The organism is Marivivens sp. JLT3646, from assembly GCF_001908835.1.
GTDB lineage: Bacteria > Pseudomonadota > Alphaproteobacteria > Rhodobacterales > Rhodobacteraceae > Marivivens > Marivivens geojensis.
Window position 1 is genome coordinate 2,525,001 of the sequence record NZ_CP018572.1, and the last position, 114,281, is coordinate 2,639,281.

The 114,281-nt window shown below is 55.4% G+C and carries 117 protein-coding genes and 2 tRNA genes (2 of these 119 cut by a window edge); 57 read left to right on the forward strand and 62 right to left on the reverse strand.

The window, feature by feature from the left end; genetic code table 11:
* Positions 1–2,313: the 5' portion of an ATP-dependent chaperone ClpB gene (clpB, locus tag BSK21_RS12590; RefSeq protein WP_067548635.1), read on the reverse strand. 303 nt of this gene lie to the left of the window's left edge; the window shows 2,313 of its 2,616 coding nt (coding positions 1–2,313); the start codon lies at positions 2,311–2,313; its stop codon lies off the left edge, out of view.
* A gap of 210 nt (positions 2,314–2,523) precedes the next feature.
* Here clpB and BSK21_RS16235 point away from each other — a divergent pair, with 210 nt between their 5' ends.
* Positions 2,524–2,655, forward strand: coding sequence for a hypothetical protein (locus tag BSK21_RS16235; RefSeq protein WP_301547024.1), 132 nt, complete (start codon positions 2,524–2,526; stop codon positions 2,653–2,655).
* A 67-nt stretch (positions 2,656–2,722) separates the two neighbouring features.
* On the forward strand, positions 2,723–3,427 hold the full coding sequence (pyrF, locus tag BSK21_RS12595; RefSeq protein WP_067548638.1) for an orotidine-5'-phosphate decarboxylase: 705 nt from the start codon (positions 2,723–2,725) through the stop codon (positions 3,425–3,427).
* A gap of 214 nt (positions 3,428–3,641) precedes the next feature.
* Here the strand turns inward: pyrF and BSK21_RS12600 are convergent.
* Together BSK21_RS12600 and BSK21_RS12615 are read right to left on the reverse strand one after the other, a co-directional pair.
* Positions 3,642–4,399, reverse strand: a protein-coding gene (locus BSK21_RS12600) for an IS5 family transposase (RefSeq protein WP_156529556.1) whose coding sequence is annotated in 2 segments (ribosomal slippage) — positions 3,642–4,078 and positions 4,078–4,399 — 759 coding nt in all. Because the reading frame shifts where the segments join, the coding sequence is not laid out codon by codon here.
* A 356-nt stretch (positions 4,400–4,755) separates the two neighbouring features.
* Positions 4,756–5,172 (reverse strand): NUDIX domain-containing protein, encoded by a 417-nt coding sequence (locus BSK21_RS12615; RefSeq protein WP_067547098.1) that lies wholly within the window; start codon positions 5,170–5,172, stop codon positions 4,756–4,758.
* A gap of 66 nt (positions 5,173–5,238) precedes the next feature.
* Between BSK21_RS12615 and BSK21_RS12620 the strand changes: the two genes are divergently transcribed.
* Entirely contained in the window at positions 5,239–6,492 is a 1,254-nt protein-coding gene (locus BSK21_RS12620) for a DNA polymerase IV (protein WP_067547101.1), read from the forward strand.
* On the opposite strand, the gene BSK21_RS12625 is transcribed toward BSK21_RS12620, so the two are convergent.
* Positions 6,493–7,350, reverse strand: coding sequence for an N-formylglutamate amidohydrolase (locus BSK21_RS12625; protein ID WP_067547104.1), 858 nt, complete (start codon positions 7,348–7,350; stop codon positions 6,493–6,495).
* Positions 7,351–7,501: 151 nt separating this feature from the next.
* Here BSK21_RS12625 and BSK21_RS12630 point away from each other — a divergent pair.
* From BSK21_RS12630 to BSK21_RS12640, 3 genes are all read left to right on the forward strand, one after another.
* Positions 7,502–7,576, forward strand: a tRNA-Val gene (locus BSK21_RS12630).
* 70 nt (positions 7,577–7,646) lie between these two features.
* Positions 7,647–7,772 (forward strand): type B 50S ribosomal protein L36, encoded by a 126-nt coding sequence (gene ykgO / locus BSK21_RS12635; protein ID WP_008231708.1) that lies wholly within the window; start codon positions 7,647–7,649, stop codon positions 7,770–7,772.
* 202 nt (positions 7,773–7,974) lie between these two features.
* Positions 7,975–9,144, forward strand: a complete 1,170-nt coding sequence (locus tag BSK21_RS12640) for a DVUA0089 family protein (protein WP_231924716.1) — start codon at positions 7,975–7,977, stop codon at positions 9,142–9,144.
* 31 nt (positions 9,145–9,175) lie between these two features.
* Here BSK21_RS12640 and BSK21_RS12645 read toward each other — a convergent pair whose 3' ends face one another.
* Positions 9,176–10,837, reverse strand: a complete 1,662-nt coding sequence (locus BSK21_RS12645) for a peptidoglycan-binding domain-containing protein (RefSeq protein ID WP_067547107.1) — start codon at positions 10,835–10,837, stop codon at positions 9,176–9,178.
* 10 nt (positions 10,838–10,847) lie between these two features.
* Positions 10,848–12,065, reverse strand: coding sequence for a phenylacetate--CoA ligase family protein (locus tag BSK21_RS12650; protein ID WP_067547110.1), 1,218 nt, complete (start codon positions 12,063–12,065; stop codon positions 10,848–10,850).
* A gap of 145 nt (positions 12,066–12,210) precedes the next feature.
* On the opposite strand from BSK21_RS12650, the gene BSK21_RS12655 reads away from it, so the two are divergent.
* Entirely contained in the window at positions 12,211–13,068 is an 858-nt protein-coding gene (locus tag BSK21_RS12655; RefSeq protein WP_067547113.1) for a hypothetical protein, read from the forward strand.
* Here the strand turns inward: BSK21_RS12655 and BSK21_RS12660 are convergent.
* The 7 genes from BSK21_RS12660 to BSK21_RS12690 form a co-directional block, all read right to left on the reverse strand.
* Positions 13,065–13,883, reverse strand: a complete 819-nt coding sequence (locus BSK21_RS12660; RefSeq protein ID WP_067547116.1) for an ABC transporter ATP-binding protein — start codon at positions 13,881–13,883, stop codon at positions 13,065–13,067. The two genes, BSK21_RS12655 and BSK21_RS12660, sit on opposite strands and share 4 nt — an antisense overlap.
* A gap of 62 nt (positions 13,884–13,945) precedes the next feature.
* Entirely contained in the window at positions 13,946–15,238 is a 1,293-nt protein-coding gene (locus tag BSK21_RS12665) for an ABC transporter substrate-binding protein (protein ID WP_067547119.1), read from the reverse strand.
* A gap of 105 nt (positions 15,239–15,343) precedes the next feature.
* Complete coding sequence (locus tag BSK21_RS12670) at positions 15,344–16,420, reverse strand: branched-chain amino acid ABC transporter permease (protein WP_067547122.1); 1,077 nt, start codon at positions 16,418–16,420, stop codon at positions 15,344–15,346.
* A complete protein-coding gene (locus BSK21_RS12675; protein WP_067547125.1) occupies positions 16,420–16,668 on the reverse strand; it encodes a hypothetical protein in 249 nt (82 codons plus the stop codon). Before BSK21_RS12675 ends, BSK21_RS12670 begins: the two co-directional genes overlap by 1 nt.
* 2 nt (positions 16,669–16,670) lie before the next feature.
* Entirely contained in the window at positions 16,671–17,666 is a 996-nt protein-coding gene (locus BSK21_RS12680) for a branched-chain amino acid ABC transporter permease (RefSeq protein ID WP_067547135.1), read from the reverse strand.
* Between the two features lie 11 nt (positions 17,667–17,677).
* Complete coding sequence (locus BSK21_RS12685; protein ID WP_067547138.1) at positions 17,678–18,496, reverse strand: ABC transporter ATP-binding protein; 819 nt, start codon at positions 18,494–18,496, stop codon at positions 17,678–17,680.
* 15 nt (positions 18,497–18,511) lie between these two features.
* Positions 18,512–20,482 (reverse strand): AMP-binding protein, encoded by a 1,971-nt coding sequence (locus BSK21_RS12690; RefSeq protein WP_067547141.1) that lies wholly within the window; start codon positions 20,480–20,482, stop codon positions 18,512–18,514.
* Positions 20,483–20,758: 276 nt separating this feature from the next.
* Here BSK21_RS12690 and BSK21_RS12695 point away from each other — a divergent pair, with 276 nt between their 5' ends.
* Complete coding sequence (locus BSK21_RS12695) at positions 20,759–21,403, forward strand: histidine phosphatase family protein (RefSeq protein ID WP_067547145.1); 645 nt, start codon at positions 20,759–20,761, stop codon at positions 21,401–21,403.
* Entirely contained in the window at positions 21,378–22,433 is a 1,056-nt protein-coding gene (locus BSK21_RS12700) for a saccharopine dehydrogenase (protein WP_231924718.1), read from the forward strand. Before BSK21_RS12695 ends, BSK21_RS12700 begins: the two co-directional genes overlap by 26 nt.
* Positions 22,434–22,451: 18 nt before the next feature.
* Here BSK21_RS12700 and BSK21_RS12705 read toward each other — a convergent pair whose 3' ends face one another.
* From BSK21_RS12705 to BSK21_RS12715, 3 genes are read right to left on the reverse strand one after another with little or no spacing between them, the layout of a single operon-like run.
* Entirely contained in the window at positions 22,452–22,799 is a 348-nt protein-coding gene (locus BSK21_RS12705) for a hypothetical protein (protein WP_067547147.1), read from the reverse strand.
* Positions 22,799–23,392 (reverse strand): phospholipid-binding protein MlaC, encoded by a 594-nt coding sequence (locus BSK21_RS12710; protein WP_067547150.1) that lies wholly within the window; start codon positions 23,390–23,392, stop codon positions 22,799–22,801. Before BSK21_RS12710 ends, BSK21_RS12705 begins: the two co-directional genes overlap by 1 nt.
* On the reverse strand, positions 23,392–24,138 hold the full coding sequence (locus tag BSK21_RS12715; protein ID WP_231924720.1) for a VacJ family lipoprotein: 747 nt from the start codon (positions 24,136–24,138) through the stop codon (positions 23,392–23,394). The genes BSK21_RS12710 and BSK21_RS12715 overlap by 1 nt, the downstream gene beginning before the upstream one ends.
* Before the next feature lie 251 nt (positions 24,139–24,389).
* Here BSK21_RS12715 and BSK21_RS12720 point away from each other — a divergent pair, with 251 nt between their 5' ends.
* From BSK21_RS12720 to BSK21_RS12740, 5 genes are read left to right on the forward strand one after another with little or no spacing between them, the layout of a single operon-like run.
* The gene (locus BSK21_RS12720) at positions 24,390–24,851 is read left to right on the forward strand and encodes a RidA family protein (protein WP_067547153.1); all 462 of its coding nucleotides are present in this window, start codon (positions 24,390–24,392) and stop codon (positions 24,849–24,851) included.
* Entirely contained in the window at positions 24,851–25,600 is a 750-nt protein-coding gene (locus BSK21_RS12725) for a glycerophosphodiester phosphodiesterase family protein (RefSeq protein WP_067547156.1), read from the forward strand. Before BSK21_RS12720 ends, BSK21_RS12725 begins: the two co-directional genes overlap by 1 nt.
* Positions 25,601–25,631: 31 nt before the next feature.
* Positions 25,632–26,804, forward strand: coding sequence for a GNAT family N-acetyltransferase (locus BSK21_RS12730; protein ID WP_067547159.1), 1,173 nt, complete (start codon positions 25,632–25,634; stop codon positions 26,802–26,804).
* Entirely contained in the window at positions 26,804–27,070 is a 267-nt protein-coding gene (locus BSK21_RS12735; RefSeq protein ID WP_067547162.1) for a 4a-hydroxytetrahydrobiopterin dehydratase, read from the forward strand. Before BSK21_RS12730 ends, BSK21_RS12735 begins: the two co-directional genes overlap by 1 nt.
* Complete coding sequence (locus BSK21_RS12740) at positions 27,070–27,915, forward strand: mechanosensitive ion channel family protein (RefSeq protein WP_067547165.1); 846 nt, start codon at positions 27,070–27,072, stop codon at positions 27,913–27,915. The genes BSK21_RS12735 and BSK21_RS12740 overlap by 1 nt, the downstream gene beginning before the upstream one ends.
* A gap of 37 nt (positions 27,916–27,952) precedes the next feature.
* Here BSK21_RS12740 and BSK21_RS12745 read toward each other — a convergent pair whose 3' ends face one another.
* On the reverse strand, positions 27,953–28,441 hold the full coding sequence (locus tag BSK21_RS12745) for a peroxiredoxin (RefSeq protein WP_067547168.1): 489 nt from the start codon (positions 28,439–28,441) through the stop codon (positions 27,953–27,955).
* 86 nt (positions 28,442–28,527) lie between these two features.
* Here BSK21_RS12745 and BSK21_RS12750 point away from each other — a divergent pair, with 86 nt between their 5' ends.
* Genes BSK21_RS12750 through BSK21_RS12760 form a run of 3 tightly spaced genes read left to right on the forward strand, consistent with a single transcriptional unit; the run spans position 28,528 to position 30,940 of the window.
* Positions 28,528–29,742 (forward strand): NAD(P)/FAD-dependent oxidoreductase, encoded by a 1,215-nt coding sequence (locus BSK21_RS12750; protein ID WP_067547171.1) that lies wholly within the window; start codon positions 28,528–28,530, stop codon positions 29,740–29,742.
* Positions 29,739–30,302 (forward strand): 16S rRNA (guanine(966)-N(2))-methyltransferase RsmD, encoded by a 564-nt coding sequence (gene rsmD / locus BSK21_RS12755; protein ID WP_067547174.1) that lies wholly within the window; start codon positions 29,739–29,741, stop codon positions 30,300–30,302. Before BSK21_RS12750 ends, rsmD begins: the two co-directional genes overlap by 4 nt.
* Positions 30,299–30,940, forward strand: coding sequence for an HAD family phosphatase (locus BSK21_RS12760; RefSeq protein ID WP_067547177.1), 642 nt, complete (start codon positions 30,299–30,301; stop codon positions 30,938–30,940). Before rsmD ends, BSK21_RS12760 begins: the two co-directional genes overlap by 4 nt.
* Positions 30,941–30,983: 43 nt before the next feature.
* On the opposite strand, the gene BSK21_RS12765 is transcribed toward BSK21_RS12760, so the two are convergent.
* The 3 genes from BSK21_RS12765 to sfsA form a co-directional block, all read right to left on the reverse strand.
* A complete protein-coding gene (locus tag BSK21_RS12765; protein ID WP_067547180.1) occupies positions 30,984–32,030 on the reverse strand; it encodes a TRAP transporter substrate-binding protein in 1,047 nt (348 codons plus the stop codon).
* 168 nt (positions 32,031–32,198) lie between these two features.
* On the reverse strand, positions 32,199–33,011 hold the full coding sequence (gene map, locus BSK21_RS12770) for a type I methionyl aminopeptidase (RefSeq protein WP_082959376.1): 813 nt from the start codon (positions 33,009–33,011) through the stop codon (positions 32,199–32,201).
* Between the two features lie 59 nt (positions 33,012–33,070).
* The gene (gene sfsA / locus BSK21_RS12775) at positions 33,071–33,781 is read right to left on the reverse strand and encodes a DNA/RNA nuclease SfsA (RefSeq protein WP_067547183.1); all 711 of its coding nucleotides are present in this window, start codon (positions 33,779–33,781) and stop codon (positions 33,071–33,073) included.
* A gap of 41 nt (positions 33,782–33,822) precedes the next feature.
* On the opposite strand from sfsA, the gene BSK21_RS12780 reads away from it, so the two are divergent.
* From BSK21_RS12780 to BSK21_RS12795, 4 genes are read left to right on the forward strand one after another with little or no spacing between them, the layout of a single operon-like run.
* The gene (locus BSK21_RS12780) at positions 33,823–34,545 is read left to right on the forward strand and encodes a molybdopterin-binding protein (RefSeq protein ID WP_067547544.1); all 723 of its coding nucleotides are present in this window, start codon (positions 33,823–33,825) and stop codon (positions 34,543–34,545) included.
* Positions 34,542–35,261, forward strand: a complete 720-nt coding sequence (locus BSK21_RS12785; RefSeq protein WP_067547186.1) for a GNAT family N-acetyltransferase — start codon at positions 34,542–34,544, stop codon at positions 35,259–35,261. The genes BSK21_RS12780 and BSK21_RS12785 overlap by 4 nt, the downstream gene beginning before the upstream one ends.
* 36 nt (positions 35,262–35,297) lie before the next feature.
* The gene (locus BSK21_RS12790; protein WP_067547547.1) at positions 35,298–35,831 is read left to right on the forward strand and encodes a peroxidase-related enzyme; all 534 of its coding nucleotides are present in this window, start codon (positions 35,298–35,300) and stop codon (positions 35,829–35,831) included.
* Positions 35,828–36,754 (forward strand): OmpA family protein, encoded by a 927-nt coding sequence (locus BSK21_RS12795; protein WP_067547189.1) that lies wholly within the window; start codon positions 35,828–35,830, stop codon positions 36,752–36,754. The genes BSK21_RS12790 and BSK21_RS12795 overlap by 4 nt, the downstream gene beginning before the upstream one ends.
* Here the strand turns inward: BSK21_RS12795 and BSK21_RS12800 are convergent.
* A complete protein-coding gene (locus BSK21_RS12800; protein WP_067547192.1) occupies positions 36,737–37,168 on the reverse strand; it encodes a helix-turn-helix domain-containing protein in 432 nt (143 codons plus the stop codon). The genes BSK21_RS12795 and BSK21_RS12800 overlap by 18 nt on opposite strands.
* Before the next feature lie 67 nt (positions 37,169–37,235).
* Between BSK21_RS12800 and BSK21_RS12805 the strand changes: the two genes are divergently transcribed.
* On the forward strand, positions 37,236–38,132 hold the full coding sequence (locus BSK21_RS12805) for a cation diffusion facilitator family transporter (protein ID WP_067547195.1): 897 nt from the start codon (positions 37,236–37,238) through the stop codon (positions 38,130–38,132).
* A 31-nt stretch (positions 38,133–38,163) separates the two neighbouring features.
* On the opposite strand, the gene BSK21_RS12810 is transcribed toward BSK21_RS12805, so the two are convergent.
* The 5 genes from BSK21_RS12810 to BSK21_RS12830 all read right to left on the reverse strand — a co-directional run bounded on the left by BSK21_RS12810 (position 38,164) and on the right by BSK21_RS12830 (position 43,133).
* On the reverse strand, positions 38,164–39,069 hold the full coding sequence (locus BSK21_RS12810) for a LysR family transcriptional regulator (protein WP_067547198.1): 906 nt from the start codon (positions 39,067–39,069) through the stop codon (positions 38,164–38,166).
* A 158-nt stretch (positions 39,070–39,227) separates the two neighbouring features.
* A complete protein-coding gene (locus BSK21_RS12815) occupies positions 39,228–41,249 on the reverse strand; it encodes an NADPH-dependent 2,4-dienoyl-CoA reductase (RefSeq protein ID WP_067547202.1) in 2,022 nt (673 codons plus the stop codon).
* Positions 41,250–41,321: 72 nt separating this feature from the next.
* Positions 41,322–41,687, reverse strand: coding sequence for a hypothetical protein (locus BSK21_RS12820; protein ID WP_067547205.1), 366 nt, complete (start codon positions 41,685–41,687; stop codon positions 41,322–41,324).
* Positions 41,688–41,701: 14 nt separating this feature from the next.
* A complete protein-coding gene (locus tag BSK21_RS12825) occupies positions 41,702–42,460 on the reverse strand; it encodes a DUF6478 family protein (protein ID WP_231924724.1) in 759 nt (252 codons plus the stop codon).
* A gap of 97 nt (positions 42,461–42,557) precedes the next feature.
* Positions 42,558–43,133 carry a hypothetical protein gene (locus tag BSK21_RS12830; protein WP_067547211.1) on the reverse strand — a complete coding sequence of 192 codons (576 nt, stop codon included), beginning with the start codon at positions 43,131–43,133 and terminating at the stop codon, positions 42,558–42,560.
* Between the two features lie 131 nt (positions 43,134–43,264).
* On the opposite strand from BSK21_RS12830, the gene accD reads away from it, so the two are divergent.
* The 4 genes from accD to BSK21_RS12850 all read left to right on the forward strand — a co-directional run bounded on the left by accD (position 43,265) and on the right by BSK21_RS12850 (position 47,397).
* The gene (gene accD / locus BSK21_RS12835; RefSeq protein ID WP_067547215.1) at positions 43,265–44,170 is read left to right on the forward strand and encodes an acetyl-CoA carboxylase, carboxyltransferase subunit beta; all 906 of its coding nucleotides are present in this window, start codon (positions 43,265–43,267) and stop codon (positions 44,168–44,170) included.
* Positions 44,171–44,179: 9 nt separating this feature from the next.
* The gene (locus BSK21_RS12840) at positions 44,180–45,457 is read left to right on the forward strand and encodes a folylpolyglutamate synthase/dihydrofolate synthase family protein (protein WP_067547217.1); all 1,278 of its coding nucleotides are present in this window, start codon (positions 44,180–44,182) and stop codon (positions 45,455–45,457) included.
* A 368-nt stretch (positions 45,458–45,825) separates the two neighbouring features.
* Complete coding sequence (locus BSK21_RS12845) at positions 45,826–46,461, forward strand: rhodanese-like domain-containing protein (protein WP_067547220.1); 636 nt, start codon at positions 45,826–45,828, stop codon at positions 46,459–46,461.
* Between the two features lie 21 nt (positions 46,462–46,482).
* Positions 46,483–47,397 carry a LysM peptidoglycan-binding domain-containing protein gene (locus BSK21_RS12850; RefSeq protein ID WP_067547223.1) on the forward strand — a complete coding sequence of 305 codons (915 nt, stop codon included), beginning with the start codon at positions 46,483–46,485 and terminating at the stop codon, positions 47,395–47,397.
* A 33-nt stretch (positions 47,398–47,430) separates the two neighbouring features.
* On the opposite strand, the gene zapE is transcribed toward BSK21_RS12850, so the two are convergent.
* Positions 47,431–48,504, reverse strand: coding sequence for a cell division protein ZapE (gene zapE / locus BSK21_RS12855; RefSeq protein ID WP_067547226.1), 1,074 nt, complete (start codon positions 48,502–48,504; stop codon positions 47,431–47,433).
* A gap of 137 nt (positions 48,505–48,641) precedes the next feature.
* Here zapE and BSK21_RS12860 point away from each other — a divergent pair, with 137 nt between their 5' ends.
* On the forward strand, positions 48,642–49,877 hold the full coding sequence (locus BSK21_RS12860) for an MFS transporter (RefSeq protein ID WP_067547229.1): 1,236 nt from the start codon (positions 48,642–48,644) through the stop codon (positions 49,875–49,877).
* Here the strand turns inward: BSK21_RS12860 and BSK21_RS12865 are convergent.
* Genes BSK21_RS12865 through rsfS form a run of 7 tightly spaced genes read right to left on the reverse strand, consistent with a single transcriptional unit; the run spans position 49,874 to position 54,505 of the window.
* Complete coding sequence (locus tag BSK21_RS12865; RefSeq protein ID WP_067547232.1) at positions 49,874–50,782, reverse strand: ornithine cyclodeaminase family protein; 909 nt, start codon at positions 50,780–50,782, stop codon at positions 49,874–49,876. The two genes, BSK21_RS12860 and BSK21_RS12865, sit on opposite strands and share 4 nt — an antisense overlap.
* A complete protein-coding gene (locus BSK21_RS12870; protein ID WP_067547235.1) occupies positions 50,779–51,399 on the reverse strand; it encodes an HAD-IA family hydrolase in 621 nt (206 codons plus the stop codon). Before BSK21_RS12870 ends, BSK21_RS12865 begins: the two co-directional genes overlap by 4 nt.
* A 2-nt stretch (positions 51,400–51,401) precedes the next feature.
* Entirely contained in the window at positions 51,402–51,848 is a 447-nt protein-coding gene (locus BSK21_RS12875; RefSeq protein WP_067547237.1) for a YaiI/YqxD family protein, read from the reverse strand.
* Positions 51,845–52,672, reverse strand: a complete 828-nt coding sequence (gene fghA, locus BSK21_RS12880; RefSeq protein ID WP_067547239.1) for an S-formylglutathione hydrolase — start codon at positions 52,670–52,672, stop codon at positions 51,845–51,847. The genes BSK21_RS12875 and fghA overlap by 4 nt, the downstream gene beginning before the upstream one ends.
* 13 nt (positions 52,673–52,685) lie before the next feature.
* Positions 52,686–53,612, reverse strand: a complete 927-nt coding sequence (locus BSK21_RS12885; protein ID WP_067547242.1) for an AEC family transporter — start codon at positions 53,610–53,612, stop codon at positions 52,686–52,688.
* 58 nt (positions 53,613–53,670) lie between these two features.
* Positions 53,671–54,141: a 23S rRNA (pseudouridine(1915)-N(3))-methyltransferase RlmH gene (gene rlmH, locus BSK21_RS12890; RefSeq protein WP_067547245.1), complete on the reverse strand. Its 471-nt coding sequence runs from the start codon at positions 54,139–54,141 to the stop codon at positions 53,671–53,673.
* 4 nt (positions 54,142–54,145) lie between these two features.
* Positions 54,146–54,505, reverse strand: a complete 360-nt coding sequence (gene rsfS / locus BSK21_RS12895; protein ID WP_067547550.1) for a ribosome silencing factor — start codon at positions 54,503–54,505, stop codon at positions 54,146–54,148.
* A 226-nt stretch (positions 54,506–54,731) separates the two neighbouring features.
* Here rsfS and BSK21_RS15950 point away from each other — a divergent pair, with 226 nt between their 5' ends.
* The 8 genes from BSK21_RS15950 (at position 54,732) to BSK21_RS12930 (ending at position 61,428) form a co-directional block, all read left to right on the forward strand.
* Positions 54,732–54,830, forward strand: a complete 99-nt coding sequence (locus tag BSK21_RS15950; RefSeq protein ID WP_197498104.1) for an isopropylmalate isomerase — start codon at positions 54,732–54,734, stop codon at positions 54,828–54,830.
* A gap of 72 nt (positions 54,831–54,902) precedes the next feature.
* Positions 54,903–56,309 (forward strand): 3-isopropylmalate dehydratase large subunit, encoded by a 1,407-nt coding sequence (gene leuC / locus BSK21_RS12900; protein WP_067547248.1) that lies wholly within the window; start codon positions 54,903–54,905, stop codon positions 56,307–56,309.
* Positions 56,309–56,914: a 3-isopropylmalate dehydratase small subunit gene (gene leuD, locus BSK21_RS12905; RefSeq protein ID WP_067547251.1), complete on the forward strand. Its 606-nt coding sequence runs from the start codon at positions 56,309–56,311 to the stop codon at positions 56,912–56,914. Before leuC ends, leuD begins: the two co-directional genes overlap by 1 nt.
* A gap of 327 nt (positions 56,915–57,241) precedes the next feature.
* Positions 57,242–58,072 (forward strand): hypothetical protein, encoded by an 831-nt coding sequence (locus BSK21_RS12910; protein WP_067547254.1) that lies wholly within the window; start codon positions 57,242–57,244, stop codon positions 58,070–58,072.
* Between the two features lie 149 nt (positions 58,073–58,221).
* Positions 58,222–59,001 (forward strand): endonuclease/exonuclease/phosphatase family protein, encoded by a 780-nt coding sequence (locus BSK21_RS12915; RefSeq protein ID WP_232230436.1) that lies wholly within the window; start codon positions 58,222–58,224, stop codon positions 58,999–59,001.
* 74 nt (positions 59,002–59,075) lie between these two features.
* Positions 59,076–60,182: a 3-isopropylmalate dehydrogenase gene (gene leuB, locus BSK21_RS12920; RefSeq protein ID WP_067547255.1), complete on the forward strand. Its 1,107-nt coding sequence runs from the start codon at positions 59,076–59,078 to the stop codon at positions 60,180–60,182.
* A 129-nt stretch (positions 60,183–60,311) separates the two neighbouring features.
* A complete protein-coding gene (locus BSK21_RS12925; RefSeq protein WP_067547256.1) occupies positions 60,312–61,289 on the forward strand; it encodes a DMT family transporter in 978 nt (325 codons plus the stop codon).
* Positions 61,290–61,351: 62 nt separating this feature from the next.
* Positions 61,352–61,428, forward strand: a tRNA-Pro gene (locus tag BSK21_RS12930).
* Between the two features lie 55 nt (positions 61,429–61,483).
* Here the strand turns inward: BSK21_RS12930 and ccoS are convergent.
* The 8 genes from ccoS to ccoN all read right to left on the reverse strand — a co-directional run bounded on the left by ccoS (position 61,484) and on the right by ccoN (position 69,457).
* Positions 61,484–61,642, reverse strand: a complete 159-nt coding sequence (gene ccoS, locus BSK21_RS12935) for a cbb3-type cytochrome oxidase assembly protein CcoS (RefSeq protein WP_067547259.1) — start codon at positions 61,640–61,642, stop codon at positions 61,484–61,486.
* A gap of 1 nt (position 61,643) precedes the next feature.
* Positions 61,644–63,821, reverse strand: coding sequence for a heavy metal translocating P-type ATPase (locus BSK21_RS12940; protein ID WP_067547264.1), 2,178 nt, complete (start codon positions 63,819–63,821; stop codon positions 61,644–61,646).
* A 2-nt stretch (positions 63,822–63,823) separates the two neighbouring features.
* Complete coding sequence (locus BSK21_RS12945) at positions 63,824–64,291, reverse strand: FixH family protein (RefSeq protein ID WP_067547266.1); 468 nt, start codon at positions 64,289–64,291, stop codon at positions 63,824–63,826.
* A complete protein-coding gene (gene ccoG, locus BSK21_RS12950) occupies positions 64,291–65,718 on the reverse strand; it encodes a cytochrome c oxidase accessory protein CcoG (RefSeq protein WP_067547269.1) in 1,428 nt (475 codons plus the stop codon). The genes BSK21_RS12945 and ccoG overlap by 1 nt, the downstream gene beginning before the upstream one ends.
* Positions 65,719–65,987: 269 nt before the next feature.
* On the reverse strand, positions 65,988–66,920 hold the full coding sequence (ccoP, locus tag BSK21_RS12955) for a cytochrome-c oxidase, cbb3-type subunit III (RefSeq protein ID WP_067547272.1): 933 nt from the start codon (positions 66,918–66,920) through the stop codon (positions 65,988–65,990).
* A complete protein-coding gene (locus BSK21_RS12960; RefSeq protein ID WP_067547275.1) occupies positions 66,917–67,111 on the reverse strand; it encodes a CcoQ/FixQ family Cbb3-type cytochrome c oxidase assembly chaperone in 195 nt (64 codons plus the stop codon). Before BSK21_RS12960 ends, ccoP begins: the two co-directional genes overlap by 4 nt.
* A 12-nt stretch (positions 67,112–67,123) precedes the next feature.
* Positions 67,124–67,849 (reverse strand): cytochrome-c oxidase, cbb3-type subunit II, encoded by a 726-nt coding sequence (ccoO, locus tag BSK21_RS12965; RefSeq protein WP_067547278.1) that lies wholly within the window; start codon positions 67,847–67,849, stop codon positions 67,124–67,126.
* 12 nt (positions 67,850–67,861) lie between these two features.
* On the reverse strand, positions 67,862–69,457 hold the full coding sequence (ccoN, locus tag BSK21_RS12970; RefSeq protein WP_067547281.1) for a cytochrome-c oxidase, cbb3-type subunit I: 1,596 nt from the start codon (positions 69,455–69,457) through the stop codon (positions 67,862–67,864).
* A 180-nt stretch (positions 69,458–69,637) separates the two neighbouring features.
* Here ccoN and BSK21_RS12975 point away from each other — a divergent pair, with 180 nt between their 5' ends.
* On the forward strand, positions 69,638–70,480 hold the full coding sequence (locus BSK21_RS12975) for a universal stress protein (RefSeq protein WP_074039040.1): 843 nt from the start codon (positions 69,638–69,640) through the stop codon (positions 70,478–70,480).
* 31 nt (positions 70,481–70,511) lie between these two features.
* Here BSK21_RS12975 and fnrL read toward each other — a convergent pair whose 3' ends face one another.
* Entirely contained in the window at positions 70,512–71,249 is a 738-nt protein-coding gene (fnrL, locus tag BSK21_RS12980; RefSeq protein WP_067547284.1) for a transcriptional regulator FnrL, read from the reverse strand.
* A gap of 69 nt (positions 71,250–71,318) precedes the next feature.
* On the opposite strand from fnrL, the gene hemN reads away from it, so the two are divergent.
* The 4 genes from hemN to BSK21_RS13000 all read left to right on the forward strand — a co-directional run bounded on the left by hemN (position 71,319) and on the right by BSK21_RS13000 (position 75,557).
* Positions 71,319–72,674: an oxygen-independent coproporphyrinogen III oxidase gene (hemN, locus tag BSK21_RS12985; RefSeq protein WP_067547287.1), complete on the forward strand. Its 1,356-nt coding sequence runs from the start codon at positions 71,319–71,321 to the stop codon at positions 72,672–72,674.
* Positions 72,675–72,729: 55 nt separating this feature from the next.
* Positions 72,730–73,278 carry a GNAT family N-acetyltransferase gene (locus BSK21_RS12990; protein ID WP_067547290.1) on the forward strand — a complete coding sequence of 183 codons (549 nt, stop codon included), beginning with the start codon at positions 72,730–72,732 and terminating at the stop codon, positions 73,276–73,278.
* Positions 73,279–73,280: 2 nt separating this feature from the next.
* Entirely contained in the window at positions 73,281–74,459 is a 1,179-nt protein-coding gene (locus BSK21_RS12995) for an MFS transporter (RefSeq protein ID WP_067547293.1), read from the forward strand.
* 75 nt (positions 74,460–74,534) lie between these two features.
* Complete coding sequence (locus BSK21_RS13000) at positions 74,535–75,557, forward strand: aspartate-semialdehyde dehydrogenase (RefSeq protein WP_067547296.1); 1,023 nt, start codon at positions 74,535–74,537, stop codon at positions 75,555–75,557.
* 576 nt (positions 75,558–76,133) lie between these two features.
* Here the strand turns inward: BSK21_RS13000 and BSK21_RS13005 are convergent.
* A complete protein-coding gene (locus BSK21_RS13005; RefSeq protein ID WP_067547299.1) occupies positions 76,134–76,781 on the reverse strand; it encodes a carbonic anhydrase in 648 nt (215 codons plus the stop codon).
* Positions 76,782–77,040: 259 nt separating this feature from the next.
* On the opposite strand from BSK21_RS13005, the gene BSK21_RS16065 reads away from it, so the two are divergent.
* The 3 genes from BSK21_RS16065 (at position 77,041) to BSK21_RS13020 (ending at position 79,547) form a co-directional block, all read left to right on the forward strand.
* Positions 77,041–77,322: a hypothetical protein gene (locus BSK21_RS16065; protein WP_198039372.1), complete on the forward strand. Its 282-nt coding sequence runs from the start codon at positions 77,041–77,043 to the stop codon at positions 77,320–77,322.
* Positions 77,323–77,413: 91 nt separating this feature from the next.
* The gene (locus tag BSK21_RS13015) at positions 77,414–78,742 is read left to right on the forward strand and encodes a leucyl aminopeptidase family protein (RefSeq protein WP_231924738.1); all 1,329 of its coding nucleotides are present in this window, start codon (positions 77,414–77,416) and stop codon (positions 78,740–78,742) included.
* A 1-nt stretch (position 78,743) separates the two neighbouring features.
* Entirely contained in the window at positions 78,744–79,547 is an 804-nt protein-coding gene (locus BSK21_RS13020; protein ID WP_067547308.1) for a C40 family peptidase, read from the forward strand.
* Here BSK21_RS13020 and BSK21_RS13025 read toward each other — a convergent pair whose 3' ends face one another.
* Both BSK21_RS13025 and BSK21_RS13030 read right to left on the reverse strand, forming a co-directional pair.
* Positions 79,548–79,886, reverse strand: coding sequence for a DUF2794 domain-containing protein (locus BSK21_RS13025; RefSeq protein WP_067547311.1), 339 nt, complete (start codon positions 79,884–79,886; stop codon positions 79,548–79,550).
* 241 nt (positions 79,887–80,127) lie between these two features.
* The gene (locus tag BSK21_RS13030) at positions 80,128–80,382 is read right to left on the reverse strand and encodes an I78 family peptidase inhibitor (protein ID WP_198039373.1); all 255 of its coding nucleotides are present in this window, start codon (positions 80,380–80,382) and stop codon (positions 80,128–80,130) included.
* Positions 80,383–80,543: 161 nt separating this feature from the next.
* Here BSK21_RS13030 and BSK21_RS13035 point away from each other — a divergent pair, with 161 nt between their 5' ends.
* Positions 80,544–81,656 carry an S-(hydroxymethyl)glutathione dehydrogenase/class III alcohol dehydrogenase gene (locus tag BSK21_RS13035; protein WP_067547314.1) on the forward strand — a complete coding sequence of 371 codons (1,113 nt, stop codon included), beginning with the start codon at positions 80,544–80,546 and terminating at the stop codon, positions 81,654–81,656.
* A gap of 51 nt (positions 81,657–81,707) precedes the next feature.
* Here the strand turns inward: BSK21_RS13035 and BSK21_RS13040 are convergent, their stop codons facing one another.
* Together BSK21_RS13040 and BSK21_RS13045 are read right to left on the reverse strand one after the other, a co-directional pair.
* A complete protein-coding gene (locus BSK21_RS13040; RefSeq protein WP_067547317.1) occupies positions 81,708–82,325 on the reverse strand; it encodes a TetR/AcrR family transcriptional regulator in 618 nt (205 codons plus the stop codon).
* Positions 82,326–82,389: 64 nt separating this feature from the next.
* Positions 82,390–82,569, reverse strand: coding sequence for a hypothetical protein (locus BSK21_RS13045; RefSeq protein WP_067547321.1), 180 nt, complete (start codon positions 82,567–82,569; stop codon positions 82,390–82,392).
* A 160-nt stretch (positions 82,570–82,729) separates the two neighbouring features.
* On the opposite strand from BSK21_RS13045, the gene mbfA reads away from it, so the two are divergent.
* The 5 genes from mbfA to BSK21_RS13070 all read left to right on the forward strand — a co-directional run bounded on the left by mbfA (position 82,730) and on the right by BSK21_RS13070 (position 88,380).
* Positions 82,730–83,707 (forward strand): iron exporter MbfA, encoded by a 978-nt coding sequence (gene mbfA, locus BSK21_RS13050; RefSeq protein WP_067547560.1) that lies wholly within the window; start codon positions 82,730–82,732, stop codon positions 83,705–83,707.
* A gap of 90 nt (positions 83,708–83,797) precedes the next feature.
* Positions 83,798–85,321, forward strand: coding sequence for a 2,3-bisphosphoglycerate-independent phosphoglycerate mutase (gpmI, locus tag BSK21_RS13055; RefSeq protein WP_067547323.1), 1,524 nt, complete (start codon positions 83,798–83,800; stop codon positions 85,319–85,321).
* Positions 85,318–86,439: a murein hydrolase activator EnvC gene (locus BSK21_RS13060; RefSeq protein ID WP_067547326.1), complete on the forward strand. Its 1,122-nt coding sequence runs from the start codon at positions 85,318–85,320 to the stop codon at positions 86,437–86,439. The genes gpmI and BSK21_RS13060 overlap by 4 nt, the downstream gene beginning before the upstream one ends.
* 8 nt (positions 86,440–86,447) lie before the next feature.
* Positions 86,448–87,779 (forward strand): S41 family peptidase, encoded by a 1,332-nt coding sequence (locus BSK21_RS13065; RefSeq protein ID WP_067547329.1) that lies wholly within the window; start codon positions 86,448–86,450, stop codon positions 87,777–87,779.
* 118 nt (positions 87,780–87,897) lie between these two features.
* Positions 87,898–88,380, forward strand: a complete 483-nt coding sequence (locus BSK21_RS13070) for an RNA pyrophosphohydrolase (RefSeq protein ID WP_067547332.1) — start codon at positions 87,898–87,900, stop codon at positions 88,378–88,380.
* Here the strand turns inward: BSK21_RS13070 and BSK21_RS13075 are convergent.
* The 3 genes from BSK21_RS13075 to dapE all read right to left on the reverse strand — a co-directional run bounded on the left by BSK21_RS13075 (position 88,377) and on the right by dapE (position 93,153).
* Complete coding sequence (locus BSK21_RS13075) at positions 88,377–89,570, reverse strand: lytic murein transglycosylase (protein WP_231924732.1); 1,194 nt, start codon at positions 89,568–89,570, stop codon at positions 88,377–88,379. The two genes, BSK21_RS13070 and BSK21_RS13075, sit on opposite strands and share 4 nt — an antisense overlap.
* An 80-nt stretch (positions 89,571–89,650) precedes the next feature.
* Positions 89,651–91,909, reverse strand: coding sequence for a ribonuclease R (rnr, locus tag BSK21_RS13080; protein WP_067547337.1), 2,259 nt, complete (start codon positions 91,907–91,909; stop codon positions 89,651–89,653).
* A 95-nt stretch (positions 91,910–92,004) separates the two neighbouring features.
* Positions 92,005–93,153: a succinyl-diaminopimelate desuccinylase gene (gene dapE / locus BSK21_RS13085; RefSeq protein WP_067547340.1), complete on the reverse strand. Its 1,149-nt coding sequence runs from the start codon at positions 93,151–93,153 to the stop codon at positions 92,005–92,007.
* Between the two features lie 277 nt (positions 93,154–93,430).
* On the opposite strand from dapE, the gene BSK21_RS13090 reads away from it, so the two are divergent.
* Positions 93,431–95,014 carry a Hint domain-containing protein gene (locus tag BSK21_RS13090; protein WP_067547343.1) on the forward strand — a complete coding sequence of 528 codons (1,584 nt, stop codon included), beginning with the start codon at positions 93,431–93,433 and terminating at the stop codon, positions 95,012–95,014.
* A complete protein-coding gene (locus BSK21_RS13095; protein ID WP_067547346.1) occupies positions 95,011–96,090 on the forward strand; it encodes a Hint domain-containing protein in 1,080 nt (359 codons plus the stop codon). The genes BSK21_RS13090 and BSK21_RS13095 overlap by 4 nt, the downstream gene beginning before the upstream one ends.
* Position 96,091: 1 nt before the next feature.
* Here BSK21_RS13095 and BSK21_RS13100 read toward each other — a convergent pair whose 3' ends face one another.
* Together BSK21_RS13100 and dapD are read right to left on the reverse strand one after the other, a co-directional pair.
* Positions 96,092–96,427, reverse strand: coding sequence for a hypothetical protein (locus BSK21_RS13100; RefSeq protein WP_197498110.1), 336 nt, complete (start codon positions 96,425–96,427; stop codon positions 96,092–96,094).
* Positions 96,428–96,807: 380 nt separating this feature from the next.
* Positions 96,808–97,635 (reverse strand): 2,3,4,5-tetrahydropyridine-2,6-dicarboxylate N-succinyltransferase, encoded by an 828-nt coding sequence (gene dapD, locus BSK21_RS13105; protein WP_067547352.1) that lies wholly within the window; start codon positions 97,633–97,635, stop codon positions 96,808–96,810.
* Positions 97,636–97,721: 86 nt separating this feature from the next.
* Here dapD and BSK21_RS13110 point away from each other — a divergent pair, with 86 nt between their 5' ends.
* Positions 97,722–98,570 (forward strand): TIGR00730 family Rossman fold protein, encoded by an 849-nt coding sequence (locus BSK21_RS13110; RefSeq protein WP_067547355.1) that lies wholly within the window; start codon positions 97,722–97,724, stop codon positions 98,568–98,570.
* Between the two features lie 16 nt (positions 98,571–98,586).
* Here BSK21_RS13110 and rlmN read toward each other — a convergent pair whose 3' ends face one another.
* The 4 genes from rlmN to serB form a co-directional block, all read right to left on the reverse strand.
* Positions 98,587–99,768, reverse strand: a complete 1,182-nt coding sequence (gene rlmN / locus BSK21_RS13115; RefSeq protein ID WP_067547359.1) for a 23S rRNA (adenine(2503)-C(2))-methyltransferase RlmN — start codon at positions 99,766–99,768, stop codon at positions 98,587–98,589.
* Between the two features lie 104 nt (positions 99,769–99,872).
* Entirely contained in the window at positions 99,873–100,400 is a 528-nt protein-coding gene (locus BSK21_RS13120; protein WP_067547363.1) for an invasion associated locus B family protein, read from the reverse strand.
* 174 nt (positions 100,401–100,574) lie between these two features.
* On the reverse strand, positions 100,575–101,336 hold the full coding sequence (locus BSK21_RS13125; RefSeq protein WP_067547365.1) for a TSUP family transporter: 762 nt from the start codon (positions 101,334–101,336) through the stop codon (positions 100,575–100,577).
* On the reverse strand, positions 101,337–102,212 hold the full coding sequence (gene serB / locus BSK21_RS13130) for a phosphoserine phosphatase SerB (protein WP_067547368.1): 876 nt from the start codon (positions 102,210–102,212) through the stop codon (positions 101,337–101,339).
* Between the two features lie 223 nt (positions 102,213–102,435).
* On the opposite strand from serB, the gene BSK21_RS13135 reads away from it, so the two are divergent.
* The 4 genes from BSK21_RS13135 to mnmH all read left to right on the forward strand — a co-directional run bounded on the left by BSK21_RS13135 (position 102,436) and on the right by mnmH (position 107,140).
* Positions 102,436–103,581 carry a phosphoserine transaminase gene (locus BSK21_RS13135; RefSeq protein WP_074039041.1) on the forward strand — a complete coding sequence of 382 codons (1,146 nt, stop codon included), beginning with the start codon at positions 102,436–102,438 and terminating at the stop codon, positions 103,579–103,581.
* A 75-nt stretch (positions 103,582–103,656) separates the two neighbouring features.
* Positions 103,657–105,252 (forward strand): phosphoglycerate dehydrogenase, encoded by a 1,596-nt coding sequence (serA, locus tag BSK21_RS13140; RefSeq protein ID WP_067547371.1) that lies wholly within the window; start codon positions 103,657–103,659, stop codon positions 105,250–105,252.
* A 111-nt stretch (positions 105,253–105,363) separates the two neighbouring features.
* Positions 105,364–106,077 carry a metallophosphoesterase family protein gene (locus BSK21_RS13145; protein WP_067547373.1) on the forward strand — a complete coding sequence of 238 codons (714 nt, stop codon included), beginning with the start codon at positions 105,364–105,366 and terminating at the stop codon, positions 106,075–106,077.
* A 43-nt stretch (positions 106,078–106,120) separates the two neighbouring features.
* Positions 106,121–107,140, forward strand: a complete 1,020-nt coding sequence (mnmH, locus tag BSK21_RS13150; protein ID WP_367639196.1) for a tRNA 2-selenouridine(34) synthase MnmH — start codon at positions 106,121–106,123, stop codon at positions 107,138–107,140.
* On the opposite strand, the gene selD is transcribed toward mnmH, so the two are convergent.
* Positions 107,127–109,283 (reverse strand): selenide, water dikinase SelD, encoded by a 2,157-nt coding sequence (gene selD / locus BSK21_RS13155; RefSeq protein ID WP_067547379.1) that lies wholly within the window; start codon positions 109,281–109,283, stop codon positions 107,127–107,129. The two genes, mnmH and selD, sit on opposite strands and share 14 nt — an antisense overlap.
* A gap of 173 nt (positions 109,284–109,456) precedes the next feature.
* Between selD and BSK21_RS13160 the strand changes: the two genes are divergently transcribed.
* Positions 109,457–110,632 (forward strand): acetyl-CoA C-acyltransferase family protein, encoded by a 1,176-nt coding sequence (locus BSK21_RS13160; protein WP_067547382.1) that lies wholly within the window; start codon positions 109,457–109,459, stop codon positions 110,630–110,632.
* Here the strand turns inward: BSK21_RS13160 and yaaA are convergent, their stop codons facing one another.
* From yaaA to BSK21_RS13180, 4 genes are all read right to left on the reverse strand, one after another.
* Entirely contained in the window at positions 110,633–111,406 is a 774-nt protein-coding gene (yaaA, locus tag BSK21_RS13165) for a peroxide stress protein YaaA (RefSeq protein WP_067547385.1), read from the reverse strand.
* A gap of 95 nt (positions 111,407–111,501) precedes the next feature.
* On the reverse strand, positions 111,502–113,538 hold the full coding sequence (recQ, locus tag BSK21_RS13170) for a DNA helicase RecQ (RefSeq protein ID WP_067547388.1): 2,037 nt from the start codon (positions 113,536–113,538) through the stop codon (positions 111,502–111,504).
* Between the two features lie 136 nt (positions 113,539–113,674).
* Positions 113,675–113,854 carry a Trm112 family protein gene (locus BSK21_RS13175; RefSeq protein WP_067547390.1) on the reverse strand — a complete coding sequence of 60 codons (180 nt, stop codon included), beginning with the start codon at positions 113,852–113,854 and terminating at the stop codon, positions 113,675–113,677.
* Positions 113,851–114,281, reverse strand: partial view of an LON peptidase substrate-binding domain-containing protein gene (locus BSK21_RS13180; protein ID WP_067547392.1) — the 3' portion only. It continues 196 nt past the right edge of the window; 431 of the gene's 627 nt are visible here — the last part of the coding sequence; its start codon lies off the right edge, out of view; it ends in the stop codon at positions 113,851–113,853. Before BSK21_RS13180 ends, BSK21_RS13175 begins: the two co-directional genes overlap by 4 nt.

Here is a 114,281-nt window from a genome sequence, read left to right on the forward strand (position 1 = left end):
ACCGCCCATATCCGCACGGCCCAGACGGTCAAAGATGATCGTTTCATCCAGACGGTTCAGGAACTCGGGGCGGAAGTGTGCCCGCACCGCATCCATCACATCACGTTTGGCCTGACCTGCATCCGCACCATCTGGCAACTGGCTCAAAGCCTGCGCCCCGAGGTTCGAAGTCAGAATGATCAAGGTCTGTTTAAAGTCCACGGTGCGGCCCTGACCATCGGTCAGAACGCCATCATCGAGAACCTGCAGCAACACGTTGAACACATCAGGGTGCGCCTTTTCGACCTCGTCAAAGAGGACAACCTGATAAGGACGACGACGAACCGCTTCAGTCAGAACACCGCCCTCATCACAGCCGACATAGCCCGGAGGGGCGCCGATCAGACGAGAAACCGCGTGCTTCTCCATAAATTCGGACATGTCGATACGGACCATCGCGTTGTCATCGTCAAAGAGGAACTCGGCAACGGCTTTGGTCAGTTCGGTTTTACCAACGCCCGTCGGCCCGAGGAACAAGAACGACCCAAGAGGACGATTTTCATCGTTCAGACCCGCACGCGCACGGCGAACAGCATTCGCAACAGCACGAACCGCAGCTTTCTGTCCGATGACTCGTTTATGTAGTCCATCTTCCATGCGCAGCAGCTTTTCACGCTCACCTTCCAGCATCTTGCTGGTCGGAATGCCCGTCCAACGCTCCACAACTTCGGCGATCTGCTCAGGGCGAACGGCCTCTTCGACCATTTGTTCACCTTCCAGTGCCTCAGCTTGGGACAGGTCACGTTCCAACTGCGGAATAACGCCGTAAGACAACTCACCCGCCTTCGCGAGGTTGCCTTCGCGTTTCGCGATTTCCAGATCAGCCCGCGCTTTGTCGAGCCTTTCTTTCAGGGCACGCGCACCTTCCAGCTTATCCCGCTCTGCCTGCCATTTGGCAGTCATGGCGTCCGCTTTTTCCTGCAGATCCGAGAGTTCCTGACGCAGCTTGTCCAAACGTGTCTTCGACGCGTCGTCATCCTCTTTCTCAAGAGCGACCGCCTCGATCTGCATTTGAAGGATCTGACGATCCAACGCATCCAACTCTTCTGGCTTGCTGTCTACTTCCATACGCAAACGGCTTGCGGCCTCGTCCACGAGGTCGATGGCCTTATCCGGCAGGAAGCGATCCGTGATATAGCGGTGCGACAGTGTTGCCGCAGCGACCAGAGCGGAGTCCGAGATACGAACGCCGTGGTGCAGCTCATACTTCTCTTTAATACCGCGCAGGATCGAAATCGTATCCTCGACTGTCGGTTCCTCAACCTGAATAGGTTGGAACCGCCGCGCCAAAGCCGCGTCTTTCTCTACATACTTGCGATATTCATCGAGAGTCGTCGCACCAACGCAATGCAGTTCACCACGCGCAAGCGCAGGTTTGATCAGGTTGGCCGCATCCATCGCGCCGTCCGACTTCCCTGCCCCGACGAGCGTATGCATTTCGTCGATAAAGAGAATGATTTCACCAGCGGCGGCTTCGATCTCTTTCAAAATCGACTTGAGGCGTTCTTCGAATTCACCGCGATATTTCGCACCGGCGATCAGCGCACCCATATCGAGCGCGAGTAGCTTTTTGTTACGCAGGGATTCAGGCACGTCACCGTTCACGATCCGAAGGGCGAGGCCTTCTGCAATCGCTGTTTTACCAACACCTGGTTCACCAATGAGAACCGGGTTGTTCTTCGTCCGACGGGACAGCACCTGCATCGACCGGCGAATCTCTTCGTCGCGCCCAATGATCGGGTCGATTTTACCCTGCTCTGCCGCTTCAGTCAGGTCACGCGCATATTTCTTGAGCGCGTCATAGCCTTCTTCGGCAGACGCACTGTCAGCAGTCCGGCCTTTGCGTACATTATTTATAGCTGCGTTCAGGCCCTGCGCCGTCACTTTCCCAGCTTTCAGCGCATCAGCAGCGGCAGATTTTACAATCGCCAACGCGGTCAAAATGCGTTCCACGGGAACAAAGCTATCGCCTGCCTTTTGGGCAAGCGTTTCAGCCTCGGACAAAACCTTGCCTGTCGCGCTGTCCAGATATACCTGACCAGCATCACCCGACACCTTTGGCATCTTGGTGAGCGAAAGGTCATTCGCTTCAACAACGGCCGCCACATTGCCGCCGGCAGCTGCAATGAGGTTCGCGGACAGACCTTGATCGTCGTCCAGCAAAGCTTTCAACACATGTTCGGGGGCGAGCCGTTGATGGCTCTCTCTCATTACGATCGTTTGCGCCGCTTGAATGAAGCCGCGCGACCGCTCCGTGAACTTCTCTAAGTTCATCGCAGTTCTCCTTCTCTAAGCACCCGCAAAGTTGATCCGCCCACTGAGCGGCACGGATCGTATCGGGCCTTCGCTAATAAGATGGTGAGCAGTCGCGCATCTTGCAAGATTTCAGCGCTCGAAATTCGGCGATTTTTTACGACGCGCCAGCTAAGACTACCCCTACTGTCTGCCGTTATTCTCAAGGTACCGCAAAGGTAGGGGCGTGCTATGGGTCAAATTGATCACATCAGTCCAAAAGGCCGCCTGATTATCGCGGCCTACGACAAAACGCTTGCCGACTTGGCAGAGGTTCCAGCTAAAGCGAAGCCAAAAGACATGCACAAACAAGCCAAGCCGTAAGCCCATTCCTTGACATAGCGAAAGGTGAGGCCCAAGAGAGGCCAACCTACCCTCAAGGAGCTTTCCCATGTCTAACGACCGCCTGATTGTTGCCCTCGATGTCCCGAACGTCATTCAAGGCCTCGAGCTCGCCAAAGAATTGGGCGACGCAGGGTCGTTTTACAAAATTGGCCTTGGCATGCTCACTGGTGGCGGCTTGGCCCTCGCGAACGAGCTAAAGCAGGAATATGGCAAACGCGTTTTCCTCGACATGAAGTTCTTTGACATCGGCGCAACGGTCGAAGCTGCCGTTCGTGGCATTGCACAATTCGATCTGGATTTCCTGACAGTTCACGGCGACCCGCACGTTGTTCGCGCCGCCAAAGAAGGTGCCGCAGGCAAAGACCTCAAAATCCTCGCTGTGACTGTTCTAACATCACTCGATCGTGCTGACCTCGATGCGTCTTGCTACAAAGACGGCACAGTTGCCAACATCGTGACGGAACGCGCAGCACGCGCAATGGAAGCGGGCGCCGACGGCGTAATCGCTTCTCCGCACGAGGCGGCGTTGATCCGCGCTTTGCCCGAGGCCGCTGGCAAACTCATCGTCACCCCTGGCGTTCGTCCTGCGGGTTCCGCGTTGGGCGACCAAAAACGCGTTATGACCCCGGGCGAAGCCATCGCGAATGGCTCGGACCACGTTGTTGTAGGCCGCCCGATCTGGACGGCCGAAAACCCACGCGCAGCGGCGGAAGCCGTCAACGCAGAGATCGCAGCCGCGCTCAAAGTGTGACCGTAGTGCACTGACAGCGCGGCGCTTTCACCCCTGAGGTCGCCGCGCCCCTAACCTAACGTATAAGTTGCATCACCAACCGCGACAGGCGGTTTGCTCCACTGGGTAGCTTCGTCCAATCATTTCATTCTGATACCGTTATGCGAAAGACGAGTATCGTTTGAGTTGTGTTAACGGAGACGTGTGATGCAGACCATCACTCTAGGGTCAGGACTCATAGCCAGTAAATGACGATCGCTGCGAGGGCGATTGCTGAGAGGAAGACCTTCGGGCATCTGTCGTAGCGGGTTGCCACCCGGCGCCAGTCCTTGAGCCTGCCAAACATGATCTCGATCCGGTTGCGCCGTTTGTAGCGGCGCTTGTCATACTTCACGGTGGTCTTGCGCTGTTTGCGGCCAGGGATGCAGGCGCGTATCCCTTTGTCTTTCAACGCTTCCCGGAACCAGTCGGCGTCATAGCCACGGTCACCAAGCAGCCAATCAACATCCGGCAAGCTGCTCAACAATGCCCGTGCGCCAATGTAGTCGCTGACTTGCCCAGCCGTCACGAAGAGGTTCAGCGGTCGGCCCTGGCTGTCGCAGATAGCGTGCAATTTGGTGTTCATGCCGCCCTTCGTCCGACCAATCAGGCGTCCACGCCCCCCTTTTTCACGCCCAAGCTGGTCGCTGTTCGGTGGGCCTTGAGGTACGTCGCGTCGATCATCACGGTCTTCGTCTCGCCGTGCTCGGCAGACAGACCGGCCATCATTCGCGCGAAGATACCCTTGTCGCTCCATCGTTTCCAACGGTTGTAGAGCGTTTTGTGCGGACCGTAGGCGGTGGGGGCATCCCGCCACCGCAAGCCATTGCGATTGATGAAGATAATCCCACTCAGCACACGTCGGTCATCGACGCGTGGCTTGCCGTGGGACTTCGGAAAGAAGGGCTCAAGACGCGCCATCTGGGCGTCGGTCAGCCAAAACAGATCAGACATGTTCACCGCTCGTTTTTCGGACCGTGAATCACGCCATCCCAGGGAAATCAATGGGTCCTGACCCTAGGTGAAATTTACTATAATGACGCCATTGGCGCCTATGAGGCCCGCGTCGACGTGCAACGCGATCAAGGCACATATCGCTATCCCTGCCTATTCAAAGGCCCACGCGGCCTAGAACGTGATCAGGTCCAAATGGGACTGGTGCGTCAGGCTTTGGGAATGTCCGATACTTTTTGGCATAAACCCGCGCCGGAAATTTTGACGACATTCGTATCAGGACCAGTGCCGCAAGCGTGATCCCCGCTTCCTAGCGGCGCACTGGTCCCTTCTGGCAACCCCACAGCCGGAAGGGACTAGTACAATGTCGTGAGAGCCATCCGAAACCTGACCTGCAACGATGGGATCGCATCAGGCGAATCAAGGAAAGCTTGAACTGGCATAAACCGCCATTCCTGCCCCTCTCCGCCAAAGGTTACATCTGCCTCGGTCAAATCTCCCCAAAGAACCGCAAAGAAATGCACGGTATCGCCAGAGGGTCCAGGCTGTTGGCTGTGGTAGAACACGCGGTGTTCAGCGAGGGTCAAACCGACTTCTTCTAGAGTTTCACGTTGTGCCGTCTCAAACGGTGTTTCGCCGTATTCACGACCGCCGCCCGGGAAGTCCCAGCAATCTGGCCACGGAATATTGGGCTTATCATCTCGACGAATAACGAGCACATCGTTGCCCCGCAGGATCGCAACTTTTGCGCCATCAAAACTATCGTCAAACATAACCGCTCCGCTGGCCCTTCGGATCGGTGAAAGGCTATACTGCAAAGATAGCCATGAAGCATCCAGATGCCAGCCCTTTGTAAAGATTGCCTCACTCAGTTCGATAGCGGCTCGCGCTGCCCATCATGCCGCAGTCCGCGCGTCGTGATGCACGACGAACTGTGGGATTTGTCGATCGCGCATATGGACTGTGATGCCTTTTACGCCAGCGTCGAAAAGCGGGATAATCCAGAGCTTCGGGACAAACCCGTTATCATTGGCGGCGGCAAACGCGGTGTCGTCTCCACGGCTTGCTATATTGCCCGAATACGAGGCGTCCGTTCGGCGATGCCGATGTTTCAGGCCCTCAAGCTCTGTCCTGACGCGGTGGTTGTCCGACCTAGGATGGAGGCCTACGCCGAAGCCTCCCGTGCGGTACGTGCACTGATGGATGAACTCACACCGCAGATCGAACCCTTGTCGTTGGACGAAGCATTCCTAGACCTAACTGGAACCGCCCGACTACATGGCGCGCCACCGGCGATTATGCTGGCTCGTTTGACCAAACGTATGAAAGAAGAATTGGGCCTCAGCGGATCAATCGGCCTATCTCACAACAAATTTCTCGCCAAGGTGGCCTCAGACCTCGACAAACCCCGTGGATTTTCGGTGATCGGTAGGGCGGAGACCGTAAACTTCCTAAAACCCAAACCTGTTCGACTGATCTGGGGGATCGGCCCAGCCACTCAAGCCTCGCTCGACAAGGCAGGTATTCATACCATCGGCGACCTGCATCGCTGGGAGAAAGACCAACTGACGGAACGGTTCGGACAGACAGGCGAACGGCTCTTTCATTTGGCGCGTGGCGAAGATTTCAGGCGTATTTCTCCGAACGCACCTGTGAAAAGTATCTCGAAGGAAACTACGTTCTTTGAGGATACCTCCGACCCCGACGTGCTTGACGGCCACCTCTGGCGGCTATCCGAACAAGTCAGCGCGCGCGCCAAGGCAAAAGACAAGGCAGGCCGCGTAGTGACGCTGAAGCTAAAGACCAAAGCGTTCAAGACAATCACCAAACGGCAGAGCCTTCATCAGCCCACTCAAATGGCGGACACGATCTATCGCGTCGCGCGGTCACTTTATGATGCGACGGGCCACACAGGTCCGTTTCGGCTGATTGGCGTCGGTATAAGCGACCTAACCGCGGCCCGTGACGCAGACCGCGAAGGGGACCTCTTGGATCCAGACGCAGGCCGTAGGGCCAACGCGGAACGCGCAACCGACAAAATCCGCGCAAAATTTGGGGACGATGCGATCAAAAAGGGACGCTCTCTGCGCTGACTACTCGGCAGCCAACGGAAGCTTACGTGATCCCAGCGCTGCGATCTCAGACGCTGCTCCCAAGAGTTTTGACTGCAATTCGTCAAACTCCGGCAAAATCTCAAGCGTCGCTTCATTCATATAAAGAGAACGATCAATCTCCACCTGCACCGCGTGCTGGGATCGAACAGGACGACCATAGGCAACCGTACTGTAAGCGCCTGCGAATGGAGCGTTGTGGGCAACCTGTAGCCCCTGACCTTCGAACGCGGCTGCAATTTGATCCACCAACCGCGCCGAAGCTGCTGCGCCGAACCTATCCCCGATCACAACATGGGGACGTTCGCCTGACTTCCTCCCGGCATCCAGCGCCTCTCGCGGCATTGAGTGACAATCGATCAAGATCGATTCTCCGAATAACCTAAAACTCTGATCCAAGAGGGCCGTCAGTTTGTCGTGATACGGATACCAATAGGTTTGAAGCCGCGAATGGGCCTCTTCTAACGTCAGTTTCCCGCGGTAAATTGACCTCCCTCCTGCGACCACACGCGGAATCACGCCCAGCCCGGATCCGACTCGCGGATTGTGAACGTTTCGACGCACACCTTCGATCAATGCAGGGTCAAGTTCGTCTGCAGCTCTGTTCAAATCAACATAAGCTCGCGGCACCTGCGCCACCAGAAACGGGGCACCATAGTCGATAACCTTAGAAAACAGACGGTCGACGTGCGCATCCTCGGACGACCGAATCGTTTTATGGTCTAAAACCACTTGCCCACCGAACAACGCCAAATCCGCCTTTCCGCTGTGCGGAGACGCAAAAACAACGCTTGTTGTGCGCGTTACTGGCTCATTCAGGACAAAGGGCGTAAGGGTCATCATCACTCCGGCTTATAAAAATAGAATAGAGCATGAATCTGTTTTACCGAAAGCCCTTGATCCCCCCTCCGACTCCTTTTATAGAGCCGCTCACCCGACGCGGATTTCCGCGTCTTGTTTTTTCAAGACGTATGAGAAATGCAAGGGTCATGGGCGGTTAGCTCAGCGGTAGAGCACTACGTTGACATCGTAGTGGCCACTGGTTCGATCCCAGTACCGCCCACCATGGAATCACTGGCCTTCGGGCTTAAACGAAACACAGGCGCAATCGCCGCGCCGCGACTAGGAGATGAACCATGAAAGTTCGCAACTCCCTCCGCTCGCTCAAGCAGCGCCACCGCGATTGCCGCATCGTGCGCCGTAAGGGCCGCGTCTACGTTATTAACAAGACGCAGCGTCGCTTCAAAGCTCGTCAGGGCTAATAGAAGCAACACCGGATTAGAGGCCGTGTTCCGAAAGGAACGCGGCCTTTTTCTTTGTCTCGCGTGAGGTCGGGAAAACCACCTGTGGCAGAGTTAAGTTGCAGCCAGACGCCACCTTGCTCGTTACCATTTGGTCAAATCCATTTCAGTGCGGGGTAATTCGATGACACCTTTCTTTAGACCTCTCGTATTGGGAGCAGGCTTGGCTGTCGGTACGACTGGCGTGGCCTATGCCCAAGATTTCTGCGGCGGCATCGGGTCGAACGGCCAATGGATCGGCGGCGATGAAACCGCATCAGATATTTCCACCGCTGCCGATTTCCAAGAACAGATGGCGCTAGTGCTCGGCGGTAATAACTATGTGTCTTTGTTTACTCTCAGCGCACCGACCGATGTCCGCATCGAAGCCCAAGGTCGCGGGGGCGGTGACCCCGTGATCGACGTTTATGATGCCGCTGGAGCGATGGTGGTATCGGATGATGATTCCGGTGGCGACGGCGCATCCCGAGCAGAACTGACATTGGATGCAGGCACTTATTGCGTTACAATGCGGAGTTTTGACGCCGCCCCGATGACGGGCTTTGTCCGCGTTGGTCGCTACGAACACGAAGCTCTCACCACTGGCTTCTCAGATGGCGGCTATGGTGATGGCGGGTCTACTTACTGCGACTCTTCTACCCTCGCGAACCAACTGCCATTTGGCACCCCAATGACAGGCACAGCCAATGACGCCCCTTACTGGCGCTTCACGCTTGATACCGCGATGCCTGTCGTAATTACCGCTGAGAACAGCGATGCCGACCCCTACATCACCCTGTACAGCAATGACGGCGGATACATCGACGAGAACGATGACTGGGATGGCCTGAACTCCCGTCTGGAACTGATGAACCCGCTCGAAGCTGGCAATTACTGTATCGCGCTAACGGCTCTGTCGGACAGCACATTGCCGATCACATTGACCGTAGAAGAACTGGATGTTGAGGCCGCCATGCGTGGGTTATATGACCGCGCCGAAGCCGCACCGCCGCTCGACGGAAGCTATCCAGTGACCGCGCTCGGAGAACTGAAAACCCGCCAGCGGGTAGACCTGCAAAACAGCGCGACAGCAACGTGGTATAGTTTCGACGTTTATGACGGAGGTCTGGTGTTGGCCGAAGCGATCTCGGTCAATGGTGAGGGCGATCCATATCTAGTGCTGTTCGATGACCTCGGTCGGCAGATTGCCTACAACGATGACACCAACGGATTGGACCCGCTTGTCACAGCTCGGATCACCACAGGCACCTATTTGCTGGCTGTCGGGGAATATGGCGACGGCGCTGGATCACCAGTTCGAATGGTGATCGAACGCTACGTTCCAGCACGATAAACCTAAAAAGCCCCCGTCTCGGGGGCTTTTTTTATCGCCCGAGGTTTCCAACCGCGTCGGCAAGCAAGCGCACGAGAGTTGCCTCATTCAGATAGCCGATCCCGTCGACTTCGGAATTGGTTTGATACCTGCGAATGGCACGGCGTGTATCGTCGTCAAATGTGCCGTCGATCACACCCGGGGATAGTCCCATCTGCCCAAGGCGAAGTTCGACCAGACGACGCGTCAGGGCGTTAAGTTCGAGCGCAGCTTCTGCTGCCTGTGCAGCCTCCAACTCTGGCGCGATCTCTTGTTCCTCGGTCAAAGCGGCGATCCGTGCCTGAGCTTCGCCCACAAACTCGCCTTCAGGGTAAACCGATAGGTATTCTTGATACGCACCCACCGCGTCCACGCCCGATGCCCGATCCCACGCGGCCGTTTCTGCCGCCTCAGCAGCACGACGTTTGCCGTCTTGGATTGTCGCAAGCCGATCGGCGGCCAGTTCGGCAAAGACACCATCAGGGTAACGATCAAGATAGGCTCTCAACCCAGGTTCATCACCAACCGCACCCGTTTCATCCCAATAGGTTCGGTCCAATAGCTCTGCCTCGCGACGGCGGCGTTCAGCTTCTGCCTCTAGTTCAGCAGACCGTCTTGCAGCTTGCGCATCGAGACGCGCAATTTGATCCTGGGTCAGATAGGACGACTGAGAATACCCATTCTCTTGCTGCCAATTCGTGATGGCCTGCCGTGTCCCTGCCCCGAAAATCCCGTCGATCCCGCGCGTATTATAATCGAGCAGGGACAGATCGCGCTGAATTTCACGCCGCGCATCGCGGCTCAGGCCCAAAGCCTCTTCAATCAACCGATCCTGACGGTTCGGTTCGGTCATGATCTCATTGATCAGCCGTTCGGCATCTGCGATGTGTTTGCCGTTCGGAAAACGGCGAATGTAATTGCGATAGGCATCCGCAGAATCCAACGCCTGCGCACCCTCCCACAAGGCATCATCAGCCCCTGTATCGGACACCTGCGGTGTTTGCGGTACGGGCACAACGGACGGTCGCATCGGCATGATCACGTGACTGCGTGGTGTGTATCCGGTGGCGGTGAGGCCGTAATCTTCAAAGTAGGGAACGATGTCTTCCTGCGGTTGGGTTAGCACCGTGTCTGCGAAGGATGCGACGTCGCGGACGGAGCCCGACACCACGGTAACGCCCTGCGGAATGGACAAGTCGCCGATACCTGTGGAAATCCACGGATCGAATTTCGCAGCTTCTGCATCAACGCCTAACAACAAAATGGCCTCGCCCGCTGCGCCTGCCATGACCGCCAACAGGCTGTCGACAGAGACCGCCGTCGACCCCAGCGTTAAAATCGACGGCTCTGCCGCATCGGCTGTCAAAAGCCACGTACGTTTCCCGTCGCTCACAAACCGACCAGACAACGCGACAACGATGCGGTCTGCCTCTGCCGTCTCCGCGGCGAACTCTGCCAGCGATGTTGCGGTTGTATCAACCCGACCATTGCGGAGCGACGTCACGCTAAAGCCCAAGGCTTCCAGTCCGTTCGCAGCATCCAGCACGTCAGCCGCACGCGCAACCGATCCCAGTCTCTCGTAACTATCGTTCCCCAAGAGGAGCGCCGCATCATCGGCCCATGTAACCCCTGCCATGACAGCAAGAGCGGCGGAGGTCAGTAGATAACGGCGCATATAATCCTCATCAGTCGTATTTACGGCGGTCCTCGATCACGATGCCGTCACGGGGAAGGCTCCCCATAGCGCAGATCTCGACCCGCCCCTTTAGTTTGAGCGTCTCATGAACCGATTGTGAAATCTCGTTCACGTTACCAGCCAGCGTTTCCACCAAGACATGGAGGACATCCGTCTCGCCTTCTCGGTCCACAACGACGCGTGCACGGGCCACATCAGGATGTTTTGCCACTAGGGCCGCGACCTGTTCAGGACGCACAAACATGCCTTTGACTTTGGTCGTCTGGTCGGCACGACCCATCCACCCTTTGATACGAGTATTGGTGCGGCCACATGCACTCTGCCCCGGCATCATCGCGCTCAGGTCGCCCGTTGCAAAACGGATCAATGGGTAGTCAGGGTTCAACGAAGTCACCACGACCTCGCCCACTTCGCCGACAGCGACAGGATCACCCGTCCCTGGGGTGACGATCTCAACAATGACGCCTTCATCGATAATCAGGCCGTCGTTCTCGATCGCCTCATATGCCACGTTCCCAAGGTCCGCCGTCGCGTAGCACTGCAGACATTTGATGCCGCGATCATGGTAGTACTGACGCAAGGACGGGAACAACGCGCCGCCAGAGACCGCGGCTTTTGTGATCTTCAGCGTCTCGCCCATATCATCGGCTTTCTCGAGGATCACTTTCAAGAAATCAGGCGTGCCCGCATAAGCCGTCGTGCCAATATCAGCAGCCGCACGCACTTGTAGTTCCGTTTGACCAACACCCGCAGGCAGTACGGTCGCGCCAACTGCGCGCGCACCGTTTTCAAAGATCATACCTGCCGGTGTCAGGTGATAGCCGAAACAGTTCTGAACGATGTCACCCTCTCCGATACCGACGGCAGACAAGAAGCGACCAATACGCCACCAATCGTGGCTAGTGTTCCCCGGCTCATAGATCGGGCCCGGCGATTGGAACACATGCGCGAATCCTGTAATCGGCCCCGTGAAACCACCGAGCGGAGCGTTCTGTTTTTGCGCCTCAACAAGGGCTGATTTGCGGGTCACCGGAAGAGCTGCGAGGTCATCGACCGATTTAATCTCGTCAGCCGGTACATCGGCCAAAGTGGTCGCATAGGCTGGCAACGCCTGCGCACGGCGGATTTGTTCAGGAAGCTCTTTGGCGATTGCTGCTGCACGATCCGCAGCGGACCGCGTTTCCAAATCACTAAAATACCTGCTCATCTCTGCATCTCCTGATCGGTGCAGCTGTCCTCATGCTTGGCCAACTGCGGGTTGATTATCAATAGCGCCGATTACGGCGCCTCAAACTGGGCCATTTCCTGCCGTTCGTGATGCGGTTATGATCGCTAAAACGACAGGACGATTTATGAAGCAGACCTTCCCGCCCATTGGCCCCGATTTCACGGGGGACAAACTGGATACCCGCATCATCTTGCATGAAGCGCTGATGATCTGCGAATTGGTCTACGAAGGGCTGTATTTTCATACATCTGGTGACGCGAACGCTTTTTTTGATCGAGTCGAAGAACGGCTTGCGGAAACGGGTGAACCGCTCTGGTTTTTCTTGGTGAATTCGACTGACTACCGAATTGATGGCGATGCTTGGTTCGCCTTCACAAAGCGCGGCACCGATATGAAAGAATATCACGCGATGGGGTTGGCCCACTACGACATGTCTGACTTCAACATCACGCATGTCGCCAAAACGAGAGGCACCGATCAGCATGATCCTACGAACTTTACCTCGCGAGACGACGCCGTCGCCTACTTGAAGTCCCTGCCGTCGAAGCGAAGAGAACGTATTTTCCGATCGCCGAACTACCAAAAGCCCGAGATCGTCAAACGCGTTCATTTCGACCGTGCTCAGCAGATTTGCGAAATCGACCTGCATGGGATCAGCTTTGAACACTCGCGCGATGTGAACGACATTTTCAACTGGATCGAAGAACTGATCCGCCAGACTCGCCAACCGTGGTGGGTTTTGTGGAACTACAACGATACGCGAATTCAGTCTGCGGCTTGGGTGCAATACGACGCGCGCGCGCGGCAGTTTCGTGAAACCTGCGCCTTGGGGGCGGTTCGGTTTGCTGTGGGCAGCGAAACCGAGACCGACATCCGACTGCGGCACGAAAGCCGCGGCACACGGCCCAACATTCGCAACACGCGGGACGAAGCCCTTACGCGTTTGGCCGAGATGCAGGCCGAGGCCGCGCAAAGCGCTTAGAGCCAGCGCTTACGGCGGCGATAGGACCGCACGTCGCGGAAGGATTTGCGGCCTTCTTCGGAGACGCCCAGATAGAATTCTTTCACGTCTGGGTTCTCTCGCAGTTCGGCAGCTGGGCCTTCCATCACGACGCGGCCAGATTCCAGAATATAGCCGTGGTGGGCATAACGCAGCGCCACGTTGGTGTTCTGTTCGGCCAGCAAGAAAGAAACGCCTTCACGTTCGTTAAGGTCTTTCACGATCTCAAAGATCTCTTCGACGAGCTGCGGCGCAAGGCCCATCGACGGCTCATCCAACAGGATCGTTTCAGGGCGGCTCATAAGCGCACGGCCGATCGCACACATCTGCTGTTCACCACCCGAGGTGTAGCCAGCCTGTGATTTGCGGCGCGTTTTGAGGCGCGGGAAATAATTATAAACCATCTCAAGGTCGTCAGCGACTTTGGAGCCGCCGTCGCGACGGGTGTATGCACCTGTCAAAAGGTTCTCTTCGATGGTCAGGTGTTCAAAACAGTGACGGCCTTCCATCACCTGAATGACGCCCTTTTTCACCAGATCTTCGGGCGACAGTTGATGCACAGCTTCGCCGCGATACTGGACGCTTCCCTTGGTGACTTCGCCACGTTCGGAATGCAAAAGGTTCGAAATCGCTTTGAGAGTTGTGGTCTTGCCGGCACCGTTTCCGCCGAGAAGAGCTGTGATGCCCCCTTTGGGAACCGTGAGCGACACACCTTTGAGAACGAGGATCACGTGATTGTAGATCACCTCGATGTTGTTCACCTCAAGCAGTGTTTCGGTTTTGCCTGCATCCAACATTTATGTGCACTCCGTTCGGTCAGAATGGCGCGGGCAGATTGGCCCGCCCGCGCCGTATTGGCTTAGTTACAGGCCGGTGTGATGTTGTTTTCGGCAGCGTATGCAGCTGCGTCTTCTTCCACCAATTTACCGATCAGTTCACGATCAGATGCGATCAGGTCAGTTACGAGGCTCCAAGTCTGGGTGTCTGCATCCCACTGTTGGATGTAAGCGAGACCCGGACCACCGTGGTTCTGGCACGATACGTCAAATGCCGGACCAAAGCCTGCCATACCCAGCTCTTCCATGCGAGCGTCGGTGATGGACAGTGCTTCCATACCTGCGCGCATCTCAGCAGCGGTGATGTCGCCATGACCTGCGATCTCTTGTGCAGTGCGTGCAGCTTCAGCCGCTAGCATCGCCGCGTATACACCGCGCGAGTAGAGAACGGAGCCGATTTGGTCGCCAGCACCAGCCGCCAGACCTTTGTCAACAACGTGGGCCTGGATGTCATCGTAGACTGGGAAGTCGGTGCCGATTGCGTGCATGTTCAGGGCTTTGTAACCGTCTGCACCTGCACCCGCAGGGATAACGTCGTTTTCAGAGCCAGACCACCACACGCCGATGAAGTGATCCATCGGGAAGTTGATGTTCGACGCTTCCTGAATGGCGACTTGGTTCATAACACCCCAGCCCCACATCACGACGTAATCAGGACGCTCGCGGCGGATTTGCAGCCATTGAGACTTCTGTTCCTGACCTGGGTGGTCAACAGGGATCTCAGTTAGCTTAAAGCCCATCTGCGCGGACAGCTCTTGGAGCGTACGGATCGGTTCCTTACCGTATGCAGAGTTGTGGTAGACGAGCGCAATCGACTTGCCCTCAAGGCTACCGCCTTCAAGGTCAATGATATGGTTCATAGCGATGGATGCGCCATCCCAGTAGTTAGCAGGGTAGTTAAATACCCACGGGAAAGTTGCGCCGTCCATTGCCGACGTACGGCCATAACCCATGGTGTGGAGCGGAATGCCGTCTGCCGACACTTTGGGGATCAGCTGGTAGGTGATGCCCGTCGACAGCGGTTGATAGATCAGAGCGCCAGCGCCGATGTCTTTGGTCGATTCATAGCACTCAACGCCTTTTTCGGTGTTGTAGCCAGTTTCGCACTCGGGGACGTCGATGCGAACACCGCCGATGCCACCATCACGCTCGTTGAGCATGGTGAAGTAGTCCATGTAGCCATCCGCAAACGGGATACCGTTCGCAGCGTATGGGCCAGTCCGGTAGGACAGCGACGGGAACACAAGGTCAGCCATCGCGGGGCCGGCAACCAGTGCGCTGGTCAGTGCCAGTGCTGCAATTTTCTTCATTTTCATCGGTTAATTCCTCCCAAGTTGGTTACCGATTAAGTGTGCCCGATTTATCGGGTCGTTTAGTGGGCGCGGGGGCTCCTCCTTCCCCCGTCACCGCATGTGGTCATCCTAGTATGGGAACGGCCACAATCTCAGTTTTTCTTTTGCAACGCGCCAGAGCTGCGCAAGACCGTGCGGTTCCGCGATCAAGAAGATCACGATCAAGGCACCCACGATAACGAGCTGCAAGTGGGACACGATGTCTGTCGGCCAACCCAACACGTCGACGCCAATAATCTTGAGCGCAACGGGAAGCAGCACAAGAAATGCAGCGCCGGCGAACGACCCAAAGATACTGCCCAAGCCACCAATGATGACCATGAACAGAACGAGGAACGATTTGTTGATGCCGAACGCTTCGCCAACTTCAACAGCGCCGAGGTAAACCGCAAAGAACAATGCGCCCGATACGCCGATAAAGAAGGACGACACAGCAAAAGCCGAAAGTTTCGCGGTCAGCGGGTTCACACCGATGATCTCTGCCGCGATGTCCATGTCGCGGATCGCCATCCACTTACGACCAACCGAACCACGGGTCAGGTTGCGTGCAATGATGCCAGCAGCCGTTACGAAGACGAGGCAGATCAGGTATTTTGCCCACGCTTCGGTGTTCGGGCCAGTGACAAGAACGCCAAACACGGTGCGCTCAGGTGCGTTGATCTGACCAGAGGCCGAGTAGTTGTAGAACCACGGCACCTTGTTGAAGAGCCAAACAAGGAAGAACTGCGCCGCGAGGGTTGCCACAGCGAGGTAGAACCCTTTGATCCGCAGAGACGGCAGACCGAAGAGAACGCCCACGATTGCTGTGACACCACCAGCGAGGATCACGTGGATCATGATGCTCACGTCAGGGAAAGCGGTCATCAGCTTATACGCCGCATACGCGCCAACAGCCATGAAACCACCCGTACCGAGCGATACCTGGCCACCGTAACCGACCAGAATATTGAGGCCGATTGCAGCAATCGCGTATATCAGGAACGGAACAAACAGCGCGTTTGCCCAGTAGTCGTTGATGATGAACGGGATCACCAGATAGGCAATCGCCAGAACAGCGTAATAACGATAACGGTCAAACTTGATCGGGAAGGTTTGGTTATCCGCACCGTAGCTTGTCTTAAAGTCGCCTGCTTCACGGTAGAACATCAGACAATTCCTCCTTCACGATGGTGCTCACGCGGCACTTGATTGCTGCATTTTGAATAGCCGGTCATTTCCGAATGACGCACCAGCCAGAAGTATGCGGCGACCCCAATTGCTGCCCCAACGAAGGCAAGGATTGCCGCGGTTACCATTTGTCCGCCGTTCGTAATGTCTGCGGACATTGCGAGGTAGCCGAATGCCCAGAACCCAGACCATGCAACTACGTTCACGATTGCGACGAGTTTCTGCATGATCAGACCCTTTCGATGATCTTCTCGCCAAACAGACCTTGCGGACGGAAGACGAGGAAAAGCAGAGCCAGAACATAAGCGAACCAGTTCTCGGTCGCGCCACCAATCATTGGGCCGACGGAGTATTCAAAGAGTTTCTCACCCACACCGATGATCAGACCACCAACGATCGCACCAGGGATCGAGGTAAAACCGCCGAGCATGAGAACCGGAAGAGCCTTCAGCGCGATGAGCGACAGCGAGAACTGCACACCAGACTTCGCGCCCCACATGATACCAGCCACGAGAGCTACGAAACCTGCGAGCGACCATACCAGAACCCAGATGAAGTTGAGCGAGATACCAACAGACAGTGCTGCCTGGTGATCGTCGGCCACAGCGCGCATCGCACGACCCTGTTTAGTATATTGGCTAAAGATAACCAGAACAGCCACAAGGATTGCCGCGACGATTGCGGCTACAACGTCGAGTTGGTCGATAAAGAAGCCGTAGAAGTCATCACCACCAAGGAACGCAGTGTTTTCTTCGATCCAGAGGCTAGCACCCTGCGGCAGGCCAACATCAAGAGTTTTGATATCAGAACCCCACATTAGGTCGCCAACGCCTTCGAGGAAGTAAGCGAGGCCGATGGTCGCCATGAACAAAATGATCGGTTCCTGACCAACGAGATGGCGGAAGATGTATTTCTGAACGAGCCAAGCAAAACCGACCATCACAACCATCGTCAGAATGATCGCCAGCAGCGCTGGAACATGCCAACCGAAGTCGTGGATTTGCGTTCCAAAGACCGCGTTGATCAGATGTGAGAAAGGAACTTGCCCTTCCATGATGCCCACGAGGGTCAGCGCCGCGAACAGCGCCATAACACCCTGAGCGTAGTTGAAGATACCCGACGCCTTGAAGATCAGAACGAAGCCCAAAGCAACCAGAGCGTAGAGAACGCCAGCCATCAGGCCGTTCAGGATAACTTCTATCGTGTAGTAAAAATCAGCACCCATGACGTGTCTCCTTAGTCATGCGAAACGCCGAGGTAGGCGTCGATCACATCTTGGTTGTTGCGAACTTCATCGGGGGTTCCGTCACCGATCTTACGGCCGTAATCCATCACGACGACGCGGTCAGACAGGTCCATAACCACGCCCATATCATGTTCGATCAGCGCGATTGTGGTGCCGAATTCGTCATTCACATCGAGAATAAAGCGGCACATGTCCTCTTTTTCTTCAACGTTCATACCTGCCATCGGTTCGTCTAGAAGAAGAATGGTCGGCTCTGCCGCCAGTGCGCGAGCAAGCTCCACGCGTTTCTTCAGACCATAGGGTAGACGACCAACTGGTGTTTTACGGATCGACTGAATTTCGAGGAAGTCGATGATCTTTTCGACGGCTTCGCGGTTCTCATTCTCTTCACGCTCGGCCTTGCCCTTCCAGAGCGCTTGAGACCAAAGACCCGTTTTCATCTTGTTCAGACGACCGGTCATAACGTTGTCGAGAACCGACATGCCTTCGAACAAAGCGATGTTTTGGAAGGTCCGTGCGATGCCCTGCTGTGCCACCTCAAAAGGTTTCATCTGGGGGCGACGCTCGCCGCGGAACCAGACTTCGCCCTCTTGCGGGACATAGAAGCCCGAGATGACGTTCAGCATGGACGACTTACCAGCGCCGTTCGGGCCGATGATCGCGCGGATCTCTCCTTCGCGAATGTCAAAGCTGATGTTTTTGATCGCTTCTACGCCACCGAAACGCAGGGTGATGCTCTTAAGGTCAAGAACAACACCACCAATCGTGCGGCCGTCAGCGGTTACATAGGATTCCGTATCATCCAACATGATCTCTCCTCCCTCTTATTCTGCTGCCATCGCACGAGCGACCGGCTGGACCTTAGCATCGCGCAAATCGAGCGTTGCTTTGATCTTGCCTTTGCGGCCGTCTTCGTAGGTGACTTCGGTTTCGGTGTAGATGCTGTCTTTGTTGTCGTAGAGAGCGGTGATCAGGTCATCGAACTTCTCTTCAATGATCCGACGACGCACCTTACGTGTGCGAGTCAGTTCGCCATCATCTGCGTCCAGTTCTTTATGCAGAACAAGGAAGCGATGGATCTGACAGCCACCCAGCATCGGATCTTGCGCAACACTGGCGTTCGCTTCTTCGACGTGCTCGCGGATCATCTCAAGCACTTTCGGGTGCTGCGACAATTCCTGATAGGACGAATAAGCGATGTTGTTACGTTCAGCCCAGTTACCAACAGCCGTTAGGTCGATGTTGATAAAGGCAACGCAGCGATCACGGTTGTTACCAAAGACAACGGCCTCAAGGATGTTCGGGTAGAACTTCAGCTTGTTCTCAACAAACTTCGGCGCGAACATAGACCCGTCAGCCATCTTACCGACGTCTTTAGCGCGGTCGATGATACGCAGGTGACCAGAGCCATCTTCAAAGAAGCCCGCGTCACCAGTTGCAACCCAGCCTTCGGCGTCTTTGGTGTCTGCGGTGCTGTCTGCGTTCTTGTAGTACTCCACGAATACGCCAGGGGAACGGTAGAACACTTCGCCGTTGTCAGCGATTTTAATCTCAACACCCGGAGACGGAACACCAACGGTATCGGAACGAACTTCACCGTCGGGCTGCTGCGTGATGAACACCGATGCCTCAGTCTGACCGTAGAGCTGTTTCAGGTTGATGCCGAGCGAGCGGTAGAAATCGAAAATCTCGGGACCGATCGCTTCACCCGCGGTGTAGCCAACACGAACACGGCTAAAGCCGAGCGTGTTTTTCAACGGGCCGTAGACAAAAATATTGCCCAGCGCATAGGCCAAACGATCGCCAAAGCTGACAGGCTTGCCGTCTAAGATCGCAGGACCAACGCGACGCGCAACGTCCATGTAGCGCTTGAACATGTTACGCTTCAAAGCGCCCGCATCTTCCATACGGATCATCACGTTCGTGAGCTGGGTTTCGAACACGCGGGGCGGAGCGAAGAAGTAGCTCGGCCCGATTTCACGCATGTCGGTCATCATCGTTTCAGCGCTCTCTGGACAGTTCACGCAGAACCCTGTCCACATGGCCTGACCGATCGAGAAAATGAAGTCACCGACCCATGCCATCGGCAGGTAAGCCAGCACTTCGTCGTCTGCTTTCAGATGGTCGAAATCAGCGCTGTTTTTCGATGTTTCGATAATGTTGCGGTTCGACAGAACCACGCCCTTCGGCTTGCCCGTGGTGCCCGAAGTATAGAGCATCACGCAGGTGCTGTCGTAATCCAGCTCCGCTTCACGCTCTTTCAAAATAGCTTCGAAACGGTAGTGACCTGCGCGCCCTTCGGCTGCGACATCATCCAACGCGTTCATGTGCGTATGGTCGTACTTACGCATCCCACGTTTATCGAGGTAGATAACCTCATCGATCCCATGGACGGTTTCTTGAACCTCGAGAACCTTGTCGACCTGTTCTTGATCGCCAACGATCACAAAACGTGCACCGCAATGCTCAAGAACATAGGCCATCTCTTCGGCCACAGCATCCTGATAGAGCGGAACGGGAACCGCCCCACACTTCTGGATTGCGACCATAGACCAATAGAACGCGGGGCGATTTCGACCGATAAGAGCAACATAGTCACCCTTGTTCAGGCCAAGAGCCAAAAGGCCCATCGCAATTGCTTCAATTTCTTCGGCAGCTTGTGCCCAAGTCCAGCTTTGCCAGATCCCGAATTCTTTTTCACGGTAGGCGGCTTTGTTCGGGAACCGAGCCACGTTCCGTGCAAGTAGTTGCGGGACATTGATCGGCGCCCCGCTAGGCGCAGATGATTTCGTCACAGATTATCCTCCCTTCGCTGGTCTCCCTCCAGCGTGCCCGACACATTGGCCGAGTCTTGCTAGGATACTGAAACGGAGAGGTCGGGTCCGTCAATTAGTTTTTTTGAACATGCGTTCATTTAATTTCCAAACCATCGTAATTACCCTGTTTTACATGGTTATTTGAATTATAGACGTTGCGGTATATCGGTTTTTCACATTCCACTGTTACCGAAGCTTTACTTGCCATTCGCAGGCCTGCCCCCTACCCCTCCGTTTCAGAGTACGGAGATTTTTATGGGCACGATCACCTTTATTCGTCACGGACAGGCCAATTCGCACGCGAAAACTGAAGAAGACTATGACCGACTGTCGGAATTGGGCCATCAACAAGCCGAATGGCTAGGTGATTGGTTCAGCGATCAAGGTGAAGCCTTTGATCAGGTCATCGCGGGGAGCCTGCGCCGTCACAAAGAAACCGCGGCGGGTATGGGGTTCGCAGACCCGCTGATTGATCCACGTCTGAACGAGATGGATTACTTCAACCTCGGTCGTGCAATGGAAGACGTTCACGGTGTCCCGATGCCTGACGGCGATGGATTCGCTGAACATGTCCCGCAAGTCATGGAGGCGTGGCATCGCGCGGAAATCATGGGCAACGAAACATTCAAATCATTCGAAGATCGGGTCAGCGGCATTCTGGATGAAGCGCTCCAGCCAGGACGCAACGTGCTCTGCATCACATCGGGCGGAGTGATTGCGATGATCATGCGTCATCTTCTCGACCTCGATCCGCGGCGAATGGCTTACATGACGCTTCCAATCTTCAATACGTCAATTCATCGCGTGCATGTCTCTCCGGTCGGGCCTATCCTAGCGGGGTTTAATTCTATTCCCCATTTGGAGGCCTCTTCTCGTGCCCACGCCCGAACTCATTTCTAACGTCCACCTTTGGGTCCGCGCTGAGCAGCGCCAGAACGAAGAACGGTTTGGTATAACGCCAAAAGGGGTCGCTGACCTTTTGGCCAAAGGGTTCAAAGTCACGGTTGAAGAAAGCTCTCAGCGGGTCATTCCAATTTCGGAATATAGCGGCACTGGGTGCGACATCGCGCCTGAAGGGTCTTGGGAAACCGCACCACACGATGCGATCATTTTCGGGCTAAAGGAGCTGCCCGAAACGGGCACGCCGCTGCATCATCGTCACATCATGTTCGGTCATGCCTACAAGGGTCAGCCCTCTGGGCGTGTTCTTCTAGACCGTTTCAAGGCAGGGGGCGGCACGCTCTACGACCTTGAATATCTGACCTATGAAGATGGTCGACGTGTCGCGGCATTTGGCTATTGGGCTGGCTACGCAGGGGCAGCTGTGACCGCTCTGGCCCTAGCCGCGCAACCTACCGAATGTTCGCCTGTCACTACATTTTCGAGTGCGACAGACATGGCGAATACGGTGCGTGATGCACTAAATGGTCGTCCAACTACTGCATTGATCATTGGTGCGTTGGGTCGGGTTGGGTCGGGTGCGGCAGCGCTCTGCGAGGCTGCAGGCATTCACGTCACAAAATGGGATATGGCTGAAACCGCAAGCGGCGGGCCGTTCCCCGAAGTTCTCGACCACGACCTGTTCTTTAACTGCATCTTAGCACAACCAGGAACACCCGTCTTTGTGCCGGCCAGCACAACGACCGATCCCCGCAAACTCCGCGCGATTGGAGATATTGCGTGCGATCCTGAGAGCGATTTTTCACCGATCAAGGTCTATGATCGCACGACCACTTGGGACGCACCCATCATTCGCGTGCACGACAATCCGCCGCTGGACGTTATGGCAATCGACAACCTTCCTTCGTTGCTCCCTCGTGAAAGTGCAGAGGATTACGCGGAACAGCTGTTCGCCCACCTCGCGACCTTGGACCAGATCGACAAGGACGTATGGGGCCGCGCAAAAGCGACCTTCGACAAACATCTCTAAAGGAAGACGAGCGGTGTCCTATTCGGGGCAGCGCTCGTATTTAAAGGCATAGCCGTTCCAGACCATGATGATACCGTTGGTGTCTTTGGCATCCATGATCATGGCGCGTTCGGTCCAAATATCGGCTTCGCCAGAGCATTGCATGGTGAACAGCGTCGCATCCATGTCGACCACATTGACCGGATGGGTCATGCGGCATTCCATATCGACGCCGTAAAAGATTTTGTCCGCAATCTTGAGCGCGCCACCATCGACGCCGACCAAGCCGCAGTCCGCATTCGCAACTTGACGGTAAACACCATCGAACGGATTAGCCGCAGCTACCATTGGCATCATGATCAGTGCGGCGAACAGGCCGCCCCGCATCACAGTGCCTCCAGATCCGAAATCAGACCATCAATGTCACCGCGACGGCGGTCGAGCATCGAACCGATCTCGGTGCGCTCTGAGGTGATCATGTTGATCCCCTCGATAAAGAGGTTGATGAATTTCGGACGACCAGAGCCATCTGAAATCACAAAGCTCACCTCGAACGGCGCCTGCCCTTGCAGAATTGCCATTGCGCGAACTTCGACGCCGTTCGGAACGGTCGCAGCTTCGCGCACCTCGATACGGCCACCGATGAACTCACGGAACCTGCGGCCATATTTCGACGCGACATAACTGCGGAATGCCGCAACAAATCTTGCGCGCTGGCTATCGGTAGCACGACGCCAATCCGCACCCAATGCGGTCCGAGCGATGATCGGCACGTCAGCGTAGGTGTCAAAAATCGTCTCAAAATCCGCGATCATCGCGGCCTCGGATTTACCCGAACCGATGACCTTATTGATATCGCCAACCAGTGCATCGACCAATGTGGTCGCCTGCGCTGTGCTCAACGCGAATGCGGTATGAGGGAACACAGCTGCGGCGGCTGCAACGGCAAACAAGGAACGACGGGTAACAAGCGTGGCCATTACTGGTCCTCATATGGATCGAAATAGGGATCGGCGTATGGGTCGATATAGGCGTCCTGTACCACAGTTCCGAGCTCATACCGACGGTTGTCGAGGTAAATAATCCGTGTCTGAGCGTAACTATCCGCGCTTTCATACAACACGGAATCGATCGTTGAGCCCAACTGCCCCCGCGCGATCACGATATCCGCAGCACGCGCAGCAGGGAGGTATGGTTTCACATCGTCGTGGACCCAATTGCCAAGCGGGTTGATAAAGAAATCCACGAACTCGCCGACAGCATCACGTTCGGTCGATGGGCCGAGCGCGGGCAATTCAACATACGCACCCTCAGGCACACCCCAGACCGACAGCGTTTCGCCAAAGTCCGTCTTTTCTTCGTAAAGGCCAATTGCGTCCGCAGGGTCAAACAAACCACCGATACCAAAGATCGTATTCACGATAAACCGCATCGAGTTCGTACCGAACCCTTTGATATCGCCTTGCAAAACACCGTTTACCATCATCCCGGGCAAAGCAACGTTTTCAGCGAAATTCGTAACGGGACCAGTGATCTCCATCGGCATTGCGGCGGTCACACGGGACGCGGGGCGCAAAATTGCGCGGTCCAGTCCAACGTTGAATTCATGCACCTTGCGGTTTGTGGCTTCGTAGGGGTCATGGATCGCAACACCTTCGGGTGCTTGCGAACAAGCAACAAGGAAAAGCGAAGCCGACACGGCAGTGATCGTCAATAACTTGGTCAATGGCTTATCGATTCTGGTTTCACGTCTTTGCGGCACCAAATAGCGCCAATCTAAACAATCCAACAGCCCACTAGAAACTACGCTCTAACCGTGACCCAAAGGAGACAATAACCCTTAGTATCATACCAATCCTGTAACGTGAACATGTCAGCCTAAGAACGGCAGTTTTACGCCCCTTATCACATCAGAGCGATTGCACCCCGTCTCGACCAAAGCTAGCGTCGCGCCAAATCAGATGACCGGAGTGAACTATGAGCACCATCGAAACCAAACTCGCTGAACTGGGTGTGACCCTACCCGACGCACCAGCTCCTGCTGCGAACTATGTCCCGTTTGTTCAGTCGGGCAATCTTGTGCATGTGTCTGGCCAAATCTCGAACGGCCCCGAAGGGCTGATCAAGGGTCGTCTGGGTGACACTATGTCAGTCGAAGATGGCGCTAAGGCAGCGAAGACCTGCGCAATTGCACTCCTCGCTCAGCTCAAAGCGGCTTGCGGTGGTGACATCGACCGCCTGGTCCGCGTTGTGAAACTGAACGCCTTTGTCGCGTCAGCCCCCGATTTCCACGACCAGCCTAAGGTTGTGAATGGCGCATCTGATTTCCTCGTCGAAGCATTGGGCGATATTGGCCGTCACGCGCGTTCGGCCGTGGGCGTAGCTGCGCTGCCCTTGGGAGTCGCTGTCGAAATCGACGCCGTATTCGAGATCGCATAATGCTACCGGCTGATTTTCTGACCCGCCCTATCGCCCATCGCGCTCTGCACGACAAAGCGGCCGGTCGGGTTGAAAACAGCCCCAGCGCCATTCAGGCCGCCATCGATAAGGGCTACGGGATCGAGATCGATCTCCAACTGTCCAAAGATGGCGTGCCGATGGTCTTTCACGACTACGCCCTGAACCGCCTGACAAATCAAACGGGTGCCGTCGCCCAACGAACAGCAGCCGAGCTATCGCAGATCACCCTGACGGGTGGCAACGACACTATTCCAACCCTTGCAGAGGTTCTGGAACAAGTGTCTGGTCGCGTACCGCTCTTAATCGAGATTAAAGATCAGGATGGTGCGCTTGGCCCCAAAGTTGGCCCGTTGGAAGACGCGACGGCGGCGCTGCTAAAGGACTACATAGGTACCGTGGCGATCATGTCGTTCAACCCACACTCCGTGGCCCATATGGCGAAGCTCTTGCCCGATGTCCCTCGTGGCCTGACCACTTGCGACTATCTTGCCGAAGATTGGCCCACGATCCCCAAAGCCACACGCGAGCGGCTGGCACAGATCCCTGATTATGAAACGGCAGGCGCTTGCTTCATCAGTCATCAGTACGATGAATTGGATGCCGGGCGGGTATCGGAGTTGGCCAAAACGGGGGCAAAAATCCTGTGTTGGACAATCCGTTCCACCGAGCAGGAGAAAAACGCACGACAAATCGCGGATAACATCACTTTCGAAGGGTATCTCGCTTGACCACTCGCGCGGGCCGCACAGTTTTGTAGCCATGACCGACGTGATTGAAATCTCAATGAGAAGCGCCATAGCCGACATTCCAGCAGTGGACTGGGATGCCTGCGCAAATCCGTCTGGTGGGCGCCCCGTTGATCCATTCACCACGCATCGGTTTTTATCAGCTTTGGAACTGAGCGGTTCGGTTGGACGTGGGACAGGATGGGACCCACGATACCTTGTTGCGACCAAAGCAGACCAGATCATTGGCGTCGCCCCGCTCTACGTCAAAAGCCACTCTCAAGGGGAATATGTATTTGACCATAGTTGGGCCGATGCGCTGCAACGGGCGGGCGGTCAGTATTATCCCAAGCTTCAGATCGCGGTGCCATTTACTCCCGCCACAGGTCGGCGGTTCCTAACAAGAGCGGGCAATGAGGCAGAGGCCCTTTCGGCTTTGATCCAAGGCACGGTTCAATTGGCTGCTGACAATGGACTGTCATCCATGCACGTCACGTTTTGCTCTGAAGACGAGGCCATCGCGGGGCAATCAATGGGACTGCTCCATCGTGTTGGACAGCAGTTTCATTGGGAGAATCGCGGGTATGACAGCTTTGACGATTTTCTGAACGACCTCTCTAGCCGCAAACGCAAAGCGATCCGCAAAGAGCGCGAGCAGGCGCAGAGGTTTGGCGGTGAAATCCAGAGCTTTACAGGCGATGAGATAGAACCCGAACACTGGGACTATTTCTGGCGGTTTTACCAAGACACGGGCAGTCGCAAATGGGGTTCGCCTTATCTGACACGCGCGTTTTTCGACATCGCTCATGACACCCTCAGGGACGATATGCTCCTCGTGCTAGCCATATCCGACGAACGCCCTATTGCAGGAGCGCTGAACTTCATCGGTCGGGACACCCTCTTTGGCCGCTACTGGGGTTGCACCGAACATCATCCCTGCCTTCATTTCGAACTGTGCTACTATCAAGCCATCGACTATGCGATTGCACACGGTCTAAGAGTCGAAGCAGGGGCGCAAGGTGAACACAAACTGGCGCGCGGGTATTTACCGACTCCGACACATTCCCTTCATTGGATCGCCAACCCATCTTTTCGCGCCGCCGTGTCAGATTTTCTCGACCACGAACGTCAGCTGATCAACGAAGAAATGGAGATTCTGACGGATTACGGCCCATTCAAATCCACGATAATCGAGGAGCAGGATTAATGGACATCACCACCCTTGCCGCCAGAGGTTGGACGACGACCGATGATGGCACCGCGATCCAAAAAACATTCGTGTTTCGCAACTTTATCGATGCTTTTGGTTTCATGACCCGCGCCGCTTTTTGGGCGGAAAAGTGGAATCATCACCCCGAATGGTCTAACTCTTTCAAAACGGTGGTTGTGAAACTCACCACACACGATGCCGGTGGTCTGACGGAGAAGGACATTAAGCTGGCCACAAAAATGGAAGAACTTGAAGGACAATGATGCAAGACCTACTGCAAACCGAAATCTATAACGGCAAAACAATTGCCGACTACCTGACACTCGAATTCGTCGCGGGCCTCGCCGGAGATATTCTCTCTGTCGTACTGATCATCGTATTAGGGTTTGTGCTGTCCGGTTGGGTGCGCAGGCGTATCGTTGCGATCGGTGGTCGAAACAAGCACCTCGATGTCACGTTGTTCAACTTCTTGGGCAACATCGTGCGTTACTTGATCCTAGCGTTTGCATCCCTCTTTGTCCTGAACACATTCGGCATCCAGACAACATCGCTCGTTGCTCTAATCGGTGCGGCAGGTTTGGCAATTGGCTTGGCCCTACAAGGCACGCTATCGAACGTAGCTGCAGGCGTAATGATCATCCTGTTTCGCCCGATTAAGATCGGCGATTTCGTTCAAGTGAGCGGCGTGTCTGGCACCGTCAAAGATATTTCCTTGAATTATACAGAGCTTGCCGACGCTGGAAACGTTCAGGTCATCGTACCCAACGCGCAAGTTTGGGGAAACACGATCACCAACTTTTCGGTCAACCAAACACGTCGCGCAGAGTGGATTTTCGGCGTCGGTTATGGAGCTGACCTTAAATTGGCTGAGCAGGTGATCCGCGATACAATCTTGTCTGATCCGCGTTCATTGGCTGACCCTGCACCGTTCCTTCAGGTCAATAACTTGGGTGATTTTTCAGTCGATTTCCTCTGCCGTGTTTGGGTAAAATCGAGCGACTACTTCCAATATCAGGCCGACATGAAACGTCAGGTGAAGGAAGCGCTGGACAAAGCTGGCATCGATATTCCATTCCCGACGCGAACAGTCTTGAACAATCAAGCGTAACTGAAAACGGCGGGGAAGACCCCGCCGTTTTGTCATTTCAAAGTTGATCGAGAAGCGTTTCAGCCGCCGACAATTCACAAACCCCAGGGCTTTCTTCGAGGTTGAGAATTTTCACAACACCATCTTCAGCCAATAGCGTGTACCGCTTGGATCGATCATAGAGACCTGCTGGCGGGGCTGTGAAATCAAGGCCGATTGCTTTGGTGAATTCTCCCGACGCATCGCCCAAGAAGTGTAAACCTGCTGCCGTCGCGCCCGTCGCTTCGCCCCACGCTTTCATCACGAATGGATCGTTCACGGACACACAAATCACGGCATCGACGCCCTTTTCGTCCAAGGCCGCCTTGCTGCGAACAAAGCTCGGCACGTGGGCGGTCGAACATGTGCCGGTGTAGGCACCTGGCAAACCGAAAATTACAACTTTTTTGCCAGAAGTGAGGCCAGACAGAAAAACCTGCTCTGGCCCGTTTTCGCCCATACGCAACAAAGTTGCCTCGGGCAGTTTTTCACCTACCGAAATCGACATTTTATTTCCCCTGTTCTGAATTGCATGCAGCACGCGCTAAGATATAGGGTCCGCCATAAAAGAGACCATAGAAATCGGAGACAGCGATGCAACATTTTGTCGTGGTTGGCGCAGGTCAAGCCGGTGCAACGCTAGTGGCTCGTTTGCGGGCTGATGGGTTTGACGGAAAGATCACTTTGATCGGGGCAGAGCCGGTGCATCCCTATCAGCGTCCGCCACTGTCGAAGGCCTATATGTTGGGCGAAATGGAGCTGTCGCGTCTCTTGCTGCGGGCGCCCGAGTGGTATGCGGAAAACAACATTGATCTGATGCTCGACACCCGCGTTGTGAGTGTGAACGCCGAGGCAAAGACCATCACCCTGCAGGGCGAGGTCGAGATGGGATATGACGAACTGGCGATTTGCACAGGCTCGCACCCGCGCACGCTGCCTACGGCGATCGGCGGGACTTTGGACGGTGTGTACACGGTTCGCGACCTCAAAGACGCGGACACCATGGCGCCGGAGTTCACGGCGGGCCGCAAGCTTTTGGTCATCGGGGGCGGGTATATCGGCCTCGAAGCCGCCGCCGTTGCTGCCAAGAAAGGCTGCGAGGTTACGCTCGTTGAGATGGCGCCGCGCATTTTGCAGCGTGTGGCCTGTCCCGAAACCTCCGACTACTTCCGCGACATCCACACAAAACACGGTGTTAAGATCATCGAAGGTGTTGGCCTCGATCATCTGGTGGGCACCGACCGCGTGACGGGCGCGGTTCTCTCGGATGGCACCGCGTTGGAGGTTGATTTTGCAATTGTCGGCGTCGGTATTCTGCCCGCAACCATCCTCGCCGAAGCAGCAGGTGCTGTCTGTTCGAACGGCATCGACACCGACGCCCAAGGCCGCACAACCGTCCCACATATCTGGGCCGCAGGCGACTGCGCAAACCTGACCTTCAAAGGCCAGCGCCTCCGTATCGAAAGCGTCGGCAATGCCATCGACCAAGCCGAGGTTGTCGCCAAAAACATGATGGGCGGGTCGGTCGAGTATACCCCCAAACCGTGGTTCTGGTCGGACCAATACGACGTGAAACTGCAGATCGCGGGCCTCAACATCGGCTACGACGCCGTCCACATCAAAACCTACGCGGACACTCCCGAGGCGCGCGTCCACTGGTACTACCAAGGCGACACCCTCATCGCCGTCGACGCCATCAACGCAGGCCGAGACTACATGGTCGGCAAACGCCTCATCGAAGCCGGAAAATCACCAGCCCCCGAAATTATGGTCGATGAAACGACCGACCTGAAGGCACTGTTGAAGTGAGGATTATTGGTGGAACGCACCGAGGGCACGCCCTCGCCGCTGTCGGGAAAGGGGACGCAGGCGCGCACCTTCGTCCGACAACGGATCGCGTTCGCGAAAGCTTGTTCAACGTCCTGTTGGGCGGAAAATTTGGCGATCCAATCGATGAGGCTCGTGTCCTAGATCTCTTTGCAGGAACAGGTGCATTGGGGCTTGAGGCCCTGTCACGTGGCGCTGCCCATGTGACCTTTGTCGATGACGGCCGCGTCGCACAAAAGCTCATCCGCGAGAATATAACCAAGCTAAAGCGGTCGACTGATTGCACACTCATCGGACGCGATGCCACAAAGCTGGGCACCAATGTCGGTGAACCCGCTCAACTTATTTTCCTTGACCCGCCCTATGGGAAGGCGATGGGCCAGAAAGCCCTTGAAGCGGCCATGCACGGCGGTTGGATCGCCGATGATGCCATCATCGTTTGGGAAGAAAACGCGCCGCAGGTCACGCCTGCTGGCTTTGCGCTTTTGGATCAACGACGTTATGGCGACACGTATATTTCTATTCTCGAAAGACAGTTATGATCCCTGACTTGGTTATTTTTGATTGCGACGGTGTGATCGTCGACAGTGAAGGTCCGACCTGTGACGCAATCGCGAAGAACCTCACTGGTTTTGGGTTTCCATTGGACAGGTCTGGAGTTCATGAGCTGTTTGTAGGGCAAACTCTGCATGACATTCATCGGGCAGGACGTGAACGTGGGCTGGCACTGCCGGACAATTGGGTCAGTGATCTGTACGCCGAAATGTTCGAAGTCTTAGGCCAAGGTGTTCCACTTTCGGACGGTGTGATTGACCTCTTTGACGCGCTCGAAGCACAGGGCACTCGTATTGCCATCGCGTCTAACGGGGCCATCGACAAGATGCGCGTCACCCTCACGCCATACGGGCTTTTCGATCGCCTCAAAGACCGTATGTATTCTGGCCATGTTCAAGAGCCGAAGCCCAATGCGGGTATGTTGATCGCCGCGATGAAGCAAGCGAATGCCTCGCCAAAGCGCACCTTCATGATCGACGATAGCACAGCTGGGGCAGGCGCAGCCGTCGCGGCAGGTACCCACTTTATCGGCTATTCGGAACATGGTGGGGAAGAGAAACTCAAACCTCTCGGGGTGGATATCGCTTATTCGATGGCAGACCTTCGCGCACGACTGGTCATATAAAAAGGGCCGCAAGCGCGGCCCCTTTCGTCAGTTTCAGACACAATCAGTTCTGAACAAATGCGCCCTTGGTTCCCGCTGCTGCAGCGACATCGGAACGCGCCGCGTCGACCAATGCCACGCCGTCAAAGCCTTTGGCATCCATTTCAGCGATCCATTCCGCAACGACCTCATCACCCAGAGAAACCATGCGTGCGGTTTCCGCTTCGCTGATTTCGCCAATGTCATTCGCAGCAGCCATGATTTCTCGGCCCAGCGCGTCGCCTGTGTCGTGCGCATATCCCGCCCAACGGCTCGCATAGAGACCAGAGTTGGCGTCGATAATCGCTTGAAGGTCGGCTGGCAGGCTGTCGTAGACGTCGTGGTTCATCGCCCATAGGAAGTAGAGGTTGTAGAGCGCGTGATCGCCGGCAACATCCGAATGGCTGTCCGTCAATTCATCGAGCTTGAGCGACGGGGATTGCTCCCACGTGATCGCACCACCATCAACGACACCCTTCGCAAGTGCCTCTGGGAAGGCTGGCACAGGCATGCCGACTGCCGTTGCACCCAGTTTTTCCAACAGCATCGTCGCCGTGCGAGTCGGGCCGCGGAGCGTCAGGCCGTTGAAGTCTTCAACCGTTTCAATAAGCGGGCCACGTTTATGCACCAGACCAGGCCCATGCATATGCGCGGCGATCAGATGAACATCGGCGAAATCATCCATTAGGAACTCTTGGGTATATTCCCAAGCGGCAGCCGAGGCCTCTTCGGCCGATTTGGTCGTCATGAACGGCAATTCGAGCGCTTCGGCTTCGGGGAAACGGCCGGCCTCATATCCAGGGATTACCCAACCGCCATCGACGATGCCATCAGCAATCATGTCGTACATCTCTGGCGCAGCGCCGCCCAATTCCATGAATGGGTGTAAGACGATCTTTAGACGACCGCCCGATTGTTCTTCGATCGCTTTGGCCCACGGCTCCATGAAATAGGTTGGGTTCGCAGAAAGCGGCGATACGAAATGTTGGAAATGAAGGGTGTAATCTTGGGCTACCGCAGGCGTCACCGCACAGCCCATCACAGCCGCAAACGCAGCACTCTTTAGGGTCATTGCCGACCTCCTAAGATGATGAATGTCAGGGGGATGCCGCCGCTAGCGACATCCGTTACCTATGACTTGCACCTTAAAATTGCAAGGTGATGCAAGTGGTTTAGCGCAACCGTCCGCAAGTTTTATTTTACCAAACGATTGAAAAGCAGGGAAAAACTCACCCGCCGATCAAAGGTAAGTTGGGTGGAATTTCCCTGAGGGCGAGAGCGTGAAAATCTCTGCGCCATCTGCGCGAATGCCAACCGAATGTTCGAACTGGGCGGACAGCGATTTATCACGTGTCACAGCGGTCCAATCATCAGCGAGAACTTTGGTCTCAGGACGACCAAGGTTCACCATGGGCTCGATGGTAAAGAACATGCCTTCCTCAAGGAGCGGCCCAGTTCCCGGACGACCATAGTGAAGCACGTTCGGTGCGGCGTGGAAAACACGTCCCAAGCCATGACCACAGAAGTCGCGCACAACGGACATACGGTGGCTCTCAACATAGCTTTGGATCGCGTGACCGATATCGCCAAAGCGATTACCCGGTTTCGCAGCCTCAATGCCCAACATCAGCGCGTCGTGGGTAACTTGGATCAGACGCTCTGCCTTACGCGACATCGAACCCGCAACATACATGCGGCTCGTATCGCCAAACCAACCATCAACGATCACAGTCACGTCGATGTTCAATATATCGCCGTCTTTGAGTTTCTTCTCGCTCGGGATACCGTGGCAAACCACGTGGTTCATGCTGATGCAGCTGGCGTGCTGGTAGCCTTTGTAACCAATCGTGGCCGAGGTCGAGCCGCTGTCGTTCACCATTTCGGTGATCTTAGCGTCGAGCTCTGCGGTCGTCACACCCGGCTGGATGAACGGAATGATGTCGTCAAGGATCTGTGCCGCAACCTTGCCCGCCGCATGCATACCAGCAAAATCGGCATCTTCATAAATGCGAATTCCGTCTTTGGTCAGTCGTCCACGCAGATCTTCGGTCACAGTCAGTCTCCTTGTTTCTGCTGACCTCTTTAGTAGCCTTCCCTCAAAAGGGCCAGACCTCAGACTGACAGCGAAAACGGGATCTCGCCCGCGATCTCGACACCTTTTGGTGAAATGAAGGTCGAAAGCGCAATAACTTCGACACCAGCCGCCACCGCATCGCCAAGCGCCTTTGCATAGTTGGGGTCAATATCAGCAGCTGGCACCATGCGGTCGCAATCCGTGCGCTGAACGAGGAACAAAACAATGGCGCGGTCGCCTGCTTCTGCCATTTTCGCCAGTTCTACCATGTGCTTTGCCCCGCGCGAAGTCACGCTATCAGGGAACTCTGCTAGCCCAGCTTGACGGGACAATGTGACCGATTTCACTTCGACCCAAGCATCTTTCAGCCCACTCCCAGACAACAAAAAATCAATCCGGCTATTTTTGCCGTATTTCACTTCAGGCCTGACCACCGAGTAATCCGAGAGCGCCGCAATCTCGCGTTTCTCCAACGCCTCTTTCAACGCACGGTTCGGAACCGAGGTATCAACGCCCGTGAAGTGACCATTTTCGTGGTCCACGAGCCGCCACCCGAATTTCAGCTTCTTTTTGGGGTCGTCATTGGGTTCGAGCCATATCTTGCTCCCCTCAATCGCTAGTCCCATCATGCTGCCGGGGTTGGCGCAATGTGCCACCACCTCACGCCCATCCTCCAAACGACAGTCCGCGAGGAACCGTTTGTAGCGGCGGATGAGGCGAGCGGGGATCAATGGTGTGGAAAACTGCATAGTCCAGTTCTATACCCATTCTGAAGGATATGGAGAAGCCGATGCCAAACCCAACTGCCGCCATTCTCATCATAGGGGATGAAATCCTGTCAGGGCGCACCCGTGACAGCAATATGCACTATCTGGCTGGACGGCTGACCGAAGTCGGCATCGACCTCAAGGAGGTTCGCGTTGTATCGGATGACCGCGAGGCGATTATCTCCGCAGTCAATGCATTGCGTGAAACATATGGGTCCGTCTTTACCTCGGGCGGGATTGGGCCAACGCATGATGATATCACCGCCGATTGCATCGCAGCTGCGTTTGGCGTCGGGATCGACATTCGTCAGGACGCCTATGACCTGCTCAAAGCGCACTACGATTCCCGCGGACAAGAATTTAACGCAGCCCGCCAACGTATGGCACGCATTCCCGACACTGCCTGCCTTATCGAAAACCCTGTTTCAACTGCACCTGGGTTCAGCCTTGGGAATGTGCACGTCATGGCTGGGGTTCCTTCAGTATTTCAAGCCATGGTCACCTCCGTCCTGCCATCCCTGACTGGCGGAGCACCGCTGCTATCTCAGACATATCGGATCAATCAGGGTGAAGGCACCATTGCGGGGCCGCTCTCGGAATTGGCTGCAGAGTTCTCGGACCTTTCCATCGGCTCTTATCCGTTCATCATCGACGGCGTTCATGGGTCAAATATCGTGATACGTGGCTCGGACGGTGCTCGCGTCGATCAGGCTATCGTCAAACTTGCAGGACTGTTTCCAGCATGAAAAACCCAACAGCCGCCGAACTCTATGACGTCATCGAAGGCACGTGGCCACCAGCCAATCGCACCACTGTCGGCCCCTTCATCATTCGCGAAGGCCAAGGGGGCGGGAGCCGCGTTTCTGCGGCAACGGGGCCTGCTGACGAAACAGACCTCCCTCTCGCCGAAGAGGCCATGCGCGCTTTAGGTCAGCCGTGCCAGTTCATGATACGCGACGGGGAAGCCGATTTTGATGCGATGCTGGCAGGCAAAGGTTACAGGATCAAAGATCCAGTGACCCTCTACGCCGCACCGATTGATCGGATCGCCACGCATCGTCCGCCCCCTGTCACAACCTTTGAAGTTTGGCCGGCGTTAGCCATCCAAGCTGACATATGGGCAGAGGGTGGCATTGGTTCGGAACGCATGGCCGTGATGGAACGAGCCGATTGCCCGAAAACCACGATCCTCGGGCGAATAAACGATACTCCGGCGGGCACAGCCTATGTGGGCATCAGCAATGGCATCGCAATGTTCCACGCGCTCGAAGTAGCGCAGCGGTTCCGCCGCCAAGGACTAGCTGCCCACATGATCCGCGCGATGGCGTTCTGGGCCCGCGAAAACGGTGCGAAACATTTTGCCTTGGTCGTGACCGAGGCAAATGTGGGTGCAAACGCGCTCTATGCTTCCCTCGGGTTCGACGTTGTGGGACACTACCACTACAGAATTTTACCGGAGTAGACCGTGACACAAAAACCGACCGCGCTCGACCTGCCAATGGTCAATCCGCTGCCCGAGGCAACTCAGAAATATTTCGATATCTGTCAGGACAAACTGGGTATGATCCCGAACGTCCTTCAGGCTTATGCATTTGATATTGAAAAGCTAAATGCTTTCACCGGGATGTATAACGATATCATGCTCGCGGCCTCTGGCCTCAGCAAGTTAGAGCGTGAGATGATCGCAGTGGTCGTATCGTCGGTGAATAAATGTTTTTACTGCCTGACCGCACATGGTGCTGCCGTTCGCGAACTCTCGGGCAATCCGATCTTGGGTGAAATGTTGGTCATGAATTGGCGTGCGGCAGATTTGGATGCGCGGCAAACCGCGATGCTAGAATTTGCCGAGCTCATCACCGTTTCCAGCGCGAAGGTAGCAGAGAGCGATCGCCAAGCCCTTCGCGATGCTGGCTTTACCGACCGTGACATCTGGGACATCGCGTCCGTTGCTGGCTTCTTTAACATGACCAACCGGATAGCCTCGGCCACCGATATGCGTCCCAACGACGAATACCATTCGCAGGCACGATGATCCGTTTCTTATTTTTCGTTTTGTTGTGTAGTCCGACGTACGGTTTGGCATTGACGATCGATATGCCTGCGAATGCGTCTCGTACCACTCTCGTGGACACCCCACTTCAGAGCTTTAACGTCGCGACTGGTCCTTGGGATGGTCAAGCCGTCCCAATGCAGATCATTGATGGCACAGTAACAACCGAGGTGTGGACGATCGACGCCGCTGGGCTGACAACGCTCCAAATCCTGTCGCCTTTCAGGCAGCAGTTGGACGCCGAAGGCTATGACGTGATTTTTGAATGCCGCACCGAAGATTGCGGCGGCTTCGATTTCCGCTTTGCAATCGATGTGGCGGCACCTCCCGATATGCGCGTCGATTTGGGTGATTTCCGATATATCGCCGCCAAGGGCCCTACGGACACGGTCGCGCTCGTTATAAGCAAAACGGCGGCGGCTGGGTTTGTGCAAATCACCCGCATTGGAGCCGATCAGGCACCATTGGCTAATACGACAACTGAAACGCTTCAATCGGTTTTACCTGTAACGGCAATTCCGACAGACGACGGTTTGCCCGCCGTTTTGGAAAACACAGGGCATATGGCACTGTCTGATCTTCGATTTGAAAGTGGGTCATCGACGCTCGGGCCGGGGCCGTTTGAAAGCCTCGTGGCTTTGTCGGACTACTTACTCCAAAACCCAGATCGAAGAATTGCTTTGGTCGGTCATACCGACAGCTCAGGCTCGCTTGAAGGGAATATTGCCCTGTCCCGACAGCGTGCAACGTCTGTCCAGACCCGTCTTATCGAAGCCTATGGCGTTCCGTCGACCCAACTCGAAGCGGATGGAACGGGTTATCTGGCCCCAATCGCATCTAACCTGACCGCTGAAGGGCGCGAGGCCAATCGGCGCGTTGAGGCCGTTCTACTCTCGATCGAGTGACCTGTGATCCGTCGTACAACCGTGATGGTCACCGAGCGCCTCTAACACCCCGCATGTCTCAATGGTCCCATGATCATGGGTCGCAGCGATCCGCGCCAATTCCGCTTCGAGCCGTTGTAGGCGGGCGATGCGTTCGCGGATGTGATTGAGATGCGACCGTGCAATCGAATGAGCTACTGAGCAAGGCCGCCCCGGCGTATCCTCCATCGCGATCAAGTCGCGTATTGCATCTAAGGGCAAACCCAAATCTCGCGCGTGTTTGATAAACGTCAACCGACGCAGACCTTCTGGATCATAGCGCCGCTGATTGCCTGACGTCCTGTCGAACGGTTCAATCAGCCCGATTTCCTCATAATATCTGATCGTTGGAACCTTTACGGCCGTGCGTTTTGATAATTCGCCGATGGAGTACATTTTGCCCTTGAACCTCTAGTGACTAGAGGAATTAGGATGGAAGGAGATAAGTATTTCAAGGTATAAAATGGCCCATTCTCATCACCATCATCACCATCACATTGATCCGAAAACCGGGGATGGTCGTATGGCGCTGGCCGTCGGTGTAAACATATTGCTCACGGTGGCGCAGATCGTCGGTGGCATCTTATCAGGCAGCCTCGCCCTCATTGCGGATGCCCTGCACAATTTGTCGGACGCGTTATCGCTGTTCATAGCATTCTTCGCACGCAAGGTTGCCCGTCGGCCCGCCGATGACATCATGACCTTTGGCTACGGACGCGCTGAAGTCGTTGCCGCGCTGATCAACTACACCTCGCTAATCCTCGTCGGGCTGTGGCTGGCTTTTGAGGCCATCATGCGTTTTCTGGACCCCCAGCCCGTTGATGGCTGGTTGGTTGTAGGCTTGGCCAGCCTTGCGCTGGTGATTGACCTCGTAACCGCTTGGCTGACGTTTCGTATGGCAAAAGACAGTGTGAATATCCGTGCTGCCTTCCTGCACAACGTCGCCGATGCTTTAGGGTCCGTTGCTGTCATCGTTGCTGGGATAGCCATTCTCGTATTCGGTTGGCTCTGGATTGACCCCGCCATCACGCTGCTCATTGCAGCCTATATTCTGTGGATGGCTTTGGGCGAAATGGGTAGTGTTATCCGCATCCTAATGCTCGGCACCCCAGAGCATCTGTCGCCACAAGACGTAACGGCAACGATCATGGCAGTAGAGGGCGTGGACGACCTGCATCACCTGAAACTGTGGTCCGCCCAAGAACACGAAACCGCACTCACCGCCCATATCGTCATCGCACATAGCGCTTGGGGCAATGTCGCGTGGATAAGGCAGAACATCCGCACCACGCTTCATGACGTTCATGGGATCGAGATGGTGACACTTGAATTGGAAACGGCGCCAGAGGTTTGCCCCTAACGCCGCTGAATGGATCGACTTATTCCCCAGATTACCAGCTATCTGGCCCTTTTTCCGCATAGGCGTGCACGAGAAAATCGATGAATGCGCGCACTTTGGGCTGTGTGAAGCGGCCCGGCGGGTAGACGGCGTAAATGCCTTGGGTTTCAACAGGAAGGTCGGGAATAGCTTCTTCGACGAGGCCCTGCTTCATCGCATCCGCGTAGAGGAACGACGGCAGGTACGCGATGCCGAGTCCCGAGACACAAGCGTTTAAGAGCGACTGACCGTCATTTACCGTGAGCCAACCCGCAGTCCGAACCTGACGCTTCTCACCGCTTGGAGCAGTGATTTTCCAAACCGCACTGTTCGCTTGGTTCGAATAGTGGAGCAATTTGTGATCGTTCAGATCGTCGATCTTTTGCGGGCGGCCGTATTTCTGGAAGTAATGCGGCGATGCGATCATCCGACGGTTGGTTTCCGTCAGCTTACGTGCCCGCAAGGTGCTGTCTTCTAGCTCACCAATACGGATCGCCATGTCAAAGCCTTCAGAGATCAGTTCGACATAACGGTTGTTCAGCACCATGTTGACGGTGATGTCGGGGAATTCCTGCAGGAACTCACCCAAGATTGGCGACAGGTGGTTCACACCGAAATCCGTGGCGACCGAAATTCGCAACAGGCCTGACGGCGCAGATTGCATCGAGGTGACGAGTGAATCCGCTTCGCCAGCATCGTTGAGAACGCGGCGGGCGCGGTCGTAATATGCCAGACCAATCTCAGTCGGACTCACTCGACGTGTCGTTCGGTTGAGAAGCCGAGCACCAAGGCGCGCTTCGAGTGCGGATACGTGCTTCGAGACAGCGGATTTTGAAATCCCCATCTTCTTGGCGGCATCCGTAAAACCGCCCTGATCCACGACTGTGGCGAAGGCTTCCATTTCGGTAAGGCGATCCATTACTCGACCCTCTGATACTAATTCCTAGGCTCATGGTATCGTCGCCAAATCGGGCACAATCTGGGCCATGTGCGGACAATATCAGGGATTTTCGCGGACAATTTCTAATGCATAAGAATAGTCTGCGAGACCGATCGGGTAGATCATCCTTTGTGAAATCAGAGGGTTGCAGCCAATCTCGTGCCTTGGTCGATTGCCCGTTTTGCGTCCAATTCCGCCGCAACATCCGCACCGCCGATGACATGACAAGGAATCCCTTCGGCTTCCAACGCATCTGCAAGCGACCGTTCCGACACCTGCCCAGCGCACAAGACAACGTTGTCACATGGGATCAGTGTTGGGTTTTCACGAGCTTCACCCGTCGACACCCAGATACCTTCGGGTGTGATGCGTTCGTAGTTCACGCCACCCTTCATCGTTACGCCCTTCATCTGGAGCGTTGCACGATGGATCCAGCCCGTCGTTTTACCCAAACGGCGCCCAGGCTTTTCGGCCTTGCGCTGCAAAAGAGTCACGTCGCGTATTGGGGCATCGGGCTGCGGTCCTTCGGGGGCGAGACCGCCGCGCTGGTCCGACGGATCCGTCACGCCCCACTCACGAAGCCATTCAGGAAGGTTCACAGTCGGACTGTCACCAGTGACAAGGAATTCCGAGACATCAAAACCGATGCCACCTGCACCGATCACAACAACCTTTTTACCAACATCGGCACCCCGAAGGACATCGATGTAGGACAGAACCTGAGGCAAATCCTGACCTTCGATTTCAGGATCGCGGGGCACAACACCTGTCGCGATGACGACCTCATCAAATGACTGCAGCGCGTCAACAGTCGCCGTTTCATTCAAACGTAGTTCAATCTCAGCGTCGGCGACCGCAGTCTCGAACCAATCGACTAGACCATGGAACTCTTCCTTGCCTGGAACTTGCTTTGCGAGATTGAGCTGCCCGCCCAAACGGTCGCTGCGATCAAAAATAGTAACCTTGTGCCCACGCTCAGCAGCCGTCAGAGCCGTCGAAAGGCCAGCAGGTCCCGCGCCGACCACGGCGATTGTTTTCGCCTCACTTGCAGGTGCAACCACCAACTCAGTCTCAAAACAAGCACGCGGGTTCACCAAGCAACTGCTCAACTTGCCGCCAAAGGTATGATCCAAACAGGCCTGATTACAGGCGATACAGGGCGCAATTGTCTCAGCCCTGTTCGCAACCGCTTTGGCGACAAAATTTGGATCGGCAAGGAACGGACGCGCCATGCTGACCATATCCGCACATCCATCGGCCAAGACTTCCTCTGCAACATCAGGTGTATTGATCCTGTTCGATGTGATGACGGGGATATTCACGTGACCCATCAGCTTTTTGGTAACCCAAGAAAACGCGCGGCGAGGAACACTGGTCGCGATAGTCGGAATACGGGCCTCGTGCCAACCGATCCCAGTGTTGATGATCGTTGCGCCTGCCGCCTCGACCGCTTTGGCGAGCTGGATCACCTCCTCAAAGGATGACCCGTTCGGGATCAGGTCGATCATCGATAGTCGATAAATGATGATGAAATCAGGCCCAACGGCCTTGCGGATACGGCGCACGATTTCGACGGGTAGCCGCATACGGTTCTCATAGTCCCCGCCCCAGCGATCAGTGCGCTTATTGGTATGCAAAACGAGGAACTGGTTGATGAAATACCCTTCGGACCCCATCACCTCTACCCCGTCATAGCCCGCTTCTTTGGCGCGGGTCGCGGCGGTCACGAAATCGGAGATCTGTTTTTCGATCCCATCCTCATCGATCTCTTTGGGAGGGAAAGGGGAAATAGGAGATTTGACCGCAGAAGCAGACACACAATCAGGTCCATAAGCGTAGCGACCCGCATGAAGAATCTGCATTGCGATTTTGCCATCCGCCTCGTGCACACGGTCCGTCACGATACGATGGTTTGCGATGTCTTGATCCGTGAATAGGCCAGCCGCACCGGGGAAAACACCGCCCTCTTTGTTTGGGGCCATGCCTCCTGTGACCATCAGAGCCACACCGCCCCGCGCCCGTGTTGCGTAAAACTCGGCAACGCGATTCCAGTCCTTGGTCTCCTCCAAACCCGTATGCATCGACCCCATAAGAACGCGGTTCTTTAGGGTTACAAATCCCAGATCGAGCGGAGCAAGCAGGTGCGGATATTTCGTCATAGTGGCCTCCCTATTCGGGGGCACAATGCAGCGACTTTCCCAGCGCGTCACCTACAACGCGGCGTCACCGACTTACATCGTCTCCACGCAATGACGACGGAATGCTTTTTTCAGAAGGTCGAGTTCGGCACGCAGAAGGTCCAATTCTGCTCGAATGTCTTCGGCCACCGGCTCACCGCAAATAATGGAAAAGGTCGCGAGAGTGTCACCGCTATCTCGGTCTGCGATGATAAAGGTCTGCACGCCATCACTCAGAACGTCGGCAGGTACGGGAACCCGCACGACCCAGCCACCTTCGGCACCACTCACATCAACACCAGAAATCTCACGTGCCAAATGCGTGACAACAATGGACGGCGCTGTTTGCGTTGAGACGGTTAGGACGCCTTCCCAGACGCCTTCGAACAAGCGGGTTTTTGTCAGGGCTGGAGTTCTCATCGCGGTCCCTTTGATTAGAATTCAGCACGAGGATAACGACACAGCGTGAGGTCACGCACCGTTACCTGATTCATAGACGGGCCTTCGAAAATGAGGTCCATCCAAACTTTCTCGATTCGCTTTTCATTGAGCTTTGAATACCCGAGGTCGAATTCGACCATCTGGCTACTCGCCCCCAATGGCAGCTCGCGAACGATCTGTTCAACGTTGGGGCCGTGTTTGATGTTCAAACGCGCAAATATCTCGAGCGGTTTTTCCGTCTCAATAATGGGGTCACAGCGCACAAGATGCTTCATCGTAAGGCCGTGGCAGGCCTCATCCGGAAAATCGATGGCGAGACTCAGATAGGTGCCGTCGAATTTGAAAACGTCCATGCGCAAACCGTAAGGGGCAAGATCGGCTTCGCGGGTATTGCGCAATTGGCGCAGGGTAAGTTCGCTGATTTGGCAATCGTGATAGAGCGTGACCTCATCGCCAATCATCGTCTTGGACGGTGCCGAGGCCATGCCTTTGACGCCCAGAGGACCACGCCACAATTGCGGGCGCCATGCCCAGTCGGTCCCGCGCGGGGTCGGGAAACGGTTTGCACCGATCATCGGCAACGCAAGACGTTCGTTCGCGACATAGATGAACTCATCCATCCTCGCGCGCACTTCGAGAGCAGAGAACAGCCGCCGTCGAACCAAGTCCAGTTTACTGGTCTTCGCATCTTTGACCATCTGCGCCAAATAGCGCATCAGGCGGCGCATCATGAATTTGTCGATCAGGTTCATCCTGCCCGAATGTCCCTTTTGTCTTGGCACAACCATGCCGACAATTCCCCGAGTTGGGTCATGCCGTCAAGCCACAGTCGGCACTTTTGTTGAAACATCAATCGCCTACCAGAGCCAACGCTGCCGCCCGCAACACCGCTAGACCCTGCGCTTGATCGAGAGGCGATTGATCCCACCACCGCACAGAGACCGTGACCATCCGATCCTGATAGTCGAGGAACGCGCGCCACTGCGTCGGCTGTAGCCCATCCGACAGGGACGACGCAGTATCGCTAAAGAAAACCTCAACTCGGTGATTGTGAACTTGGACGTGATGCACAAAAATCGTCGAAGGGTCACCTGCCCCACTCAGCAAAGCTCGACCATCAGGATGCTGAATCAACTGCAACAACGCGTTTTCTGCCCCAGTGACGGCCGCGCTGTCCGCTTCACCGATTTGTGTCGTGATCAAAGCAAGGCGAGACGCACCACAGGGAGTTGCCACTGTGAAGCCTTCTGCCAGACGACTTGCCCTTCGATCGAAACAGTAGCCTTCAGGTGCAACAACGGTGATTTCACCGCCCAAAACGTCAATAGACTTGGGCCCAGAGGCCAAACCGCCGTCCAAAGTACATGCAGACACCAGTAGAGAAGCGCCCCAAAACGCAGCCATTACGCGCATCTTTAAATTCATAGTCGCCTCCGGGTCGCAGCCCATTGCGGTTTAGGCGACGATACCTTTGGTATCAACCAATAGAAGCGTTGATTGCAATTCAGGGCGGCGCGGCTTATTTCGGTCACCAATAGCGAAAAAAGGCAAGCGCGATGAACTGGATTTCGAATTACGTCCGCCCGACGATCAACTCGCTCTTTTCTCGTCGTGAGGTTCCTGAGAACCTTTGGACGAAGTGTGGCGAATGTGGAACCATGCTGTTTCACCGTGAACTGGCTGACAATCAGAACGTCTGCACAAACTGTAATCATCACATGGCGATTACGCCGCGCGACCGTTTTACCGCTCTCTTTGATGGCGGCATCTTTACTGAGGTGAAGGTCCCGACCCCAATCGACGACCCACTCAAATTCCGTGACCAGAAAAAATACGTGGACCGGATGAAGGCCTCACAGAAATCAACCGGCGAAAAAGAAGCCATGTTGGTTGCCGAGGGCGAGATTTTCCGCACACCGATCGTGGCTGCGGCTCAGGACTTCAGCTTTATGGGTGGATCGATGTCGATGTATGTCGGCAACGCGATCATCGCTGCTGCTGAACGCGCTGTCGCACTTGGCCGTCCGCTGGTTCTGTTCTCCGCTGCCGGTGGCGCACGTATGCAGGAGGGTATCCTCTCGCTGATGCAGATGCCCCGCACGACCATCGCAGTCGATATGCTCAAAGAAGCCGGCCTGCCTTACATTGTGGTTCTGACACACCCGACCACAGGTGGCGTCACAGCATCTTATGCGATGCTCGGTGATGTCCATATCGCAGAACCAAACGCCCTGATCTGTTTCGCAGGCCCGCGCGTGATCGAACAGACCATTCGCGAAAAACTGCCCGAAGGGTTCCAGCGCGCCGAATACTTGCTAGACCACGGGATGCTCGACCGCGTGACACCACGTGGCAAGCAAAAAGAAGAGCTGGCGCAAATCATCCGCATGCTCATGGGCATGGATGCTGTTGTCGCTGCTGACCTTCCTGCGCCTGCTGAACAACCTGCAAAAGCGGATTAACCAAATCAAATGACTACTCCGACTTCGGACGTGATCCTCGAACGGATGATGGCCTTGCACCCCAAGGTCATCGACCTTGTTTTGGACCGCGTTTGGCGTTTGCTGGACGCTCTTGGCAATCCGCAGAACGATCTGCCGCCCGTCATCCACCTTGCTGGAACGAACGGCAAAGGGTCGACGCAGGCCATGATCCGCGCGGGCCTAGAGGCCGAAGGTAAAAAGGTTCACGCCTACACCTCGCCGCACCTCGCACGGTTCCATGAGCGCATTCGGTTGGCTGGTGAGCTGATCTCGGAAAGTTACCTCACCGAAGTTCTGGACGAATGCTACGCTGCCAATGGCGGTGAGCCGATCACTTATTTCGAAATCACAACCTGCGCTGCAATCCTAGCGATGGCGCGGACTCCTGCGGACTACACTCTGCTTGAAGTCGGCCTGGGTGGTCGTCTGGACGCAACGAACGTTGTGGCGAAACCTGCGCTCTCGATCTTGACACCAATTTCGATTGATCACGAGCAGTTCCTTGGCTCGACCCTGACGGCAATTGCGGGCGAAAAAGCTGGTATAATTAAGCGCGGCGTGCCCGTTATCGTTGGGCCGCAGCAAGATGAATCCATGGACGTGATCGAAGCAACGGCTGCCCGCCTCGGCGCGCCTATCTTTGCCTACGGGCAGCAATGGCAGATCAACGAAGAGCATGGACGCATGGTCTATCAGGACGAACAGGGCCTCTGCGACCTGCCGCTCCCCAACCTGCCTGGCCCCCACCAAATCCAGAACGCTGGCGCTGCGATTGCTGCACTACGCATGCTTGGCATGTCGAGCATTGCGACTGAGGCCGCGGTGACCAAAGCGGAATGGCCCGCACGGATGCAGCGCCTGAAAACGGGACCGCTTATCGAATTGGCCGGCAATTGTGAACTCTGGCTCGATGGCGGTCACAACCCTGCGGGTGGTGAAGCTGTTGCCAAAACACTGTCCCGCCTACCGCAGCGCCCGACCCATCTGGTTTGCGGAATGCTTAACACTAAGGACGTGACAGGCTACATGCGCCCGCTGGCCGATGTTGCGCAAAGTCTAACCGCAATTTCGATCCCAGACGAGATCAACACACTTCCCGCAGACACAACAGCGAACGCGGCACGTGAGGCAGGTTTCGCCACAGTCAGAACGGCAAACTCGACCGCCGATGCAATCGTGGAGATCGTTAAAGCCGATCCATCCGCTCGTATTCTGATTTGCGGCTCGCTCTATCTGGCGGGTCACATTCTGCGCAGCAACGGGTAAGGGCAGTCGTCCCTACTCGGATGGTGCGAAAAACAGCGTCAAAATATACGTACGATTCGAATCGCTCCCCTTGACCGCGAATCACCTAGACCGCTAGATTCACGGTAGAATTCGCTGTTGGACGCTAACGCGCGACGGCATACCGGCCAGGCAGGGCGGGGAGGCGGGCTATTTTAGCTCGTCTTTCTGTTTGTAACACACTGATACCGAATCATTTTTGCGAATCTCTTTATGGGTGAACCCATTAAGTCGATTCGCACGTTTGACTTGCGCGACCTGATTCTCCAAAATGCGGTCAAAGCGACGGAACACACAGCGCCTGCCAGCGCATACCAATAAAATGTGCTTCGAAGATTGGGGGACAGAAGATGTTGCGACTGTTCAGCAGTATTGCGATCGGACTCTGCGTATGCTTTGGCGCTGCGCAGGCTCAAGACGTGAAAATCACCGACAATATGCCCGAGGCCGTCATTGACCTGAACGGCACAACGGTCACGATCAGCCGTATTCAAGATACGGAAAACCTTTTGACGGGCGATTTCGCGAAGACATCTCGCCCCTGTCCACCGTTTTGCATTCACCCGATGACCATTGAGGATGGTGTGAAAACTGTTGGCGAACTGGAAGTCATCGACTTCCTGTCTACCAAAGTCGCCGCTGGCAGTGGTTTGCTGATCGACAGCCGCGTCCCTGACTTTTTCGTTCGCGGCGCAATTCCCGGTGCGATCAATGTGCCGTTCACAACGCTGGAAGCCTCAAACCCATATCGCACCGACATCATCAAAGCGCTCGGCGCAGTCGAAATTGGCGGAGGCTTAGATTTCACAAACGCCCTCGACCTCATGCTGTATTGCAACGGCCCGTGGTGTGATCAATCACCCCGCGCGATCCGAGGACTACTAGAGGCGGGATACCCCGCCGAGAAACTGTTTTATTACCGTGGTGGTGTGCAGGATTGGGTCATGCTTGGCCTGACAACTGTTACGCCGTCGAATGACGGCTAAGCCGCTTAGGAGAAGAGCATTATGATCCGCACCGTACTAGGTTTTTTCATCGCGGCTTTGACGATCTGCATCGTGATTATTCTGGCACCGTTCTCGTCAGACGATGAACCTGCCACAATTGACGTAACACGCAATGAAACGGGCAACGTGACTGCGCCTGTGGCTGCTCCGATTGGATCGACTGGCACATTGGCACCGGGTGTTGCTGAAGCCATCGCCCCCGCTCCAGGTGTTGCAGGTCAGGCTGCGGCCCGCATTTTGGCGGCATCTCGCGCAGGACAGGAACCAGAGCTCAAGATCCAAACCGACACGAGTTCCATCGGTGATACGACCGCTGGCGTTCTGGCGGCGCTTGGTTTGGCAACAGGCGCGGCACCTGTGCCAACCCCTGCCGAGCAAGGCGGGGATGAAATGATGAACATGACCGCGAGTGTTCTGTCAGGCATCCGCGGTGCAACGGGACAACCCGCCGCCGCACCACAACAGAACGATCTGCAAACTCTGGTCGCGTGGGCGCTGAAAGAAGGTCAGTCAGACTCTTACATCGATGCGCTCTTGAACGAGGCAGCTTCGGCTGGTCAGATCACCGTTCCAAACATGCTTGTGACGTCTGACGGTCGTGTCGATACCGCGACGCTCCTTGCATCGATTGTACAAGAGGCTACCGCAGCCACGACGGGCCAACGCGCAGCCGTTCCCACCACACCGTTGGGGCCGTCAGACGGTGTTGAGGTTCGCGTGGTCCAGCGCGCAGGGGAAACCGAACAATTTCGGTTCTACACCGTTGGTTCAGGCGACAGCTTGGGGTCGATTTCGGTGAAATTCTACGGCTCGGTCGAATACTACCCCCGCATTTTCGAAGCGAACCGCACCATTCTATCCAGCCCTGATCGTATCCAAACGGGCCAGCGATTGGTCATCCCAGAGCTGGGCTAAAAGAATGAGGGCGGGGATTTCCCCGCCCATCGTTTATGCCTCGACTTGTTTACCCCAAGTCTTGTCCTGCATTTCCCTCAGGCGACTGGCGGTGCGTTCGAATTCAAACACCCCCTCCCCTTCGAGGTAGAGCGTTTCTGGTTCCGATGCCGCAGAGCATATCAGTTCAACCTTAGCCTCGTAGAGCGCATCGATCAAAGTGACGAACCGTTTGGCTTCGTTAAAGTTATTGCGGCTCAACGCTGGAATGTCCTCGAGGATCAGAACCCTAACGGCGTCTGCAACGGCTAGGTAGTCTGCTGGCCCCAACATCCGCCCGCACAAGTCAAAGAACGACGCTCGCGCCACGCCATTCCAGAAACCGGGCAGCGTGACATCGCGACCTTTAACTTTAAGGACGAGAGGGTGCGCATTGTCCCCTGCAAAATCGGTCCAAATTGCCCGAATGGAAGCACGAGCTTCGGGCGTGATCGGCGTGAAATACCGTTTTTCATCATGTAAGCGACCCTGACGGTGGTCCGTCTCGCTGATCAATTCGCGAACCTCCAATTGATCTTTGATTAGATCAATGAAGGGCAGGAAAAGTTGGCGGTTCAGGCCATTCTTGTAGAGATCATCTGGAACGCGGTTTGAGGTGGTAACAACCGTAACACCCGCCTCAAACAGCTTTTCAAATAAACGCCCGACGATCATCGCGTCAGTAATATCACTGATTTGCATTTCATCGAACGCGAGGAGCCGAACATCTTTGACCAAGGCATCGGCAACAGGAGCGATGGCATCATCCACGCCCTGCGCACGCGCCTTTGCCATCTCAGAATGGACCCATTGCATAAACGCATGAAAATGCTCACGCCGCTTTGGCACAACGACCAAGGAATAGAGCAGGTCCATCAACATGGATTTCCCGCGCCCTACGCCGCCCCACAGATAAAGCCCCCGAACAGGTGGATGAGCCGCCCTACGGAAGAAACCTTTCTTTACTGGAGGCTGCGCCAGTTCTGATTGAACACGTTCAAGCGCATCCAAAATCGCTTCTTGGGCGGGGTCGGGTTTCAGGCGGCCTTCGGCAACGCCTGTGCGATATGCATCAATGATACCAGTCATAAACCGCACATAGCCCGCAGCATGACCAAAGAAAAGCCGCGCCGCATTTCAAACGGCAATGCAGGGCCGCACAAAATGTCATCAAAAATCCAAAGCAGCCGATTGACGGCAATCAAACGGCCCGACACTGTCGCGCCATGAACAAAAGCGCGCCCCTCTTTACACCCGTCCTGATCACCGGCTGCATCATCGTGATGATCGGCTTTTCTATCCGTGCGTCGTTTGGGGTGTTTCAGATTCCCATCGCTACGGAATTCAATTGGTTGCGGTCTGATTTCAGCCTCGCAATTGCGATCCAGAACCTTGCATGGGGAATAGGGCAGCCGATCTTCGGTGCGGTTGCTGAAAAGGTCGGCGATCGTAAGGCCATTATTCTGGGTGCACTGGCCTATGCAGCAGGTTTGATCCTGTCGGCAGGTGCGACGCTCCCTATTCAGCATCAACTGTATGAAATTCTTGTCGGCTTTGGCATCGCAGGCACAGGGTTCGGCGTCATTCTTGCCGTTGTTGGCCGCGCCAGTTCGGATGAGAACCGCTCCATGAGCCTCGCGATTGCGACGGCGGCAGGATCGGCAGGACAAGTATTCGGCGCACCAGTGGCAGAATTCCTGTTGCAATCCATGTCGTGGCAAAACGTGTTCTTGTGGTTTGCCGCTGCAATTCTCGCGACACTTCTCCTGCTACCATTCATGCGTGCCCCTCAGGTCGCATCAAAGGCTGAACTGCAAGAGAGCATGGGAACCATTTTGATCCGTGCATTCCGCGACCCCTCGTACACAATGATTTTCCTCGGCTTCTTTTCCTGCGGATACCAGCTCGCGTTCGTCACAGCCCACTTCCCCGCATTCGTAGCAGAAAGCTGTGGCCCAATTGCGGGCGGCACGTTCTTGGCTGGGATGGGTATAAACTCAACATCTGCTCTAGGCGCGGCCGCGATTTCCTTGATCGGGCTGGCGAACATCATGGGGACGCTTTTGGCGGGCTACCTCGGCAAGCGGTATTCTAAGAAGTATCTGCTCGCCAGCATCTATGCCGCACGAACAATTATCGCCGCTTGGTTCATCCTCACGCCGATGACACCCCTAACCGTCATCATCTTCTCGATCTTCATGGGTAGCCTCTGGCTCGCCACTGTTCCACTCACCTCTGGTCTCGTCGCGCACCTCTACGGGCTGCGCTACATGGGTACACTCTATGGGATCGTGTTCTTTTCCCACCAGCTAGGTAGCTTCTTGGGTGTATGGCTCGGCGGCAAACTCTACGACATTTACGGCACCTACACCTACGTATGGTGGGTTGGTGTCGGCGTTGGCGCGTTCTCGGCCTTGGTTCACCTTCCAATCAAAGAAAAGCGGACGGCGCTCGCGGCCTAACGCGCGCGCCACCGGTCCAAAATATACCGCGCCGTCATAAGATCGAGGTGAGCGCCACCACCGTTCTTGAACAGCGTGATGTCGTCGGCTTCGCGGGTAAAACCATTCAGCGTGTAGTAGTCCGCAACAACGTTCGCAGGATCGTACTCCCCCGCCTCGATCGGGATGCGCAGTTCGCCAATATCGTGGAGCACCGTGTCACGGCTATCCATGAACACCCGAGACCGTAAAAGAGCCTCTGTATCCGCCTCACGCAGGTCAGATCGGAACGCACCAATCAGATCGACGTGCTGACCCGTGTGAAGCCATTCGCCTTTAAGCACGATCTGTCTAGCTGGTGTCGCACAGGTGATGATATCGGCGGCACGCACAGCAGCCTCAACATCCGTAGTGGCCTCAGTCGCCGGATATTGCGCAGCAAGGGCTGAAGCGGATTCAAGCCGGCGCCCCGCAATAGTAAAACGAGCATTCGGAAATAACGCGCCATAAGCCTCGCGCAGGGAGGCAGCGACCGTTCCCGCGCCTATGATAACGATATTCTCGCTCTCTGGACGCGCCAAACGCCGAGCTGCCAGCAAGCTATCCCCTGCCGTTTTCCATTTTGTCACGAGGCCAAAATCAACAACCGCTTCGAGGTCGCCCGTGACATCAGACATAAGGTTCATAGCGCCGTTGACGTTGCGCAGTCCCTTTTCGTTGTTCTTTGGGAAAATCGTGGCGGCTTTGACCGCTATCCCGAGACCATCAATCCATGCGCTGCGGGTAAGCAGCGTATCATCATCGCGATAAAGAAACGTGTCGGCGATTTCAGCCTTAGGGAGGCTGTGACCTTCGGCAATCGCGTCTGTGAGCCCGATCCAATCGAGCAATGCCTGACCTTCGTCAAAAGGAACGATGTCGATCATTTCGCGTCCTCCTCGCTCAACAAACCTTCGGCAACGAGACGAGCTGCAAATCCCTGCGGATCCGTGAAGAGATGCGTTTTCCAGCCACGCGCAGCGGCCGCAGCGATATTATCAGCCCGATCGTCTGCGAACAAAAGCGCCGTTGGCTCAACGCCGCAATCGGCTTCTAGCATACGGTAAATCTCTGGCTCAGGTTTCACTTCGCCCATGTGCCCCGAGATGTAACGACGGTCGAATTCTTCTAAGAACGGGTATTCTCGCTCGCCGATTTCAAAGGTCTGAATGCCGAAATTCGATAAGGCAAAGACTGGCACATTCGCAGACCGAAGCGCGCGCAACAAACGCACCGAGTGGTCGATTGCTGGTGACGCCATTTCGAGCCAACGCTCGTGCCACATCATGATTTCGTCGTGCCAGTCAGGGTTCTGCGCCGCGCATTCCGACACAGCATCATACCAATTCTGACCGCGGTCCACCTGATCGTTCATGCCGTGCAGATCGACGGCTGCAAACATCGCCTTGCGGCGTTCAACCCCAATCACACGGTCATAAACACGTTCGGGATTCCATTCGATAAGAACGTTGCCAATGTCAAAAACGACGGCTTCGATACCCATGCTTAGCCTCTTTTTATGCGTTGCAACTCGCGCTCAAGGGCGTCGAGGAACCGTGATCTGTCTGCTTTGGAGAATGGTTTACCGCCACCCTGACGGAAGGGATCAGCCGACCGTAGGTCCGCCATCAAATCCCGTGTCGCGAGGACGTTGCCGATATTGGCCTCGGTCAGTGCCTCACCGTTGTGTTTTAGAACCCGCGCACCGGCTGCAACGCATTTGGAAGCCAAAGGGATATCGCCTGTAATAACCACATCGCCCTTGGTCGCGCGCTCTGCAATCCACATATCGGCGATATCGGGTCCCTCGGGAACGATCACCGTTTCGACCAGAGGGTTCTGCGACGGACGCAGCCCGCCATTCGACACGATGAACATACGTGTCTGATGACGGGTTCCGACCCGCTCTACCTCGGCCTTGACCGGACAGGCATCGGCATCAACGTAGATCACGCGTAGAGAGCCTCTGCGTGGAATGCGATGTGATCTTCAAGGAACGAGGTCACAAAGAAGTAGCTGTGGTCGTAGCCCGGCTGCAGACGGAGGGTTGCGGGGATACGGCGCTCTGCGGTGGCGGCCCAGAACTTCTCGGTCATGAGATAATCAGCGTATTGGTCGCTTGCACCCGTATCGACCAAGAGGGGGATATTGAGGCCAACATCACGCATCAACAACGTCGCATCATGTTTGGCCCACTTGCTTTCATCGGCACCCAAGTAGGCCGTGAACTGCGGACGGCCCCAGTCGCCAGCGGTGGGGTTACAAATCGGCGAAAACGCGGAGACCGAGCGATAGCGTGGCACGTTCATCGCTATTGTCAGCGCACCGTGACCACCCATTGAGTGTCCAGTGATCGACTGACGGTCCTCATCGACCGGAAAATTCGCAGCGATGATCCGCGGCAGTTCATCCGTAACATAGTCGAACATACGGAAATGCGGTGCCCACGGCGCTTCGGTCGCGTTCACATAGAACCCAGCGCCCTGCCCCATGTCATAAGCATCATCATTCGCAACACCTTCACCACGCGGCGAAGTGTCGGGAAACGCCAGCGCAATGCCGTGCTCTGCTGCCCAAACCTGAGCGCCCGCTTTGATCATCGCGTTCTCATGGGTGCAGGTCAGACCGGCTAGGAACCAAAGGACGGGAACAGGCGCATGTTCAGCCTCTTCGGGCAGGAACAGACCGAAGGTCATATCGGTGCCAGTCGCTTCTGATGCGTGCCGATACACACCTTGAACACCGCCGTAGCATTTGCTTTGCGAAATCGTTTCCATTGATGACCTCCGATTAGACTTGGACCCAGGCGATCACAGCCGAGACCGTTAAAATGCTAAGCGCCGTCGAAACGAGGATCGACGCTGACACGCGCGCGGGGGCAACCCCGTAGTGCTGCGCGAGAATATAGACGTTGCCTGCAACGGGCAGCGATGCCGCCGCAACCATAACCGAGGCCGGGAAGGGATCAACTCGGAACAGAACAAGCGCGGCGAAAGCAACAGATGCAGGGTGCAGCACCAATTTCGCGAAACTGAGCCAACCCGCAACGACCAGCCGTTCCGCCGACTTGCTCGCCAGCGACGCGCCAATTGCGAACAAGGCCCCCGGAGTGGCGGCAGCACCAAGGATGGTTAGGAAATCATTGATCGGGCGAGGGATCGACCAGCCAGATGCCGAGATCAACATACCCACCACGATAGAAACGATCATCGGGTTCTTCAGAAGACCCATTCCAACTGTGCCAAACACGCTCCACGACAAACGCCCGTGGCGGCTCCCGTAGATCAAGATCACGATAAGTGACGAAAAGACGATCAGATCGACAACCAGCACCATCATAATCGGGCCGATGGCTTCTTCACCGAGGAGCATGGACAACATCGGAATACCGAGAAAGCCCGTATTCCCGATCACACCAACCTGTGCCTCTACCGCAGCCTCAGCGGTGCCAAGTTTTCGGACAATGGCGACCGTGGTGACCAGCAGATAGACCGCCATCGATCCAACTAGGTATGCCCCCATGAACGGCCAATCGATCAACTGGTCAAACGACAGGTTTGCCGAGAACCGGATCAACATTGCCGAGAGGGCAAAATAAAAAACGAACTTCGTTAGATAAGAAGTTGCTTCAGATGAAAAGAAACCCGTTCGCCCTGACCCATAGCCAAGCGCGATCAACATAAAGAAGGGGAGAGTTTGAAGAAAAATTGCCCACATGCAAAACGGCTAGCATGGCAATTCGGGGAACGGAACCCGCCTTCTTTGGAGAGCAAGATTAGGCGCGGTGATAGGGCGAACCAGACAGGATCGACGCAGCACGATAGAGCTGTTCGCTCAGCATCACACGCACCAGCATGTGGGGCCAAACCATCTTGCCAAAAGACAACGCAGAATCCGCTTTGGCACGGAACGCAGGGTCCAGACCATCCGCACCACCAATCACAAAGGCGACGTCCTGACGGCCTTGATCACGCCAGCCCCCAAGTTGGTCGGCAAAGTCCGGAGACGTCATGACCTTTCCACGCTCATCCATGATGCAAATGAGAGCGCCGTTTGGGATCGCCTTTTCAAGCAATGCTGCCTCGGCTCCCATACCCGCGTTCTTTTTATCTTCCACCTCAATGACGTTCGCAGGACCGAGCGCAAGCGCCCGTCCTGTTCGGTCAAACCGTGTTAGATAATCGTCTATAAGGTCACGTTCCGGCCCCGCCCGAAGGCGGCCGACCGCAACTATATGAACGCGCATCAGTTCAGGCTTCAGCAGCTCCTGTCGGGAGCCACATTTTTTCCAGCTGATAGAATTCGCGCACTTCGGGACGGAAGACGTGGACGATTACGTCGCCACAGTCGACCAAAACCCAGTCGCCAATCTCTGCGCCCTCGACTTTACAAATAATGCCGAACGCTTGCTTCATCCGTTCGGTGAGTTTTTCCGAAACCGCAGCGACCTGACGGGTCGAACGGCCAGACGCAATCACCATGAAGTCAGCCATTTCAGTTTTACCACGCAGAGGGATCTGCACGATATCTTCGGCTTTATCGTCTTCGAGAGACGCAACGACAGCGGCGAGAATGTCATCGCTCGTTACGTTATTTGAAGCCACGGTCATCGCTGGCTCCATTTGGGCAGTCGCATCTGCCGAGGTATTGAAAGACAGTTCATTGTCCTCCGGGGTTGCGCGTCGTCCAAACCCCGACGCTGGGCATGTGCTAAAAGTAGCAGCACATCGCTTTATTTTCAACAGAACAGGACCGCAACAGCAAACAACGTATAGAATCGCATATGTGACATTCCACCCACGCAGAGTTTCCTTGCGAGACTCACCAAAAATAACTATGTGGGCGCCCATGATCCAAATTTTCGACATGGATGACCGCGCGCGGTTGCGTGAACGGTTTTACGGCGAAAGCCGTTCGATCCTCGCCCGACTGTAATGTTGCGCGAGGCGCAGCATCGTTGCGCCTGTCCTCACGATCTGACTTTCAACATTTCCAAAGGTAAGAGCCATGTCGCCCAAGACGCTCTATGACAAAATCTGGGACGCACACGTCGTCCAACAATCCGAAGACGGCACCTGTTTGCTGTACATCGACCGCCACCTCGTTCACGAAGTGACCTCACCGCAGGCATTCGAAGGTCTGCGCATGGCTGGCCGCAAAGTGCGTGCTCCGGAAAAAACCATCGCTGTTCCGGATCACAACGTTCCGACCACTCTGGACCGTGCTGACCCCGCGACCATGACCGAAGACAGCCGTATTCAGGTTGCTGCGCTCGACAAGAACGCAAAAGAGTTCGGTATCAACTACTACCCTGTGTCCGACGTTCGTCAGGGCATCGTGCACATCGTTGGCCCAGAGCAGGGCTGGACCCTACCGGGTATGACCGTTGTATGTGGCGACAGCCACACCGCAACTCACGGTGCATTTGGTGCACTGGCACACGGCATCGGTACCTCCGAGGTTGAGCACGTTCTGGCGACCCAAACGCTCATCCAGAAAAAGTCCAAAAACATGAAAGTGGAAATCACTGGCAAACTGATGCCGGGTGTGACCGCGAAAGACATCACTCTGGCTGTGATCGGTGCAACTGGCACCGCAGGCGGCACTGGCTACGTCATCGAATATTGCGGCGAAGCGATCCGCGATCTGTCAATGGAAGGCCGTATGACGGTCTGTAACATGGCAATCGAAGGCGGCGCGCGCGCTGGTCTGATCGCTCCTGATCAGAAAACCTTCGACTACGTAAAAGGCCGTCCGCACGCTCCGAAAGGCGCTGATTACGACGCAGCTGTTGAATACTGGAAAACCCTGTTCACCGACGAAGGCGCACACTTCGATAAAGTTGTGACCCTCAAAGGTGAAGAGATCGAACCCGTTGTAACTTGGGGCACCTCGCCCGAAGACGTCCTGCCGATCTCTGCCGTCGTTCCGTCGCCGGAAGACTTCAAAGGCGGTAAAGTCGAAGCTGCGAAACGCGCGATCGAATACATGGGCCTGACCTCTGGTCAGAAACTGACCGATATCGAAATCGACACCGTGTTCATCGGGTCTTGCACCAACGGCCGTATCGAAGACCTTCGCGCCGCTGCAGAAATCCTGAAGGGCAAAAAAATCAAAGACGGCATGCGTGCTATGGTCGTTCCCGGCTCGGGCCTTGTCCGCGCTCAGGCCGAAGAAGAGGGTCTGGCTGACATCTTCAAGGAAGCCGGCTTTGAATGGCGTATGGCTGGTTGCTCCATGTGTCTCGCGATGAACCCCGACCAATTGGCCGAGGGCGAGCGTTGCGCATCCACCTCTAACCGCAACTTTGAAGGCCGTCAGGGCTACAAAGGCCGCACCCACCTCGTTTCGCCGGCAATGGCTGCAGCTGCTGCAATTACCGGTAAACTCACCGACGTTCGGGAGATGATGTAATGGAAAAGTTTGAAACACTTCAGGGCATCGCTGCCCCGATGCCGTTGGTAAACATCGACACCGACATGATCATCCCAAAGATCTTTCTTAAGACGATCAAACGTTCCGGTCTGGGTGTAAACCTGTTCGATGAAATGCGTTACGACCGTCAGGGCAACGAAATCGCTGATTTCGTCCTGAACAAACCGCAGTATCGCGAAGCGCAGATTCTCGTCGCTGGCGACAACTTCGGCTGTGGTTCGTCGCGTGAACACGCGCCGTGGGCTATTGCTGACTTCGGCATCAAATGTGTGATCTCGACCTCGTTCGCAGACATCTTCTTCAACAACTGCTTCAAGAACGGCATCCTGCCGATCGTCTTCCCGCAGGATGTTGTCGATGTTCTGATGAAAGACGCGGAAAAGGGCTCCAACGCTCGGATGACTGTCGATCTTGAGAATCAGGTTGTCACCACCTCTGATGGCCAAGAGTTCGCTTTCGAAGTCGACGCGTTCAAAAAACACTGCCTGATGAACGGCTTGGATGATATCGGCCTGACCATGGAACACGTTTCGGCGATTGATGCGTTCGAAGCAAAGTCCAACGCAGAGCGTCCGTGGCTCTAAACCACAAGATATAGCGTTACATTAGCGGGGATCGTCCAAAAGGCGGTCCCCGCTATACATTTGGATACATGGCAAATGTAGCTTGCCACATTTCGTGCCACAGTTTCGCCCGCCCACGCACCGCTTTGAAATGGTTGCATTCTCGCACCACTCATGCCGCAAAACCGCCCAATAGATTTCGTCATATTAACCCGTTAGTTGCAGCGGGGTCCGAAAATGGGCAACATTATGTCAAAGATGAGGCAGATCGTGCATTTTGCACGAGGTCAAACTGGAAACAGGACACGGCAAAGCATCGGGTCCGGCCGGATTGAGGAAAAAAGAGTAGTGTTTTCGCGAATTGCAGGGGCAGTTCTGCGTGCGGCGTTTGTGGTGTTGCTTGTTGCAACTCCGTCGATGCTGTTACCGGGCACCCATTCAGACACCACCCAAATCGTCGCCCTTGTGGCGTTGATCGCGGCTGTCTTTACATTTGTGGAATACAACTCGGACTACCCCAGCTTGGTCGAATTCCGTGACGCACCACCGTTTAACCGCATCCGGTTCATCGCACTATTCCTGAGCGTATTCTTCATCACGTTGATCGCGCGTGGAAAATTCGAGCAAACCACACTGACACTGTTCATTTCGGCTGTCGGGCATCGCCTGTCCGAGATGATCGATTTCCCGTATTCGCCTGTCCGTTTGATGGTTCTGATGCTGCCGCAAGACGCCGATGTGGAGTTAATCCAATCGCTACGCACTGCCGCGGGCATCTCATACCTTGTTTCTATTGTATCGTTGGCGAGCTTTGTTCTAGCTCTGCGCATGAACCAATGGCCGTCTCGCACAAGTGGCTTCAACGTCTGGACCAACATGCCGACGTTCGACCCGACGGCAGGTGGGGACATTGTGGAACGCCTTCAGCGCGATGGCCAAGTTAACATTATCTTTGGATTTCTCCTGCCATTTGTCCTTCCGGCCTTCGTAAAGCTGGCGTCGGACTTTATTGACCCGATCAGTTTGGCAGAGCCGCACACGTTGATTTGGACGGTTTCGGCATGGGCATTCCTACCAGCGTCACTCCTAATGCGCGGTATCGCGATGGGGCGCGTAGCACAACTGATCGAAGACAAGCGTCGCCGCACGCTATCCGACGATTCATTGCAGCTTGCCTGATTTGGATTGGTGTATCGCCCGCTTGGGCGGACACCATTCGTATCGCAACCTACGCAGCGCCCCTATCCCGAAATGGACCGGGGCTTTTGCTTGCCGACATCCTCAATAAAACACCTGAGATCTGGCAGGTTTCAAAACGAATCGAAACGTTGACCGCTGACGTTCTTTTGCTGACCGATATCGATTATGACCGTGACCTTCATGCACTGAACGCGCTAAATGACCGCCTTACAGCCCCCTATCCTCATGTTTTTGCGCTGAGACCCAACAGCGGCATGCAAACGGGCTTCGATGTCGATCAAAATGGACGGCTTGGTGAGGCGCGCGACGCAATTGGCTATGGACGCTTCAATGGTGACGGTGGAATGGCCATTCTGTCGCACTTCCCCATCGGAACTGTCACCGACTACAGCGATGTGCTTTGGGCAGACCTTCCGCAGAGCCTCATGGCAAAAGATGATCCCCTTCAAAATATCCAACGGCTATCGACTGTAGGGCATTGGCAGGTCGAAATTTCAACACCAAACCATCCACTCACGCTCTTAGCTTTTTCGGCAACTCCACCTGTTTTCGATGGACCCGAGGATCGAAATGGGCGTCGAAACGCAGATGAAATCCAGTTCTGGCAGCGGGTTCTGAACGGTGACTTTGGCCCTCCACCTAACGACTTCGTCATATTAGGCATCGCCAATCTTGATCCCGACCGCGGGGAGGGACGACGTGAAGCCATAATCGATCTCTTGAACGACCCACGGATACATGAGCCACTTCCCAACCAACCCACCGCACACTGGCCCGAACCCATCGGCGAGTTACGTGTAGATATCGTTTTGCCGTCCACCACTCTGACAATTCACAACGCAGGAATAGAGGACACACCTATCGGACCACATCGCCCCGTTTGGGTAGATGTTTTATCAGCGCCATAAACCCCTTGGTTTCTTGACCCTTGGGCAGCAAACAGATAGGCCATCCCAGACCTTTTCAGACAAGGAAGTACGAGATGTCCAACCCCTCGATCCTGATCCTCGCCGGCGACGGCATCGGCCCCGAAGTAATGGGCGAAGTTAAGAAGATCATCACTTGGTACGGCGACAAGCGCGACCTCGCTTTTGACGTAAGCGAAGACCTCGTTGGTGGCTGCGCCTACGACAAATACGGTACCCCACTGCACGACGACACAATGGCCAAAGCGCAAGACGTTGACGCTGTTCTGCTCGGCGCTGTTGGCGGTCCGCAGTACGACAACCTGGACTTCTCGGTGAAGCCAGAGCGTGGCCTTCTACGTCTTCGCAAGGAAATGGACCTGTTCTCGAACCTGCGTCCAGCCCAGTGTTTTGACGCACTTGCAGATTTCTCGTCCCTGAAAAAAGACGTCGTTGCTGGCCTCGACATCATGATCGTCCGCGAACTGACCTCGGGCATCTATTTCGGTGAGCCGCGCGGCATCATCGAAGAAGGCAATGAGCGCGTGGGTATCAACACCCAGCGTTACACCGAATCCGAAATTGCACGCGTTGCACGTTCGGCATTCGAATTGGCACGTAAACGTGGCAACAAGGTCTGCTCAATGGAGAAGGCCAACGTGATGGAATCGGGTATCCTGTGGCGTCAGGTTGTCACCGAAGTTCACGATGCGGAATATCCAGACGTTGAACTGTCCCACATGTATGCAGACGCAGGCGCAATGCAGCTCTGCCGCTGGCCCAAACAGTTCGACGTTATCGTAACCGACAACCTGTTCGGCGACCTTCTGTCGGATGCAGCTGCTATGCTGACTGGCTCTCTCGGCATGTTGCCGTCGGCATCGCTCGGCGCTCCAATGGAGAATGGCCGTCCGAAAGCACTCTACGAACCGGTACACGGTTCTGCGCCGGACATTGCTGGCCAAGGCAAAGCAAACCCAATCGCATGTATCCTGTCGTTCGCAATGGCTCTGCGCTATTCTTTCGACCAAGGCGCCGAAGCTGACCGTCTGGAACAAGCGGTTGAGAAGGTTCTAGCAGATGGCGTTCGTACTGCAGACCTGCTCGGCCCTGAAGGTGGCGTTCCTGTTTCCACCTCGGAAATGGGTGACAAGATCATCGCGGCGCTCGACGCATCGCTCTAATCGCGATCTAAATTTTAGGAAGCGGGCGTTCATTTGAGCGCCCGTTTTCTTTTGCCTGAAGTCAGGAGTTTATCACTTGCACCACGCCAAAACCCGCTCCATAGCTGGGTTAGCGCAAACGGAGGCACCATGGCGGAATACGCAAAGAGCAACGTAAAAGGGGCGTTTTATGCCTTGGGCGCGATGGGTATCTACGCAACCCACGACGTCGTTGTGAAGTATCTGGGAGAAGCGGGCTTTGGCGCGTTCCAGATCATTTTCTTTGCGGCTTTGTTGAGCTTCCCATTGGTCACGATCATCCTGATGCGCGACACCGAGGCTGATAACCTCATCCCTCGCCACCCATATTGGATGGCCCTGCGTATGGCGTGCATGGTGAATACGGGTGTTTGCGCCTTCTATGCCTTCACCGTGCTCGAATTGGCGCAGACTTACGCAATCCTCTTTGCCTCACCGTTGTTGATCACCATTCTGGCGATCCCGCTGCTGGGCGAAAAGGTAGGCATTCATCGTTGGCTGGCCGTTATCGTCGGCTTGATCGGGGTCATCATCGTACTGCGCCCTGGCAGTTCTGAACTGTCGCTAGGCCACTTTGCTGCGATGTTTGCCGCGGTGACAAACGCCGTCGTAGCAATCATTTCGCGCAAGATTGGCGCTGAAGAACGCTCCGTCGTCATGTTGATGTATCCGATGCTGGGCAACTTCGCGGCGATGGCGATTGCGATGCCGTTCGTCTACCAACCGATGGAGATCGAGCATCTAGGCATGACAGGCATCATCGCTCTCTTCGGCCTAGTCGCGTCTTTCCTCTTTATTCAGGCTTATCGCTCTGGCGAGGCAGCTATCGTCGCACCCATGCAATATAGCCAGATCATCTGGGCGACGGTTTACGGTTACTTTCTGTTCGGTGAAAAACTCGATGCGCCCACGGTCATCGGAGCATCTATCATTATCGCTTCGGGTATCTACATCGTCTTACGCGAAACTCGTGGTGCGTCGAACACCAAACCAGTGTCCCAAACACGCCTTCGGAGCGAAACTGTCACCTCTCCACGGGTCTCGGTTTTGATGCGCATTCTCAAGGTCAAACAGGGCGGAAATTCCTAAGTGAATTAGGCTCCAAGGGCCTTGCAAATCCCCTATGGAAACGGTAACCCGCACTCCACGGTCGGAGCGTAGCGCAGCCTGGTAGCGCACCTGCTTCGGGAGCAGGGGGTCGGAGGTTCGAATCCTCTCGCTCCGACCAATTACGAAGAAGGCGCCTCTGGGGCGCCTTTTTTGTTGTCTGGTCTTCCGCTCAATCAATCAGCCGGATGATCGTCATAATCAGTACGTAAAATGCGGGCTGCATCACCATCTGGGTCTTCATACTGTTTGGACCGCATCGTCCAGAAAAAACCGAATAGGCCTACCGCACCCAAGCACAGCGATACGGGAATGAGGAGTGAGAGAACTTCCATTTTACTTGGTCCGTAGAGCGTTGAGTGAAACGATAATCGAAGATGATGACATAGCAATTGCAGCCGCAAGTGGCGTTGCAAAGCCCATAAAGGCTATCGGCACTGCGATCATATTATAGACCGCCGCTACGGCAAAGTTCTCAAGAATTCGAGACCGGGCCGATTTCGCGGTTTTAATACCTTCTATGATCCGCGAAAGATTCCCGCTCACCAACACCATATCTGCGGCGACCCGAGTAGCCTCAAGCGCCGATGCTGGTGCGATTGACACATGAGCAAGAGCCAGCGCACCAACGTCGTTCAAGCCGTCACCAACCATCAGGACACGTTTACCCTGCGCGGCTTTCTCACGCAGAACTTCGGCCTTGTCTTGAGGCAATACGCCCGCCTGCCAATCGGTGATCAACAGTTCATCAGCAAGCTTGGATACGGCGGCGGTTGTATCGCCCGACAACAATGTCACAGGCATTCCTTGCGCCTTAAGACCCGCAATCAACTCCGCTGCCCCATCGCGCAGCGCATCTTCGAATTGGAGCGCAAAGATTTCGCCATCGATATCAAGGATTGTAGCGCTCTCGCCCTCAACCCCAATCCATTCGGCGCGTCCCAAACGCACCGTCCGACCATCGAGTAGACCCTGAACCCCCATACCTGGCTGTTCAGTTATATCCGTCACTGTCACGGACGGCAGATCACGTCCCCGCCCAGCAGCAACAATCGCCTTAGACCGCGGGTGGCCCGACCCTTGAGCCAATGCAGACGCGATCGCATGCACTTGAGGGTCCAACTGGGTGATGAGCCGAGGCGTTCCCTTTGTCAGCGTACCTGTCTTATCGAACACCACCTCGTCAATCTCAGCGAGGCGTTCGAGCGCGGTCGCATGTTTGACCAGTAGCCCCGCTTTAAACAAACGTCCTGACGCTACTGTAGACACCGCAGGGACCGCCAGACCCAATGCACAAGGGCAGGTGATGATCAGAACAGCAACAGCAATATTCATCGCATGCCGCACATCCCCACCCGTCATCCACAGCCAGAAAACAAACGCTGCGAACGCAAGAATATGGACGAGCGGTGCATAGATGCGAGCAGCACGGTCAGCCAAGGAATTGTATTTGGACTTTGCCTGCTCTGCCATAGACACAAGGTCAGCCAGCGCATGTAGCAAGGTATTCTCACCAACAGCTGTAGCACGTATTTGCAGGGCGCCTGTCAGGTTGACCTCGCCCGCTTTCACTTCGGTTCCGATACTGACCGCGACGGGATCCGTTTCACCTGTGAGGAATGCACGGTCTAGTTCGGATGCTCCGCCAACCACTTCACCATCGACAGGTACGCGGCTACCCGGCTGAACGAGCAGAAGGTCACCTACAGCTACGTCTTTGAGGGATACGGTCTCCGCTCCGTTCTCACCAATGCGCAGCGCGGTAGGTGCTTCCATCGCGGCAAGCTCGGTCGCGGCGGATCGCGCAACGCTGCGCATTTTTTGATCGAGATAGCGACCAGCCAACAAAAAGAACGTCAACGACAAGGCCGCATCGAAATAGGCATGGTCGCCATGGCTGATCGTTTCAAACAATGACATGCCAGCCGCGAGCAAAATCGCTAGCGTGATCGGCACGTCCATATTCAAGTGCGCCACCTTTAGTGCGCGCCATGCGCTTGTGTAAAATGGCCGCGCCGAAAACACGATGGTCGGCAGCGCTATTAAGGCAGACAGCCAATGGAACAAATCGCGTGTTGCGTCCGTTGCCCCCGACCAAACCGCAACAGACAGCAGCATTACGTTCATCATAGAGAACCCAGCCACGCCTAACCGCATCGCCAGATCACGTGCTGAACGGTCCGCCTCGCCCACCGAGAGCGTTGCGCTGTCCAGCGGAGTTGCCTCGTACCCGAGGCCCGCGATGAACGCGACTACGTCTTCGTCGCTTGTGGTCGCAGGCACCCGCACGGTTGCCCGTTTACGGGTCAAGTTTACCCGTGCATCTTCAATCTCTTCCCGAGCGAGAAGTCCGCGTTCAACCGTCTGAATACAAGCCGCGCAGTGGATCGTCGGAAGAGACAAATGCAATTCGCGGCTACCTTCGGTCGCGTCCTTAGCCGCACGACGGATGGCGATTGGAGTTGCCACACAGGCGGGACAAGCAGCAACTCCGGGATATTCAGCGGTGCTCATAATTAACTTCCGAACTTAACCTGAAGCCTTTGATGAAAATTGGTGCCATCGGCGGCAACCGCTTTGAGACGGAAATCCCAATTCCCCGGCGCTGTGTTGATCGGTGCACGATAAACACGCCCATCGAACACAAACTCTGGCATTTGGTCATCACGCACGTTGGTCGGGCGACCAAAGATGCCGCCGATTTGCGCGTCACTGACAGGCTGTCCATCAGCACCAACCAGTTCAAGGATCAACTCATCACCCTCGACCCGCGCCTCGGCAGTCCAACCCAACGCGATTTGTTCGGCCCGTTCACGGTCAAACTCTTGGCTGGCGACGTAAGAGTTTTTGACTTCAAGACCGGGGAACGTCCTAATTGCGCTGAAGGCCATGACCAAGTTCACAGCAATGATAACCACAAAGAAGGATGCGAAGATTGCAAAGAACTTTGGACCAGTGATTGGGGCCTTAAAGAAACCGAGCATCAGTTGTTCCTTCCGTTAAAGATAGTATCGACAGACGCACGTTCCTGATTGGTCAAATCTGTGACCCAGAAGGTGAACGGCACACGCTCGGACGAGGCGGCTTCGCTGCCTGCTGGAGCTTCGACATAGACGCGAACGTTTTTCATTTCATCAGCATTCACGGTGATGATGGTGCCCTCAGAGCCCTCAACATCCAAGTTAAGTTCAGACCCATTGTTCAGAGCCAACCCAAATGGACGTGCCTCACCGTGTTTGTTGCGGAGGCGAACCTCATAGACGTTACGGATGGTGCCATCAGACTTCACAATAAAGGTCGGGTTACGCACGGGCGATACCGTCATATCGATATCCGAACGAATGAACAGTGCGAATACAAGAGCAAAGCCAACGATAGACCACAGCGCAGTATAAAGGATCGTGCGAGGGCGCAGGATATGCTTCAGCACTGGGATTGTTGGCTTGCCCTGCGTCTCGGATTCCTCGTCCTTGAGAGCGAGATAGTCGACCAGACCACGCGGTTTACCGATCTTGTCCATCATCTCGTCACATGCGTCGATACACAGACCACAGGTGATGCATTCCATCTGCTGACCGTTGCGGATGTCGATCCCCATCGGACACACGTTCACGCAAGCCATACAGTCGATGCAATCACCCTGATTGGTATCAACCGCTTGTTTTTTCAGCTTGCCGCGCGGCTCACCACGCCAATGACGATAGCCGATGGTGATGGTGTCTTCGTCCATCATCGCGGCCTGAATGCGCGGCCACGGGCACGCGTAGATGCAAACCTGTTCACGCGCGATGCCACCAAAGAAGAAGGTCGTCGCGGTCAGAATAAACAGTGTAGTGTAGGCAATCGGGTGTGCAGAACCGTTCACCAGGTTAACAAGTAGCGTCGGCGCATCGGTGAAATAGAAGACCCAAGCGCCACCAGTCGCCAGAGCGATGAACGCCCAAAGCACCCACTTCGTCAGACGCAGACGCGCTTTGTTTGCGCTCCACTTCGCATTCCAAAGACGGACACGGGCGTTACGGTCACCCTCGACCCAGCGTTCAACAAGGATAAACAGGTCGGTCCAGACGGTTTGCGGGCAAGCATAACCACACCAAACCCGCCCCAAAGCGGAGGTAAAGAGGAACAGACCGAGGCCTGCCATAATCAACAAGCCCGCCACGAAATAAAACTCGTGCGGCCAAATCTCGATCCAGAAGAAGAAGAAGCGACGGCTGGCGAGGTCAACGAGAACCGCCTGATCCGGCAGTTCCGGACCACGGTCCCAGCGAATCCATGGGGTCAGATAGTAGATCCCCAAGGTTATGATCATGATCAGCCACTTAAGATTACGGAATTTCCCCTTAACACGACGCGGAAATACAGGTTCGCGGGCGGCGTAAAGTTGTTCTGGGGCCTCAGGAGAAGACATAATTAAATCCTAATATGGCTGTTCGCATTGTCCCCTTTTGGAACGGGAGCATTCAAGTCGCTTTGACTCAGATCAACAGTAATTGTCACACGAGCGATTCAGGATTAAATTTTACCTAATTCGCAAAAGAAAACACCCTCGGCGGTGAAACCAGCCGAGGGTGTGGCCCTCTCGCCAGAGGGAAGTCATCGGTCAGGCGTCATGCGCGAACAGGGGGCTAGACCGATGGATTTCGACGCGGCGGCTGCAACACCGCGTCGAAAATTCTTTTACTGACCGCCACCAAGCTGGTGAACGTAGGCGGCAACTGCATTGATTTCAGCAGCCGACAGGCCAGAACCAGGACGGAACTCTTCGGACCAAGCGGGCATGACGCCTGCGCGACCCTTGACCAGTGTTTCAGTGATCGTTGCTTCGTCACCGCCGTAGAGCCAAATAGCATCAGTCAGGTTCAGAGCGCCGGTCATTTCACCATCAGGGTAAAGCGCAGTCGGATCTTCGTATTCGCGAGTAGCAGCAAGGCTGCCCATACCTGCGTCACCGTGGCAAGATGCACAGTTGTCGAGGAACAGGGTTTCGCCTTCAGCAGCCAAAGCCGCATCATGCTCTTGGCCCGAAATTCCACGAACGTATGCAACTACCGCGCTGATTTCTTCGCCAGAGAAGACGTCTGCGAAGGACGGCATCACACCACCGTAACCGCGAGCCGAGAACGACTGTTCGTTACGGATACCGTTGGTCACAGTGAATGCGATCTCGTCGATACGGCCACCCCAGATCCAGTCGTCATCAATGAGAGCTGGATAGCCTTTGGCACCAGCCGCACCCGAACCGTGGCACTGAGAGCAGTTCGCTTTAAAGACAGCCGAACCCATGTTCACAGCAAAGCCGTGCAGGTTTTCGTCATCTTTCAGAGCGGCCAGATCAACAGTCTCCAGCGCGGCGACCATATCAGCGTTAGCTGCATCAACCGCTGCCATCTCGTTCGCAACCCGAGCGCGGGTCGAGAAGCCGAGGTAACCGGCGGTTGCCTCCTTAAGACCCGGCCAGGCGGGATATGCTACGGTGTACCATACGCCCCATGCAATACAGGCGTAGAACACCCAGACCCACCAACGCGGAAGCGGGTTGTTGTACTCTTCGATGCCATCCCAAGAATGGCCGGTCGTTTCGACCTCTTTTTTGTCATTACGCGTGCTCATGTCCGAGCCTCCAGATCAACGTTTGTGTCAGGTGCAGGGGCATCTTCGTGCCGAAACAGCACGCTTGCCGCTTCGTTGTGGACCGTCCGGCTACCCGGACGGAAAGCGAAAACAATCGCACCCACAAAGAAGACAAACATCGCCAATAGCACCCAGCTGTCTGCGATTTCGCGGAAAATGTGGTAGTTCATCTCACACTCTCCTTAGCGGCTCGCATCAGGTTCAAAGGTGGAGAAATCAACCAAAGTGCCAAGCATCTGGAGATAGGCGATCAATGCGTCCATCTCGGTCAGCTCGGGTTGGCCGTCGAAGTTCGCGACGACTGCACCCGGATAGCGCTCCACCAGACCATCCCAATCGCCATCCGGATTGACTTGAACTTCAAAGTCAGCAGTGGCGCTAGCGATCATTTCTTCGGTGTAAGGAACACCAACAACCGCGTGGGTGGACATTAGGTCAGCGATATAGGTTGGCTCCAAATCACGATTCAGCAGGAAGCTGTACTTCGGCATAACCGATTCAGGCACAACCGACTGCGGGCTCACGAGGTGATCCACATGCCATTCGTTCGAGTAACGACCGCCAACACGTGCAAGGTCAGGACCTGTACGCTTGGAGCCCCACTGGAACGGGTGGTCATACTGCGATTCCGCTGCGAGCGAGTAGTGGCCGTAACGTTCAACCTCATCGCGCATCGGGCGGATCATCTGCGAGTGGCAGACATAGCAGCCTTCACGGACGTAGATTTCACGACCCGCCAACTCCAGCGGGGAGTAGGGGCGCATGCCCTCTACGTCCTCGATGGTGTTCTCCAGATAAAAGAGCGGAGCGATTTCTACGATCCCGCCGATGGTAACTACACCGAGTGCACCGACCAGAAGCAGGGTGGCGTTCTTTTCCAGAACCTTGTGTTTATCAAGGATACCCATTTCCCGATCTCCTTATTCTGCAGCGGCGACAGCAGCGGCAGCAGGCACACGCTTGCTAAATGCTGTCATCCACAGGTTGTAGGCCATGATGAGTGCGCCAGTCAGGTAGAGAATACCACCCGTGCCACGCAGCACATACATCGGGAATTTCGCAGCAACGGTGTCAGCGAAGGAGTTCACAAGGAAGCCGTTCGCATCAACTTCACGCCACATCAGGCCTTCCATGATGCCAGTTACCCACATCGAAGCGGCGTAGAGAACGATGCCGATCGTTGCGAGCCAGAAGTGCCAGCTCACCATGCGGAGGCTATAGAGCGATGCACGGCCCCACAGACGCGGTGTCAGGAAGTACAGAGCACCGAAGGTGATCATACCGTTCCAGCCAAGAGCGCCAGAGTGAACGTGGCCGATGGTCCAGTCGGTGTAGTGCGACAGCGCGTTTACTGCGCGGATCGACATCATCGGGCCTTCGAAAGTCGACATACCGTAGAAGCCGATGGAGATAACCATCATACGGATGATCGGGTCAGTGCGCAGTTTATCCCATGCACCAGACAGGGTCATCAGACCGTTGATCATACCACCCCACGACGGCATCCACAGCACGATCGAGAACACCATACCAAGGGTCGAAGCCCAGTCAGGCAGAGCGGTGTAGTGCAGGTGGTGCGGGCCAGCCCAGATGTACAGGAAGATCAGCGCCCAGAAGTGGATGATCGACAGTTTGTAGGAGTAAACCGGACGTTCAGCCTGTTTTGGTACGAAGTAGTACATCATGCCAAGGAAGCCAGCGGTCAGGAAAAAGCCCACAGCGTTGTGGCCATACCACCACTGGGTCATCGCGTCTTGAACGCCAGACATCACTTGAACCGAACGCGAACCGAAGATCGACACGGGAACAACGAGGTTGTTGACAATGTGAAGCATCGCGATGGTGACGATGAACGACAGGAAGAACCAGTTCGCAACGTAGATGTGCGGCTCTTTGCGTTTGATGATCGTTCCGAGGAACACCAGCAGGTACGCGACCCAAACGATAGTTAGCCAGAGGTCAACGTACCATTCTGGTTCTGCGTATTCTTTCGACTGGGTTGCGCCCATCAGGTAGCCAGTTGCGGCCAGAACGATAAACAGATTGTAACCCCAGAACACGAACCACGCGAGGTTGCCGCCCCAAAGGCGAGCAGCCGAAGTGCGTTGAACGATGTAGAACGATGTCGCGATCAGTGCGTTACCACCAAATGCGAAAATCACTGCAGAGGTGTGCAGCGGACGCAGGCGACCGAAGTTGCCGAAGCCCTGTAAAAATTCAAAGTTGAGCGCAGGGAACGCAAGCTGGAACGCAATAAACGTCCCCACCAGGAAGCCAGCAAGGCCCCAGAAGGTGGTCGCGATGACCCCATACCGCACGACGCCGTCCATATAGCCGGTCTCGGGCGCAGATTTAGGTTCGCCGGCGCGACGCACCGACCAAATAAAGAGGCCGGCAGCGACGGCCATCACGATCAACGCATGGACCTGATAAGCCAGGTCGCGCGCGAAGTTCGCGGCAACTGCGGCGGCAAGGGCGACAACCCCCAACACCACTATTTTAATCCAATCCCACATATCAAACGTTCCCTTCTTCTGCCTGCGTGGATTCGTTTCGCAGGACTTTTGCTCTGGTTGGGGTTTCCCACCCATCCAGCTCAACTGCCTTGATCCATGTCAAGTTATCGTGAGCCTTCTTTTGCTACCCAATACAGGTCCAAACGTGCCGATAGAGCATGACCATCACGGGAGTATGAAATGCCTTACAAGACCATTTCGGTCGTTATAACCGACAGTGCGGCTGACTTAGACGCGCTGGTGACAGCTCACACAATTGCGAGCCGGTTAGACGCGCATCTTGATGTTCACTGTATTGGCATTGACCCGGCACGTTATGATCCAATGCCGGGCGGAACATCGGCCCACATGGTCGAAACCGGTCTAGCCGAAGCCCGAGCGCGTGCTGAAACCCTTGAAAAATGGGCTCTTGAGCATCTACCCGGCGAAAAAGGGGCGCTTTCAACGCAAGCTGTCGTCATTCCACAGATGGGTCTGGACACATTGGTTGCGCGTCTTGCCCGCTACTCTGATCTTATCGTCGCCTCGAAGCCGTACGGCAAAAACCGTGGCCCACTTCAGGTCAACGTCCTCGAAGCAGAACTCTTTGGCACTGGCGCACCTGTTCTCGTGGTGCCCGAAACGGGTCCTGTAGGTGTTGAACCTTTCAAACGCGTAGCGATTGCGTGGAACGAAAGCAGCGAAAGTTTTGCCGCAATCCGCGTTGCCATTCCGATTCTCGCTGCGGCTGATCAGGTCGATATCGTCATGATTGATCCGCCGAGCCATTCTCCTGAACGGTCCGATCCGGGTGGTGCAATCTGCATGATGCTCTCGCGCCACGGAATTCGGGCTGAGGTATCCATCCTTGCCCGCACAATGCCGCGTGTTTCCGATGTTATGATGCGGTTCGCGACCGAACATGGCTGCGATTTGATCGTGATGGGCGCCTATGGCCATTCCCGTTTCCGCGAATCAATTTTAGGTGGAGCGACGCGTGACCTCCTTGAGCGGACAGAAATCCCACTTTTGATGTCACATTAAAGATGACAAAGGCGGCCAGTGGCCGCCTTTTTTATGGGATCATCCCGCCATCCATGTCATCGCCCGTTTCGAGCAACAATGCTTGGAAGTCATCAACGCGGATGCGCCGCTTCCCGTCGAGATGAATAATGCCTTCACGTTTCAGGGCAGAAATCTGACGGCTCACGGTTTCGAGCGTCAGACCCAAATAGTCCGCCATCGCCTCACGAGTGAGCGGCAGATTGATATTAATCTGACCTGACAGCGGCGACATTCCGATCACAGATTCACGACGTGCAATGATCGCCAAAAGGCTCGCGATTTTCTCGCGCGCGGTCTTGCGACCCAAGATCAGCATCCACTCACGCGCCGCGTCCAATTCGTCCAGCGTCATATCTAGAAGGCGTTCCGCAACGTGAGGCGTCGTCATCAGGAGCTGTTCGAACGGCTTGCGGCGGAAACAGCAAAGGGTCACATCACTGACAGCGATAACGTCATAGGGCGAATTTGCACGGCCCGGACGACCGATGAAATCCGACGGCAATAACAGCCCGACCATCTGGGTCCGACCATCCTCAAGCGTCTGGCTCAGACTTGCCACGCCACGCACCACCGACGCCACAAACGTCAGTTCATCACCGGCCCACGCGATCGACTGACCGGCCTCGTAGTTCCGATAGTATTTGATCAACTCCAATGCTTCGAGTTCGTCTGAATCGCATTTGGCACATACGGCCCGATGACGAATTGGACATTCTTGGCACTGAATATCGAGCGAGATTTGACTCATCGCAAAAACAATCCTGGTTCGCGCAGCTATTAAGGAAACACTATAACCCATTTTTTGGAGGGATACACAATGGAAACCCGTAGCAGATTGCGGGAATTGGGACTCTTTGACGCTCGCGCGCCACGATATACGAGCTACCCACCTGCCAATCACTTTAACGGGAATGTCTCTCCCGAAACGACCGCGGAATGGTTGCAGGCTGTTCCATCGGGCGAACGTGTTTCATTGTATTTACACATCCCATACTGCCGACGCCTATGCTGGTTCTGCGCATGCCGCACCCAAGGGACAAGCACAGACCGTCCATTGGTTCCCTATTTGAAATTGTTAAAAAAAGAGCTGGCTCTGATCGATGCGCACCTACCAAAGGATGTGCTGATCAGCCAAATCCACTTAGGCGGGGGCACCCCGACGTTGCTCCCCCCTGACTTGATCCTCGAGTTGGGCGAAGCAGTGAACGCCTTCCGCCCAATGGCCGACGATCTGCAATTCTCGGTAGAGATTGATCCGACGGAGGTCGACCAAGCCCGCATCGACGCGCTGGTTAAAATCGGTATGACACGTGCGTCAATTGGCGTTCAGGATTTTGATCCGGCCGTTCAAGACGCGATTGGCCGCCAGCAGACTTTTGATCAAACGCGTGATGTTGTCACGATACTCCGCGATGCGGGGATAAAGTCAGTGAATATGGACATCTTATATGGCCTGCCGCACCAAACACGTGAACGGATGGCGGATTCTGTGCAGCGTGTTCTTTCCCTATCACCAGACAGAGTGGCTCTGTATGGTTATGCGCACGTTCCGTGGATGGCCAAGCGGCAAGTAATGATCCCTGCCGACGCACTCCCTGACGCGGAAACCCGTCTCGACCTGTTCGACATCGCCCGCGATTTGTTCATGTGGGACGGCTACCAAGAGATCGGCATCGACCATTACGCTCGCCCCGAAGATAGCCTTGCGACTGCAGACAAAGCAGGGACAATGCATCGTAACTTCCAAGGCTACACCGATGATACTGCAAAGGTCTTGATCGGCTTGGGCGCTTCGGCAATTTCGAAGTATCCGCAAGGGTTCGCGCAGAACATTTCGACGTCTTCGAAATACGCTGTTGCGATTGAAAGTGGACAGCTGGCAACGGCGCGTGGTCATACCATGAGCAATGATGACACCTTGCGAAGCGATATGATTGAAAAGCTGATGTGCAGCTTTGAACTCGATCTCGCTGACATAGCCGCGGAACATGGCCTACCACTTTCAACCATTCAAAAGATGGTTCAGCCGATGATCGATCAGTTCCATGACCAAATGGTTATCAAAAACAACGTGATCCGCCTGAACGAAAATGCGCGTCTGATTGCGCGCCTCTGCGCTCAAAAGATCGACGCGTATCAAATGCCAGAAGGGCGACACAGTCGCGCCCTTTGACCTGTTCGAAATTGCCAGCTAATGATGTCCTTGATTTGATCAAATTGAGGACATCATGGCATTTGATCCCCAACCTACCCGCAGCGGATACGGTTATTCTATTTCTCCGATGACTGAAGCCGATCGGGATGCCCTCTACCATGCTGCGTCGGACCCTGTGACGTGGGCAGGGCACCCCGCCAGCGACCGCTACAAGCGCGAGGTTTTTGATCCATATTTCGATAGCCTTCTGGCGAGCCAGGAAACGGTCATTCTCCGCACAGAAGATGGGGTGGTAATCGGTTGTTCTCGTTACTATCCCGCCCCCGATGTGCCCAACAGCATTTCCATCGGCTATACCTTTATCGACAGCAAGTATTGGGGTGGCGCGACCAATCGGGCGTTCAAGCGACTGATGCTAGAATACGCTTTCGAAACCTTTGACGAGGTTTGGTTGCATATCGCTCCGTCAAATATCCGCTCCCAAAAAGCGAGCGTGAAAATCGGTGCGAAATGGCGTTATGATGCTGACCTGTCTTTGGGCGGTGGCGCAGTGCAACCGTGGAAGTGCTACACGGTCTCACAGGCTGACTGGAACGCGGCCTTGCCGTCGGGAACCAATTAAAAATGCGTCTCGGCATCGTCGTCCTTATTTTGGCCTACGGAATGAGCCAGTTTTTCCGTGCGTTCATGGCGGTACTCGCACCGACACTAACCACTGAAACTGGTGCGACCGTCGAACAACTTGCCACGGCGTCTGGTGTTTGGTTTCTGACATTCGCAGCAATGCAGATCCCGATCGGCGAAGCGCTTGACCGTATTGGACCAAAACTGACTGCCGCCGTCGTGTTTGCAGTTGGTGGCGCTGGCGGAGCCGCAATGTTCTCAATGGCAACTGAGCCTTGGCATATTACGGTTGCGATGGGCCTCATCGGGATTGGCTGCGCACCTGTCCTCATGGCCTCATATTATATTTTTGCCCGCACTTATTCGCCCGCAGCATTTGCCTCACTTGCCGCGATGATGGTGGGGCTGGGATCACTGGGGAATATCATGAGCTCTGCGCCGCTTGCTTGGGCTATTGAGGCATTCGGCTGGCGGCCCACGGTGCTGGGGCTAGCGGCACTGACGCTCACCATCGCGGCTCTCATAATGGTCTTGGTTGAAAACCCAGAACGCGTCACGCACAGCCAAAAAGGAAGCGTTCTGGATGTTCTTAAAATACCAGCACTCTGGCCGATCTTATTGTTCCTGATGGTGATCTATGTGCCATCCGCGGCGTTGCGCGGCCTATGGTCCGGCCCCTATCTGCAATCGGTTTTCAACGTCGACAGCACAGTCATCGGAAACGTAACGTTTTTCATGGCCATCGCAATGATCGTGGGTAGCTTTGCCTACGGTCCACTGGACCGTGTATTTGGCACACGGAAATGGATCGTTTGGGTCGGGAACTTTATGGGGATGTTGGCCTGCGTTGCCCTCGCGATATGGCCCGACCGAGGTCTTCTCAGCGCAACCATCCTTTTGTCGGCGATCGGCTTCTTTGGCGCGTCTTACCCGATGATCATGGCACATGGGCGCGGGTTCCTTCCACCGCACCTCGTTGGTCGCGGAGTAACGCTTATGAACCTGTGTTCTATCGGAGCAGTCGGCCTTATTCAAACCTCTGCAAAGCCGCTCACCGCCGCGCTTTGGAGCGGCACGACGACAGCCGCTGAATCCTACAGCAGGCTTTTCGCCTTTTTCGCCGCCCTTTTAGCAGCAGGTTTGATCGTTTATCTCTGGTCAAAAGACACAAAGGCCTAGTGCGGCTTTATCGACCTCTTCCACTTGGCCCCCTTTGCAGCTATACGCCCCACTGGTTAAACCAAGGAGAAGCCAATGGGCTATAAAGTCGTCGTCGTTGGCGCCACGGGCAACGTGGGTCGCGAAATGCTCAATATCCTCGCTGAACGCGAGTTTCCGGTTGATGAAATCGCCGCTCTGGCCAGCCGTCGTTCGCTGGGCACCGAAGTGAGCTTTGGCGACAAGACCCTTAAGACCCAAGACCTCGACACGTTTGATTTCGCAGGCTGGGACATTGCTCTGTTTGCAATCGGCTCTGACGCGACCAAAACCTACGCGCCCAAAGCGGCAGCATCGGGTTGCGTTGTCATCGATAACTCCTCGCTTTACCGCTACGATCCGGACGTTCCGTTGATCGTTCCTGAAGTGAACGCTGACGATGTTGTTGGCTACACAAAGAAAAACATCATTGCGAACCCGAACTGCTCAACTGCGCAGATGGTTGTCGCTCTGAAACCGCTGCACGATCGCGCAAAGATCAAACGTGTTGTTGTGTCTACCTACCAGTCGGTCTCTGGCACGGGCAAAGAGGCAATTGACGAGCTGTGGGATCAGACCAAGGGCATGTATGTCCCGGGTCAAGAGGTCGCTCCGTCTGTTTACCCGAAGCAAATCGCGTTCAACGTGATCCCACACATCGACGTGTTCCTCGACTCGGGTGACACGAAAGAAGAGTGGAAAATGGTCACCGAGACTAAGAAGATCCTCGACAAAAACATCAAACTGACCGCGACCTGTGTGCGCGTTCCTGTGTTTGTAGGTCACTCGGAATCGATCAACGTTGAGTTCGAAGAATTCCTCGATTGGGAAGAAGCGACCGACATCCTACGCGAAGCTCCGGGCATCATGGTTGTTGATAAGCGTGAAGCTGGCGGCTACGTCACTCCGATCGAATGTGTTGGCGATTACGCAACCTTCATTTCCCGCATCCGTCAGGACGTTACCGTTGAGAACGGCATCAACTTCTGGTGCGTGTCGGACAACCTTCGCAAAGGCGCTGCCCTGAACGCCGTTCAGATCGCAGAAGTCCTCGGTCAGCGCTGCCTGAAAAAAGGCTGAGCGTCACGCTAGAATATTTTGAAAGGCCGGCCCCTGGGTCGGTCTTTTTCGTTTGATATCGAATCAAACACCGCGAGAGCTAGGACCCTGATCTCCCAAATAGAATAAGAACGGACGTTCTCTGCTCCGATCCGGCAAATACCCCCTACAATTGAATAGGGTGGCCCTACCCACGTCCCTCATTCAGCCACCCCTACGCGCAGATGAATTTCTTAAACATCCTGAGGTAGATTAACCCTGAGGCGAGCATGTCCCAACAAATGACCGCCTCAGTCAAGACGAACCTTCTTCTGTCCGGTGGCAGGCGTGTCCCAATCCTCGTTCGCTACCGGATATGAAGCACCCCGCCAAAACCCTGCTCGGGCCGCAGTCACCACTCACAACGGATCACTGATCCACAATATAGGACGAAAACGATGTCACTTGTGATGAAAGCTCGTCAACGTCGCCGTGCGGCATTGCTTGCCAGATACCGCAAATTAATTGCGTCACGTCCTGTCGTACTGCGAGGCGTTACAGCTATCTAAGGGAATTACCCCTGACGTAGAAAAGGCGACCCTTGGGTCGCCTTTTTCGTTAAACAGCTACGAATTTCTTGGACGCAGGGTCATAGGCATCCAACGTGCCGTCACCGATATTATTCCAAAGACCGTGCAACGTCAGCATATCGTCATCGAGAGCCTTCTTCACAAACGGGAAGGTCGCGAGGTTTTCCAAACTAACCAGAACGGCCTCTTTTTCCAGCGCCGTTGTGCGATTTTCGTCTGGCAGTTCGCGAACACGCTCAAAGCCGGGGCGCAACAGGTTTAGCCAAGTGCCCACGAAAGAAGTTTTGTCTTCAAGTTCAGGCGCATGCCCCATGCACATCGCTTCGCATCCAGCCACACCACCGCATTGGGAGTGACCCAAAACGATTACATGTGCGACTTTCAGCGTTGTCACAGCATATTCGACCGCGGCGGACGTACCGTGGTGATCGCCATCGGGATTATACGGCGGGACAAGGTTTGCGATATTTCGGTGGATAAAGAACTCGCCTGAATCCGCACCGAAGATCGACGTCACGTGAACGCGGCTATCACAGCACGAGATGACCATGGCTCGCGGGCGCTGACCTTCATCAGCCAGTCGCCGATACCACGCACGGTTTTCGGTATAGGAGGTCGCTTTCCAACCTTGGTAGCGGCGCACCAAGTAATCCGGCAGTGGTCGAACGAATTCCATCTTTTCTCCCTTTCTGAACGGTTTCACAAATAGGCGGCATTTTCCCGAATTTCGAGACATTTTTCATTCTGCTGTAAACCAGTTGCCAATCGCCTCTGGGTAAACCAGACCCATGCAAGATCCGTTTTCATATAGGCTTGATGCCATGCCGAGGTCACAGCGCGTTGTACGCCTTGTGCCACGACACCAATGTTTCCCTGTCACCCTAACACTTGATCGCATTTTGCGGGATTGCGACGATGACAAGGCCGAAGCCAAGTTGATCGAAACGTTTGAACATCTAGATCGGCTCCTTGTTTCAATTGAGAAATTTCACAAGGCGGGCGCGTATGTGGCCTTGCCGGACCTAGCAAACGTTTTAGCTAAACGCCTCACAGAAATCGGACTTGGGGACGCCGCTATGATCGCCGGTCACATTGCAGAATGCGCACGTCGGCCAGATGTGATCGCGCTCAGCGCCGTAATCGCGCGGCTGGAAAGAACTGTCCAATTTGCAGCACACAGCATATTTGGAGAGGTCATAGGACCAAAGCAGCCTTGATACCGCAACGGACTCAGATAATGTCATCTAAAATTTTAGGAGATGCATCTTGACCCTTTCGCGAACAGACTCGCACCCAATTCCCACATGGGTGGTATCGCCAGAAAGTTGGACAAGTTTTTCTGCCAACCTGTCGCCAGTCGCTCTCAATTGGGCAACTCAGCACGGATTTAATGGAGGCGCAGGTCAAGCCGTCATCGTCCCGAACGAACATGGCGAAATCAACCTAGCGCTTCTTGGAGCTGGGGATGAGAAAGCGAAGTCTCGACAGCGTTTTATCGTCGGTGCTGCTGCGGCCAAACTGCCCAAAGGCACCTACAGTCTCGAAGGCCTCGATGGCGACGAACTGTTTGAAGCCGCACTAGCATGGGAACTTGAGGCATATCGCTTTAGCCGCTACCGGACTCAATCCGAAATGCCAGCACTTCTTGCACCGAACGAAGCGATAGATGGCACAAGACTAGCCGCTTTTGTGAATGCGGAATATCTCACGCGCGACCTCATCAACACCCCAGCGAGCGACATGGGGCCCGAAGAACTGGAGCAAGCCACACGCGATCTCGCTCATAAATTCGGTGCCCGCGTCCAGTCTGTCATCGGGGACGACCTCCTGACCGAGAATTTCCCACTGATACATGCCGTTGGACGAGCCTCGCCCCGTTCGCCACGTTTGATAGAGATGAATTGGGGCACTAAGGGTCCTCGCCTAACTCTGGTTGGCAAAGGTGTCTGCTTTGATACGGGTGGGCTCGACATCAAACCCTCTGCATCGATGGGATTGATGAAAAAGGACATGGGCGGTGCAGCAACCGTGCTGGGCCTCGCCTACATGATTATGTCGCTAAATATGCCGCTGCAGCTACGGGTCCTGATCCCCGCGGTCGAGAACTCGGTCGCCGGCAACGCATTCCGCCCACAAGACGTCCTGCAAAGCCGCAAAGGGCTCAGCGTTGAGGTCAACAACACCGACGCCGAAGGTCGCTTGGTTTTGGCCGATGCACTCGCATATGCGGCGGAAGACGAACCCGATTTCCTTGTGTCGATGGCCACACTTACTGGCGCCGCACGGGTCGCCGTTGGCCCTGACCTCGCGCCATTCTACACTGATGACGACACTGCGGCGGACGCACTAACCCGTGGTGGCAAGGCGATGTTTGACCCCGTTTGGCGGATGCCATTTCATGCGCCGTATGAAGCGCTGCTCGAACCAGCGATCGCAGATTTGGACAACGCCCCATCGGGTGGCATGGCCGGATCGATCACAGCGGCATTGTTCCTACGTCGGTTTGCAAGCTCCGCGTACATGCACTTCGACATCTATGGATGGCAACCAACCGCAGCGCCAGGACGGCCCAAAGGTGGTGCAGGCCAAGGCGCGCGGGCGTTGCTACACGCATTGAACGACATTCTGGATCTCTGACATGTCAGACCGCCGCACGACTGCCGTGAATGAGCGCGTGGCAGCGTCCCATTTGCTCGGCACCGTTCAAGCGCCAGCGTTCGTCGATGGTGAAACGTCTTATGTCCAGCGCCCCGTTGTTGACCTTTTGGACATTCCGGGGGGCAAGCGGGATCGACAGCTTTTGGCTGGTGCAAAGGTCACAGTTTATGAAGATTTGCACGGCTGGTCGTTCGTTCAGTCCGCACTCGACGGCTACGTCGGCTACGTCCTTAGCTCTGCGTTAAACCAAACATGGCGACCGACACATCGCATTGTGACGAGATCGACCCACGCCTATCGTGACGCAAATATGAAATCGGCGGATCTCCACCGTCTATCATTGGGCGCCGAGGTCCCTGTTGAAAGCATTGACGGTGAGTTCGCCGATACACCCCTCGGCTATATCCCTTCCTCGCATTTGCGACCCTGCAACGAATTCGAAACTGACACCATTGCCATAGCAGCGCGACTTCTCGGCACGCCCTATCTATGGGGCGGTAATTCTGCGGACGGGATCGATTGTTCGGGCCTCGTTCAAATGGCTCATCGGCTATGCGGACTGCCCTGCCCTGCTGATAGTGACCAGCAACAGGCCGCAATGGGAATGTCGGTCGATGACGCTCCACAAAAAGGCGACCTATTTTTCTGGCCCGGCCACGTGGCTTTGGTCGCGGACCCTCAACGGATCATCCACGCAAACGCCCATCATATGGCTGTTTCCTATGAACCGATCAAAGATGCCCTAGAGCGGATCGGGCCTGTGACTGCGCATAAACGGTTGTAATCAGTCAACCGCTCGGATCAACTTCCGTTCGAGCACGGACAAAACGGCTTTCAGGTCGTTTCCGCGTTTCAGTACTTGTCCCTCCGCACCAATGACGGCGTATTGGCCTTGCTTCAAACGAAGCTTTGGCCGTTTTTCAATACGATACAGGGAATGCTCTGCCGTGCGCCGGAAGACAGAAAATATCGCGACTTCTCGTAGGCACGACAGCCCATAGTCCCGCCATTCACCGACTGCTACGAACCGACCATATAACCCGAGGATCGGCGCAAGCTCCGTGCGGTGGAAGGCAACCTGCTCTGGTTGCGCGGCAAAAGACGTGGGTATTTGTATCGTCATAACGTTAAGATTTGCTGCAATTTCGTTACAAATCAAGCATGCCTTGATGTTGCCCAGAAATTACCTCGCAAAGGCCCTCGACCGGCAAAAGTCGCGCCGCAATCATTGCGCATAACCAACTTATGCAAAGTGCTACGACGCGGCGATGTTTAGCCCCCACCCAGTTCGCCGCGTCGGACACATTGCGAAGAATAGGACCCCGCATCCCCAAGATGCGGGATTTCCTGTTATTTCGAACTGCCTACCCACAGAAGATGCGGGTCAGTGTGCCGTCCTCGCCGACCTGGAAATTCAGACGCTCTGCGCGATAATCCATCGTCATTATAGAATTTGGACGCAACACGCGAACCTGCCGTAGGATCAATACACCCTCAAGCACCGTCGCATCGCGTCCGATCAGACCGCCATACTGAGCTCCACCACAGGTATCTTGGGCTACATCTGGGAGGACTGGTAGTTTAGATGTGCCAACGTCCTGACAAGCCGAAAGAAACATTGAGGACACAATAATAGAAAAAACCAATCGGGTCATTTTTGTCATTTTCATCATCTAGTTCACTTCAATCATCCACATCCACATTCGAACCGAAAAAATACCGTTGAATAGGACTTTAGCATCGTTCACCTTTGCGGAAATTGCAAAAAGGGAGGTTTCGCATGCGCACCCGTGCAGCAGTTGCCGTAGAAGCCGGCAAACCACTAGAAATCATGGAAGTGAACCTCGAAGGCCCGAAAGCGGGCGAGGTCCTGATCGAAGTCAAAGCGACGGGCATTTGTCACACTGACGAATTCACGCTTTCTGGTGCGGACCCAGAGGGTCTGTTCCCTGCCATTCTCGGCCACGAGGGCGCTGGTGTCGTTCTCGAAGTCGGTCCTGGCGTGACCAGTCTCAAGCCTGGTGACCATGTTATTCCGCTCTACACGCCGGAATGTCGCGAGTGCGAATACTGCCTCAATCCAAAAACCAACCTATGCCAATCGATCCGCTCGACCCAAGGTCAGGGCCTCATGCCGGACGGTACATCGCGGTTCTCGATGCTCGATGGCACCCCGATCCTGCACTACATGGGTTGCTCGACCTTCTCGAACCACACTGTTCTGCCTGAAATCGCTTTGGCGAAAGTTCGTCCCGATGCGCCGTTCGACAAAATTTGCTACATCGGCTGTGGCGTCACGACGGGTATCGGCGCGGTTATCAACACCGCAAAAGTCGAAATCGGCAGCCGTGCGATCGTCTTTGGTCTCGGCGGTATCGGCCTCAACGTAATTCAGGGCCTCCGTCTTGCAGGCGCGGACCAGATCGTAGGCGTTGATCTAAACCCCGACAAAGTGCCCATGGCGACCCGCTTTGGCATGACCGACTTCGTGAACCCGACCGAGGTTGACGGTGATCTGGTGGCCTACCTCGTTGCGCTGACCAAAGGTGGCGCGGACTACACGTTTGACGCAACGGGCAACGTGAACGTCATGCGCACAGCACTGGAATCGGCGCACAAGGGCTGGGGTGAATCGATCATCATCGGCGTGGCACCTGCTGGCGCAGAGATCAGCACACGTCCGTTCCAGCTTGTCACTGGTCGCAGCTGGCGCGGAACGGCATTTGGTGGCGCTCGTGGCCGTACTGACGTACCAAAAATTGTCGATTGGTACATGGACGGCAAGATCGAGATCGATCCGATGATCACCCACACGATGCCACTCGAAGACATCAACAAAGGCTTCGACCTCATGCATGCAGGTGAATCGATCCGTTCGGTTGTGATCTTCTAGAACACAAAAGCCCCGCTTCTAGCGGGGCTTTTCATTTGTTCTATTGGCGATCTAGGCCCCGTAGCGAGCCATGAACATTTCAACGGCTCCTTCGACGACACGCGCCTTGTCAGCCTCAGCGACAGGCACGTCGTGCAGGAACATCACCCGATCCATCAGTTCAACTTTGCATAGGGCCTGAAACTGATCAGCGGCCAGCTCTAAATCTTGGATCTTTAGTTCACCACGCTCAACGTACTGCTTTAGAAAATAAACAATGCGGGAACGAACCAGCGCTGGGCCACATTCGTAAAACTGGCGACCAACTTCGGGAAAACGCTCGGATTCAGCCATGCACATCCGATACATGCGCGTGTTGAACGTTTGAGACATGATGTTAATCATCTCATACCCAGCAAAGCGCAAAACGTCGCGTGCAGGTAGAGAAACGTTCACTTTGGCTGTCGCGGTATCAGCCTGAACCGCGCATTCGTTCCGCGCAACTTCCATGAAAAGTAGGCGTTTGTCAGGAAAATAGCTGTATAGCGTTGCCTTGGACACGCCTGCGGCTTTCGCGATGTCATCCACGCTTGCGCCGTCAAAGCCGTCTTTGAGGAATATCTCGCGGGCACCTTCAAGGACCTGCTCGAACTTACGTCCTCGTTTAATTTCCTGACTGTCGTCGGGCATGATGCCTCCGTCTGAACCGAGTTATATTATAAACCGCTCGGTTCAGATCAAACAAGGCATCGCCTTATTCTTGAGCGCAAACGCCAGCTTGCAACGAAGTGGCATCAAAACAACCTTGCGTCGTTTCTGGCGCAGGGTTTTGCGGCCACGTCAGGTTCGGGAATTGCATCGGTCCACCCATCGCCAAAACAGGCGAAGAGACGAGCATCAATGTAGCAGCGGCAAGGGCAGGAAGGAGTTTCATATCAGGCCTCATCAGTAGGATGAGTCGATTTCTAAACTAAACTGTTTGGTTTTGTAAATACAAAAATAAACCGATCAGTTTAGTTCATGCGGCAACTGGTCTCCGTTGCACCGGCCTCAGAAAGGACTAGGGTAACCTTAATCAGAAAATGGAGCGCTCAATGATCCCCGGTTTTTCAAGCCGACGCCGCTTTTCCGACCTCACAGAGCAAGAAATTCTGGCCCTCGCCATCTCCTCGGAGGAGGATGATGCGCAGATTTATCGCATGTATGCCGAACGGCTGCGGACCGACTTTCCTTCCTCTGCCGCGATCTTTGATGGCATGGCTGCAGAAGAAGATGACCACCGTCGTCGGTTGATCGACGAACATGAACGTCGGTTTGGCGGTGTGATCCCGCTCATCCGTCGCGAACATGTGTCAGGATATTACGCTCGTCGCCCGATTTGGTTGGTCGAAAACCTCGGCGTCGAAACCATGCGGTCAGAAGCGGCCGCAATGGAGAAGCAAGCCGAACGTTTTTACCTCGCGGCAGCCAAGCGCACCTCGGATGTAGGCACACGCAAATTGCTGGGAGATCTCGCCGCGGCAGAGGCAAATCACGCAGAGTCGGCGGTCACGCTCGAACAAACTCACCTGACGGAAACAACGCGCGACGAAGAAGCCGACGAAGCCCACCGCCAGTTCGTTCTTACTTGGGTCCAGCCTGGCCTAGCGGGTCTTATGGACGGCTCTGTTTCGACCCTCGCCCCGATTTTTGCGACTGCTTTTGCGACACAGAACACGCACACGACATTCCTCGTCGGCCTCGCGGCATCAATCGGGGCCGGCATCTCGATGGGCTTTACCGAGGCCGCATCGGATGACGGTCAAATCTCGGGCCGAGGTTCTCCGGTGAAACGCGGGATTGCCGCTGGCGTTATGACCACATTGGGCGGTCTGGGGCACGCGCTCCCGTATTTGATCCCACATTTCTGGACCGCAACGATGATCGCCTTCGCCGTGGTCTTTGTTGAACTGTGGGCCATCGTTTGGATTCAGAACCGCTACATGGACACGCCGTTCTTGCGAGCTGCATTCCAAGTGGTTCTCGGTGGTGCGCTCGTGTTTGCAGCAGGAGCTTTGATCGGCGCGGGATAGATCACGCCGAATTTTGTCGATCATAGCGGCGAGGGCTGTTCCTTGGCTTTAGGGGACGTTAAGACGAAGCCGAACCCAGAGGAGCATATCATGACCCGACCCAAACCCGTTGTTCTGTGTATTCTGGATGGCTGGGGCAATGGCCCTGACGCGACTGCTAACGCACCTGCACTAGCAGAAACACCCACCTTTGACCGCATCATGAAAACCTGCCCGACGGCAGAGCTCATCACTCATGGTCCTGATGTCGGCCTCCCCAGCGGGCAAATGGGTAACTCCGAAGTCGGCCACACAAACATCGGCGCTGGGCGCGTTGTTGCTATGGACTTAGGTCAGATCGACCTGTCGATGGAAGACGGTTCCTTTGGCAAAACCGAAGGCATCCTGACTTTCATTACCAAGTTGAAAGAAACAGGCGGGCGGGCTCATTTGATGGGAGTCGTTTCGGACGGCGGCGTTCACGGTCACATCGAACACATCATCGCTGCCGCAAAGGTTTTGACCGACGCAGGCCTTTCGGTCGTTCTCCATGCAATCACTGACGGCCGCGATGTCGCACCGAAATCGGCAGACGTATTCATGGCAGATCTCTTGGAGCGACTACCCAAAGGCTGCACCGTTGCGTCGGTTACTGGTCGCTACTTTGCCATGGACCGCGATAACCGCTGGGAACGTGTATCGACCGCATACCACGCGATGATCGACGCCAAAGGCGCATTCACCGTTGCCGATGCAAAAACCGCAGTTGCAGACGCATTTGCCCGTGGCGAAACCGATGAATTCATCCAAGCAACGGTCATCGAAGGATACACAGGTGTTCAGGCTGGCGACGGGTTGTTCTGTTTGAATTTCCGCGCCGACCGCGCCCGCGAAATCCTCGCCGCTATGGCACAGCCAGACTTTTCTGGATTTGATCGCGGCGCGGTACCGCCATTTGCAGCACGACTGGGCATGGTCGAATATTCAGTCGATCACAACGCCTGGTTCGAAACCGTGTTTCCTAAACGCAAAATCGTGAACACCTTGGGCGAATGGGTTGCAAAGCAAGGTCTGACCCAATTCCGACTGGCAGAAACCGAAAAATATCCGCATGTCACATTCTTCCTGAACGGAGGAAAAGAAACGCCCGAAATCGGCGAAGACCGCTTTATGCCGTTGTCACCCAAAGTTGCGACCTATGATCTTCAACCAGAGATGTCGGCGCCCGAAGTGACAGCGAAATTCGTGGAAGCGATCGAACAAGGCTACGACCTGATCGTCACCAACTACGCGAACCCTGACATGGTCGGACACACTGGTGACCTGCAAGCCGCGATGAAAGCCTGCGAAGCCGTCGATCAAGGTTTGGCTAAGGTTGTTGAAGCCTTGGAAAAAGCTGGCGGCGCAATGGTCATCACCGCAGACCATGGCAACTGCGAAATGATGATCGACCCAGAAACGGGCGGTGCACATACGGCGCACACCCTTAACCCAGTTCCAGTGGCTGTCTTTGGCGGGCCCAATGGCGCGACACTGCGCAATGGACGTCTAGCTGACCTAGCGCCAACCCTGCTGGACTTGATGGAGTTTCCCCAGCCCGACGAAATGACTGGACAGAGCCTGCTCATCCGATGATCCGCACGACCGCTCTCGTCTTATCGCTATGGACTGGAACTGCCTTTGCAGAGGTAGATCCGGGCCAAGCAGCCCTTGCAGCCGCGGCACGAATTGAGGGCGCGAGCGTTATGCTCCAAGAGGCCGACACAGCACGTGACAGGGTGTCCGCGCTGACCGAAACGGTCAAAGCCTACGAGGACGGCCTCGTTGCTCTTCGCGCAGGGCTACGCCAAGCCGCCATTCGTCAAGAAGCTCTTGAAACCGAACTGGACGCAAAATCGGACGAAGTCGCGCAATTGCTTGGCGTTTTGCTTTCGATGGGCCGTGCACCTGCGCCCGTGCTGTTGTTGCACCCAAGCGGGCCAACGGGAACAGCGCGGTCGGGCATGATCCTCGCGGATGTGACCCCTGCCCTGCAGCAGGACGTCACCAAACTGCGCTCTCAACTCGAAGAGGTCGCACTATTGCGCGATCTGCAAGACAACGCTGCTGACAAGCTGCGCCAAGGGCTGGATGGCGCACAGACCGCTCGCGCCTCTTTGAGCGCAGCAATATCGGACCGCACCGACCTACCGCAGCGGTTCACCGAAGACGCTATTCAAACCGCGCTCCTCATTTCTTCTGCCGAAACGCTTGATGCTTTTGCGAGCGGGTTGAATGACACCATAGGTGAAGAAATGGACATTCCATCGCCCGACGCACTGTCGCTGCGAGGCGATATTCCCTTTCCTGTCCAAGGACGTATCCTCCGTGGCTTCAACGAAGAAGACCTCGCAGGGATAAGCCGTCCAGGGATCCTTTTGGCGACCCAGCCACGCGTGCTCGTCACAACACCTGTCGCAGCCACGCTACGGTTCAAAGGACCGCTGCTCGACTACGGAAATGTGGTGATAACTGAGCCCGCCGCAGACATCCTTTTCGTTTACGCGGGCCTCGCTGAAACCTTTGGCCAAGTGGGTGAAGTTCTGCCTGCTGGATCGCCCGTCGGCATGATGGGTGGAGATTCACCCCTAGTTGACGAGATTTTGACCGATTTAGAGAACGGATCAGGTATTCGGGCCACGGAAACCCTTTATCTTGAGGTACGAGAAGGGCAATCTCCGGTAGACCCCGCGATCTGGTTCGCGATGGAGTGAGGTATACTATGAAGAAATTCGCCATTGCGGCAGCGTCGGGCACCATTCTTGGTCTTCTGGCTACAACGCAGATCGCTGGACCCTTGATCGCTCAAGAGGCCGACCGCAATTCAACGGTTTATGAACAGCTCGATCTGTTCGGCGATATTTTCGAACGCATTCGCGCTCAATACGTCGAAGAAGTCGATGAGACCGCGCTGATTGAAGCGGCCATCAACGGCATGCTTACATCCCTCGATCCGCACTCCAGCTACCTCTCTCCGGATGCTGCCGCAGACATGCGCATTCAAACTTCTGGTGAATTTGGCGGCTTGGGGATCGAAGTGACCCAAGAAGAAGGTTGGATCAAAGTCGTCTCACCGATGGATGGTACGCCAGCGGATGCTGCGGGCATTCTTTCGGGTGACTTTATCACACAGGTGGACGGTGAAAGCCTTCTGGGCCTCACACTGGACCAAGCGGTTGATCTGATGCGTGGTCCTGTCGGGTCTGAGATTATCCTAACCGTCGTGCGTGAAGGCGAAACAGAACCCTTCGAGGTCTCGATCATACGCGACACGATCAAACTTACGGCTGTTCGCGCACGGACCGAAGGCGACGCTGTCGTCCTCCGCATCGCGACATTCAGCGGTCAGACCTACGACGACTTAATCTCTGGCTTTGAGGCTCAAATCGAAGAAGCTGGCGGCAAAGAAAACGTCAGCGGCGTTATCCTTGATCTGCGCAACAACCCTGGTGGTCTATTGGATCAGGCAATCTATGTGTCTGATGCGTTCCTTGATGCTGGCGAAATCGTATCGACCCGCGGCCGTAACGCGGCTGATGGCGACCGCTACAATGCGACGCCAGGTGACATCACCGATGGCATGCCGATCGTTGTTCTGATCAATGGCGGGTCCGCGTCGGCATCGGAAATCGTATCAGGCGCGCTCCAAGATCACCGCCGTGCGATCGTGGTTGGCACCAAATCCTTTGGCAAGGGCTCGGTACAAACCGTCATGCCGCTGCGTGATGACGGCGCGATGCGTTTAACAACTGCGCGTTACTACACACCGTCGGGCCGTTCGATCCAGTCGCTCGGCATTCAGCCAGACATCATTGTTCAACAACCACGCCCGCGCCCTGCAGACGAGGTATCCGAGGATACACCGAACATGCGGTCCGAAGCAGACCTGCGCGGTGCGCTGAACAACGATAGCCTGACCGAAGACGAAATCCGCCAAATCGAAGAAGACGCAGCCCGCGCCGAAGCAACGGCGGCCCTTCGCGAAGAGGATTACCAATTGGCCTACGCAATCGACATCCTTCGTGGATTGAGCGCTCTGGGCAATCGCGAATAATTCCGCGATGTTCTCAACACAAGGGCAGCACCTAATCGTGCTGCCCTTTTTCGTTTGTCTACTTGGCCTTATGTTGGTCGCGCGATAGACTTTGCTAAACCGTTGAAAGGCTCCTCCAATGACCCCTGAACAGATTGCTGCACTCCCCTACCGTCCTTGCGTGGGCGTTATGCTGGTCAATCATGAGGGGCGGATTTTTGTCGGTCAACGCAACGACCGCGATCAAGATGCGTGGCAAATGCCACAAGGCGGCATAGACAAAGGCGAAGACCCACGTGACGCTGCCCTGCGCGAACTGTGGGAAGAGACGGGTGTGACGGCTGACCTCGTGGCGGTCGAAGCCGAAACCGAAGGCTGGGTTGCCTACGATTTGCCGCATGATGTGGTCCCGAACATTTGGAAGGGCCGCTACAAAGGGCAAGAACAGAAATGGTTCCTGCTGCGCTTTAACGGGTCAGATGATCAAATCAACATCGCAACCGAGCATCCTGAATTCACCCAATGGAAATGGATTGAACCCGCTGACGTTGTCACCTCTATCGTTCCCTTTAAACGCGCCGTTTATGAACAGGTGCTCGCCGAACTCAGCCCCAAAATCTAACGAAGCCGCTCAAGCATATGCAGCGTTGGGCGCCCATCCGCAGGTAAGCCCACGCTGCTCTGCCATGCTCTAAGAGCAGCCCGTGTCTGCGGTCCGGGCCTGCCATCTACAGCGCCAGCATTATAGCCCGCAGCATTTAATCGCCGCTGCAATTCTGCAGCCTCAGCAGAACTCAAACCACGATCACCACGGGGCCACGACGCAACAAACGGACCACCTCCTGCAGTACGATCGGCCAAATGCCCGACGCCGATCACATAGGCTTCGGATGCGTTGTATCGCTCAATCGTTCGGAAGTTCGCGAATGTCATCAGCGCGACGCCGCGTGCACCTGCTGGCAAAAGTATCCCTGCCGATCCGTAGTCAGGAACCGCACGCCCATCTACACCGACAACGCCCTGACGTGCCCATTCTGACGGCATCAGAGTGGTGTCCCGCCCAGCCTGCGCAAAATTGAAATCAGATGGCAACCGTACCTCGACGCCCCACGGCATTCCCCGGCGCCAGTTGAAGCGAGCCAAATAAGCGGCCGTCGATGCTAGAGCGTCAGTCGGATCATCGGACCAAATATCACGCCGTCCATCACCGCGAAAATCGACGGCATAGGCCTCGAAACTTGTGGGGATGAATTGTGTATGCCCCATCGCGCCTGCCCAACTCCCGACGAAGTTTCGGGAACGGACATGTCCAGCCTCAAGGATGCGAAGCGCCGCCATCAATTGCTGCTCAAAGAAGCGACCGCGCCGTCCATCGTAGGCAAGCGTGGCCAGCGCTTCGATCACTGGAATGTCGCCACGTCGCGCGCCGTAGGCACTTTCCATCCCCCAGACTGCACAAACGATCGCAGCAGGAACCCCAAAACGGTCTTCAATCTCGGCCAACAAGCGGCGATTGTCGCGGAACGCCCTCCGACCATTGGTGACGCGGCTTTCGGACACGACAAGGTCGAGATAGTCCCAAATCTCGCGCCGAAACTCCGCTTGGTTGCGATCCCGCTCGACCACTTCGGCGTTATAGCGAACATTGGCAAAAGCCGCGTCGATAATGCGCTGCGATATGCCCCGCGAATGCGCTCGAGATTTAAAACTAGCCACCCAGCTGTCAAAACCGCTTTGCGCATAGGCCAAACTTGGCACAGACAAAGCACCCAAGACCATTGCGCGACGAGACAAAACCATAAGACTGCTCACACCTTGAAACCTAGCCTCAAGGTAGATCACTCATACAAACTTACAACAAAAGCCTCAGAGCTCTGCGAGATTACGCCGATCTACTTACGCGTTCGTTTTACCTTGCGACGAACCTTATCGGCTTTCTTCTTGGCTGCGTTGGCTTTGCGTCGAACGGGTCGACCACGACCACCGCGCATCGGACCCTTCGGCATGATGAAGTCATCGATAGATATAATTTCACCGACGAGACCACCAGAGATCGGGGCGGCTTCGGTCAATTTCAGAGTGACCCGTTGGCCGAGGCCGATAACCATTCCCGACTGGGACCCAAAGAGCTGCTGGGCTTCTGCATCATAGTGAAAGAACTCGCTCCCGAGTGAACGCACAGGCACCAGAACATCTGCGCCTGTTTCGTCCAGCTTTACGAAAACGCCGAACTTTTGAATGCCACTGATACGACCAGGCAACTCTGTACCGACGCGATCTTTCATAAACGCAGCCAGATAACGGTCAGTCGTATCCCGCTCGGCGATCATCGAACGACGTTCGGTATCGCTGATTTGTTGCCCCGTCGCTTCGAGCATTTCGATGTCCCAATCGCTGAGACCATCGTCACCCCATTTGTGAGTCTTAATAAGAGCACGGTGAACGATGAGGTCGGAATATCGACGGATCGGCGAGGTGAAATGCGCATAGTTGCGCAGCGCCAAACCAAAATGCCCAAAGTTATTCGGCCCGTAATAGGCCTGCGTCATCGACCGCAGGGTCGACATATTGATCAACTCATCTTGCGGCGTGCCTTCAGCCTGACGGAGGAGCTGGTTGAGGTGGCGGGTCTGCAAAACCTGCCCTTTGGCCAGCACCAGACCGCTCGCTTGCGCAACCTCACGCAGGCTGTCCAGCTTTTCGGGGCTTGGCTCTTCGTGGACGCGAAACAACAACGGCGTACGGTGTTTAATCAGTTCTTCCGCGGCAGCAACATTCGCCAGCACCATGAACTCTTCGATCAATTTGTGCGCATCAAAACGTTCTTTGAACGCGATCGACGTGACCTCGCCCGCGTCATTCAAAACGATCTGACGTTCTGGCAGGTCCAATTCGAGCGGCTGACGCACTGCGCGCGCCTTCTTCAGCGCTTCATAGGCGGCGTAAAGCGGTTTCAAAACGGGTTCGAGGAGCGGACCTGTTTTCTCATTCGGCATGCCGTCGATGGCGGCTTGTGCCTCTTCGTAGGCCAAAGAAGCTGCCGACCGCATCAATCCGCGCACGAACCTATGGCTGATTTTACGTCCCTCAGCATCGATCCGCATCTCGACAGCCATACAGGCGCGATCCACGGCTTCATGCAATGAGCAGAGATCACCTGACAAACGGTCAGGCAGCATCGGTACAACACGATCAGGGAAATAGGACGAGTTACCACGCTTACGCGCTTCACGGTCCAAAGCGGAATTCGGGCGCACGTAATATGCGACGTCGGCAATCGCGACCCAGAGATAGAACCCGCCCTCATTTTCCGGATCACTGTCTGGAATTGCGAGGACGGCGTCATCCCGATCTCGTGCATCAGCTGGATCAATCGTAACCAGCGGAAGATGACGCAAATCGGTGCGGCCCTTGAGCTCCGCTGGCTTAACACTGTCCGCCTCCGCGATCACATCGTCAGGAAATGCGTCAGGTATGCCATGTTGATGGATCGCAATAAGGCTGACCGCTTTCGGAGCGGATGGGTCACCCAGTCGATCAATAATGCGCGCCTTGGGTAGACCAAGCCGCCCTTTTGGGCCGCTCTGCTCTGCTTCGACCAACTCGCCATCTTTGGCCCCTGCGGTCGCACCTTCGGGAACGATCCATTGTTTGTCGGCTTTTTTGTCGATGGGAACGATACGGCCACCCTCGTGGCTCTGTCGAAATACCCCGACGATCCGCAGCGGGTTTGACCCAACACGACGGATCATGCGTGCGGTGTAGTCGTAGTCCTCGTCTTTGACCTCGGTCATTCGGCCCAGAATTCGGTCGCCAGGTGCCAAAGCGGGATCGGTGTCGCGCTGGATCATAAGAATGCGTGGCATTGCACCATCGCCGCGCCATTCCAACGGACGCGCCCACAGATCACCATTGTGATCAGGGTCGATCACTTGCAGCACCGCGACGGGCGGTAGTTTTTCAGCATCACGATATGATGACCGACGCTTGGTCAGCGCACCTTCATCTTCCAACTCTCGCAAGATGCGCTTGAGATCAATCCGCGCAGAGCCTTTGATGCCAAAAGCTTTAGCGATATCGCGCTTAGCGGTGAGGGTCGGGTTCGTGGAAATCCATTCAAGGATTTCCTCTTTTGAAGGAATACGTGTCATTCGACAGCCCTAGCACCAGACAGGGCACAGCGCACCCGCCTTCTTTGATGAAACCTTACTCTGGTCCCGATCTAACGTCTTGCGAAAGTCAGGGATCAGCCGAAATAATCGTTCAGAATTCGGGTGTAGATAGATTTCAACTGGCCGATCTGGTCGATTGCGACGCGTTCATCCACCTGATGCATTGTTTTACCGACAAGCCCAAATTCGACCACAGGACAGTGGTTTTTGACAAACCGTGCATCCGATGTGCCACCCGAAGTCGATAGCTCAGGCGTTTTGCCCGTCACTGCCTGAACCGATTTTGACACGAGGTCGGACAATTCACCCGGTGGCGTGACGAAGCTTTCACCCGAGATTTTCACGCGCATGTCGACTTTGACGCCGAATTCACGGGCGATCTTGTCGGCTTCGCCCTGCATCCAAGCGGTCAGGCTTTCACCTGTATGAAGGTCGTTGTAGCGGATATTCACGGCTGCGCGGGTCTGCGCAGGGATCACGTTCGTCGCGGGGTTGCCCGTGTCGATAGTAACGAAAGCCAGCGTAGATGGATCAAAGTGATCGGTGCCACGGTCCAACTCATGCGATGACATAAGGTCAACTAACCGCGCCAGCGCAGGAATAGGGTTGTTCGCGCGATGCGGATAGGCCGAGTGACCTTGAACACCTGTCACCGTGAACCACGCTGTTAGCGATCCTCGACGACCGATCTTCATCATCTCGCCCATTTCGTTCGGGCATGTTGGTTCACCAACCAGACAAACCGACATGGATTCACCCTGCTGGTTCATCCAATCCAAGAGAGCGATTGTGCCGTCATCGGCATCACCCTCTTCGTCGCCAGTGATGGCGATCGCAATCGCGCCATCGGGCGGCGTTTGTTGCACAAAATCGATGGCGGCCGCGACGAATGCCGCAACGCCAGACTTCATGTCGGTCGTGCCCCGACCATACATAAAACCGTCTTTGATCTCTGCGCCAAAAGGATCAACGGTCCAGTCATCCCGATTACCCAATGGCACGACATCCGTATGACCATTAAACCCGAACGTGCGGTTCGCACCTTTGCGACCCCAACGGGCGTAAAGGTTCGAAATACCGCCACGATCCACGCGCGTGCAGTCAAATCCAGATGCACTCAATAGCTCTTCGAGCAGCACCAAAGCGCCACCTTCGGCGGGCGTCACAGAGGGGCAGCGGACTAGTCGAGCGGTAAGATCAACGGGATCGATAGGTGCGGTCATGAACGTCTCCTTTGCACCAGCCCTACCCAAGCCCCAAAGCCGATGCAATCAGGCGAATGTGGCGACTGGAACACAAAAATGCCACATGGGTAAATTTAACTATACAAAAGTGTTAACAAAAAATCTTTGCACATGTTATGGTTGTTCCAAAATAGAGACCCGAGGCAGGGCAGACCCCAAGATGGTCAGTGGCGAGCAGTAAAGCCACATTTATAGAGTTCGGATTTTGTGTCCGTCTTGAAGCATGCGCTGACCTTGGCAGAGAGCTGAGGCAAAGATGGTTAGTGGAGTCGAAATCGGTTATAACACCGGTGCGAGCGCCATGCAGATGGCCGAAACAATTTTCGGCGATGGCGTCACAGTCGTGTCTGCGTCCTACACGGGCGACAACAGGTCATCTGCGATCTACACAAACGGTGACCTCACTGGCGGCGTTGCGCCGTCAGACACAGGGGTCATCCTTTCTACGGGTCAAGCCTCCAGCTTTACCACGTCGAACAGATGGCAATCGAACACATCGGCTAGCACCACGACGAACACGTCTGGCGTCAATAATGACACCGACTTCAACACAATTAGCGGCGGTTCGACCTACGATGCGGCTTGGTTAGATGTCAGCTTTATTCCGACCGGAGACACACTCACGCTGAGCTTTGTTTTCGCGTCGGAAGAATTTCCAGAATACACCACCTCATCGTTCAACGACGCCGTCGGCGTGTGGGTCAATGGTGTACACGTTCCCCTATCAATCGGTGACGGCACGACCTCTGTGAACAACGTAGGTGGCCCGACGGGTTCCAACCTTTACGTCGACAACACCCAAGACCAATACAATACGGAAATGGATGGCTTTACCGTCACCATGACCCTGAACATCCCCGTCGACCCCAACATTTTAAACACCATTAAGATCGGGATCGCGGACGTTGGTGACAGCAGCTACGACTCGAACATTCTGATCGCTGCTGATTCAGGTCAAACGACCCTCATCGCCGTGACTGATGACGTGTCGATGTACGCCAACGGAACCAAGACATTTGACCTACTTGGCAACGATACAAACTCGACCTCAGGCACCCTTCAGATCACAGAGATCAACGGTGTTCCAGTTTCAGCAGGCAGCACAGTCACACTCAGTACAGGGCAAACCATAACTGTAAACGCTGACGGCACAATCACGGTTGTTGCCGATAGCGACGGCGAAGCGGTCAACTTTACCTACCAAGTTGACGCCCTGAGCGGTTCGACTGTCGTCGGAACCTCGACGGGTATAGTCAACCTCGACGTCATTCCCTGTTTCGTCTCCGGCACGTTGATTTCAACGACACGCGGTACGGTGCCGGTCGAAGACCTATCCGTCGGCGACATGGTTCTCACCATGGACGAAGGCCCGCAGCCTTTGCGCTGGATTGGCAATCGCGAAGTCGAAGCCACAGGCAAAATGGCACCTGTCTTAATAGAAGCGAATGCAATCGGGGAACACGACGCGCTGTTGGTATCCCCACAGCACCGTGTTCTCATGCGAGACCCGCTGGCCGCACTGCTCTTTGGCGAAGAAGAAGTGTTGGTCAAAGCGCGCGATTTGGTGAACGGATCAACAATTCGCCACGTCGAAGGCGGAACCGTCACTTATCACCACATACTGTTTGATCGCCATCAAGTCGTCTATTCCGAAGGCCTTCCGACCGAGAGCTTCCACCCCGGCCCACAGGCAACGAAACAATTCGACCCAGAAGTGCTCGAAGAAATTTGCACGCTGTTCCCAGAACTGACGCCAGAGACCGGAATGAACCACGGTCCTGCCGCGCGTCTTTCACTGAAATCATATGAGGCTCGTCTCCTTGCAGAGGCAGCTGCATGAGTTGGATCGGACTGCGCGATCATAACGGTACCCAGCGATTTCACCCCGGTGGGTTAGTCGGTGATCGAACCACAGTGAAACGGGTTTCAGCCGACGCACCGATGGCAAAGGGCACGCTTCTCATCGAAACCATTCATGACCCCGACAAGGTAAGGCGCAATTTGTTGCGGTTTGCGGCGAATACCCCGTGGCACAGCGCCCTAAGGCTGACGCTGGACCCCGATGGAACCTTACGGTTGCTGATGGCGCAGGGACAGATCACTGCCGATTTCGCTCTAAAAACCGACCTTCATACCCACAAAGGCACCGCCGCAATCTGGTTCACATGGGACGCACCTGCCCGCAAAGGTCAGTTGGCCGTGCTAACCTCGACCAATGAGTTCTACTGTTGTGATCTCTTCGCCCCGATCCCCCTTTGCTTTCGGGACGCAGACCGCATTTGCACACATCCGCAGACAACCCAGATAGACGCGGCAACAACGTTCGTGGCGATTGCCGATAGTATCGAACCTGTCGGGCCACCTGCAACTCTCTCGGGGCAGTCGATCATAGAAACACCCAACGGCCACGTCCGACTCGAGACGCTGAAACCCGGGGCAACGGTTGTCACCGCAGATGGAGAAGCGGCTCAGATCCGATCAATCGCCGCGCAAACGCTTCCTGCCCGCGGTATGTTCACACCACATATCATTCGCGCACCCTATTACGGAGCGAGAACTGATTTGAGCATCGGCCCACGCCAGCACATCGAACTCGGCGGATCAAAAATAGAATACCTGTTCTTGACGGAATATGTTCTGACAGAGGTTGGCCACCTTACAGACGGGCGTGAAGTTCTGGCAACCAGTCAAAGCGATTTTGTAACGTATTACCACGTAATGCTCGATCGCCATGACGTTCTCGAACTTACGGGTGTTCGTCTGACCAGCCTCGACCCTGCACCATTCCGCCAAAACGCCGCAATGCGTCAGCACGGCATACTGCGCAACGTTCCACAGGAACTTCTACCAGCAGGCCCGTCTATCGACCTGCAGCATCTCAGAAATTTCGAAGCTGTTTTGATCCCAAACCGATAGATCAGACGTCGTTCTCGTCAAAGAACGGGGTCATCTGCGCAACGATCACGCTATTTTCCTCGAGTGCACGCTGCATCAGTTCTTGTTCGTCTTCGTCGATATCGTGGCCTTCGACAAGACGCTCATCCAAGGTGCCATAACCCGTCACGTCCAACGGGTTGAGATCGGCTTGTTTGAGGATAGCGACTGTTTCGCGGACAGCTTCAGCCTCATCAACACCGCTGGAATAACACATCAGTGCCGCACCAGTGCTACCATCGGGCAGCCCGTCACCTTCTTTGCGACCGACCTGAACCAAAAGGGTGTAGACCTGTTGCTTGGTGTCTTTTTTGACCATTTCGGCCCCCTCTTGCCTTGTTCGGCGCATGAATAACGGATGAGACCGTTTGACCGCGAACGCGGTGATTTTCAAGTGGCGCTGCAAACCACATTATACTTTTGCACCGCGAAAATCGGCAAAACCTACTCAAATGATCCCCGAAAATAACCCTTAGGTGAATAGACCTGTTCACCTATTTACTCCCTAATGCGTGGGTCGAGACACTTCATTCGCATGTCGTGTCGCTTCAGTCTTTCAGAGACGCGGGTGACTCTCCGTCACGCCCACGTCACGACTTTGCCCCGCAAGCTACCGCTCGCGGGGCTTTTTTATGGCCGCGTCATAAACAAAGGCGCGACCAAACTGGACGCGCCCTAAACTCGATCTGCGAGAGATTATTAATCGCGCAGGAGTTCGTTGATACCCGTTTTTGAACGCGTACGTTCATCCACACGCTTAACAATTACCGCGCAGTACAAGTTGATACCGTTCTTCGACGGCATCGAACCCGAGACCACGACCGAATACGGTGGCACTTCTCCGTAGAAGACTTCGCCCGTTTCACGGTCAACGATTTTGGTCGACTGGCCGATGTAAACGCCCATGCCCAGAACCGAACCTTCACGGATGATACAGCCTTCGACGACTTCGGAACGCGCACCGATAAAGCAGTTGTCTTCGATGATGGTCGGGCCGGCCTGCATCGGCTCCAGAACGCCACCGATACCTACACCACCCGACAGGTGAACGTGTTTGCCGATTTGAGCGCAGGAACCAACGGTTGCCCAAGTGTCAACCATAGTGCCTTCACCAACATGCGCACCGAGGTTCACGAAGGACGGCATCAGAACAACGCCTTTGGCGATGTATGCAGATTTACGAACAACTGCGTTCGGAACAGCACGGAAGCCAGCCGCTTGGAAGTCTTCAGCGCCCCAACCTTTGAACTTGCTGTCGACCTTATCCCACCAGCTGTGACCCTGCGGACCGCCAGACTGAAGTTCCATATCCTTGATACGGAAGCCCAAGAGGACGGCCTTTTTAGCCCACTGGTTTACGTGCCATTGACCGTCATCCTGACGCTCGGCAACACGCAGCGCACCGCTATCGAGCGCGTTGAGCGTATCTTCAATAGCTTCACGGGTTTCGCCCGTGGTCGCAGGGGTGATCGTATCGCGGGCTTCCCACGCGGCTTCGATGGCAGCTTCGAGCTGGACGTTCGACATGTGGCCTCTCGGTGTTAGATGTGGTTTGAACCTTCCGAGGGGCTATAGACCGTTTCGCCCCCAAAGAGCAATAAAAGGCACGACCGATGAGAGACGACAACCGACGCCACCCCCTTCGCCACTCAGGAGAAGACCGTCAGGCCGCCAAACACATCCCTGACACTCCGCAAACGCGGTCGCCGACCTATAAACTGGCGTTTTCGGACACGGATTTCATGTGTCGCGAGGATCTCCGCCCTGTCCGTCTGCAACTCGAACTTCTAAAAACCGAATTGGCGATGGACGAAGCTCACATCGAATCAACTATCGTTCTGTTCGGTGGCGCACGAATTCCAGCGCCCGAAAACAAAGCGACGGCGCGGACACAGACGCTCTCTGATTTGTCGAAATACTACGATGAAGCACGTCGCTTTGCCCGCATGATGACCGAGCTTTCGCTGAAATCTGGTGGCCATGAGAACGTCATCGTCACGGGCGGCGGTCCTGGCGTGATGGAGGCTGGCAACCGTGGCGCAGCTGAGGCAGGCGGTAAATCAATCGGATTGAACATCGTCCTGCCGCACGAACAAGCACCGAACCAATACGTGACCCCAGAACTGTGTTTCAACTTTCATTACTTCGCCATTCGGAAGATGCACTTCCTCATGCGCGCGAAAGCAGTTTGCGTGTTCCCTGGTGGCTTCGGGACTTTGGATGAAATGTTCGAAAGTCTGACCCTGATCCAGACAGGTCGGATGGAGCAAGTTCCCTTCTTACTGTTCGGTAAGGAATTCTGGGAAAAGATCATCAACTGGGATGCGCTCGCTGACGCTGGTACCATCTCGGATCAAGATTTGGCGCTCTTCCGCTACGTTGAAACCGCCGAAGAAGCGATGGCCGCGCTCGCGAATTGGGAAAACGTGGGTCAAAAGCGCGGGTCAATCCCGGGCCGCTGACCTGAGGTGCGGGGCCTCAAAGCCCCGCTTCTGCCTCGATCTGAGCCCGCGATTTACGTGCCCGTTCGGTCGCGGATTTCAACTGACCACATGCCGCCATGATGTCTTCACCGCGCGGCGTGCGAATTGGTGACGCGTAGCCTGCTTCCATCAGTATCCGCGCGAAGGCGTGAATACGGTTGTTCGACGACCGTTTATACGGTGCGCCCGGCCATTCATTGAACGGGATCAGGTTCACCTTCGCCGGAATACCGTCGAGCAGTTTGACCAAACGATGCGCGTCCTCGAATGTGTCGTTCACACCGTCGAGCATCACATATTCAAACGTAATCCGTTCGCTGTTCGTCGCCTTCGGATACTCGCGAAGTGCGTCCAGAAGGGTCTCGATGTTCCACTTTTTGTTCACAGGAACGAGCTTATCGCGGACCTCATCGGTCGTTGCGTGGAACGACACAGCGAGAAGACAGCCGATTTCCTCGGCAGTCCGAGCGATCTCGGGAACAACGCCAGAAGTCGACAGCGTGATACGACGACGGCCCAAGGCGATGCCTTCACCGTCCATGGTGATCTTCATCGCGTCACGGACGTTTTCGAAATTATAGAGCGGCTCGCCCATCCCCATCAGAACGATGTTAGACAACAAACGTGGGCCATCATCACCAGTGCCGGTTCCTGGCTCGGGCCATTCATCCAAATCATCGCGGGCCAGCATAATCTGACCAACGATCTCAGATGCGGTCAGGTTGCGCACCAGTTTCTGCGTGCCAGTATGACAGAACGAACAAGTCAGTGTGCAGCCAACTTGAGAAGACACACAAAGCGTTCCGCGGCCTTCCTCAGGAATATAGACGATCTCTACCTCGTGGCCGCCCGCAATACGAACGAGGTATTTGCGGGTGCCGTCTTCGGACACCAGCTTCGTCACCAACTCAGGACGCTCAATCACGAAATTCTCGGAGAGCATCTTGCGATAGTCTTTGGACAGGTTGGTCATGACGTCGAAATCAGTCACGCCCCAATGGTAAACCCACTGCCACACCTGATTGAGGCGCATCTTGGCCTGCTTCTGGGGCGTACCTGCTTCGATCAATGCCTCACGCATTTGTTCGCGAGTCATGCCAGCAAGGTTTTTGGCTCCCTCCGGCAGTTTGCGGGGGATTGTAAGGACGTCTTGGGTAATCGGAGCAGTCGCGGTCATAGCAGCCTCGGATGCGGGTAGATGGGCGCTCATATAGGATTCGGGGCAGAATTCAAAAGAATTCCGCCCCAATATAAGTTAAATTATGGTGTCGCGGATCGAAATTAGCCAGCGCAGCGGCGCTGAGCCTCTTCCAACGATGCCGTGAAGCCCAAAAGCGAGAAGCTATCTTTCGTCACGGTGCCGCGTGCGGAACGCGCTGTCAGAACCGCTTCAGAGCCAGCACGCATTGCAGCAACAATCTGTGCATCGGCTTCGGCGTTAGCAGGCCACGCGTTTTCGCCTTGAACGTAGAGATCGTACTCACGTCCACCGATCTCCATCTTCACAGTGGATTCACCTGCGAAAGGATACCCGCCCGTGAATACCACTTGGCCATTCAGACCAGCGGACGGCTTAAAGAAGACGTAGAGCAAGATATCGCCACGGCGCACCGCAACAACGTTGCCATCGCGTGTGTTCACTGTCTCTTTGGGTGCAGAGACGATCCAGCATTCGCGAGGATCATTGCCCTCGAAGACGCTCCAGTCGGTGTTGGCGGCTACGCGATTGTCAGAGTCCTGCGCGACAGCCACACTAGCCGTACCGAGCGCAAGAGCGACAACTGCCGCACGCATCATTCCAGAAATCATTAGACAGCCTCCAAGCTGTTTTTGCCTCTTCTTCCACTTGCCCGATGCTCTACCGTCACCGTTCCGCAGGCAGATCTATTCTCTCGATGTTGTATCTTTACCAAGAAAAGAGGCCTATGGGAAAGTCCCATTGGCACACGAAATTGTGCGGATTCCCGCCTGAACTCCCCGAACTCAGGCCATCGCATCCCAAATCAGCTTAATCGCCATCGCTGTAGAAGCGATTACTAGAACAGGTTTGATAACGCGCGAGCCGACTTTCATCGCCAACTTGGAGCCCAGATAGGCGCCGGCCATCTGCCCCGCCCCCATGCACAGCCCTGTCACCCAGAGCGGTTTAGCCACAAGCGCAAAGGCAAGCGTCGCGCCCACGTTTGATGCGAAGTTCAGTAGTTTTGTATGCGCTGTCGCTTTCAGAACGCCATAGCCACCCAAGGCGACAAACCCGAGCATGAAAAACGCACCAGTGCCTGGCCCCAAGAGGCCGTCATAGAACCCTATGACGGGTACAAAAGCGATCATGAACAGAGCGGGACTGATGCGTTGCACACGATCCAAGTCATCCAAACCAGGTTTAAATGCGAAGAAGAGCGCGACTGCGATCAGCAAAACGGGCAAACCCAAACGGATCACATCCGTGGGCAGGAACGAGGCGAGCAATGCACCTGCGATCGATGCTGCGAATGACATCAAGGCCGAGGGCAACTGCGCAAACAAGTTCACATGCCCAGCCCGCGCATAGTTAATCGCGGCCATACCTGCGCCAAATAGACCCTGGACCTTATTCGTTGCGAGAGCCGTAATCGGGTTCAGACCAGCGATCAGCAACGCAGGAATGGTGATCAAACCACCACCGCCCGCGATCGAGTCGATGAAACCCGCCACAAACGCAGCGCTAGTGAGGAGAACGAGAAGTTCGACAGAATGTTCTAGCACTTAGGATACAAACTCGCTGCGTTTATACCCCTGCAGATAGAGGAGAGCGGTCAAATCACCGTGGTTAATACGAACGCTGCATTCTGCCTGAACGCTTGGCTTCGCATGAAGTGCAACGCCAGTGCCCGCACGACCGAGCATACCGAGGTCGTTTGCACCATCACCAACGGCAATCACGTCAGCCTCTAATATACCCAGACGCGCAGTAATCTCTTCCAGCGCCTGAACCTTCGCTTCGCGGCCAAGGATCGGATAGCCAACTTTACCCGTCAACTTGCCGCCTTCGGCAATCAAAGTGTTTGCACGGTTCTCATCAAACCCCAACGCCGCCGCGATGCGCGACGTGAACGCGGTAAATCCACCTGACACCAAGGCAGCATAGCCACCCTTTGCTTTCATTGTCTGCACCAGCTCATAACCGCCAGGCATATGGGTAATACGGGTATTCAGAACGTGGCCGATCACAGTCTCATCTAAACCAGCCAAAAGACTGACACGCTCTTCTAACGCCCCGTTGAAATCCAACTCGCCATTCATCGCGCGCTTTGTGATGTCAGCGACACGCTCGCCCACGCCAGCTTCGGCAGCCAGCTCATCAATGCATTCCTGACGGATCATCGTCGAATCCATGTCGGCAAGGAGCATTTTTTTGCGACGCCCGTCGGTCGATTGGATCACCAAATCGACCCCATTGGACTGTAGGTCAGACCAAACATCCCAAAAATTCGATGGCTTTACGGGAACTTCGAACTCTGCAGCCTCATCTACTGACAGCCAGATCGCGTCGCCACCGCCCCACGCATTACGGAGCGATTCCACCAATGGCGTTTCGATTTTACGCTCCGAAGGTGCACAAAGAAGGGTGACGGTGAACATCGGACAGCTCCGGTTACGACTTGTTTCGCTAGCGTTTCGCATATCCATAAGCCGCTGCCAAGCAGGTCCGAAGTTTCCGATAGTAGTCGTGGATAGTCCAATTACGACCTTTTGCCGAAAACAAGCGTCATTTTTCCCATTGCAGCTTTCTGCACCGCCGCATATGTCCAGCAGCGGGACACCTCTCCCCAACGAGAGGCGCTTATCTGAAAGGGTACCAGAAATGGTCAAAGAGACTCCGGCAACGCGTCCGGCAAATGCGCGTTTTTCTTCCGGCCCCTGCGCCAAGATTCCAGCCTTCGAACTCAACATGCTCGCCGACGCCCCAATGGGTCGCTCGCACCGCGCTGCTGTTGGCAAAGCGAAGCTGAAAGAGGCAATCGACCTCACCCGTGAAATTCTCGGCGTTCCCGCCGACTACCGCATCGGCATTGTTCCAGCGTCCGACACTGGCGCTGTTGAGATGGCCATGTGGTCGATGCTCGGCGCTCGTGGCGTCGACATGGTCGCTTGGGAATCCTTCGGCGAAGGCTGGGTCACCGACGTTGTGAAGCAGCTGAAGCTCGACGCAAACATTCATAAAGCTGCTTATGGCGAGATCGTCGATTTCTCCAAAGTGAACTTTGACAATGATGTTGTCTTTACTTGGAACGGCACCACTTCGGGCGTTCGTCTGCCGTCTGGCGACGCGATTCCTGCGGACCGCGCTGGCCTGACCATTTGCGACGCGACCTCCGCCGCTTTTGCGATGGACCTCGCTTGGGACAAACTCGACGTTGTGACCTTCTCTTGGCAGAAGGTTATGGGTGGCGAAGGTGCGCACGGTATTCTGATCCTCAGCCCCCGCGCTGTTGAACGCCTCGAAACTTATGTTCCAGCATGGCCGCTGCCAAAGATCTTCCGCATGACCAAAGGTGGCAAGCTGATCGAAGGTATCTTTGTTGGTGAAACCATCAACACGCCATCAATGCTGGCTGTCGAGGACTACCTTGTTGCTCTGAAATGGGCGCAAAACCTCGGCGGTCTGAATGCATTGATCGCTCGTTCGACCGCAAACGCACAGGCTATCTGGGACTTCTGCGCAACCCGCGACTGGATCGCTAACCTTGCTGTTTCGGACGATATTCGCTCGAACACCTCGGTTTGCCTGAAGTTCACCGATGACCGTATCCAAGACGGAGCTGCATTTGCCAAGGCCGTTGCAAAACGCCTCGAAAAAGAAGGTGTTGCGCTGGACGTAGGTGCTTACCGTGACGCGCCTGCTGGTCTGCGTATCTGGTGTGGCGCAACTGTCGAAACCTCGGACATCGAAGCAATGCTTCCGTGGCTCGAGTGGGCATTCGAAGCAGAAATCGAAGCACAAGAGTGATCTTGCGGGGCGCGACCAACCGCGCCCTTAACCCCTCATTTTCGGGCAGATGCCCACAAATAAAGGAGCCCTACCATGGCCCCCAAAGTCCTTATTTCCGACGAACTCTCCCCCGCAGCGGTTCAGATCTTCAAAGATCGTGGCCTTGACGTCGACTTCCAGCCTCAACTTGGTAAAGACAAAGAAGCGCTCGAAGCGATCATCGGCAACTACGATGGTCTCGCGATCCGTTCTGCGACCAAAGTGACCGAGAAAATCATCGCTGCTGCGACCAACCTCAAAGTCGTCGCTCGCGCTGGTATCGGCGTCGATAACGTAGACATCCCGACTGCCTCGAAAAAAGGTATAATCGTGATGAATACGCCGTTCGGCAACATGATCACCACGGCTGAACACGCCATCGCGATGATGTTTGCAGTAGCGCGTCAAATCCCCGAAGCGTCCGCATCTACTCATGCTGGCAAATGGGAAAAGTCGAAATTCATGGGTGTTGAGCTGACCGGCAAAACACTTGGCGTTATCGGCGCAGGTAACATTGGTTCGATCGTGATCGATCGCGCTCAGGGCCTGAAAATGAAGGTCGTCGCATACGATCCGTTCCTATCCGAAGAACGCGCTGCAAAAATCGGCGTTGAGAAGCTGGAGCTAGACGAACTGCTCGCACGTGCTGACTTCATCACCCTGCACGTTCCGCTGACCGACTCGACCCGCAACATCCTGTCGCGCGAAAATCTCGCGAAAACCAAACCAGGCGTCCGCATTGTGAACTGTGCTCGGGGTGGTCTGGTTGACGAAGAAGCTCTCGCTGACATGCTGAAATCGGGCCACGTTGCTGGTGCTGCATTCGACGTGTTCTCGGTCGAGCCTGCGAAAGAAAACCCGCTGTTCAACCTGCCGAACGTCGTCTGCACCCCGCACTTGGGCGCGGCCACTTCGGAAGCTCAGGAAAACGTGGCGCTTCAGGTTGCGGAACAGATCTCTGACTACCTGCTCACCGGCGCTGTTACCAACGCGCTCAACATGCCGTCCGTGACCGCCGAAGAAGCAAAAGTCATGGGCCCGTGGATCAAGCTGGCTGGTCACCTCGGTAACTTCATCGGTCAGATGACTGACGAGCCTATCAAAGCAATCAACGTGATGTATGACGGTGTCGTTTCCGACATGAACCTCAAAGCACTGGATTGCGGTGTGATCGCAGGCATCATGAAAAAAGCGAACCCTGACGTGAACATGGTGTCCGCACCTGTGATCGCCAAAGAACGCGGCATCAAACTCTCGACCACCACTCAGGATCAGTCGGGCGCGTTCGAAGGCTACATCAAAGTGACCGTTGTCACCGATGGCTACGAGCGTTCGGTTGCTGGCACGGTGTTCTCTGATGGTAAGCCGCGCTTCATCCAGATCAAAGGCATCAACGTGGACGCTGAAGTTGGTCAGCACATGCTCTACACCACGAACGAAGACGTGCCGGGCATCATCGGTACACTTGGTTCGACCCTTGGCAACAATGGCGTCAACATCGCGAACTTTACCCTTGGTCGCGCTGGCGCAGGTGGCGAAGCAATCGCGCTTCTCTATGTGGACGATGCTCTCAATGCTGAGACACTGAAGGCCCTGTCTGACACAGGTAAATTCAAGCAAGTCAAACCGCTGGTCTTTGACGTCGCCTGATCCACGCTACATTCCTAAAAAGGGGCGGGTTTCCGCCCCTTTTTCCTTTTGAAGCCCTGCCGTTACAAAGACTAACTATAACGGGGGTTTACCATACGTTCGGAACACATCATGATTTATGCAATTGGCGATATTCACGGCCAAATCGACCAACTCGAAAACGCACTTCGCCTTATTGAAATCGATGGTGGTGCAGACGCTCATATCGTCTTTCTCGGGGACTATACTGACCGAGGTCCCGATAGCCGCGCCGTGGTCGAACGATTGATGAATGGAGTAGCGGAAGGTCGGAACTGGACTGTTCTGCGCGGCAATCACGACCGGATGTTCTGTCGCTATCTGGCGGATGGCACCGAACATGACGCCCAGATTAAGTCTGGCAAGGGTTGGTTCGATCCTGCCCTCGGCGGGGCAGAAACCCTTCGGTCTTATGGTGTCGAGGTTGCTGGCACTGACACACTTCCCAGCGCCCAAGCCGCCGTTCCCCCCGAACACCTCGCATTCTTGGAAAGTCGCCCGCTCTGGTTTGAAACAGACGATTTGATCTTCGTTCACGCAGGCATTCGCCCCAACATTGCGATGGAGGACCAGATCGAAGACGACCTGATCTGGATCCGTGTTGGTTTCTTGGATCACGAAGGCCCCTTTGAGAAACTGATCGTTCACGGGCACACGGCTCTGGATACACCAACTCATCTTGGCAATCGGGTCGACCTCGATGGCGGTGCCGGCTATGGTCGTCCGCTCGTTCCTGCGGTATTTGATGGGACCATTTGTTTTACTTTGACCGATCAAGGGCGCGTTCCGCTACTACCGTCGGCCTGAAAGAGCTGAAATGCCCGTTGAGTTTTCATCCCTGACCGACCTAATGGCACACGGTTTTGACACCGTGATCGACGTTCGTTCCCCTGCCGAATACGCCGAGGATCACATCGCGGGCGCGATCAGTCTGCCCGCAATGTCGAATGAAGAGCGAGCAATCGTCGGGACGATCTATAAACAGGAAAGCCCTTTCAAGGCCCGCAAAATCGGGGCGGCAATTGTTGCCCGCAATGTGGCGCACCACCTTGAAACCGCCCTCGCGGACAAGGATGGAGGATGGAAACCGTTGGTGTATTGCTGGCGCGGCGGACAACGATCAGGGTCCGTAGCCATCATCCTCAAACAGATCGGATGGCGGGCGGATACCATCGCGGGCGGGTATAAGGCCTATCGTCGTTTCGTTTACACCGACATGTATGAGGCCCAAATTCCACACCGCTTTGTGCTGTTGGATGGGAACACTGGGACTGCAAAGACCGATATTCTTAACCGTTTATCTGCGCACAGCATTCAGACACTCGATCTCGAGGGGATGGCACAGCATCGTGGCTCTATGTTGGGCGGTGTGGCAGGAGGTCAGCCTGATCAGAAAACCTTTGAGTCGCGATTGGCCTGCAAACTATCGACACTGGACCCACAACGACCAGTCGTCGTCGAAGCCGAAAGCAGCAAAATCGGTCGCTTGAATGTACCGCCGACGGTCTGGGCAGCGATGTGCGATGCGCCTCGTATTGATATTGAAGCCCCAGTTGAAGAGCGCGCGCGTTATTTACAGGGTGCATATGCCGATGTCATCGCAGACACCGACCGCCTGACCAACCTTTTGCAGCCACTTCGACAGCATCGTAGCCATGCGACCGTCGATCACTGGGAATCCTTGCTTCAGGACGGTGACTTTACCGCTCTCGCAAAGGCTCTGATTGTCGATCACTACGATCCATCCTATGCAAAGTCTCGATCGGTTCATGCACCGACCGTTCTTGGCTCGCTTCACAGCGACACCCTTGACGACATCGGACAGGCAAACTTAGCCGAGCGGGTGGCCGATATCGTCAAATCACTTTGATCGCTGGCGTGTCGGTGATCCGTCCAATAGCCGCAGCGCCATAACCACAAAGCCGCAATTTCCGCACCATTTCATCCGCAAGATCGGCGCGCACTGCAGCTAGCAAACCGCCCGATGTTTGCGGATCGAACAGCAGATCGAAACGCGGCCCTTGCGCCCCAAAGACGCCCCCGGCCCCCTCGCGATTTTCGTCCCAGAGTGTGGATTTCACACCCGCGGCGATCAGCTCTTCGGCGCCGCGCAGCACGGGCAGGTTCGCCAAGGTGATTTCGGCACCAACGCCAGAGGCTTCGCAAATACCCGACAAATGACCTGCCAACCCAAAACCTGTAACGTCCGTCATCGCTCGCGCTTCCGACGCTAAAATACGGCTCGCGACGGCTTGGGGTTCAGCCATACGCTGATAGGCCGCCAACACATCACGCCCTTTTGCGAGCCCGCGCATTTCAGCGGCCAAGAGAACCCCCGTTCCCAATGGCTTTGTTAGGATCAGAACGTCGCCCTCTTTTGCGCCCTCAATCGTGCGGACCTCTCCCGCAGTGCGGCCCGTGATGGTAAAGCCAATGGTGAATTCTGACCCAACCGAGGTATGGCCACCCGCGACGACCGCGCCCACCCGCCCCATAACATCCGCCGCAGCCGAGGTAATCTCTGCCATTGTGCGTTGCTGAAGCTCTGACGACATGCGCGGCAAGATCACAGACATCGTTGCCGCCTGAGGTTCCGCCCCCATCGCCCAAATGTCGCCCAGCGCATGGGTCGCGGTGATGCGTGTCATGAGATCGGGATCATGAGTGAACGCTCGCAAGTGATCGGTGGTCATAACGAGGGTCTCGCCACCAACCTTGATCACTGCTGCATCGTCACCTTTCACATAGCGAACGTCATCGCGGTCACTGCTGGGCAAATCGGCAAGGGCTGCACGCAATGTGCTGCGTCCCACCTTCGACCCACATCCTGCACACATCGGGACATCGCCCATGACCGCTCGTACACCGTCCGCGACCAATGCGGGCAACTTTGGCTGCGCCATCGTGGGCAATTTATGGAATTTTTCCATGAACCCCGTATCGATGCGATTTTTCCATGACCACAACAGCGGCCCCCGAACAGCCGTTCCAAGCTTTTCTGCCAAAGCGGATTTCTGACCGAGAGAAATGAGCTTCAGGTAATCTTTCTGCGGCTGGTAGCCTTTGAACGTTCCGCCCGACAAGGCGGCCCGAAGGTTATGGAACAACACTGGTGCTTCGCGAACGGCAAAAACACCCGCTTTCGGGCGTGGCGCGTGGGTGAGATAGGCACAATCACCCACCGCGAAAACGTGACTATCGCTCGACTGCAAGGTTGGTCCGACGCTTATGAAACCTTGGTAAAGGTTCAATCCCGTCTCAGTGATCCAACCATGCGGGCGTGCGCCCGTCGCACCGTTGGTAAAAGTAGACGGCACACGCGTGCCATCCTTGAGGACTACAGCATCCGCCGTCACCTCAACCACATCCGCGTTTTCGATCACTTCGACACGCGCCTCTTTCAATGATTTCAACAACTGAGACCGAGCCGTCTCGCTAAACTCGGTCAGCGCTGTGCCGCGATCAATCAAACGAACCTCAGCCGATTTGCCTCGCAGCGCATGCGCCATAGCCATAGACAGCTCTGCGCCTGCGACGCCGCCACCCAAAACCGCCACACGAGGCTTCTTGGCCTCTTTGCGATAGACATCCCAACGCGCCGCAAATGTATCGAGAGGTTTTGCAGGAATACCATGTTCGGCAAATCCTTGTAGATTAGGCATCTCGGATGTGATCCCGATATCGATAGACGCGATGTCGTACGGTATCGGTCCACGCCCCTTGAGGCTAATGGTCCGTGCTCGCAAATCAATCCCGATGGCTTTGTCCACGATGACCCGAGCACCCGCAAACCGCGCCAGTTTAATCAAATCAATATCGAGTTCGTCTTTGGAGTAGTGACCAGCGACAAACCCCGGTAGCATTCCAGAATATGGAGCCGTAGGCGCAGGGTTAATCACCGTCACACGAACGCCGGGCAATGGGTTCATGCCCCACATTCGCAGAACGAGAGCGTGCGTATGCCCACCGCCGATCAAGACGAGGTCGCGGGTCAGAGGGATTTGATCGTGCATGATGGGTGACTCGTTCGCAGTTCGATTGACGTTCCAGCGAGACTGACATTTGGCCTCTCAACTGGCAACCGGACATCCCACCGCACCGTGTTCTTTGATTTCCCAAAGTGACGGAACGTTTCACTGTTTTCCTACGTTACCATGAGTAACCTTCGCTCAACGGGAGGACTACTATGACTGACATCGTAATTTTGGGCGGCGCACGGACCGCAATTGGCACATTCGGCGGTAGCCTTGCAGGCACGGCTCCTATCGACCTTGGCGCAATCGCAGCTAAGGCAGCGTTGGAACGTTCGGGCGTCACTGGCGATAAGATCGGTACAACGGTCTTTGGCCACATCATCAACACCGAACCACGTGATATGTATCTGTCACGTGTTGCCGCGATGCAGGCTGGAGTTCCTGAAGCAACTCCCGCCATGAACGTGAACCGCCTTTGCGGCTCGGGCGTTCAGGCAATTGTATCGGCAACGCAGTCATTGATGCTTGGCGATGCTGACTTTGCATTGGCTGGTGGCGCGGATTGTATGAGCCGCTCGCCCTACATCCTCCCCGATGCCCGCTGGGGCGCGAAAATGGGCGATGTGCGCGGGCTCGACATGATGGTCGGCGCGCTGACTTGCCCGTTCGGCACAGGTCACATGGGCGTCACCGCAGAGAACGTGGCTCGGGATTACAACATCAGCCGCGAGGACCAAGACGCCTTTGCGGCAGAAAGCCAGCGCCGTGCATTGGCTGCAATGGAGGCAGGGTATTTCGACAGTCAGATCGTGCCGGTCGACGTCAAAGTGAAACGCGAGATGGTCGCCTTTACTCGCGATGAACACGCCAAACCAACCACTGTCGAAGCCCTCTCCGGCCTACGTCCTGTGTTCCAGAAAGATGGCTCTGTCACTGCCGGCAACGCGAGCGGCATCAACGATGGCGCTGCGGCAGTCATCCTTTCACGTGCAGATGCGGCAGAAAAAGCAGGCCTCACACCGAAATTCCGCATTGCGGGCTACGCGCATTCTGGTGTCGCACCAGAGGTGATGGGTATTGGCCCGATCCCAGCCGTTCGGTCCCTGTGTGAACGCACTGGCCTTTCAATCGGCGACTTCGACGTCATTGAATCGAACGAAGCCTTCGCGGCTCAGGCCATCGCGGTCTCTCGTGAACTTGGGTTCGATGCGGCCAAGGTGAACCCGAATGGCGGCGCAATCGCGCTTGGCCACCCTGTCGGCGCGACGGGTGCCATTCTGACCGTCAAGACCATGTATGAACTCGACCGCATCAGCGGCCGCTATGGCCTCATCACCATGTGTATCGGTGGAGGCCAAGGTATCGCATTAGCGATTGAGCGCCTCTGATCAATCCTCAGGATAGTCGCGGGAAAACACCAAGGTGTTGTCCTGCGACATCTCTGGATCAAAGGCATATCCGCCCGTGTGGAACCCCTTGAGATCCTCGATCTCTGTGATGCGGTTTTCGATGATATACCGCGCCATCGCACCCCGCGCCCGTTTGGCGAAAAAGCTCACAATCTTTGGCTTGCCGCCTTTGACCTCATAAAATTGAGGCGTCACCACGCGCAGCTTCAGGGCCTTAGTATCTGCCGCATGGAAATATTCCTGCGAGGCGCAATTGACCAAAACATCGGTTCCAATGGCCTCGGCCTCTGCGTTTAGGCGCTTGGAAATCTGTGTGCCCCAATAATCATACAGATCTTTACCGCGACGGGTCTTGAGCTTGCTCCCCATCTCTAACCGATAGGGCTGCATGCCATCCAAGGGACGCAGGAGCCCATACATCCCTGAAAGTATCCGCAAGTGATCCTGCGCCCAACGCAATGCGTCAGGATCAAGGGTCTTTGCTTCCAACCCCTTGTAGGTATCACCATCGAAAGCAAACACCGCTGGCTTTACATTCTGCGGCTCGGGATCAGCGCTATAAGCCTTGAACCGATCGCGGTTCAATTTCGCTAAATTGTCTGAAATCGACATCAAGCTTTTCAGGTCTGACAGGGTCAGGTTCCGCGCAGCCTTTGCCAATCGCATCGCATCATCAGGGAACATCAAGTCAGTCGGCTCGACAGATACAGGTGACATGTCCAATGATTTTGCGGGGGAAACGACGATCAGCATTTATGGCTCCTTCTTGCAAAGCGGAACCTAGCACTCACCTCTCAAAACTAAAGGGGCCAAACGCAGTTATTCGTCTGCTCAAATGCACACGAATGTCAGGATGCTTCTGACAGGACACCTAAAAATGCCGCCCCAAAGCGCTCTGCATATTTAGCGCCGAGCACCAGCTCCATCGTCGACATATCCCGAGGGCGCATTTGCGCAACTTTCGCCAACAGCGATGCCGAACATGTCATCGGCTTACCAGTGCCATCCTCGCCTCGACTGAGGTCAGCCTGAACTTCGAGCAGTCGATCATAAACCGAGCCCTCGCTCCGCCCCGCCATCTTACGACGCGCGGGGTGAAGTTGCGCCACCTCCCCTGCAATCACCGAAAGAAACGCATCACCGTAGCTCTGCAGTTTCTTCGCGCCCACGCCGCTGATTTTTGCCATCTCGTCTAGGCTCATCGGGCGCTTCTGAGCCATCTCGATCAGAGTGCTGTCGTTGTAGATAATATACGCTGGCACACCCGCCGCCTCTGCCAATGCACGGCGTTTCGCCTTAAGCGCTGACAGTAGCGGCGCGTCGTCCTCGCTCACCAGCATTTTGATCTTATTGCCAGTCTTTGCGGCTTTAATCGTATCGCGCCGCAGCTGGATTGCATCCTCGCCTCGCAAAATGGGTCGCGCTTTTTCAGTCATGCGCAAACCACCATGACGTTCAGGATCAGGACGCAACAAATCATGCCCCATCATCTGCCGAAAAATCGCCTGCCATTCACGGCGACTATATTCTTTGCCAACACCGTAGGTCGGCAATTGATCGTGTCCGCGCTGTTTGATCTTATCCAGATCAGAACCCAACAAAATCTCGATCAGATGACCTGATCCATAGCTTTCCCCTGTCCGCAAAGCCGCAGATAGTGCCATCCGCACAGGCGTCGTCCCATCGAACACATCGGCAGGCTTGTCACAAAGATCGCAATGCCCGCAGGACTTAGCCTTTTCGCCAAAATACCCAAGCAGAGTCTTGCGACGGCATTCTAGCGCCTCACAAAGTCCCAAAAGGGCATTCAGTCGAGCATGATCAGCCATACGGCGTTCTGGCGGTGCAAGACCCTCATCAATTTGCTGACGTCGGTAACGAATGTCATCAGGTCCAAAGAGTGTGAGTGTCTCAGCGGGTGCCCCATCACGACCGGCACGACCGATTTCTTGGTAGTAAGACTCAATCGATTTCGGCAGGTCTGCATGTGCAACCCAACGGATGTCTGGTTTGTCGATCCCCATGCCAAAAGCAACCGTCGCAACCACAATCAGTCCGTCTTCTTGTTGGAAGCGCCCCTCAACAACGCGACGGTCTTCCGCCTCCATCCCGCCGTGATAATGGCAGGCTGCATGTCCCGCCTCTCGCAACGCTTGAGCGATGGTTTCCGTTTTGGCCCGCGTGCCGCAATAGACAATTCCAGACTGACCTTTTCGCGCCGCTGCGAACGACAATATCTGCTGGCGCGGTTGATCTTTGACCGCAAAAGCGAGGTGGATATTTGGCCGATCGAATCCCCGCAGAAATGTAACGGGGGGAACGCCGTCAAACAGCTTTTCAACAATTTCCGCTTGGGTTTCTGCATCAGCCGTCGCGGTAAAGGCCGCAAGTGGCACGTCCAATGCCCGCCGCAATTCGCCAATCCGCAAGTAGTCCGGTCGAAAATCGTGGCCCCACTGACTGACACAATGCGCTTCATCGACCGCAATCATGCTCACGCCGATGCGACGCAACATTTGTGGCACACCGCCCGCAGCCAACCGCTCTGGCGCCATGTACAAGAGCTTAAGACGTCCCTCTTCAAGCGCCTGCCAAACGCCATCGGTTTCTTCTTGGGTATTGCCAGAGGTCAACGCACCTGCCTCAACCCCAGCCTCGCGTAGCCCTCGCACCTGATCTCGCATTAGAGCAATGAGTGGCGAAATGACGACGGTCACACCGTCGCGCACCAAGGCAGGCAACTGAAAACACAACGACTTCCCGCCACCTGTTGGCATAATGGCAAGCGTGTTTTGCCCCAGAGACACCGCCTCAACGATCTCTTCCTGACCCGGACGGAACCCGTCGAATCCGAATACGTCGCGCAAAAGCGTGGCTGCGGTCATAATATCAATTTCTGGCTGCTCGTTTTGCCTAAAGAATCACAAGCCCTGAGTCAGAGCAACCCCGCCCTGCCTTTGTGCTTGAAATATCTTGGGGGTGCATTGGGTGTAGGCCAAGAGGGGCCGAGCCCCTTACGCCTCAGTCGATCACGCGGGCTTCATCAACCAGCATCACAGGAATGCCATTGCGGATCGGATAGGCCAACTTCGCAGCGACCGAAACCAGTTCCTGACGCGCAGCATCATAGTCCAAACGGGTTTGCGTTTGAGGACAGACCAAGGCTTCGATCATCTTCGGGTCAAAGGTCATTTCGCTCATTGTAGCCTCTCTTCACCACCGCCATGCAAGGCGTAGCTGATCAACGTGATCAATGTTTCCCGCCGTTGGGCCAACTCTGGCGCTTCCAATAGTGCCTGTCGATCCTCGGGCTCGAAGGGGCATAGCATCGATAACGAGTTGATCAAGAGTTCGTCTTCCGCATCTCGAATACCGTCCCAATCGGTCGACAGCCCCTTGTCATCGAAAAACCGCTCCAGCAACGACAACAACACGTCTCGGTCCATGTCTGGGTCGTGTTCGACAGGACCAAGATCCCTGCCAAAACCATCCCAAGATACATTAAACTTGCGATACGGCGTGAAGCCTTCGACCTCGTCGGACAAACGAAACCGCGAAATGCCCGTAAGGGTGATCATATAGCGACCATCTTCGGTTTCGGAGAAAGCGGTTAGTCGCCCAGCGCAAC

Bases quoted from the DNA above. Each gene is read 5' to 3' on its own strand.
- BSK21_RS12995 (WP_067547293.1), top strand. From the start codon at position 73,281: ATGCGTCTCGGCATCGTCGTCCTTATTTTGGCCTACGGAATGAGCCAG.
- leuC (WP_067547248.1), top strand. From the start codon at position 54,903: ATGTCGCCCAAGACGCTCTATGACAAAATCTGGGACGCACACGTCGTC.
- BSK21_RS13045 (WP_067547321.1), bottom strand. From the start codon at position 82,569: ATGAAACTCCTTCCTGCCCTTGCCGCTGCTACATTGATGCTCGTCTCT.
- BSK21_RS13040 (WP_067547317.1), bottom strand. From the start codon at position 82,325: ATGCCCGACGACAGTCAGGAAATTAAACGAGGACGTAAGTTCGAGCAG.
- BSK21_RS12885 (WP_067547242.1), bottom strand. From the start codon at position 53,612: ATGTGGGCAATTTTTCTTCAAACTCTCCCCTTCTTTATGTTGATCGCG.
- BSK21_RS12820 (WP_067547205.1), bottom strand. From the start codon at position 41,687: ATGAGAACTCCAGCCCTGACAAAAACCCGCTTGTTCGAAGGCGTCTGG.
- ccoS (WP_067547259.1), bottom strand. From the start codon at position 61,642: ATGGAAGTTCTCTCACTCCTCATTCCCGTATCGCTGTGCTTGGGTGCG.
- fghA (WP_067547239.1), bottom strand. From the start codon at position 52,672: ATGGAAACGATTTCGCAAAGCAAATGCTACGGCGGTGTTCAAGGTGTG.
- BSK21_RS12650 (WP_067547110.1), bottom strand. From the start codon at position 12,065: ATGAGCAGGTATTTTAGTGATTTGGAAACGCGGTCCGCTGCGGATCGT.
- rsfS (WP_067547550.1), bottom strand. From the start codon at position 54,505: ATGACCGTGGCTTCAAATAACGTAACGAGCGATGACATTCTCGCCGCT.
- BSK21_RS13025 (WP_067547311.1), bottom strand. From the start codon at position 79,886: ATGACGATACAAATACCCACGTCTTTTGCCGCGCAACCAGAGCAGGTT.
- yaaA (WP_067547385.1), bottom strand. From the start codon at position 111,406: ATGCTGATCGTCGTTTCCCCCGCAAAATCATTGGACATGTCACCTGTA.
- BSK21_RS13030 (WP_198039373.1), bottom strand. From the start codon at position 80,382: ATGTTTCTTTCGGCTTGTCAGGACGTTGGCACATCTAAACTACCAGTC.
- BSK21_RS12945 (WP_067547266.1), bottom strand. From the start codon at position 64,291: ATGCTCGGTTTCTTTAAGGCCCCAATCACTGGTCCAAAGTTCTTTGCA.
- BSK21_RS12660 (WP_067547116.1), bottom strand. From the start codon at position 13,883: ATGTTGGATGCAGGCAAAACCGAAACACTGCTTGAGGTGAACAACATC.
- mbfA (WP_067547560.1), top strand. From the start codon at position 82,730: ATGATCCCCGGTTTTTCAAGCCGACGCCGCTTTTCCGACCTCACAGAG.
- BSK21_RS12740 (WP_067547165.1), top strand. From the start codon at position 27,070: ATGCAAGACCTACTGCAAACCGAAATCTATAACGGCAAAACAATTGCC.
- BSK21_RS13120 (WP_067547363.1), bottom strand. From the start codon at position 100,400: ATGATTTCTGGAATGATGCGTGCGGCAGTTGTCGCTCTTGCGCTCGGT.
- BSK21_RS12845 (WP_067547220.1), top strand. From the start codon at position 45,826: ATGTTGCGACTGTTCAGCAGTATTGCGATCGGACTCTGCGTATGCTTT.
- BSK21_RS13005 (WP_067547299.1), bottom strand. From the start codon at position 76,781: ATGGAATTCGTTCGACCACTGCCGGATTACTTGGTGCGCCGCTACCAA.
- BSK21_RS12810 (WP_067547198.1), bottom strand. From the start codon at position 39,069: ATGGATCGCCTTACCGAAATGGAAGCCTTCGCCACAGTCGTGGATCAG.
- serA (WP_067547371.1), top strand. From the start codon at position 103,657: ATGGCCCCCAAAGTCCTTATTTCCGACGAACTCTCCCCCGCAGCGGTT.
- BSK21_RS12615 (WP_067547098.1), bottom strand. From the start codon at position 5,172: ATGTTTGACGATAGTTTTGATGGCGCAAAAGTTGCGATCCTGCGGGGC.
- BSK21_RS13070 (WP_067547332.1), top strand. From the start codon at position 87,898: ATGACCCCTGAACAGATTGCTGCACTCCCCTACCGTCCTTGCGTGGGC.
- BSK21_RS12925 (WP_067547256.1), top strand. From the start codon at position 60,312: ATGGCGGAATACGCAAAGAGCAACGTAAAAGGGGCGTTTTATGCCTTG.
- BSK21_RS12695 (WP_067547145.1), top strand. From the start codon at position 20,759: ATGGGCACGATCACCTTTATTCGTCACGGACAGGCCAATTCGCACGCG.
- recQ (WP_067547388.1), bottom strand. From the start codon at position 113,538: ATGACCGCAGCCACGCTTTTGCGCGACGTATTCGGATTCGACGGGTTC.
- BSK21_RS13065 (WP_067547329.1), top strand. From the start codon at position 86,448: ATGAAGAAATTCGCCATTGCGGCAGCGTCGGGCACCATTCTTGGTCTT.
- BSK21_RS12860 (WP_067547229.1), top strand. From the start codon at position 48,642: ATGAACAAAAGCGCGCCCCTCTTTACACCCGTCCTGATCACCGGCTGC.
- BSK21_RS12785 (WP_067547186.1), top strand. From the start codon at position 34,542: ATGAAAAACCCAACAGCCGCCGAACTCTATGACGTCATCGAAGGCACG.
- BSK21_RS13020 (WP_067547308.1), top strand. From the start codon at position 78,744: ATGTCAGACCGCCGCACGACTGCCGTGAATGAGCGCGTGGCAGCGTCC.
- BSK21_RS12990 (WP_067547290.1), top strand. From the start codon at position 72,730: ATGGCATTTGATCCCCAACCTACCCGCAGCGGATACGGTTATTCTATT.
- BSK21_RS13060 (WP_067547326.1), top strand. From the start codon at position 85,318: ATGATCCGCACGACCGCTCTCGTCTTATCGCTATGGACTGGAACTGCC.
- BSK21_RS12975 (WP_074039040.1), top strand. From the start codon at position 69,638: ATGCCTTACAAGACCATTTCGGTCGTTATAACCGACAGTGCGGCTGAC.
- leuB (WP_067547255.1), top strand. From the start codon at position 59,076: ATGTCCAACCCCTCGATCCTGATCCTCGCCGGCGACGGCATCGGCCCC.
- BSK21_RS13100 (WP_197498110.1), bottom strand. From the start codon at position 96,427: ATGGTCAAAAAAGACACCAAGCAACAGGTCTACACCCTTTTGGTTCAG.
- BSK21_RS12710 (WP_067547150.1), bottom strand. From the start codon at position 23,392: ATGGCCACGCTTGTTACCCGTCGTTCCTTGTTTGCCGTTGCAGCCGCC.
- BSK21_RS12670 (WP_067547122.1), bottom strand. From the start codon at position 16,420: ATGTTCTACCGTGAAGCAGGCGACTTTAAGACAAGCTACGGTGCGGAT.
- ccoP (WP_067547272.1), bottom strand. From the start codon at position 66,920: ATGAGCACGCGTAATGACAAAAAAGAGGTCGAAACGACCGGCCATTCT.
- BSK21_RS13110 (WP_067547355.1), top strand. From the start codon at position 97,722: ATGAGAGACGACAACCGACGCCACCCCCTTCGCCACTCAGGAGAAGAC.
- BSK21_RS12730 (WP_067547159.1), top strand. From the start codon at position 25,632: ATGACCGACGTGATTGAAATCTCAATGAGAAGCGCCATAGCCGACATT.
- BSK21_RS13090 (WP_067547343.1), top strand. From the start codon at position 93,431: ATGGTTAGTGGAGTCGAAATCGGTTATAACACCGGTGCGAGCGCCATG.
- rnr (WP_067547337.1), bottom strand. From the start codon at position 91,909: ATGACACGTATTCCTTCAAAAGAGGAAATCCTTGAATGGATTTCCACG.
- BSK21_RS13175 (WP_067547390.1), bottom strand. From the start codon at position 113,854: ATGAGCGAAATGACCTTTGACCCGAAGATGATCGAAGCCTTGGTCTGT.
- BSK21_RS12750 (WP_067547171.1), top strand. From the start codon at position 28,528: ATGCAACATTTTGTCGTGGTTGGCGCAGGTCAAGCCGGTGCAACGCTA.
- BSK21_RS12795 (WP_067547189.1), top strand. From the start codon at position 35,828: ATGATCCGTTTCTTATTTTTCGTTTTGTTGTGTAGTCCGACGTACGGT.
- BSK21_RS12760 (WP_067547177.1), top strand. From the start codon at position 30,299: ATGATCCCTGACTTGGTTATTTTTGATTGCGACGGTGTGATCGTCGAC.
- BSK21_RS12840 (WP_067547217.1), top strand. From the start codon at position 44,180: ATGACTACTCCGACTTCGGACGTGATCCTCGAACGGATGATGGCCTTG.
- BSK21_RS12725 (WP_067547156.1), top strand. From the start codon at position 24,851: ATGCTACCGGCTGATTTTCTGACCCGCCCTATCGCCCATCGCGCTCTG.
- BSK21_RS13095 (WP_067547346.1), top strand. From the start codon at position 95,011: ATGAGTTGGATCGGACTGCGCGATCATAACGGTACCCAGCGATTTCAC.
- BSK21_RS12940 (WP_067547264.1), bottom strand. From the start codon at position 63,821: ATGAGCACCGCTGAATATCCCGGAGTTGCTGCTTGTCCCGCCTGTGTG.
- leuD (WP_067547251.1), top strand. From the start codon at position 56,309: ATGGAAAAGTTTGAAACACTTCAGGGCATCGCTGCCCCGATGCCGTTG.
- mnmH (WP_367639196.1), top strand. From the start codon at position 106,121: ATGGCACACGGTTTTGACACCGTGATCGACGTTCGTTCCCCTGCCGAA.
- ccoG (WP_067547269.1), bottom strand. From the start codon at position 65,718: ATGTCTTCTCCTGAGGCCCCAGAACAACTTTACGCCGCCCGCGAACCT.
- BSK21_RS12675 (WP_067547125.1), bottom strand. From the start codon at position 16,668: ATGCAGAAACTCGTCGCAATCGTGAACGTAGTTGCATGGTCTGGGTTC.
- BSK21_RS12745 (WP_067547168.1), bottom strand. From the start codon at position 28,441: ATGTCGATTTCGGTAGGTGAAAAACTGCCCGAGGCAACTTTGTTGCGT.
- serB (WP_067547368.1), bottom strand. From the start codon at position 102,212: ATGTTCACCGTCACCCTTCTTTGTGCACCTTCGGAGCGTAAAATCGAA.
- ccoO (WP_067547278.1), bottom strand. From the start codon at position 67,849: ATGGGTATCCTTGATAAACACAAGGTTCTGGAAAAGAACGCCACCCTG.
- BSK21_RS13035 (WP_067547314.1), top strand. From the start codon at position 80,544: ATGCGCACCCGTGCAGCAGTTGCCGTAGAAGCCGGCAAACCACTAGAA.
- ccoN (WP_067547281.1), bottom strand. From the start codon at position 69,457: ATGTGGGATTGGATTAAAATAGTGGTGTTGGGGGTTGTCGCCCTTGCC.
- BSK21_RS12720 (WP_067547153.1), top strand. From the start codon at position 24,390: ATGAGCACCATCGAAACCAAACTCGCTGAACTGGGTGTGACCCTACCC.
- BSK21_RS12865 (WP_067547232.1), bottom strand. From the start codon at position 50,782: ATGATCGACATCGTTCCTTTTGACGAAGGTCAGGCATTGCTCGATTGG.
- BSK21_RS12800 (WP_067547192.1), bottom strand. From the start codon at position 37,168: ATGTACTCCATCGGCGAATTATCAAAACGCACGGCCGTAAAGGTTCCA.
- BSK21_RS12780 (WP_067547544.1), top strand. From the start codon at position 33,823: ATGCCAAACCCAACTGCCGCCATTCTCATCATAGGGGATGAAATCCTG.
- BSK21_RS12830 (WP_067547211.1), bottom strand. From the start codon at position 43,133: ATGAATTTAAAGATGCGCGTAATGGCTGCGTTTTGGGGCGCTTCTCTA.
- rlmN (WP_067547359.1), bottom strand. From the start codon at position 99,768: ATGACCGCGACTGCTCCGATTACCCAAGACGTCCTTACAATCCCCCGC.
- selD (WP_067547379.1), bottom strand. From the start codon at position 109,283: ATGCACGATCAAATCCCTCTGACCCGCGACCTCGTCTTGATCGGCGGT.
- BSK21_RS12620 (WP_067547101.1), top strand. From the start codon at position 5,239: ATGCCAGCCCTTTGTAAAGATTGCCTCACTCAGTTCGATAGCGGCTCG.
- ykgO (WP_008231708.1), top strand. From the start codon at position 7,647: ATGAAAGTTCGCAACTCCCTCCGCTCGCTCAAGCAGCGCCACCGCGAT.
- BSK21_RS15950 (WP_197498104.1), top strand. From the start codon at position 54,732: ATGTGGGCGCCCATGATCCAAATTTTCGACATGGATGACCGCGCGCGG.
- BSK21_RS12825 (WP_231924724.1), bottom strand. From the start codon at position 42,460: ATGAACCTGATCGACAAATTCATGATGCGCCGCCTGATGCGCTATTTG.
- gpmI (WP_067547323.1), top strand. From the start codon at position 83,798: ATGACCCGACCCAAACCCGTTGTTCTGTGTATTCTGGATGGCTGGGGC.
- BSK21_RS12665 (WP_067547119.1), bottom strand. From the start codon at position 15,238: ATGAAAATGAAGAAAATTGCAGCACTGGCACTGACCAGCGCACTGGTT.
- BSK21_RS12960 (WP_067547275.1), bottom strand. From the start codon at position 67,111: ATGAACTACCACATTTTCCGCGAAATCGCAGACAGCTGGGTGCTATTG.
- dapD (WP_067547352.1), bottom strand. From the start codon at position 97,635: ATGTCGAACGTCCAGCTCGAAGCTGCCATCGAAGCCGCGTGGGAAGCC.
- BSK21_RS13145 (WP_067547373.1), top strand. From the start codon at position 105,364: ATGATTTATGCAATTGGCGATATTCACGGCCAAATCGACCAACTCGAA.
- BSK21_RS12680 (WP_067547135.1), bottom strand. From the start codon at position 17,666: ATGGGTGCTGATTTTTACTACACGATAGAAGTTATCCTGAACGGCCTG.
- BSK21_RS12790 (WP_067547547.1), top strand. From the start codon at position 35,298: ATGGTCAATCCGCTGCCCGAGGCAACTCAGAAATATTTCGATATCTGT.
- BSK21_RS12655 (WP_067547113.1), top strand. From the start codon at position 12,211: ATGAAGCAGACCTTCCCGCCCATTGGCCCCGATTTCACGGGGGACAAA.
- zapE (WP_067547226.1), bottom strand. From the start codon at position 48,504: ATGACTGGTATCATTGATGCATATCGCACAGGCGTTGCCGAAGGCCGC.
- BSK21_RS12870 (WP_067547235.1), bottom strand. From the start codon at position 51,399: ATGGGTATCGAAGCCGTCGTTTTTGACATTGGCAACGTTCTTATCGAA.
- sfsA (WP_067547183.1), bottom strand. From the start codon at position 33,781: ATGCAGTTTTCCACACCATTGATCCCCGCTCGCCTCATCCGCCGCTAC.
- BSK21_RS12705 (WP_067547147.1), bottom strand. From the start codon at position 22,799: ATGCGGGGCGGCCTGTTCGCCGCACTGATCATGATGCCAATGGTAGCT.
- dapE (WP_067547340.1), bottom strand. From the start codon at position 93,153: ATGACCGCACCTATCGATCCCGTTGATCTTACCGCTCGACTAGTCCGC.
- hemN (WP_067547287.1), top strand. From the start codon at position 71,319: ATGGAAACCCGTAGCAGATTGCGGGAATTGGGACTCTTTGACGCTCGC.
- BSK21_RS12805 (WP_067547195.1), top strand. From the start codon at position 37,236: ATGGCCCATTCTCATCACCATCATCACCATCACATTGATCCGAAAACC.
- BSK21_RS13160 (WP_067547382.1), top strand. From the start codon at position 109,457: ATGACTGACATCGTAATTTTGGGCGGCGCACGGACCGCAATTGGCACA.
- rlmH (WP_067547245.1), bottom strand. From the start codon at position 54,141: ATGCGCGTTCATATAGTTGCGGTCGGCCGCCTTCGGGCGGGGCCGGAA.
- pyrF (WP_067548638.1), top strand. From the start codon at position 2,723: ATGTCTAACGACCGCCTGATTGTTGCCCTCGATGTCCCGAACGTCATT.
- BSK21_RS13000 (WP_067547296.1), top strand. From the start codon at position 74,535: ATGGGCTATAAAGTCGTCGTCGTTGGCGCCACGGGCAACGTGGGTCGC.
- BSK21_RS12735 (WP_067547162.1), top strand. From the start codon at position 26,804: ATGGACATCACCACCCTTGCCGCCAGAGGTTGGACGACGACCGATGAT.
- BSK21_RS12685 (WP_067547138.1), bottom strand. From the start codon at position 18,496: ATGTTGGATGATACGGAATCCTATGTAACCGCTGACGGCCGCACGATT.
- BSK21_RS12850 (WP_067547223.1), top strand. From the start codon at position 46,483: ATGATCCGCACCGTACTAGGTTTTTTCATCGCGGCTTTGACGATCTGC.
- BSK21_RS13135 (WP_074039041.1), top strand. From the start codon at position 102,436: ATGGTCAAAGAGACTCCGGCAACGCGTCCGGCAAATGCGCGTTTTTCT.
- BSK21_RS12765 (WP_067547180.1), bottom strand. From the start codon at position 32,030: ATGACCCTAAAGAGTGCTGCGTTTGCGGCTGTGATGGGCTGTGCGGTG.
- BSK21_RS16235 (WP_301547024.1), top strand. From the start codon at position 2,524: ATGGGTCAAATTGATCACATCAGTCCAAAAGGCCGCCTGATTATCGCG.
- BSK21_RS12625 (WP_067547104.1), bottom strand. From the start codon at position 7,350: ATGACCCTTACGCCCTTTGTCCTGAATGAGCCAGTAACGCGCACAACA.
- accD (WP_067547215.1), top strand. From the start codon at position 43,265: ATGAACTGGATTTCGAATTACGTCCGCCCGACGATCAACTCGCTCTTT.
- fnrL (WP_067547284.1), bottom strand. From the start codon at position 71,249: ATGAGTCAAATCTCGCTCGATATTCAGTGCCAAGAATGTCCAATTCGT.
- BSK21_RS12645 (WP_067547107.1), bottom strand. From the start codon at position 10,837: ATGCGCCGTTATCTACTGACCTCCGCCGCTCTTGCTGTCATGGCAGGG.
- BSK21_RS12815 (WP_067547202.1), bottom strand. From the start codon at position 41,249: ATGACGAAATATCCGCACCTGCTTGCTCCGCTCGATCTGGGATTTGTA.